Annotated in this window: 99 protein-coding genes and 3 pseudogenes (1 of these 102 cut by a window edge); 34 read left to right on the forward strand and 68 right to left on the reverse strand. The window is 61.7% G+C overall.

Annotated elements, in window-relative coordinates:
* Both BQ8482_RS26815 and BQ8482_RS26820 read right to left on the reverse strand, forming a co-directional pair.
* Positions 1-222, reverse strand: the 5' portion of a protein-coding gene (locus BQ8482_RS26815) for a heavy-metal-associated domain-containing protein (protein ID WP_123150359.1). 75 nt of this gene lie to the left of the window's left edge; the window shows 222 of its 297 coding nt (coding positions 1-222); it begins with the start codon at positions 220-222; the stop codon falls past the left edge of the window.
* A gap of 20 nt (positions 223-242) precedes the next feature.
* A complete protein-coding gene (locus BQ8482_RS26820) occupies positions 243-668 on the reverse strand; it encodes a mercuric transporter MerT family protein (protein ID WP_123150360.1) in 426 nt (141 codons plus the stop codon).
* An 85-nt stretch (positions 669-753) separates the two neighbouring features.
* Between BQ8482_RS26820 and BQ8482_RS26825 the strand changes: the two genes are divergently transcribed.
* Entirely contained in the window at positions 754-1173 is a 420-nt protein-coding gene (locus tag BQ8482_RS26825; protein WP_123150361.1) for a MerR family transcriptional regulator, read from the forward strand.
* 106 nt (positions 1174-1279) lie between these two features.
* On the opposite strand, the gene BQ8482_RS37835 is transcribed toward BQ8482_RS26825, so the two are convergent.
* From BQ8482_RS37835 to BQ8482_RS40725, 17 genes are all read right to left on the reverse strand, one after another.
* The gene (locus BQ8482_RS37835; protein WP_133254840.1) at positions 1280-1822 is read right to left on the reverse strand and encodes a hypothetical protein; all 543 of its coding nucleotides are present in this window, start codon (positions 1820-1822) and stop codon (positions 1280-1282) included.
* Positions 1823-1873: 51 nt separating this feature from the next.
* On the reverse strand, positions 1874-2455 hold the full coding sequence (locus tag BQ8482_RS26835) for a hypothetical protein (RefSeq protein WP_123150363.1): 582 nt from the start codon (positions 2453-2455) through the stop codon (positions 1874-1876).
* Positions 2456-2471: 16 nt separating this feature from the next.
* The gene (locus tag BQ8482_RS26840; protein WP_123150364.1) at positions 2472-3212 is read right to left on the reverse strand and encodes a cytochrome c biogenesis CcdA family protein; all 741 of its coding nucleotides are present in this window, start codon (positions 3210-3212) and stop codon (positions 2472-2474) included.
* A 32-nt stretch (positions 3213-3244) separates the two neighbouring features.
* Positions 3245-4000, reverse strand: a complete 756-nt coding sequence (locus BQ8482_RS26845) for a DsbA family protein (RefSeq protein ID WP_123150443.1) — start codon at positions 3998-4000, stop codon at positions 3245-3247.
* A 68-nt stretch (positions 4001-4068) separates the two neighbouring features.
* Positions 4069-4758, reverse strand: a complete 690-nt coding sequence (locus BQ8482_RS26850; RefSeq protein WP_425294137.1) for an SCO family protein — start codon at positions 4756-4758, stop codon at positions 4069-4071.
* A gap of 49 nt (positions 4759-4807) precedes the next feature.
* A complete protein-coding gene (locus tag BQ8482_RS26855) occupies positions 4808-5143 on the reverse strand; it encodes a hypothetical protein (RefSeq protein WP_123150444.1) in 336 nt (111 codons plus the stop codon).
* A gap of 11 nt (positions 5144-5154) precedes the next feature.
* A complete protein-coding gene (locus tag BQ8482_RS26860) occupies positions 5155-5682 on the reverse strand; it encodes a TlpA family protein disulfide reductase (RefSeq protein WP_123150366.1) in 528 nt (175 codons plus the stop codon).
* Complete coding sequence (locus BQ8482_RS26865) at positions 5679-6293, reverse strand: DsbE family thiol:disulfide interchange protein (RefSeq protein ID WP_123150367.1); 615 nt, start codon at positions 6291-6293, stop codon at positions 5679-5681. The genes BQ8482_RS26860 and BQ8482_RS26865 overlap by 4 nt, the downstream gene beginning before the upstream one ends.
* On the reverse strand, positions 6290-6451 hold the full coding sequence (locus BQ8482_RS38345; protein WP_165848728.1) for a hypothetical protein: 162 nt from the start codon (positions 6449-6451) through the stop codon (positions 6290-6292). Before BQ8482_RS38345 ends, BQ8482_RS26865 begins: the two co-directional genes overlap by 4 nt.
* Positions 6452-6461: 10 nt before the next feature.
* A complete protein-coding gene (locus BQ8482_RS26870) occupies positions 6462-6869 on the reverse strand; it encodes a DUF411 domain-containing protein (protein ID WP_425294142.1) in 408 nt (135 codons plus the stop codon).
* A 57-nt stretch (positions 6870-6926) separates the two neighbouring features.
* Entirely contained in the window at positions 6927-8348 is a 1422-nt protein-coding gene (locus BQ8482_RS26875; RefSeq protein WP_123150369.1) for a multicopper oxidase family protein, read from the reverse strand.
* A 151-nt stretch (positions 8349-8499) separates the two neighbouring features.
* Positions 8500-8877, reverse strand: coding sequence for a hypothetical protein (locus BQ8482_RS26880; protein WP_123150370.1), 378 nt, complete (start codon positions 8875-8877; stop codon positions 8500-8502).
* A 158-nt stretch (positions 8878-9035) separates the two neighbouring features.
* Positions 9036-12203: an efflux RND transporter permease subunit gene (locus BQ8482_RS26885; protein ID WP_123150371.1), complete on the reverse strand. Its 3168-nt coding sequence runs from the start codon at positions 12201-12203 to the stop codon at positions 9036-9038.
* The gene (locus tag BQ8482_RS26890) at positions 12200-13669 is read right to left on the reverse strand and encodes an efflux RND transporter periplasmic adaptor subunit (RefSeq protein WP_425294138.1); all 1470 of its coding nucleotides are present in this window, start codon (positions 13667-13669) and stop codon (positions 12200-12202) included. Before BQ8482_RS26890 ends, BQ8482_RS26885 begins: the two co-directional genes overlap by 4 nt.
* Positions 13666-14073: a FixH family protein gene (locus BQ8482_RS26895; protein ID WP_123150373.1), complete on the reverse strand. Its 408-nt coding sequence runs from the start codon at positions 14071-14073 to the stop codon at positions 13666-13668. The genes BQ8482_RS26890 and BQ8482_RS26895 overlap by 4 nt, the downstream gene beginning before the upstream one ends.
* Positions 14074-14200: 127 nt before the next feature.
* Positions 14201-14548, reverse strand: a complete 348-nt coding sequence (locus BQ8482_RS26900) for a hypothetical protein (protein WP_133254841.1) — start codon at positions 14546-14548, stop codon at positions 14201-14203.
* 245 nt (positions 14549-14793) lie between these two features.
* A complete protein-coding gene (locus BQ8482_RS40725; protein ID WP_208867839.1) occupies positions 14794-15126 on the reverse strand; it encodes a transglutaminase-like cysteine peptidase in 333 nt (110 codons plus the stop codon).
* Here BQ8482_RS40725 and BQ8482_RS40380 point away from each other — a divergent pair.
* Complete coding sequence (locus BQ8482_RS40380) at positions 15074-15880, forward strand: c-type cytochrome (RefSeq protein WP_342210986.1); 807 nt, start codon at positions 15074-15076, stop codon at positions 15878-15880. The two genes, BQ8482_RS40725 and BQ8482_RS40380, sit on opposite strands and share 53 nt — an antisense overlap.
* A gap of 127 nt (positions 15881-16007) precedes the next feature.
* Here BQ8482_RS40380 and BQ8482_RS26915 read toward each other — a convergent pair whose 3' ends face one another.
* From BQ8482_RS26915 to BQ8482_RS26930, 4 genes are all read right to left on the reverse strand, one after another.
* On the reverse strand, positions 16008-17105 hold the full coding sequence (locus BQ8482_RS26915; RefSeq protein WP_244602976.1) for a flavin-containing monooxygenase: 1098 nt from the start codon (positions 17103-17105) through the stop codon (positions 16008-16010).
* Positions 17102-17665: a L,D-transpeptidase gene (locus BQ8482_RS26920; protein WP_208867841.1), complete on the reverse strand. Its 564-nt coding sequence runs from the start codon at positions 17663-17665 to the stop codon at positions 17102-17104. The genes BQ8482_RS26915 and BQ8482_RS26920 overlap by 4 nt, the downstream gene beginning before the upstream one ends.
* An 11-nt stretch (positions 17666-17676) precedes the next feature.
* A complete protein-coding gene (locus BQ8482_RS26925) occupies positions 17677-18366 on the reverse strand; it encodes a peptidylprolyl isomerase (protein WP_244602977.1) in 690 nt (229 codons plus the stop codon).
* A gap of 232 nt (positions 18367-18598) precedes the next feature.
* The gene (locus tag BQ8482_RS26930) at positions 18599-19225 is read right to left on the reverse strand and encodes a DsbA family protein (protein WP_123150377.1); all 627 of its coding nucleotides are present in this window, start codon (positions 19223-19225) and stop codon (positions 18599-18601) included.
* Positions 19226-19314: 89 nt separating this feature from the next.
* On the opposite strand from BQ8482_RS26930, the gene BQ8482_RS26935 reads away from it, so the two are divergent.
* The 4 genes and pseudogenes from BQ8482_RS26935 to BQ8482_RS37840 all read left to right on the forward strand — a co-directional run bounded on the left by BQ8482_RS26935 (position 19315) and on the right by BQ8482_RS37840 (position 22205).
* Positions 19315-20229 (forward strand): heparan-alpha-glucosaminide N-acetyltransferase, encoded by a 915-nt coding sequence (locus BQ8482_RS26935; RefSeq protein WP_244602978.1) that lies wholly within the window; start codon positions 19315-19317, stop codon positions 20227-20229.
* Between the two features lie 7 nt (positions 20230-20236).
* Entirely contained in the window at positions 20237-20611 is a 375-nt protein-coding gene (locus tag BQ8482_RS26940; protein WP_123150378.1) for a DUF6894 family protein, read from the forward strand.
* 142 nt (positions 20612-20753) lie between these two features.
* Positions 20754-21670 (forward strand): annotated as a pseudogene (locus BQ8482_RS26945) (cation diffusion facilitator family transporter).
* 10 nt (positions 21671-21680) lie between these two features.
* Positions 21681-22205, forward strand: a complete 525-nt coding sequence (locus BQ8482_RS37840; RefSeq protein WP_133254842.1) for a hypothetical protein — start codon at positions 21681-21683, stop codon at positions 22203-22205.
* A gap of 54 nt (positions 22206-22259) precedes the next feature.
* On the opposite strand, the gene BQ8482_RS26955 is transcribed toward BQ8482_RS37840, so the two are convergent.
* From BQ8482_RS26955 to BQ8482_RS26965, 3 genes are read right to left on the reverse strand one after another with little or no spacing between them, the layout of a single operon-like run.
* A complete protein-coding gene (locus tag BQ8482_RS26955) occupies positions 22260-22709 on the reverse strand; it encodes a c-type cytochrome (protein ID WP_123150380.1) in 450 nt (149 codons plus the stop codon).
* A 36-nt stretch (positions 22710-22745) separates the two neighbouring features.
* A complete protein-coding gene (locus BQ8482_RS26960) occupies positions 22746-23921 on the reverse strand; it encodes a ZIP family metal transporter (protein ID WP_123150381.1) in 1176 nt (391 codons plus the stop codon).
* Between the two features lie 35 nt (positions 23922-23956).
* Positions 23957-25081 carry a multicopper oxidase domain-containing protein gene (locus BQ8482_RS26965; protein ID WP_123150382.1) on the reverse strand — a complete coding sequence of 375 codons (1125 nt, stop codon included), beginning with the start codon at positions 25079-25081 and terminating at the stop codon, positions 23957-23959.
* A gap of 195 nt (positions 25082-25276) precedes the next feature.
* Here BQ8482_RS26965 and mntR point away from each other — a divergent pair, with 195 nt between their 5' ends.
* Together mntR and BQ8482_RS26975 are read left to right on the forward strand one after the other, a co-directional pair.
* Positions 25277-25789 (forward strand): manganese-binding transcriptional regulator MntR, encoded by a 513-nt coding sequence (mntR, locus tag BQ8482_RS26970; protein ID WP_123150383.1) that lies wholly within the window; start codon positions 25277-25279, stop codon positions 25787-25789.
* A 150-nt stretch (positions 25790-25939) separates the two neighbouring features.
* Positions 25940-27274, forward strand: coding sequence for an Nramp family divalent metal transporter (locus tag BQ8482_RS26975; protein ID WP_123150384.1), 1335 nt, complete (start codon positions 25940-25942; stop codon positions 27272-27274).
* Here the strand turns inward: BQ8482_RS26975 and BQ8482_RS26980 are convergent.
* Positions 27271-27684, reverse strand: a complete 414-nt coding sequence (locus tag BQ8482_RS26980) for a MerR family transcriptional regulator (protein ID WP_123150385.1) — start codon at positions 27682-27684, stop codon at positions 27271-27273. The two genes, BQ8482_RS26975 and BQ8482_RS26980, sit on opposite strands and share 4 nt — an antisense overlap.
* Before the next feature lie 306 nt (positions 27685-27990).
* Here BQ8482_RS26980 and BQ8482_RS26985 point away from each other — a divergent pair, with 306 nt between their 5' ends.
* Positions 27991-28506: a copper chaperone PCu(A)C gene (locus BQ8482_RS26985; RefSeq protein WP_123150386.1), complete on the forward strand. Its 516-nt coding sequence runs from the start codon at positions 27991-27993 to the stop codon at positions 28504-28506.
* Positions 28503-29123 (forward strand): SCO family protein, encoded by a 621-nt coding sequence (locus BQ8482_RS26990; RefSeq protein WP_123150387.1) that lies wholly within the window; start codon positions 28503-28505, stop codon positions 29121-29123. Before BQ8482_RS26985 ends, BQ8482_RS26990 begins: the two co-directional genes overlap by 4 nt.
* A 212-nt stretch (positions 29124-29335) precedes the next feature.
* On the opposite strand, the gene BQ8482_RS37845 is transcribed toward BQ8482_RS26990, so the two are convergent.
* Positions 29336-29518: a hypothetical protein gene (locus tag BQ8482_RS37845; RefSeq protein WP_133254843.1), complete on the reverse strand. Its 183-nt coding sequence runs from the start codon at positions 29516-29518 to the stop codon at positions 29336-29338.
* A 287-nt stretch (positions 29519-29805) separates the two neighbouring features.
* On the opposite strand from BQ8482_RS37845, the gene BQ8482_RS26995 reads away from it, so the two are divergent.
* Complete coding sequence (locus BQ8482_RS26995; RefSeq protein WP_123150388.1) at positions 29806-30684, forward strand: GNAT family N-acetyltransferase; 879 nt, start codon at positions 29806-29808, stop codon at positions 30682-30684.
* Here BQ8482_RS26995 and BQ8482_RS27000 read toward each other — a convergent pair.
* Positions 30683-30868 (reverse strand): annotated as a pseudogene (locus BQ8482_RS27000) (iron chelate uptake ABC transporter family permease subunit); the annotation flags it as partial. The gene BQ8482_RS26995 and the pseudogene BQ8482_RS27000 overlap by 2 nt on opposite strands.
* Positions 30869-30925: 57 nt before the next feature.
* On the opposite strand from BQ8482_RS27000, the gene BQ8482_RS27005 reads away from it, so the two are divergent.
* Entirely contained in the window at positions 30926-31105 is a 180-nt protein-coding gene (locus BQ8482_RS27005; RefSeq protein WP_244602979.1) for a hypothetical protein, read from the forward strand.
* Between the two features lie 136 nt (positions 31106-31241).
* Here the strand turns inward: BQ8482_RS27005 and BQ8482_RS39595 are convergent.
* The 4 genes and pseudogenes from BQ8482_RS39595 to BQ8482_RS27025 all read right to left on the reverse strand — a co-directional run.
* Positions 31242-31398, reverse strand: a pseudogene (locus BQ8482_RS39595) (N-acetyltransferase); the annotation flags it as partial.
* A 140-nt stretch (positions 31399-31538) separates the two neighbouring features.
* Positions 31539-31847 carry an ArsR/SmtB family transcription factor gene (locus BQ8482_RS27015; RefSeq protein WP_342210987.1) on the reverse strand — a complete coding sequence of 103 codons (309 nt, stop codon included), beginning with the start codon at positions 31845-31847 and terminating at the stop codon, positions 31539-31541.
* Positions 31844-33076 carry a cation diffusion facilitator family transporter gene (locus BQ8482_RS27020; protein WP_123150389.1) on the reverse strand — a complete coding sequence of 411 codons (1233 nt, stop codon included), beginning with the start codon at positions 33074-33076 and terminating at the stop codon, positions 31844-31846. Before BQ8482_RS27020 ends, BQ8482_RS27015 begins: the two co-directional genes overlap by 4 nt.
* A 286-nt stretch (positions 33077-33362) precedes the next feature.
* On the reverse strand, positions 33363-34859 hold the full coding sequence (locus BQ8482_RS27025; protein ID WP_123150449.1) for a multicopper oxidase family protein: 1497 nt from the start codon (positions 34857-34859) through the stop codon (positions 33363-33365).
* A 222-nt stretch (positions 34860-35081) separates the two neighbouring features.
* Between BQ8482_RS27025 and BQ8482_RS27030 the strand changes: the two genes are divergently transcribed.
* The 6 genes from BQ8482_RS27030 to BQ8482_RS40730 all read left to right on the forward strand — a co-directional run bounded on the left by BQ8482_RS27030 (position 35082) and on the right by BQ8482_RS40730 (position 40453).
* On the forward strand, positions 35082-37610 hold the full coding sequence (locus BQ8482_RS27030) for a heavy metal translocating P-type ATPase (protein WP_123150390.1): 2529 nt from the start codon (positions 35082-35084) through the stop codon (positions 37608-37610).
* Positions 37611-37670: 60 nt separating this feature from the next.
* Positions 37671-37937, forward strand: a complete 267-nt coding sequence (locus BQ8482_RS27035) for a glutaredoxin family protein (protein WP_123150391.1) — start codon at positions 37671-37673, stop codon at positions 37935-37937.
* 14 nt (positions 37938-37951) lie between these two features.
* Positions 37952-38962, forward strand: coding sequence for a 2Fe-2S iron-sulfur cluster-binding protein (locus BQ8482_RS27040; protein ID WP_123150392.1), 1011 nt, complete (start codon positions 37952-37954; stop codon positions 38960-38962).
* Positions 38963-39008: 46 nt separating this feature from the next.
* Complete coding sequence (gene cueR, locus BQ8482_RS27045) at positions 39009-39470, forward strand: Cu(I)-responsive transcriptional regulator (RefSeq protein ID WP_123150393.1); 462 nt, start codon at positions 39009-39011, stop codon at positions 39468-39470.
* Between the two features lie 111 nt (positions 39471-39581).
* Entirely contained in the window at positions 39582-39830 is a 249-nt protein-coding gene (locus BQ8482_RS27050) for a heavy-metal-associated domain-containing protein (RefSeq protein ID WP_123150394.1), read from the forward strand.
* Between the two features lie 395 nt (positions 39831-40225).
* On the forward strand, positions 40226-40453 hold the full coding sequence (locus tag BQ8482_RS40730) for a hypothetical protein (protein ID WP_123150396.1): 228 nt from the start codon (positions 40226-40228) through the stop codon (positions 40451-40453).
* 646 nt (positions 40454-41099) lie between these two features.
* On the opposite strand, the gene BQ8482_RS27070 is transcribed toward BQ8482_RS40730, so the two are convergent.
* The 11 genes from BQ8482_RS27070 to BQ8482_RS27130 all read right to left on the reverse strand — a co-directional run bounded on the left by BQ8482_RS27070 (position 41100) and on the right by BQ8482_RS27130 (position 54855).
* Complete coding sequence (locus tag BQ8482_RS27070) at positions 41100-42413, reverse strand: MFS transporter (RefSeq protein WP_123150397.1); 1314 nt, start codon at positions 42411-42413, stop codon at positions 41100-41102.
* Positions 42414-42695: a metal-sensing transcriptional repressor gene (locus tag BQ8482_RS27075; protein ID WP_123150398.1), complete on the reverse strand. Its 282-nt coding sequence runs from the start codon at positions 42693-42695 to the stop codon at positions 42414-42416. It lies immediately after the preceding gene.
* A gap of 285 nt (positions 42696-42980) precedes the next feature.
* A complete protein-coding gene (locus BQ8482_RS27085) occupies positions 42981-44219 on the reverse strand; it encodes an MFS transporter (protein WP_123150400.1) in 1239 nt (412 codons plus the stop codon).
* A gap of 637 nt (positions 44220-44856) precedes the next feature.
* Complete coding sequence (locus tag BQ8482_RS27090; protein WP_123150401.1) at positions 44857-46353, reverse strand: ABC transporter substrate-binding protein; 1497 nt, start codon at positions 46351-46353, stop codon at positions 44857-44859.
* Between the two features lie 46 nt (positions 46354-46399).
* Positions 46400-47536, reverse strand: a complete 1137-nt coding sequence (locus BQ8482_RS27095) for an ABC transporter ATP-binding protein (RefSeq protein ID WP_123150402.1) — start codon at positions 47534-47536, stop codon at positions 46400-46402.
* A complete protein-coding gene (locus BQ8482_RS27100; RefSeq protein WP_244602980.1) occupies positions 47533-48564 on the reverse strand; it encodes an ABC transporter ATP-binding protein in 1032 nt (343 codons plus the stop codon). The genes BQ8482_RS27095 and BQ8482_RS27100 overlap by 4 nt, the downstream gene beginning before the upstream one ends.
* Complete coding sequence (locus tag BQ8482_RS27105) at positions 48551-49480, reverse strand: ABC transporter permease (protein ID WP_123150403.1); 930 nt, start codon at positions 49478-49480, stop codon at positions 48551-48553. The genes BQ8482_RS27100 and BQ8482_RS27105 overlap by 14 nt, the downstream gene beginning before the upstream one ends.
* The gene (locus tag BQ8482_RS27110; RefSeq protein ID WP_123150404.1) at positions 49470-50414 is read right to left on the reverse strand and encodes an ABC transporter permease; all 945 of its coding nucleotides are present in this window, start codon (positions 50412-50414) and stop codon (positions 49470-49472) included. Before BQ8482_RS27110 ends, BQ8482_RS27105 begins: the two co-directional genes overlap by 11 nt.
* 389 nt (positions 50415-50803) lie before the next feature.
* The gene (locus BQ8482_RS38350; RefSeq protein WP_165848730.1) at positions 50804-51223 is read right to left on the reverse strand and encodes a MerR family transcriptional regulator; all 420 of its coding nucleotides are present in this window, start codon (positions 51221-51223) and stop codon (positions 50804-50806) included.
* Positions 51224-51404: 181 nt separating this feature from the next.
* Entirely contained in the window at positions 51405-54236 is a 2832-nt protein-coding gene (locus BQ8482_RS27125; RefSeq protein WP_123150406.1) for a heavy metal translocating P-type ATPase, read from the reverse strand.
* Between the two features lie 223 nt (positions 54237-54459).
* On the reverse strand, positions 54460-54855 hold the full coding sequence (locus BQ8482_RS27130; protein ID WP_244602981.1) for an ArsR/SmtB family transcription factor: 396 nt from the start codon (positions 54853-54855) through the stop codon (positions 54460-54462).
* Between the two features lie 930 nt (positions 54856-55785).
* On the opposite strand from BQ8482_RS27130, the gene BQ8482_RS27140 reads away from it, so the two are divergent.
* Positions 55786-56061 (forward strand): hypothetical protein, encoded by a 276-nt coding sequence (locus BQ8482_RS27140; protein ID WP_123150407.1) that lies wholly within the window; start codon positions 55786-55788, stop codon positions 56059-56061.
* A gap of 276 nt (positions 56062-56337) precedes the next feature.
* On the opposite strand, the gene BQ8482_RS27150 is transcribed toward BQ8482_RS27140, so the two are convergent.
* On the reverse strand, positions 56338-56532 hold the full coding sequence (locus BQ8482_RS27150; RefSeq protein WP_244602982.1) for a hypothetical protein: 195 nt from the start codon (positions 56530-56532) through the stop codon (positions 56338-56340).
* 51 nt (positions 56533-56583) lie between these two features.
* Positions 56584-57093, reverse strand: coding sequence for a signal peptidase II (gene lspA / locus BQ8482_RS27155; RefSeq protein ID WP_244602983.1), 510 nt, complete (start codon positions 57091-57093; stop codon positions 56584-56586).
* 217 nt (positions 57094-57310) lie between these two features.
* Between lspA and BQ8482_RS27160 the strand changes: the two genes are divergently transcribed.
* Both BQ8482_RS27160 and BQ8482_RS27165 read left to right on the forward strand, forming a co-directional pair.
* A complete protein-coding gene (locus BQ8482_RS27160; RefSeq protein WP_208867843.1) occupies positions 57311-58291 on the forward strand; it encodes a L,D-transpeptidase family protein in 981 nt (326 codons plus the stop codon).
* 50 nt (positions 58292-58341) lie between these two features.
* Positions 58342-58719, forward strand: coding sequence for a hypothetical protein (locus tag BQ8482_RS27165; protein ID WP_123150411.1), 378 nt, complete (start codon positions 58342-58344; stop codon positions 58717-58719).
* Positions 58720-59120: 401 nt separating this feature from the next.
* Here the strand turns inward: BQ8482_RS27165 and BQ8482_RS27170 are convergent, their stop codons facing one another.
* A complete protein-coding gene (locus BQ8482_RS27170) occupies positions 59121-59720 on the reverse strand; it encodes a L,D-transpeptidase (protein WP_123150412.1) in 600 nt (199 codons plus the stop codon).
* 443 nt (positions 59721-60163) lie between these two features.
* Between BQ8482_RS27170 and BQ8482_RS27175 the strand changes: the two genes are divergently transcribed.
* On the forward strand, positions 60164-60781 hold the full coding sequence (locus BQ8482_RS27175; protein WP_425294139.1) for a transglutaminase-like cysteine peptidase: 618 nt from the start codon (positions 60164-60166) through the stop codon (positions 60779-60781).
* Between the two features lie 15 nt (positions 60782-60796).
* Here the strand turns inward: BQ8482_RS27175 and BQ8482_RS27180 are convergent, their stop codons facing one another.
* The 4 genes from BQ8482_RS27180 to BQ8482_RS27190 all read right to left on the reverse strand — a co-directional run bounded on the left by BQ8482_RS27180 (position 60797) and on the right by BQ8482_RS27190 (position 65287).
* Positions 60797-61498: a cytochrome c biogenesis CcdA family protein gene (locus tag BQ8482_RS27180; protein ID WP_244602984.1), complete on the reverse strand. Its 702-nt coding sequence runs from the start codon at positions 61496-61498 to the stop codon at positions 60797-60799.
* A 112-nt stretch (positions 61499-61610) separates the two neighbouring features.
* Complete coding sequence (locus BQ8482_RS27185; protein WP_123150414.1) at positions 61611-63866, reverse strand: heavy metal translocating P-type ATPase; 2256 nt, start codon at positions 63864-63866, stop codon at positions 61611-61613.
* 493 nt (positions 63867-64359) lie between these two features.
* Positions 64360-64629 carry a TraB/GumN family protein gene (locus BQ8482_RS40385; RefSeq protein ID WP_342210988.1) on the reverse strand — a complete coding sequence of 90 codons (270 nt, stop codon included), beginning with the start codon at positions 64627-64629 and terminating at the stop codon, positions 64360-64362.
* A 13-nt stretch (positions 64630-64642) separates the two neighbouring features.
* Complete coding sequence (locus BQ8482_RS27190) at positions 64643-65287, reverse strand: TraB/GumN family protein (protein WP_342210989.1); 645 nt, start codon at positions 65285-65287, stop codon at positions 64643-64645.
* A 218-nt stretch (positions 65288-65505) separates the two neighbouring features.
* Here BQ8482_RS27190 and BQ8482_RS27195 point away from each other — a divergent pair, with 218 nt between their 5' ends.
* Positions 65506-66102, forward strand: coding sequence for a Fur family transcriptional regulator (locus BQ8482_RS27195; protein ID WP_244602985.1), 597 nt, complete (start codon positions 65506-65508; stop codon positions 66100-66102).
* A gap of 5 nt (positions 66103-66107) precedes the next feature.
* Positions 66108-66494, forward strand: coding sequence for a hypothetical protein (locus tag BQ8482_RS37850; protein ID WP_133254844.1), 387 nt, complete (start codon positions 66108-66110; stop codon positions 66492-66494).
* 20 nt (positions 66495-66514) lie between these two features.
* On the opposite strand, the gene BQ8482_RS27200 is transcribed toward BQ8482_RS37850, so the two are convergent.
* Complete coding sequence (locus tag BQ8482_RS27200) at positions 66515-68560, reverse strand: NAD(+) synthase (protein ID WP_123150416.1); 2046 nt, start codon at positions 68558-68560, stop codon at positions 66515-66517.
* Positions 68561-68922: 362 nt separating this feature from the next.
* On the opposite strand from BQ8482_RS27200, the gene BQ8482_RS27205 reads away from it, so the two are divergent.
* Complete coding sequence (locus BQ8482_RS27205; RefSeq protein ID WP_123150417.1) at positions 68923-70437, forward strand: alkaline phosphatase family protein; 1515 nt, start codon at positions 68923-68925, stop codon at positions 70435-70437.
* A gap of 144 nt (positions 70438-70581) precedes the next feature.
* Here BQ8482_RS27205 and BQ8482_RS27210 read toward each other — a convergent pair whose 3' ends face one another.
* Positions 70582-71493 carry a LysR family transcriptional regulator gene (locus BQ8482_RS27210; RefSeq protein ID WP_123150418.1) on the reverse strand — a complete coding sequence of 304 codons (912 nt, stop codon included), beginning with the start codon at positions 71491-71493 and terminating at the stop codon, positions 70582-70584.
* A 98-nt stretch (positions 71494-71591) separates the two neighbouring features.
* On the opposite strand from BQ8482_RS27210, the gene BQ8482_RS27215 reads away from it, so the two are divergent.
* The 4 genes from BQ8482_RS27215 (at position 71592) to BQ8482_RS27230 (ending at position 76128) form a co-directional block, all read left to right on the forward strand.
* Complete coding sequence (locus BQ8482_RS27215) at positions 71592-72824, forward strand: trans-sulfuration enzyme family protein (protein ID WP_123150419.1); 1233 nt, start codon at positions 71592-71594, stop codon at positions 72822-72824.
* Positions 72825-72849: 25 nt separating this feature from the next.
* Entirely contained in the window at positions 72850-73848 is a 999-nt protein-coding gene (locus BQ8482_RS27220) for an amino acid ABC transporter substrate-binding protein (protein ID WP_244602986.1), read from the forward strand.
* Between the two features lie 175 nt (positions 73849-74023).
* Positions 74024-75022 carry an amino acid ABC transporter permease gene (locus tag BQ8482_RS27225; RefSeq protein ID WP_244602987.1) on the forward strand — a complete coding sequence of 333 codons (999 nt, stop codon included), beginning with the start codon at positions 74024-74026 and terminating at the stop codon, positions 75020-75022.
* Positions 75023-75024: 2 nt separating this feature from the next.
* A complete protein-coding gene (locus BQ8482_RS27230; protein ID WP_123150422.1) occupies positions 75025-76128 on the forward strand; it encodes an amino acid ABC transporter permease in 1104 nt (367 codons plus the stop codon).
* 84 nt (positions 76129-76212) lie between these two features.
* On the opposite strand, the gene BQ8482_RS27235 is transcribed toward BQ8482_RS27230, so the two are convergent.
* The 7 genes from BQ8482_RS27235 to BQ8482_RS39605 all read right to left on the reverse strand — a co-directional run bounded on the left by BQ8482_RS27235 (position 76213) and on the right by BQ8482_RS39605 (position 81930).
* Positions 76213-77109: a cation diffusion facilitator family transporter gene (locus tag BQ8482_RS27235; protein WP_123150423.1), complete on the reverse strand. Its 897-nt coding sequence runs from the start codon at positions 77107-77109 to the stop codon at positions 76213-76215.
* A gap of 308 nt (positions 77110-77417) precedes the next feature.
* Positions 77418-78500, reverse strand: a complete 1083-nt coding sequence (locus BQ8482_RS27240; protein ID WP_123150424.1) for a transposase — start codon at positions 78498-78500, stop codon at positions 77418-77420.
* A 181-nt stretch (positions 78501-78681) separates the two neighbouring features.
* On the reverse strand, positions 78682-79620 hold the full coding sequence (locus BQ8482_RS27245) for a cytochrome c oxidase assembly protein (RefSeq protein WP_123150425.1): 939 nt from the start codon (positions 79618-79620) through the stop codon (positions 78682-78684).
* A 239-nt stretch (positions 79621-79859) separates the two neighbouring features.
* Positions 79860-80198, reverse strand: a complete 339-nt coding sequence (locus BQ8482_RS27250; RefSeq protein WP_123150426.1) for a YnfA family protein — start codon at positions 80196-80198, stop codon at positions 79860-79862.
* Positions 80199-80210: 12 nt separating this feature from the next.
* On the reverse strand, positions 80211-80924 hold the full coding sequence (locus BQ8482_RS27255; protein WP_123150427.1) for a cytochrome c biogenesis CcdA family protein: 714 nt from the start codon (positions 80922-80924) through the stop codon (positions 80211-80213).
* Complete coding sequence (locus BQ8482_RS27260; protein WP_123150428.1) at positions 80921-81304, reverse strand: thioredoxin family protein; 384 nt, start codon at positions 81302-81304, stop codon at positions 80921-80923. Before BQ8482_RS27260 ends, BQ8482_RS27255 begins: the two co-directional genes overlap by 4 nt.
* Complete coding sequence (locus BQ8482_RS39605; protein WP_244602988.1) at positions 81304-81930, reverse strand: hypothetical protein; 627 nt, start codon at positions 81928-81930, stop codon at positions 81304-81306. Before BQ8482_RS39605 ends, BQ8482_RS27260 begins: the two co-directional genes overlap by 1 nt.
* Before the next feature lie 80 nt (positions 81931-82010).
* Here BQ8482_RS39605 and BQ8482_RS27270 point away from each other — a divergent pair, with 80 nt between their 5' ends.
* Positions 82011-82451: a MerR family transcriptional regulator gene (locus BQ8482_RS27270; RefSeq protein WP_123150429.1), complete on the forward strand. Its 441-nt coding sequence runs from the start codon at positions 82011-82013 to the stop codon at positions 82449-82451.
* A gap of 304 nt (positions 82452-82755) precedes the next feature.
* On the opposite strand, the gene BQ8482_RS27275 is transcribed toward BQ8482_RS27270, so the two are convergent.
* Together BQ8482_RS27275 and BQ8482_RS27280 are read right to left on the reverse strand one after the other, a co-directional pair.
* On the reverse strand, positions 82756-84441 hold the full coding sequence (locus tag BQ8482_RS27275; protein ID WP_165848731.1) for a relaxase/mobilization nuclease domain-containing protein: 1686 nt from the start codon (positions 84439-84441) through the stop codon (positions 82756-82758).
* Between the two features lie 629 nt (positions 84442-85070).
* A complete protein-coding gene (locus tag BQ8482_RS27280) occupies positions 85071-85451 on the reverse strand; it encodes a plasmid mobilization relaxosome protein MobC (RefSeq protein ID WP_123150431.1) in 381 nt (126 codons plus the stop codon).
* 431 nt (positions 85452-85882) lie between these two features.
* Between BQ8482_RS27280 and BQ8482_RS27285 the strand changes: the two genes are divergently transcribed.
* The 4 genes from BQ8482_RS27285 (at position 85883) to BQ8482_RS27300 (ending at position 88225) form a co-directional block, all read left to right on the forward strand.
* Positions 85883-86569, forward strand: coding sequence for a ParA family protein (locus tag BQ8482_RS27285; RefSeq protein WP_123150432.1), 687 nt, complete (start codon positions 85883-85885; stop codon positions 86567-86569).
* Between the two features lie 4 nt (positions 86570-86573).
* Complete coding sequence (locus tag BQ8482_RS27290) at positions 86574-86897, forward strand: hypothetical protein (protein WP_123150433.1); 324 nt, start codon at positions 86574-86576, stop codon at positions 86895-86897.
* Between the two features lie 560 nt (positions 86898-87457).
* Entirely contained in the window at positions 87458-87736 is a 279-nt protein-coding gene (locus BQ8482_RS27295) for an HU family DNA-binding protein (protein WP_123150455.1), read from the forward strand.
* A 174-nt stretch (positions 87737-87910) separates the two neighbouring features.
* A complete protein-coding gene (locus BQ8482_RS27300; protein ID WP_425294140.1) occupies positions 87911-88225 on the forward strand; it encodes a WGR domain-containing protein in 315 nt (104 codons plus the stop codon).
* 14 nt (positions 88226-88239) lie between these two features.
* Here BQ8482_RS27300 and BQ8482_RS27305 read toward each other — a convergent pair whose 3' ends face one another.
* The 6 genes from BQ8482_RS27305 to BQ8482_RS27325 form a co-directional block, all read right to left on the reverse strand.
* A complete protein-coding gene (locus BQ8482_RS27305; RefSeq protein ID WP_123150435.1) occupies positions 88240-88560 on the reverse strand; it encodes a DUF4326 domain-containing protein in 321 nt (106 codons plus the stop codon).
* Positions 88561-88571: 11 nt separating this feature from the next.
* Positions 88572-88970, reverse strand: a complete 399-nt coding sequence (locus tag BQ8482_RS27310; protein WP_123150436.1) for a single-stranded DNA-binding protein — start codon at positions 88968-88970, stop codon at positions 88572-88574.
* 543 nt (positions 88971-89513) lie between these two features.
* The gene (locus BQ8482_RS39610) at positions 89514-89726 is read right to left on the reverse strand and encodes a hypothetical protein (protein ID WP_244602989.1); all 213 of its coding nucleotides are present in this window, start codon (positions 89724-89726) and stop codon (positions 89514-89516) included.
* A gap of 8 nt (positions 89727-89734) precedes the next feature.
* On the reverse strand, positions 89735-90007 hold the full coding sequence (locus tag BQ8482_RS39615) for a hypothetical protein (protein WP_244602990.1): 273 nt from the start codon (positions 90005-90007) through the stop codon (positions 89735-89737).
* A gap of 67 nt (positions 90008-90074) precedes the next feature.
* Positions 90075-90305 (reverse strand): hypothetical protein, encoded by a 231-nt coding sequence (locus BQ8482_RS27320; RefSeq protein ID WP_208867849.1) that lies wholly within the window; start codon positions 90303-90305, stop codon positions 90075-90077.
* A gap of 125 nt (positions 90306-90430) precedes the next feature.
* A complete protein-coding gene (locus BQ8482_RS27325) occupies positions 90431-91363 on the reverse strand; it encodes an ArdC family protein (protein WP_123150437.1) in 933 nt (310 codons plus the stop codon).
* Positions 91364-91707 lie beyond the last annotated feature (344 nt).

The raw sequence follows: 91707 nt of genomic DNA on the forward strand, positions 1-91707 counted from the left end.
CGTCTTCGCGTCGTCGAAGGTCACGGTCGCGGTCTTGGCCTCGAAGGAAACGGCCACCGTCGTCACGCCCGGGACCGCCGCCATCGAGGTCTTCACGATGTAGGGGCAGGAGGCGCAGGTCATGTTGTCGACGGCGAAGGTGACGATGCGTTCGGCGGCGAAAGCAGCCTGCGCCGTCATCACGGAGCCAATCAGGGCGAGAGCGCTCAAATACGTCTTCATGGCATGGATCTCCTCTTTGCTCAGGCGCGAAGCAGCAGCGGCGCGACATAGTCGAAGGCGAAAGCAGCGGCGACGAGCACCGTTGCGGTCCAGAGCGCGATTTGCACGAGGCGGTTGGGGATCGGGCGCGCGCAGGCGGCGTCCTCGGCGCAGACCCGCCGCGGCTTCCAGTAGACGAGATAGAAGCCATAGCCGAGGACGCCCGTCGTCCCGGCGACGAAGAGCGGCTTGTACGGCGCGAGCGCCGTCAGATTGCCGATCCAGGCACCGCCGACTCCGAGGCTGAATAGAACGAGCGGCACGATGCAGCAGGAGGAGGCGGCGAGCGCACCGAAAATGCCGCCGATCGCGACCAGGCGCTGCCGTTGGACCTCGCCTCGATCCGACGCGAGCACGTCATCCGTGGTAGGCGTCATGCCCGCCGTGCCGGGTCGCGAAATATCCATGTCCGTCCTTGCTGTCCTTGTCGAAATCGTATCCGGGTCGTAACATGCGGTCTGTAGCAACTACAGGGTCAAGAGGGTATTTGCGATGGGCGATCACGCTGGCGTGAATGGCTTGCAGCGGGCCGAGTTGGCCCGGCGGACGGGCTGCAATCTGGAGACAGTGCGTTATTACGAAAAGGTGGGCCTTCTGCCGGAGCCGCCGCGCACGACCGCCGGCTACCGCAACTACGACACCACCCACGAGCGGCGCCTGCGCTTCGTTCTGCGGGCGCGCGAGCTCGGGTTCTCCCTCGATGAGATCCGTGAGTTGCTGCGTCTCGTCGACGAGCGCGACCAGCCCTGCGCCGAGGCAAGCGCGGTCGCCGCAGCTCGCCTTGACGATGTGCGGGCAAAGATCGCCGATCTGAAGCGCATGGAGCGGGTGCTCAAGGACGTGGTCGCGCAATGCGCCGGCGGCACGCAGCCGGAATGCCCGCTGATCGAGACTTTGTTCAACGAGAGATGATCAACTGATCGGGCGATCACGGCCAGGAGTGAAGGGAACGAGGCCATGAGCGCGAGACGTTCCGCCGTGGGTAGTCCAGCCTGCTTTGCGCCGGCCGTGCTCACGGTTACCGGTAGCGTGGAGGTCTGCTCCCGAGGAAATTGCCGTTGGGCTGTGTCGCCCCGAACAGCCGCATCGCGTCAAATTTTCCGGTTCGAGAACCGGAAGGTTGCGCCAGGAGCAGACCTTCAGGCTGAAATCCGAACCAGACCTTCAATTGCTGACGATTGACCCAGCGTGGGTTGCGGCCGCCATAGAGCGTACAGCATGAGTTCGGAAGCACGAAGCAAATCTCTGAAATGAATGCCTTTCCGTATTTGATCCGCCCAATAGGTCGTCGCCACGAAGTGACGAGCGATTTCACTTTGACCTTCCACTGGCTGGAAGCCGTAGCGTCGATGGATCGTGGGCCGAAGGAGGCCGTACAATGACTCCACACCGACCGCTGCTTGCTGAGACCATTGCCCTGACTTTCAAACAGGCCCTGCACGAACGAGAGTTCGAAGTTTCGGAGGTGATCCTGCAAGCCCTGGAACGCCTGAATGCCAGCTGCCCTTGCGAGGGGGTGCTCACAGAAGCCGTTCTTCTGATCGACAACGATTCGCGACATCGGTCGAAGCGCTCGGCACATTGACCGCTGCCGGACACGGAGGACGGCTCCTCAGCCGTGCTGGTGCTCCTCGCCTCCGCCGCAGCCGCTCGACAGGTTCCACACCTCGACGAGTTTCTCGCCGGTGAACTGATGCTCGCGGATCAGGAACTTGCCGAGGCCGCCATAGACGCGCCAGCGCCAGCATTGGCAGCAGCACGGCCCCTTCTCGTCCGAGTTGTCCATCGCATATTGGTAGGCCTTCTGCTCATCAGGGGAGAGGGCCAGATCGAAGTAGCTCATCGCCTTTTGCGCAGTGCCCGCCGCAATGTCGTACGGGTCCTGCGGAATCTCCGGGACGGAGGCGTATTTCTTGAGCGCCTCCACCTGCTCGCCGTAACGATGCCTGTCCATCGGCGAGCAGCAGGACCCCTGCAGTCGCCCCACAGTCGACATCTTGGTAATCGAATCAGTGAACGCCGGCGAGCAGGTGCTGTTGCCGTGATTGCTCAGGAAATCGAAGCGCTCGTCGAGGGTCTGCTGCCCGGTAGCTTCGGCGAGCCGGGGCATGAGCGAGTTCAGCGCTAAAAAACCCACCGCGATCGAAAAGTCTCTGCGGGATAGGTTGCATCTGCATCCCACGTGCCTGATCATTTTCGTGCTCCTTTCCTCAGCCGATGCGGGTGAATATCGGGAAATTCTCCAGCAGCCAGAACGAAAAGACCGACAACTGCCCCGTGATCATGGCGAGTCCCATGGCGACCATGATCCCGCCAGCAGCGAACTGAAGCATCCGGCCCGCTCGCCGCATCGCTTTCAGCCGCCTGGCAAGACCGTCGGTGAACAGGGCGGCGAGCAGGAACGGTATGCCGAGGCCGAGCGAATAGATCGCGAGCAGCGCAATGCCTTGGCCGACCGTCGCCGACACGGCACCGACGGTCAGGATCGCGCCGAGGATCGGCCCGATGCACGGAGTCCAGCCGAAGGCGAAAGCAAGCCCGAGAACATAGGCCGATGCCCCATGTCCGCCCGGCATGTCGGAATGAAACCGCATCTCGCGCATCATCCAGGACGAACGCAGGAGGCCGGTGAGGAACAGCCCGAACAGGATGACGATCGCACCGCCGACGAGGTTGAGCTCGACGCGGTAGCTGAGAAGCATTTGACCCAGTGCCGTCGCGCTAGCTCCGAGGGCAATGAATACCGTCGAGAATCCGAGCACGAAGCAGAGGCTGAGACCCACTGCCGGCAAGCTGGGTGCAAACGCGCTGTCCGCCGCCACAACCGCCGGTTTCCGGCCTGCGACATAGGAGACGTATCCCGGCACGAGCGGCAGCACGCAGGGCGACAGGAACGAGAGGATGCCTGCCACGAATGCCGTCAGCACGCCGATGTTGGAAATCTCGAGCACCGGTCAGCGCCTTTCTTTTCTCGGCGACCGCGTCATTCTCCCTTCCTTGCCTGCTCGATGGCTTGCATCAACGTCGCCAGGTCGGTCGCACCCTGTAAAACCTGCTTGCCGGCGACAAATCCCGGCGTGCCGTTGATGTTGAGCGCCTGAGCGAGCTGCAGGTTGCGATCGATCGAAGCCTTGATCTCGGGGCTCTCCATGTCGGTCTTCAGGCGCTCGACATCGAGGCCGGCTTCGGCTGCGGCCTTGAGCACGACCGCCTCTGTTACTCTGCCCTTCACTTGATACAGTGCTCTGTGGAATTTCACGTAGCCTCCCTGCCGATGAGAGGCGAGCGCCGCTTTGGCTGCGAAGATGGAGTCCGGACCGAGGATCGGAAATTCCTTGTAGACGATCCGCAACTCGGGATCCGCGGCCTCGGCCTGCGCCATGATCGGCATCATCTGCCGGCAGTACGAACAATTATAATCGAAGAACTCGACCAGGGTGACGTTTCCCCGGACGTTGCCGCCGACCGGGCTCACCGGGTCTCGCAAGATTTCATCGGCCCGCTCGGCCAGGACGGCGCGTATCTGATCTCCTTGGGCTTGTCTCTGGCGAGCGTCGTATGCCTGCAAGGCCTCTACGACGACCTCGGGGTGGGCCAGAAGATAGTCGCGGACGCGTTGTTCAAACTCCGCCTGGGGCATGCTGTCGGCGCGGACCGGCGCCTGAGACACGATGGCACTCAGCAGAAGGGCGGGTGCGAACCAAATGATGACTCGTAGATACGTGCCGATGCTTGTCATGAAAGCCTCCCCCTGTTCCGTGTTGCCGCCCAGCTGTGGGCGGATCGGCTTGCCTATGTCGGTCCTCATCACCAATCCCACATCCAGCTCCGCCAGCTCTTCTTCTCGTGACCATGCGGGACGCCGACATCGTTGGTGAGCGCGTTGACGAAGGTGACGAGGTTGACGGGATCGAAGTTGAGACCGTGGAAATTCGCCTTCCATCGGCCGCCTTTGTCGATGGCGTGCGTGACGATGCCGTGCATCTGCATACCGTCGTCGGTCTTGCTGAACTTGTGGCCGAAGGCTTCCGCCAGCTTGCGGGTTGTGTCCTCCGGCTGATCCGGGGTCGTGGTCAGGAACAGCCAGTTCGCGGTGTCGAGCCCACGCGCGGCGGCGTAGTCACGCAGCACCTCGGGCGTGTCCTTCGATGGGTCTGTGGTGATGGTGACGAACCTGACGCGGTCCTTCATCGGCGTGGAGTTCACCATCGCCTGGATCTGTGCGAGCCGCTCGGTGTGCAGTGGACAGACGTCGGGGCAGGACGTGTAGATGAAATGCAAGATCAAGACCTTGCCGCGAAGGTCCGCAAGCTGGACCGCGCGGCCATCGGATGATTGCAGCTTGAAATCCGGCGCCGGCTTGTCGATGACCTGGAAATACTTCTCCTTGTCGCCGAGCATAGCATCGACTTCGTCAAGCGAGTGGGTCTGCGCTGCGGGCGCGAACGCCAAGACCCACACCAGGACGGCGATCCACAGTGTAAAGAAGCGCGTCAAACCTCCGGAAGTGGCAGGTCTGCAGAGGACGCTCTGGACCGATTTTGTTTCAATCACGGCTTGATCGCAGCTCCGTGGGATCGGACTCAGCCCCGGCCTGCTCGACGGCCTTTTGCGACATGGCATCGGTCGAGCATTGCCGACCAGTCAGTCGGCTCATGCAGAGGCCGAGCGCGCACATCGCGACGCAGGGAAGGACGCTGAGAATGAGGGGCGCAACTCCGGCGGCTACCAGCCAACTCCAGCCGAATGCAATCCCGATGACGGCGACGACGGCAGTCAGTGCGACCGGGCCGCGCCAGCCGCGGAGGTAGTAGCGAACGGCATGAAAAATATCGCGGCCGAGCGAAGCGTCGGACGGCTGGGAGGATTCGGTCGTGGTCATGTGTGGCTCCTTCATTTGGCTGCGATGCGATCACGGATGAACCCCAGCATCTCGGGGGAATCCCATTCGGCCGGGCCGACGACTCGGCCGACTTCGCGGCCTTGGCGGTCGATCAGGAGCGTCAGCGGGAGGCCGAACGCGCCGAGGGTGAACATCGCCTTGCTCGACGTGTCGATGTTGAGCGCGAGGTGCTTGACGCCGATCTCGTCGAAGAACTTCCTCACGGCTTTGTGTCCCTTGCGATCGACCGACAGCGCGACGACCTCGAAATCCGGTCCGCCGAGCTCAGCCTGGAGGCGATCGAGAGTCGGCATCTCCTTTCGGCAAGGGGCGCACCAGGTTGCCCAGATGTTCAGCAGCACGATCTTTCCCGAAAAATCGGCGAGCGTCCTCGGCTGGCCGTCCGCATCCTGGAATGAGATTTCCGGCACTGGCTGCGGCGTGTCATGGATGGCAAAGTTGGCTGGCGGCTCGGTGGCCAATGTCGCTTGGGTCAGAGCGAGCAACATGCCGAGCAAAGCGAGAGCGAGCGTCTTCATGGCTGCCGTTCCTTCGCTTCGGTCTGCAGGCGCTCGACGAGCGGCAAGATGGTTTCGTTGAGCGCCTGCTCCGTCACCGCGCCGATGTGCTTGTAGGCGATGTGTCCGTCGGCGCTGACCACGAAGGTCTCCGGCACGCCGTAGACGCCCCAGTCGATGGCGACGCGGCCATTCAGGTCTGCGCCGGTCCGCGCGTAGGGGTCGCCCATCGTGTCGAGCCACTGCGCCGCATCGTCAGGCCGGTCCTTGTAGTTGAGTCCATGTAGCGGCACCTTCTTGCTTGCTGCCAATTGCATGAACACGGGATGTTCTTCGCGGCATGCCACACACCAGGAAGCGAAGACGTTGATCAGCGAGACCTCGTGGCGAAGGTCGCTGCTCGACAGCCCAAGGGTGCGGCCCTGAACCGGCGGCAGACTGAACTCCGGCACGGCCTTGCCGATCAGCGCCGAGGGAATGTCGGTTGCGTTGCGCGTAAGCCCCCACGCGAGCAGGCCTGCAAGCACGGCGAAAAGCGTCACCGGCAAGAGGAAGACCAGCCGGCGCGGCACCATGCGCCGCTCAACTTCGGTCGGATCCGCATCGGCTCGGATGTCATCACCGGCGGTCATGGCGCGCTCGGGTGGTTGGTCCGGCGCCCGGTCAGTACGTACCGACCAAGTGCCGCGATCGCGAGCAGCAGAACCAGCAGGCCGAGCGTGCCGCCGGCCGAAATGAATGCCATAGCAAGCAAGCCGTTGAAACTGCATTCGAGGATGTCGGTTCCCATCGCTATGGCCTCATTCGGTTGAGTAGACCGTGGGCGGCTTGCCGTCCTTGGTGACTGCGTAAATCGTGAACGGCTCGGTCTTCTCGCCGCCCATGCCGGGAGAGCCCATCGGCATCCCCGGCAGAGCGATGCCCGCGATGTCAGGTCGCTCGGAAAGCAGCTTCCTGACGGTCTTCACGGGCACGTGCCCGTCGACGACATAGCCGTCGACGAACATCGTGTGGCAGCCTTGGAGGTTCGCGGGGACGCCCGCCTTGCTGCTGATCGAGGCGAGGTCGTTCGTCGGCTTGACCTCGACTTCGAAGCCGTTCTTCCGGAGGTAGTCGGCGTAACCTTCGCAGCAGCCACATTGCGGGTTCTTGTAGAGCGTCGCCTTGAGCGTTTCGTCGGCCTGGGCGAAGGAGAGCCCTGCTACCATGAGCGCGGTCAGGGCAAGGATGCGTAGCATGTTCGTTTCCTTTCTCGGTTCGGATATCTAAGCAACGCGGAGCACCGTCATCAGGCCCGCCGTCTGGTGGTCGGTCACGTGACAATGGAGCATCCAGTCTCCGGGACTGTCCGCGACGAAGGCGATTTCGACCGTGTCCTCGGGAGCAAGCAGCACCGTGTCGGCCCACTGGTTATGCGGGACCGCGGCCCCATTGCGCGCCAGCACCCGGAAGCTGAAACCGTGCAGGTGGATCGGGTGCCACCATGCGGTTCGGTTGCGTATCGTGACGAGGTGGCTTTTGCCGCGTGCCAGGTTGAACAGCGGCGCCATGCCCGCGTGACCGTCGCCCGTCATTGACGTGCCGTTGATCGACCAGACGGCTTGCCCCATGCCGGACATCCCGCCCATGCCATGCATCATGCCGCCGCCTTGCATCATGCCGCCACTCATCATGCCGCTGCCCATCATGCGGCTCATCATGCCGCCCTCGAGGGTCAGCTCACGACGTTCGGCGGCCGCCAGGTCCGGTTCGGGCAAAGGATTCGGTGGGAGCCGGATCGGCTCCGGCGTCTTCGTCCGAAGCGGCGGCTCATCCGAATAAGCGAACCGGCTCAGCTCGTATCCGAGCCCCTGGTAGAAATCGTCAGTGATCCGATAGCGACGACCGGATTCGCCTTGCATGTCGAGGAGAAGGTCGACGCGCATAGCGGGGCCGAGCAACAGGCGGCCGTCCTCGAGCTGGTGCGGATCGCATGGCTGCCCGTCTCGGGCGATGATCAGGGGATCATGCCCCTCGAAACGCAATGACATGATGCGCGCCAGCGAGCTATTCAGAAGCCGGAGCCGGATGCGCTCGCCAGCGCGGACGGGCTGATCTGCAGGGATAGTGCCGTTCAGGGTAACCGTATTGCCGACCCTTCCCGACATTCCGGCTTCCATCATGTTGCCGAAGCCGGCCGCGATCTGGCCCTGTTCATCGATGCGCCAGTCCGCCAGAACCCAGAGAACGTCGCGGTCGACAGGAGCGGGCTCCCGTTCTTCGACGATCAGCGCGCCGGCGAGGCCGCGGCCGAGCTGCTCCAGACTGTTGGCGTGCGGGTGGTACCAGAAGGTTCCGGCGTCGGGCGGGGTGAATTCGTAGAGGAAGGATTCGCCCGGTCGGATCGGCGGTTGCGTAAGGCCCGGCACGCCGTCCATGGCGTTCGGCAGCCTGATGCCGTGCCAGTGTACGGTCGTGTCCTGGTCGAGGCGGTTCTCGACCAGGAAGCGGACCGGCTCACCCTGGCGAAGGCGAAGCGTCGGGCCGGGAATGCTGCCGTCATAGGCCCATACAATAGTTGGCGGGTGGTCTGCGCCGGCAAGCTGCGCGCGCGCCGGCTCGGCGGCGAGCCGGAGTTCCTTGGGCGCCGCGGCTCGTGCCGGCCCCGATCGCAGCGGTGCTGTAAGCACCAGTCCGGCTCCCGCCATCAGCAGGCTCCGGCGCGACACGGGATAGCTAAAATCAGTACTCACGTTCGACCCTTCCGATCATCCTGGATGGCGAACGCGCCGCCGGCCTTTGACTGCCGGGAACACCCGTCCGATCAGGAAGAGTGCAAGGACGCGTTCTTTCGCTCGGCTAAGCTGCGTCAGGCAGCAGCCGGAGCGTCACGATGTCGGTGGTTCGGGGAGGACCGGGATTGGGAAGCGGCTCTGTGCCGTGGAGCGACGGATGAAGGACCGTGAAGGAGATCGGCACGTCACCGATCGCCATGGGCTCTGCCTGCGGAAGTACAGCAAGGACCGGAGTTACGCAGCCGCTGATGCAGATCATGGCCTTGCCGTTGCTGCCGCCCGTCGGCAGACACGCTTTGCAGTCGCCATTGTCCATCGCGGCCATATCGGACGCCATTTTTGCCGCCATGTCGGAAGCCTGGACATAAGACGAAGCCATGCCCGCCGTCACAAAGACGGCGAGGAAGAAAACGAAGACCCGTCGAACCGACCAGTGCCTCATAGCGGACCAAAGATCGCCTTAAACTGTGCCGAAAACAAGTCTGCTTGAGTGATTGCTACTTCACGTCATCGTCATCGCATGATTGTGGGAATGAAGTCCATCCCGACGCATGTTTGCGGGCTCCCTTGGTTTGGTTGGGTTACTACAAATGGAGTCTGCTATTCTGCCGCGAGCTTGAGTTCGGCCGGCATCGTCTGAAGTTGGCTCTCGGCCCATTCGGGCAGGCGCCAACCCTTCACGATGCCGTACACCGCAGGAATGACAATCAGCGTCAGCAGCGTCGAGGAGATCATACCGCCGATCATCGGCACGGCGATGCGCTGCATGACCTCCGAGCCGGCGCCGGTGCTCCATAAGATCGGCAATAGTCCGGCCATGATGGCGACGACCGTCATCATCTTCGGCCGAACACGCTCAACTGCTCCAACCATGATCGCCTTGTGAAGGTCGGCTTTGGTCAGATGCCTTCGATGATGCTCGGCTTGCTCCTTCGCCTCGTTCCATGCGTTCTCGAGATAGATCAGCATGATGACTCCGGTTTCCGCCGCAACGCCCGCCAGCGCGATGAAGCCGACGGCGACCGCGACCGACGTGTTGAAGCCAAGCCACCACATCATCCAGATGCCGCCGACCAGCGCGAAGGGCAGCGACAGCATGACGATGAGTGTCTCGGTGAGAGCCCGGAAGTTCAGGTAGAGCAGCAGGAAGATCAGCGCCAGCGTCAGCGGCACGACGATCTTGAGGCGCGCCTCGGCGCGCTGCAGATACTCGAACTGACCGCTCCACTCGATGGAATAGCCCGCAGGCAATTTGACCTCGGCGGCGACGGCCTGTTGCGCCTCGCTGACATAGCCACCAAGGTCTCGTCCGGCGATGTCGACGAAGATGTAAACCGCGAGTTGCCCGTTCTCGGTGCGGATCGAGGTCGCGCCGCGTGTCAGTTCGACCTTGGCGACCTCGCCGAGCGGGACGGAGCCGCCATCCGGCAGGGCGATCTGCACCTCTCGCGCGATCGCGTCGGGATCGCTACGGGAGGCCCGTGGATAGCGGATTGCGACGCCGTACCTTTCGCGGCCCTCGACCGTCGAGGTGATCGTTTCGGCGCCGAGCGCCATCGAGATCACATCCTGGACGTCACCGATGGACAGTCCGTAGCGGCCAAGCGCCATGCGATCTGGCACGATGTCGAGGTAATAGCCGCCGATCACCCGCTCGGCATAGGCGCTGGATGTGCCGGGCACCGCCCTGAGTACCGCCTCGATCTGACGTGCGACCTTTTCCATCTCGGAAAGATCGGTGCCGTAGACCTTGACACCGACCGGCGTCCGAATGCCGGTCGAGAGCATGTCGATGCGCGCGCGGATAGGCATCGTCCAGGCGTTCGAGACGCCTGGAAACTGCAGCGCCGCGTCCATCTCAGCTTTCAGGCTGTCTGTCGTCACGCCCGGCCGCCACTCCGATTTCGGCTTGAGATTGATAATGGTCTCGAACATCTCCGTCGGCGCCGGGTCGGTCGCGGTCTGTGCGCGTCCCGCCTTGCCGAAGACCGACTCGACTTCAGGGAACGACTTGATGATGCGGTCCTGCATTTGCATGAGTTCGGCGGCCTTGGTCACCGACAGGCCCGGCAAGGTCGTTGGCATGTACATCAGCGTGCCCTCATCGAGGTTCGGCATGAACTCGCTGCCGAGCTGGCGCGCCGGCCAGACGGTCACTGCAAGGGCGGCAATCGCGAGCAGGATCGTGAACGTCTTTGCCCGCAGCACGCCGGCGATGATCGGCCGGTAGAGACCGATCAGCAGCCTGTTGAGCGGATTCCTGTGTTCCGGGATTATGCGTCCGCGCACGAAGACGACCATCAGCGCGGGCACAAGCGTCACCGACAGAAGTGCGGCCGCCGCCATGGCGAAGGTCTTGGTGAAGGCGAGCGGCCCGAACAGCCGCCCTTCCTGGCTTTCCAGCGTGAAAATCGGCAGGAACGAAACCGTGATGATCAGCAGGCTGAAGAACAGCGCTGGCCCAACCTCGGCTGCAGCCTTGATCAACACCTCGATGCGGGGCTTGCCCGGAGGCGCGCGTTCCAGGTGTTTGTGGGCATTCTCGATCATGACGATCGCGGCGTCGATCATTGCGCCGATGGCGATCGCGATGCCGCCGAGGCTCATGATGTTGGACCCCAGCCCGAGCGCCTTCATGGCTGCGAAAGCCATGAGGATGCCGACCGGCAGCATGATGATGGCGACCAGCGCGCTCCGCACATGCAGCAGGAAGACGATCGTGACCAGGGCCACGACGATGCTCTCCTCGACCAGCGTCGACTTGAGCGTTTCGATCGCAGCGTCGATCAGCTTCGAGCGATCGTAGACCGGAACGATCTCGGTATCCTCGGGCAGGCTTTTGCCGATCTCGGCGAGCTTCTCTTTGGCATTGTCGATGACGGTCAGCGCATTGGCGCCGACACGCTGCAGCACGATGCCGCTTGCGACCTCGCCCTCGCCGTTGAGCTCGGCGATGCCGCGCCTCTCGTCTGCCACGATCTCGACCGAGGCGACGTCACCCAATCGCAGCGGTACGCCGCTGACCGACTTCAACGCGATGCTTTCGATGTCGGACACACTCTTCAGGTAGCCGCGTCCGCGCACCATGAATTCGAACTCGGAAATCTCGACCGTGCGCCCGCCCGTGTCCATGTTGCTCGCGCGCACCGCCTCGCCGATCTCGGCAAGCGTCACGCCCTGGGCACGCATCCGCGCCGGATCGACGACGATCGAATATTGCTTGACGAAGCCGCCGACGCTCGCGACCTCCGAGACGCCCTCGGCCTTTGATGCGGCAAAGCGGATGACCCAATCCTGCAGGGATCTGAGTTCGGCGAGCGAGAGTTCCTTGGCGACCACTGCATACTGGTAGACCCAGCCAACGCCGGTCGCGTCCGGCCCGAGCGCCGGCGTAACGCCGTCCGGCAGGCGGCTGGCCGCTGCATTCAGATATTCGAGCACGCGGCTGCGCGCCCAGTAAGGATCGGTGCCGTCCTCGAAGATCACATACACGAAAGAGACGCCGAAGAAGGAGAAGCCACGCACCACCTTCGACTTCGGTACCGTCAGCATCGATGTCGTCAGCGGATAGGTAACCTGATCCTCGACCACTTGCGGAGCCTGACCCGGATAGTCGGTGAGCACGATCACCTGCACGTCGGAGAGGTCCGGTATTGCATCGAGCGGCAGGGTGCGTACTGCGTAGACGCCGGCCGCCGAGGCCAGCACGGTGGCGAAAAAGATCAGGACGAGGTTGCGCGCCGACCACGTGATGAGATTGCTGATCATGGCTGCGCTTCCGGCGTGAGTGCGGAAAGCGCGGCCTTCAGATTGCTTTCGGCGTCGATCAGGAAATTGGCAGAGACGACGACGCGTTCGCCTTCGGCGATGCCCTCCGTGATTTCGCGCATGCCGTCGCCGCGCATGCCGATCTTGACGTCGCGGGGCTCAAAACGGCCTTCACCCTTGTCGACGATCACGATCTGGCGCGCGCCCGTGTCGATGACGGCGCCGTCAGGCACCGTCACGACAGGCTCGGCCGCGCCGGTGGCGATCTCGACCTCGGCATACATGTTCGCCATGAGGAGCCGATCGGGATTGGGCAGTTCGATGCGCAGCCGCGCGGTGCGCGTCTGGCCCTGGATTTCGGGATAGATCAGGCTGACCTTGCCCTCGAACGTCTTGCCCGGCAGGCTGCGGATGCGCACAGCTGCCTTGTCCCCGACCCGAACCGAGCTCAACTCGTATTCCGGCACGTCCGCCACCGCCCAAACGACGGAGACATCGGCGATCCGGAACAGCGTTTCTCCTGCTTCGGCCATCATCCCGTCGACGGCCATCCGTTCGAGGACGACGCCGCTTCGCGGGGCGGTTAGCGTGACCGATATCGGCACTTTCTTCGTCTTCTCGATTTCCTCGATCGCCTCGGCCGGGACTGCGAGATTTTCGAGGCGCTGGAAGCTGCCGCTAGCGGCCTTGCGTCCGCCGCCGCTTTTCAGGTCGGCAGCGTAGAGCGCTCCAGCAGCCGCAATTTCTTTGGCATAGAAGCGTACGAGTGGCTGACCCTGCTCGATTATGTCTCCAGTTGTGATGGCCGCCACCTCCTCAAGGAAGGCCTCGGTGCGGATCGACACGACGCTGACACGGCGTTCATCTAGGACGATTGTGCCCGGCACCCGGACGGGGCGCGAGATCGCGCTTTTCGCCGCCAGCGCGGTCTTGACGCCAGAGCGCTGAAGCCTCCCGGCCGAAACCTTAACGACAGACGCATCGTCGGCCTCGCCCTCGTACACGGGGATGTAGTCCATCCCCATCGAGTCCTTCTTCGGGACCGGAGATGTATCCGGCAGCCCCATCGGGTTGCGATAGTAGAGGATGCGCCGCTCGCCCGAGGTGATGCTCGCAGCATCATTCTTCGTACCGTTGTCTTCCGTGCCTTCCGGCACGGACACGGCGTCAAAACTCACGTCCTCGCTGGCGTGGACGGCGACGAATTCACGTCCATCGCCGGTGCGCTTCGGCGTTACCGAATAGGCTGGCTCGCCGTCTGGATGCCGGTAATAGACAATCGGACCACTGACGGCAGGTGGAGTCGCTGTCGGCTCCGGCTCGCCGCCCAGTGCGCGCTCCACGAAAGTCCCCGTCATCCGGGAAATGTCCGTCGCCGAGAGGCCGTGCTGCCCAACCCAGTACCCGCCGGCGCCCGCGGCCGAAAGGGCCGCAAGGACGGTGATGCGTGCGATCGCGCCCATCATTCCACCGCCTTCAACACCAGCTTGCTTTGTACCGTCTCGGCTTCGCCCTGGACCTTGGCCGCAAGCGAGAATTGCCAGCCACCCGCCATCGTGAGGTTCGTCTTGAAGCGATAGACGCCGGGCTGGTTGGAGGGCATCGCCTCGACCGATGTCGTCATTGCCTCCATCCCGTCCGGAGCCATGTCCATGCGGGTGGCGAAGATGACCGCGTCGCTGACAGGTGTGCCGTTTCTCTTGTCGACGAGCCGCACCGCGACCGTGGCGGTTTCGCCCTGCTTGACCTCGTTCTCGAGGAGTTCGAATGCATAGTCCGCGCTTCCGGCATTCGCTGGACCGTAAGCGGTCGCGGCAACGACTGCGGCGAACGCCCCCGCCAGAGCGCGCCGATTGATCTGAATTCGCATGATTTCCAAATTCCTGTGTTTTCGCCGGATCACAGCCGGCGCATACTATCTCGTGGCGAAAAGCCACGCCCCATCGCCGCGCGAATCTTCGCACGGTGTTAGACGGCCGCTGGCCGTCTCGGATGGCTCAGGCTTTGGGAGGTCTGGGGTGAGGTTCGTGGTGAAGCGAGGCGCCGGGAGAATATCCATGCGGCGGAATCTTGCTTCCGATGACCGAGGGACCGAGAAGCGACTCGTCGGCGGACGCCATTGCCGAGGTGAACGCTGTCAGGCACAGCGCCACCAGCGGGCAGCCCTTGCCGCAATCCGGGAGTGCTGGGGGATTGTCTGGACACGGCATGCCGTCCGCCATTTCCATCGGCGCGGGCGCGGCCATTGCCGGGACAGTCACGGAAGACGCGAGCGGCCCGAGCAGAAGCCCGAGGACAGCAAGAAACGCCAGCAGTCGACCGATGGATGGCAGCGAGGTCATCATGGAAAGTCTGGCATAGCGCGCTCCGATTGAAAAGGCGCTCACCAAAATGTCACAGCTAGCTCCGGCACGACCGGTCCGATGCCGCAAAGGAATGTTCACTGGAACGTGTCGCCCGAGTGCCTGATGCGCTTTTGCGTCAACTAGAGCCCGCTTTAGCACTTCTTCAAATGACATCCTATGGCGAGCCATGACCCTGCAGTGGTTTAAACCATAGGGGATTCAGAAGAACGCCAATCCGGGAGATACTAACAGAGGGAATGAAGTCGAGGTCGGCGCATATGCGCATTGCCGCGGACAGCGCCTCTGTCGAGGCTACGTGCGTGTCGCCATCGCCGACTGCCCAAGCGCGCTCCCACAGCACGGCAAGCAGGTGCGCACCGCTTGCCATAGAGATCGGCGTCCCTGACCGGGCGAACGGCCCTATTGACCTCCGCCGTAATGGCGGCAAGCTTTCCAAGCAAGTCCCTGGAAATTGGAAGCAGTGCCTGCTCTGCCGGTTTTACCGAGCACTCAGCAGGATAGCGCTTGCAGAATTCGAAGTGGCCGATTGGTTGCCTCGTCAGCCGACCTATCACCATGCTGCTCGGATGTGCCGAAGCGGTCGACGAGATTGGAACAGCAAACAACAAAGTTGCAAGGATTCCCCCCATAATCCCAGTGGCACTCCGCCTCATATGCCCGCCCCGTATCAGAGATGTTCTATTTTTTAATCAAAGGTTAATCGGGGCTGTCTTGATGTCAATGCAGTCGTGCAACACTCCTCGGCTTCGTCAGTTCTCTGTGGTGCGCCCACTGGCGGCGCTCTCGGGTGCTACGGCCCTGGTCCTGATCTGGCTGTTCGGAGCAAGCCCCGGCGAAACCGCGGCGATTGCACAGGGGCGGCAGCTCTATGCCGCGAACTGCGCCTCCTGCCACGGAGCCAACCTCGAAGGCCAGCTCGACTGGAAGAGGCCGCTGCCGTCGGGACGCATGCCCGCCCCGCCGCACGACGCGTCCGGGCACACTTGGCACCACCCGGACGGGGTGCTGTTCCGGATCACTAAGGAAGGCCCCGCCGCTGTCGTGGGCGGCGGCTACGAGAGCGACATGCCGGGATTCCGGGGTGTGCTGAGCGACAAGGAAATCCGCGGCGTCCTCGCCTTCATCAAAAGCACCTGGCCGGAGCGGGAGCGCCGAGCAGCCGCGCGGAGGAGAAGATACAGTGAAGGCGCTTGCCGTCCTTGCAAGCGCGAACGCGGGCCCAGCAATCCGTGGGCAAGGGCTCTGTACGAGGAGCCGCAGCCCTTGCCCGAACTGGCCTTCGCGACGCTCGGAAGAGCCGCGATCCTTTGAGCGCGGCAATGTGGTGCTGCCCATGAATGAGCGACGTAGCGCGCCCTGCCGGCTGAAATGCCCACGCTCGACCGGCTGCGGGAGCGGTTCGGTGACAAGAAACGCGAGGTCGTTGCCCCTTTTCGGATCAGGCACGGCGCCACGCCTGTCCGTCGGCGGCGATTGCATGTTCGTATTGCCCCATTATCTGACTGACGATGATTTCAGCGTCGCGGCCGACCCCCATGACGAGTGCCGAGGCTCTGTTTCTCTGCCAGGAGCGGCCGACAAAATAGAGGCCTGGCACTGGCGAACGGCCTTCAACGTGAAGAAATGCGCCGCCTTGTGTCGCGCCTGGAATTTGAACCCACGAACTATTGTCTCTGTACCCTACCGACCAGATTACGGTCGAAACCTCGGCGGTCGAGCCATCCTGAAATATCGCTACCGACCCGGATGCTTCCGTCAGCCGCGGCGTCATTCGGACTCCAAGCCGTTCGAGGCTGGCAATGCCGCGGTCGCGATCAGGAAATGCGTCAGCCTTCCTCATCTTGCGCCCAATCAGAGAATCCGGTGCTGCGCGAAGCAGGCCGAGCAGGTCCAGCCACCACCAGACGCTCTTGCCGAGAATTCGCTCGGGGAAGAGTTTCCTGGGCTTTCCGGTGGCAAGCATGGTCGGGTGAAACGAAGCGAGCTCGGCCGCGATGTCTCTGCCGCTCGCCCCGTCTCCCACAACGAGAACTGGGCCGGAAGCGACTCGGGAGGGCGCGTTATAAGTGTCGGCTGTAAGCTGTTTGACTGCCATGCCGAACCCTTTGGAGATCGGGGGGATGAGCGGAACTTGGAAACCGCCGGTCGCGATGATGACCCGGGACGCCTCGATCGTCGCGCCGTTATCCAAGAGGGCCGCGAACTCGCATTGGCCGGTTCGTGTCAGGCGAACGACCCTTGTCCCAAGCCGCAGCGGGAGGGAAAATGTTGAGGCGTACGTCTCGAGATAGTCCGCGAACTCGTCGCGCGTGGGATACTGCTCACGGTTTCCCCCGAGCGCCAGCCCAGGCAGGGCGCTGTACTGCCGCGGCGTAAACAGCGTCAGCGAAGCGTAGCGCTGGCGCCAGCTATCACCGACGCGGGCGGCGGCGTCGACGATAAGGAACGTCAATCCGGCGTTCCGCAGGTGATATCCTGCAGCGAGCCCAGCCTGGCCACCACCGATCACCAGCACGTTCATGTGCTGGACCGTCACAACACAATCACTTCGGCGCCGATCGGCACGCGTTCATAGAGCTCTTTCACGTGCTCGTTAAGCATACGAATGCAACCGTTCGAAACCGCCCTGCCGATCGTCCAGGGCTCCGTCGTCCCATGGATGCGGTAAAAGGTGTCGCGGCCGGCGCGGTAGAGATAGAGGGCGCGCGAGCCGAGCGGGTTTCGAGATCCGCCCTTCATCCCGCCGGCATACCTGGCGTACTTGGAGGGATTGCGCCGGATCATATTGTCCGTCGGGCGCCAGGACGGCCATTTCACCTTCCGACCTACAACCGCCCTCCCCTTGAATGCCAGCCCTGCCTTGCCGACGCCGACGCCGTAGCGCCGGGCGGCACCCAGATCCTCCACGAGGTAGAGAAATCTCGCCGCCGGATCGACCACGATGGCACCGGGCTTGAATTGACCCGGAAACTCGACCAACTGCGGTTGAAAGACAGGATCAAGCACGAAGGGCTTCCGCCGCTTGTGCGCCCACGCCAGGCCCGGCGCTGCGATCGCGCCGAAAATGCCGAGCAGGAAGGCACGACGTGTCGCCATGGCCGTCCGCCTCACTCGGCGCCGTGATCGTGTCCATCGTCCGCGGCGGGCGGAGCGACATCCGGCACCAGCTTCTCGACGGTCGCGGCTGCTCGCAGGTCGGCCATGATGGACTGTGTGGCGGCGGCTTCCAGAGAGTCCCTGATCTGCCCGGACAACGCCTCGAACGAGGGCGCAGGCCGGGTGCGGCGGTCCTCGAGCTTTACAATGTGGAAGCCGAAGGCGCTGGCGACGGGCTCGCGCGTGTACTGGCCGGGCTCAAGTCCGACTGCCGCCGCTTCGATTTCAGCCATGGTCTGGCCGGGCGTCAAATAGCCCAGGTCACCTCCACTTGCCTTCGACGCCTCGTCCTTCGAGCGCTCGCCGGCAAGCGTCGCGAAGTCCTTGCCTGCGTCTAGCTCTGCGATTACGTCGCGTGCTTCGGCTTCTGTGGAAAGCAGCATATGTCGCAGACGGGACTCTTGGGCAGAAGGCATCCGCCCAATCTGGTCGTCGTAAGCCTTGCGGACCGCCTCCTCGTCCACGCGCTTGGCGACCTCGCGGGCCACGAACACGGAGCGCAGCGTCTGTGCCTCGAAGAACGCCATCTGCCGCTTGTAGGCTTCGTCATTGGTAACGTTCGCCGCCTTGGCGGCATCGGCGGCGAGCCGCAGCCCGATCAGTTCATCCACCACCGCCGAGAGCCGCGCATCTTCCGGCATGTCTCCAAGGCGGTTCGCATACATTCCCGTGGCGAAGGCAACATCCGCCGAGGTGATGTCGACGCCGTTTACTCGTGCGAGGACTTTATCGTTCTGGGCAGCCGCAGGGGTAGCGGCTGAAATGCAGGAAGCGATCAGCAACGCCTTGAGGATCGATCTCGGGGCAAGGCGCCTAAGGAGTTGCATTTGCGCGTGACATGCACCGTGCGTCGTGTGTCTCATAGTCATCGGGCTACTCCGCCGCCGCGATCATCGGATCGACGATCGCGCTGAATTGTTCGATGGTGAGAGCACCCTTGCGCATCTCGCCATTGATAAAGAACGTCGGCGTTGAATCGACGCCATGAACCTGGCCCGCCAGCATCACTTGGGTGATTTTGTCCAGAAGCGCCTGGTCGCTGAGGCAGGCCTCGACCGCCGAACCGCTCATGCCGGTCATTCCCATGATCGACTTCAAGGCGGAGGTCGCGTCCGAGACCCGGGCCCATTTGTCCTGGGTGCGGTAGAGAAGGTCGACTGTGGGATACCATCTGTCCTCGCCGGCGCAGCGGGCGAGCATGAAGCCGCCGGAGGCGCGAGGATCGAATGGGAATTCGCGCATGATGAAGCGCACCTTTCCGGTATCGACGTACTTCTCCTTCACGGCGGGCCAGATTTCGACGTGGAACGTCCGGCAATGCGGGCATGTCAGGGACGCATACTCGATAACCGTGACCGGAGCGTCCGCGCTGCCGAAGTCCTGTTCGGGTAATGGCCCTGGCTTCAGAAGTTGCTCGGGCGTGGACGCGGCGACGGCCGTATACGGTTTGGAAAGGATTGCCAGCGCGGACGCCCCGGCAATAAAATGGCGGCGGTTCATGATCACTCCTTTTTTGTGTGTCGAAGTTTAGGACCTCTAGCAGGTTGAGGTGCAAGGGCGGCTAAGGGCGAACGCAACAAAATGCCTGAATGGGGTTGATCCTCAAGCAGGTTGAGGTTCGAAAATCCTGCCATCGCTTGTCGACTTGTTTGGAATTGTCTTGGTCCAGTCGCACCCGTAATCGGCTCGTCGGTTTGGACGCGATACGCGGAACGGCCATTCTTGGCGTGGTGGTCTTCCACCTGATCTGGGACCTGGAGTTCGCAGGCCTTGTCGACGGAATCGCTCGGCATCCCGCGTGGCTCGCGTTCGGGCGCTTCCTTGCCGGTACGTTCATGGCGCTTGTGGGCGTCAGCCTTGTCCTCGCCCATCCCGATGGCGTTCGGTGGCGGCCGTTCGCGCGCAGGCTGGGAATGATTGTACTGTCGGCTGTCGCGATCACACTAGTTACGTGGCTGATATTTCCGTCCACATTTGTCTACTTCGGAATCCTCCACGGGATCGCAGCGGCGACCCTGATCGGCTGTGCCTTCCTAAGGCTGCCTCTGGCGGCCGCACTCGCAACTGGGACAGCGATGCTCATTCTGCCTTTCGCCGTTTCTTACTCCGCTTTCGATACGCGATGGTTGGCATGGATCGGGTTCGCCGTCGATCCTCCGGCGAGCAACGACTATGTGCCCGTTTTTCCATGGGCTGGTTTGACGCTTGTGGCAATCTCGGCGACGAAGTTTTTGCGTTTGCACGACTTGTTGAGGCTGGTGGGCAGACCCCTGCCCCGGAGGTACGCTTTCACGGCGCTGGTCTGGATGGGTCGACACAGCCTCGCCATCTATCTTTTGCATCAACCCTCTTCTGCTCGCCCTGATCCTTCCCCTGGCGCGGAGTTTTGCGTAGTCGCTTCTGTCGTTTACCGGTCTTACTTCGGATCGGGCGGATCGACCAAGGCGCAAGCGCCGCACCATAGGCCGGAAACTGGCGGCGCTCGATCACGAGCACACGGCTGATGCTGCCATGTTCGGCACTCCCGATTTCCTCCGTGCACCAAGTCCTATCGCGCGAAAGTTCCGCGTTGTCGTCGCGATCGACCGTTTCCACTTTGAACCTTTCGGCGGCGGCCTCGTTGGAATGGAATGCCTCGCTACTATTTCGAATTATCGGGCTGGCGGTGAGCTCTATACCGACGATCAAGGGTTGGAACTAGAGGAGTTGGCCTCAGCCAAAGACCAGGCCCTGAAGATATTGGCAGAAATCAGCCAAGACACACTGCCACACCCTGACCGCGCGGAACTGGCGATTTCGGTTCGAGACGAGGCTCGGCGTCTGCTTTTGATGGCGACCCTGGTCCTCGAAGCAAGAAACAGTGTCGTTCAAAGCGAAACGGGCTAGCTTGTTCGGATGAGTTGTCAGCCGGGCGAGCGGCATCGATGCTCTTCTGGTCAAACGGTGCCGTTTGCCTGGCTTGATCAGCCGAAACCAGTTTTCAGGCACTCTCCCGATCGGATTGTGGAAGGAAACGAAGTAGGAGCCCATGCAACAAGGTCATAGTCACGGCACAACCGCGGTCACGGGCAAAACGGCCAGCGGGCGCTACCAGCGCAACCTTACCTGGGCGCTCGGGCTGACACTGACTTACTTGGTCGCCGAGACAATTGGCGCTTTCGTGACCGGCAGTCTGGCTTTGCTCGCCGACGCAGCGCATATGCTGACCGATGTCGGTGGATTGGCGCTCGCGCTCCTGGCCATCCGTTTTGCGATGCGCCCCGCTACGCCAAAGAAGACTTACGGCTATCTGCGTGCGGAAATCCTTTCCGCTCTTTTGAACGCGGTCGTATTGCTGGCGCTCACCGGATACATTCTTTTCGAGGCGTATCAGCGTTTCCAAAATCCGCCCGAAGTGCTGAGCTTGCCGATGTTGATCGTGGCTGTGATTGGCCTCGTCGTGAACCTCATCAGCATGCGCCTGCTCTCTGGAGGATCGTCCGAAAGCCTTAACGTTCAGGGCGCCTATTTCGAAGTCCTCAGCGACATGCTCGGCTCTCTCGGCGTTATCGTAGCCGCACTCGTCATCATGTGGAGTGGGTGGACGCTGGCGGATCCAATCATCGGCGCCCTGATTGGCTTGTTCATTGTACCGCGCACCTGGCGGTTGATCAGCCAGGCGGTTCACATACTGCTTGAGGGAGTTCCGCCGAATGTGGATCTGGGGCTGCTGGAAAAAGCCCTGAAATTTCAGGTATCGAAGCAATTCACGACCTTCACGTGTGGACGATCACCTCAGGGCTGGATTCGATGAGCGGACATATCGTCGTGACGGATATGAGCGAAGCGCCCCACATCCTTCGAGCAGTGCGGGTCGCCATGAAGGAGAAATTTGGTCTCGAACATGTCACAGTTCAAATCGAAGATGAGGAATTGCGCGCCGAAGAGGCGCCGTCCCAAATCTAGAGGACGAGACGTGTCTAAGTGCATCGCAGCTTTGCTCATCGCCTCGACCTCGTCATTCCTGTCGCAGACCGATACGTTGCTTTCGGCGTCTTCCGAAGAGGTGCCGATCGGAATATTTCTTTGGTTTCCTGGTCCCGGAGCACCCAAATCCGATGCCGACTGTCAGGCCCTTGTGGAGAGGGTAAAGCCTTCAAAGAAACAGGTTGAACAATGGCTTTGGGGCAGGACGCCGGATGTCGATCCAGGTATGGGACCGTATTATCTTGTCCTCTCGGATAACCGAATGGAGCCGACGTTCTCCGCTGAAGGGGATCTTGACGGCGGCGACGTGAAGCTCGGACCGACGAAGGGCGGCGAAACTCCATTTACTCTCGTTCCCGACGATCATCCTGACACAACGATCACGGGAACGATTGTTGCAAAGCCAGGCAGCCAAGTGTTAGCGGTGACGCTTCACGATATCCCCGTTGACGACGCCGGCAAGGATCGGACTGTTTACTACTGTCGTTTCGAAGAGCCTGCGACAGAAACCTGACGGTCAGCAAAAGGCGGCTGCTAGCCAATTCCTCATGCCGATCCAGGGACCAAGCTATTCAGGTACTCGATATGCCCCATGGCAGCTTGAGCACGCCTGCCCGACTTTTTTGAACGGAACCCTTATTGCATCAAGATCCCCAGCCTCTGAAGCGGCCAGAAGCGCTTTGACGGCGGCGTCGAACCGCTCCATTTCAGCCTTGAATTCGTCCGGCTTTTCCCAGACTGCTGGCGCCGCACGACTGGCGTGGTCGCTTGTTCCGGACGTGAACTGTTCGCTGGCTTGATGGCATTTCTCATGCATGGCAGCGATGCTGGCACGCGCAAGGCGTGCATCGAATTCCCGGCGGCCGTTCAGCATCTCGCCTAGCGTCTTCATGGTTTGCGCCATTTCCTTCATCACCGTCATGCGTTCGGCGATGACCCCCATGGCGCCCTCATGGGCCAATGAACCGGTGGCAACCAGCGCAGAGACGGCAACCACGGTCAGACGATATTTGTACATTTCAGAACGGCGGTTTGTCGGAAAACGCGATTGCGATCAGATTTTCACGAGCATCGCCGTAGCATACATGAAGCCGACTCCGGCCGCCAGACCCGCAAGAACAGATGGAGAAAAGATGGCAGCCGGTCCTCGCCGCTCGGAATGCATCAGATAGAGGCTCACCTCAACGATCACCTGCAAGATAGCTCCGGCTCCGACAGCTAGCGCCAGCGCCGACCAATGGGGGGCGTAAGCGAGGCTGCCGATCCACATTCCGATCACGGCTGGACCACCGGCGAGCAGTGCGAGACCCGCGAACGTCCATAGCGGCGGTCTCACCTTCAACATCGGTGCAGCGATGCCGATTCCTTCGGTAACGTTGTGAAGTGTGAAGCCCATCACGAGGAATGTGCCCAGCCCCGCAGCCCCGGCGGCGAAAGCAGCGCCGATCGCCAACCCTTCGCCGAGATTGTGAAGGCCGATGCCGAAAGCGATATAGGTGGCAAGCGCAAGGCCGCTCGGTCGACCCTCACGTCGCGAAACGCCCATCAGGAGAAGGAAGCTTGCCGCTGCGGCCAAAACGACCATCGTGGGACCCTGGAAGATCGCGGCGGATTCGCCGGCGAACTCCAACGCGTCCTCGAAGGTGTCCACGAGCAGAAAACCGAGCAGGCCGATGGTCATCGCCAGCAGGAAGTTCATAGTTGCGGGGCCGGCCCCGCGCAGGGCCGGATAGAACATCAAGCCGACTGCGACCGGAAGAATGCCGACGAATGCGCCGAGCAGGGCCTGCGGGACCAAGTTCCCGGACGTAGGCACCGGCGTTGGCACCGCGACGGGAATTTCATGGTCGAATGTCGCACCTGTATTGGTGACGAATGTGACCTTATGAGCCTCGCCAAGAACCCAAGGGAATGGAACGCTCACCCAGGCGGTGTCCCCTCGCGCGATCGCACCCGCAGGATCTTGCGTGAACTCCCAATATGCCGCGTCGACCTGGACTTGGGCGATCGACATCGGTTCCGATCCACCAGCCCTGACCAGCAGGCGAAGCCCGTTTGAATCAAGGATCGTCCGCTCGACAGTCAGATTTTCGACGGGCGGCGCACCATTGTTGAAGCTGGATAGCGGATTGGCCGAATACAGCCATGCGATGGCGATGGCCAAGACGGCGAGTGGCGCCAGAAGCCAGACCAGATTGGCTCGCTCACGTTTGATCGGGACGCCGTTCATCAACTCCTCGCTTTTTCGGAGAGACACGTGTTCGTTCACGATACCGCCTCCACCACATCGAACATGCCCATCCAGCCAAGCTCAGTGAACTCGGATTGATGCGCGTGAAACATGTAAAGGCCCGGCTCGTGGTCCTTGAAAGTAAATTCCAGTATGCCGCGCTGAGCCTGGCACTGTGTGATGAGGTCGACCGTCTTCAGGGTCGGTGTCAGTGTGGTGCCCTGGTCGTAATAGTCGAAGAAGTTGGCATGCAGATGGAAGGAGTTGATCGGGTCGAACTCGGTGACGTTGACCAGATAAATCCGGACCGGCCGATCGCGCGCGAGCTTGATCGGCTTTTTCGCATAGCAATGGGCAATCGTGTTGCAGGCGTAAAATTCGTTCTCGCCGTCGAAACTCGTATCGAAGGCATTCATCACCATTGCCATCTCCTGCCACTCGGCATTCTCCGGCGAACCGAGAAGACGAGACCGCGCCACGTCTGCCTGGTCAGGATGACGTTCCGGATCAGGGTCGATGACGAACAGCCCGTACATTCCCTTGTGGATGTGGCGGGCGAGCGGAAGTGCATGGCAGTGATAGAGGTGACAGCCGAATGGCTTCGCCTCGAACTCGTAGACGAACTCGTCGCCCGGATTGATCAGCCCTGCACCTGGAACGCCATCCATGCGCGCAGCGTGGATGCCATGAAAGTGCATCGAGTGCGGATGCGAGCCGTTGTTCCTGAAAACGATCCTGAGCCGCTCGCCTTCCATCGCGCGGAGCGCCGGTCCAGGTACGCGGCCGTTGAAGGTCCAGGCCGGGAACATGACCCCCGGGGCAATCTCGATTTCCTTGTCCTCGGCGGTGACTTCGAACGTACGAAGCTTGCGACCATCCGGCATGGTTGAGACGGTTCCGGTATACCATTCCGTCAGCATCGCGGTCGGATCAAAGCCGTTGCGGGCGTTGTCGACATCTCCGACCGTGATCATCGCGCCGTGGGCAGACCTATGGTCGGGTTTTGCGTTGGCGCCCGACGCTGGCGGGGCCTGGTGCCCGGCCCCGTGGCTGGACTGGCCGGCCGCGCGGCCGGCGCTTAATGCGGCACCGCCTGCCGCCAAGAGCCCCGCTCCCAGGAAACCGCGGCGAGCCGGATTGAATGACAACCATTGTCGCATGGCAGAGGAGACTCCAATTAGCAATTTCGATTAATAAAAGCATAGCACCTCAATTATAGCAATAGCTATATTGCAGAGGCCGGGCTGAGCCCCTGCGACTCTCGTGCGTATGAAAAAGAATTGCATGTCGATAGCAAAACCAATAGCCTTGGCTATGATTGTTGGTTAAGGTGAGAATATCCAAGGAGATGAGGCATGGTCGATAATGCGGTTTCCGGCGAAAACCCTGGCGCTTTGGTTGACGCTGGCACGCAAGTCGAAAGTTTCCGCCAAACAAGAAGCAACCGGCGCAGCGAACTGGTGGAAGACTACGTCGAATTGATCGCCGACCTCATCAACCATGACGGCGAGGCGCGCCAGGTCGATATCGCCCAGCGGCTGGGAGTAGCGCAACCGACCGTTGCGAAGATGCTGAAGCGGTTGGCGGCCGATGGCCTGATCCAGCAGCGTCGCTATCGTGGCGTGTTCCTTTCGGCGGAAGGAAAATTGCTCGCCGAACGAAGCCGGGCCCGACACCAAATTGTCGAATCGTTCCTTTGCGCGCTTGGGATCAGCACGGAAACTGCTCGGATTGATGCTGAAGGGATCGAGCATCACGTGAGCGCTGAGACTTTGGAAGCTTTCCGGGCATTTCTTCAGCAGAGATCGCGAGGCCAGACAAAAACGACGAGCCCTGCTCGGCCAAAGGATGACACGGAGAGCAACTAGCAGCTTGCGTCGGCAGCCGAGGTGTCCGCACTCACCGCTTCCACCGGCAATTGGCGACCGCTGTGACCGTCTGGTGCTGGGCCTCTCTCTTGTGAGGCCGGCGAGTTGCGCATATTTGCAAATGCGTTGCAACTGCGATTGAACGGAAAAGTGGATCAACGTGTTGAGAAATTGGGCTGGAACCGCGCCGGTGGCGAGGCGTCGCTGTCCGACGTCCATCGCACCATCGCAGTCCGGCAGTCGGGTTCCGCCTGGCGACGCGCCGCTGCCTTTGTCGGCCCCGGCTATCTGGTCGCCGTCGGCTACATGGATCCCGGCAACTGGGCGACCTCGCTCGCCGGCGGCTCCAGGTTCGGCTATACGCTGCTCGTCGTCGCGCTCGTCTCCAACATCATGGCGATCGTCCTGCAATCGCTCTGCGCCCGTCTCGCCGTTGCATCGGGACGCGATCTCGCCCAGGCCTGCCGCGACGCGTTTCCAAAGCCGGTCGCCTATATGCTTTGGGCGCTGGCCGAGATTGCCATCATCGCCACCGATATCGCCGAGGTCATCGGCACGGCGATCGGCTTCAACCTGATCTTCGGCATCCCGCTCGAACTCGGCGTCATCATCACGGCGCTGGACGTCTTCCTCATCCTCTACCTGCAAAAGCTCGGTTTCCGCTGGGTGGAAGCGCTGATCATCACGCTGCTCGGCGTCATTGCAGCGTGTTTTGCCGTGCAGATTGCGCTTGCCGATCCGAACTGGGGCGAGGTGATCCGCGGCTTTGCGCCGACCACCGAGATCGTCACCAATCCCGAGATGCTTTACTTGGCGCTAGGCATCCTCGGCGCCACCGTGATGCCGCACAATCTCTATCTGCACTCGGGCATCGTTCAGACCCGCGCCTATGGCGAGAGCCTTCAGGAGAAGCGCGAGGCTCTGAAGTTCGCCACCATCGATTCCACCGTGGCGCTTATGTTCGCGCTCCTCATCAACGCGTCGATCCTGATCCTCGCCGCCGCCACCTTCAATGTCACCGGCCAGACCAGTGTGGCCGAGCTCGGCGAGGCGCATTCGCTGCTGGCGCAGCTGCTTGGCCTAGCCATCGCACCGACTTTGTTCGGCGTCGCGCTTCTGTGCTGCGGTATCAATTCGACGGTGACTGCGACGCTCGCCGGCCAGATCGTCATGGAAGGCTTCCTGCATATCAAGCTGCCGCCCTGGATGCGCCGCCTGATCACCCGCGCCATCGCCATCGTGCCAGCAGCGATCGTTACTATCTGGTATGGCGAGAGTGGCACTGCGCAGCTCCTGATCCTCACTCAGGTGGTGCTATCGCTGCAGCTCTCCTTCGCCGTGTTCCCGCTGGTGATGTTCACTGCGGACAAGTCCAAGATGGGCGCATTGGTGGCGCCGCGCTGGCTAGTCGTACTCGCTGCCTTCATCGCGGTCGTTATTGCCGCGCTCAATGTCAAGCTGCTCATCGATTTCCTGGCGGGCTAATGGTCCCCTTCGCAAAGCTCATGGTTCGCCAGCGCCCTGATGACGTAACAATCCTTGACCTGGTCGCCGGCGCAATGCGTCGCGATACGCTCCAGCTCCTTTTCCAATCGCCGAAGCTTCTCGATCTTCTCCCGGACAGCGACAAGCTGCTCGGCCGCGATACGATCGGCCTGCGAGCAAGGCCGCTCTGGATGGGCGCTGAGATCGATCAGTTCGCGGATCGCTTCGATCGTCAGGCCGAGTTCGCGGGCGTGTTTGATGAATGAAAGCCGCTCACGTTCCTGGCGCGTGTAGCGGCGCTGATTGCCCTCCGATCGCTCGGCGGGGTTCATAAGGCCCATCTGCTCGTAATAGCGGATCGTTGGAATTTTCACCCCGGTCCTTCGGGAAAGGTCGCCGATTGTGAGCATATCCGTCTCCAATTCCTATGGTGACTAGAGAAATGGCGGCTGCCTTGAATTTCGTCAATCGATCGCAGCCGCTTAGGAGGATTTGCCGCAGTGAAGCTGGCGGTTACCCGATCGAGATCCAGCGCCGCTAATCGGGGGGTGATCCACGCTGAACGCTTCGGAAAGACCGGCACGACCGCGCGATTTGCCACGTTGACGGTGCATCGCCGGGCATTGTCATAGGGCAAAGAGAGAATGATGGGCTGTCGAACCGCGACTGCCTGTCCGACGTAACGATCGGCTGCGCGCCATCAGGAGGATCTTCAAATGGTTCGACGTGCCTCTGCATTTTTCGCCTGTGTTGCGGTGGCCGCAATTTGGGCCATGGCGCATGCCTTCGGCATAGAACCCAAGACCCATGCGTCTGCGGAAAACGGACTCGTGGTCGAGCACGCTGAGATCATCCTTGCCCCTTCCGGCGCAGGCATGATGGCCGGATATGTTACGGTATGGAACGGCACGCAGCAGCAGGCTGACCTTGCCTCCGTCGAAAGCGCTGCATTTGGCAGCGTCTCCCTTCATCGAACCGAGATCGTCGACGGCGTGGCGAAAATGCGGCCTATAAACGAAGGCTTGCGGATCCCAGGACGCAGCGAACTGCTTATGAAGCCCGGTGGGATTCACATGATGGTGGAAGACCCGCAGATCGACCTCAGCCCTGGTGACGCGGTGAACCTGTCGCTGAGTTTTCGCGATGGCACCACCGTATCGGCGACCGCTCTTCTACGTCCCGTTGGGACGCGCCCTACCGACCATCATCATGGTGAGGACGATACCCAATGAGCATCGCAACATTTCGGAAGGCGATTTGGACCCTGATCGCTGCGGCGTCGTTGCTGCTGATTTATCTTTTGGTCGCGGGAACAGCTTCCAGGGATAATTCCCTGGCTCGTTCTGATACGCAAACGGGCCAGTTGGCGCTCGGCGGGCCATTCAATATGGTTTCACACGAAGGCAAAACGGTCACGGAACAGAGCTACGCGGGCAAGGGATGGCTGATGTTCATGGGTTTCACGAACTGCCCCGACATTTGCCCCACCACCCTTGCGGAAATGTCATCCTGGTTCGACGCGCTCGGCGCCGAGGCGGACGATCTTCGCGGATTCCTGGTAACAGTTGATCCCGAACGGGATACCGTTGACATCCTGAAGCAATACATCTCGTCCTTCGACGACAGGATTATCGCATTGAGGGCCGAGCCGGCGGAACTCGCCAGATTCGCGAAGGCTTACAAGATTTATTATGCAAAGGTGCCGACGCAGGACGGCGACTACACGATGGATCACACTGCGAGTGTGCTTCTTTTCGACCGAAGCGGCAGCTTTTCCGGAACGATTGATCGCGAGGAGCCGGCTGAGATTGCACTGCAGAAAATCCGGCGCCTGCTCGCAGAACGATAATCGCTGCCATGGAGTTTTCACCTAGACTCATCATCTGGAAAGTTGATCGGACATAACATCTGACCCCGGGATTCAAGGATTTAGCTTTTTGAGTTCTGAACAATACTCGCTTGGAAAGGTTGTTCCTGGATTATTCGCCGAAATTCTCATACTGATGCTTTCCGCAACCTCCTTGGCGAGGAGATTACAGTTGTTTCCACCGAGTGCCAATCTTACAGCGTCTTTGAATTCCAGGTCGCCGGACACCGACTTGACGATGTCTCGGCAATTGTGGACACGCCCTTCAAGGCGAGGTTGTGGATGTTGTCCCGCAGGCTGAACATCTGACCTGCTGGAAAGCGCTCTTCCGCCCGTGGGACGACATCATGGAGACCCATCCCTTTCTTGCCGCGCATTGCATATTCCGCCGCGTCAGGGTTGCGAGGATTTCTTCCACGTTCATGGCGGTCCGCTCTGCTTGCACATTGTCACCGGTGCGACCAGCCTATCCCTAGGCAGCAGTGTTACCTGCCGAATCGCGTCGTGCTTTGGCTGAAGATTGCGAAAAAACGCCTCGAACCAGCGAAACCTGCTGGCTTTCCCCTGTAAAGCTGCGGCAAAAGAGGCCTGTCGCAAACATGGCAATCGGCGCCAGGATCAAAACCGCGTGCCTTGGGCACTCGGTGAAGGAGCGGATCGACGAATGCGGAGATCAGTGCGCCTGAAGTCCTTCGAATTGGTCGCGCGCGACATTGATGATGTCGACGTCGATCTGCTGCATGCGCTCTCGATCTCGGTCGGCTGGCCGCATCGACCCAAGGACTGGGACGTGCTGCGTCGCGCCGGTCACGGCATCGTTGCCGTTGATGGTATCGGGCGCGTTTTCGGGAGCGCGATGTGGTTTCCCCACGGGGACGACTTTGCCACGATTGGCCTGGTGATCACGACGCCCCGCGTACAGGCGCAGGGAGGTGGCCGATGGCTTATGGACCTGGTCCTCGAGCAGTGCGGAGATCGCAATCTGGCCCTGAACGCAACCCATGCTGCCTATCCACTCTACGTTTCGCTCGACTTCACGAGCGAGGCGATCGTCTATATGCGCCAGGGACAGGTCCCTCAAACACTGCTGCCGATGCCAGCTTTGGACGGTGAATTGAGTGAACTGCCCAGCGACAGACTCAGTGAGATCACCGAGCTGGACGCGCGTGCGCTTGGGACAAATCGTGCGGGGTTACTTGCGTTGCTCTCAGAGGATGCCTCAATCTATACGTTGAGTCGCGGCGGCGAGATCGTCGGCTACTCCATGTGTCGCGAGTTCGGGCGTGGCCACGTGATCGGCCCCATGGTCGCGCGGAACGATCAAGACGCGGTCCATCTCACAGCGGTACATCTAAAAGCTCTGGCAGGACGGTTCGCCCGCGTCGATACGCGCGAGAAGGATGGCGTGTTTGCCGAGTTTCTTCAGCAGAGCGGCCTCGGCATTGCCGAGACCGTGACGACAATGTCCAAGGGCCGCCGGTTTCTGAGCCGGGAAGACAATGGGCCGTGGGTTTATGGATTGGCCGGCCACGCCTTGAGCTGAGGCTCACCAGCATCAGCGTCTCAAGCCGCAAACAGCCGACTTTGACGCCGAAGCTGGCCGCCTTGTTCTCACCGAGCCTCAACGCCGTCAGCGCGCAGGCGCGCCGCGCGAAGAGTAGGACTGCGAGGAGAATGAATGTGGTGACGGCATGCTTGGGCCAAGTGGCCTTGGTAAGGCTTCCCAAGCACGTCTGTTTTGTGATCTGCTTTCCCAGTCCGTCCAGATCGGCGAGTTCCAACATTTGCGCGACGAGATCGACGCCGGCGTGCTTGCGGTAACACCAATCGGCGACGTCATTGAAAAGCGTGCGCCCGGACGCCGCCTCGACAGCGAAATCACGGTCTTCGACAGTTCGGGCATCTCCCTGCAGGTCCTCTACATGGCCGACGCGCAGATCCGCGCAAAGGCGTCCCACCGCTGATCAGCTTCGCACCGACAAGGCCTGCCCCGACGGATTTTCCGCCGTACTGGAGTGCTCTCCGGCAACAACGTGTTCCGCGCGATACAGCAGTCGTCAGCGGCGGGCACTCGAAAGAGCGATACGGTCCTCCAGCAGTCGGGAACCACATGGCCGAGCCGACGACCCGACCGATCTCGTCGCAAGCGACGATGCCACGGCCGAAGTCGATCAGGAGGCAGCCAGTCCTCGGCCCGGTGCGGCCAAGCCACTCCGACAGAGAGCTCGTGCAGCTAGCCGATGTCGTCTCGGGGGATTGGGCGCGCCGTGAGCCCCGAGGTTTCGAGCTGCTTCGTCTCGGCCTGCGCCGCGGACTCCCTGATTGCGCTCGCAGGTTAACTGCCCAGGGAGCAATTGGCTGCCAACTGACGGGGGCGCGGCGGCTCAAGCTGTCACGTCAGGGGTCGTGGACCTCCTCGACGCTATGGGCGATCACGTTGGCGAGCATGTGGCGGACGTGCTGATCGGCCGCCTGGTAGAAGACCTGCCGCGCATCGCGCGTGCCCTTCACGAGCCACGCGCCGCGAAGCAGCCGCAAGTGGTGGCTCGCCAGCGATTGCGAGGCGCCGGCATGCGCCGCGATCTCGCCAACCGAGCGCGGCTCGTCGAGGCAGGCGAGCAGGATGCGCAGGCGCGTCGGATCGCCGAGAAGCCGGAACATCTCGGCGATCGGGTGGACGTCGATCTCTTTCAGGTCGACGCTCAATGGGCATGCCCGCTGCCGCTGTGCCCGCCACCTGCCTTGGCGGGCGCGTCTGGCGCATCCGCGTGGTTGTGGTCGTGGTGTGCTCTCGCCGCGTGGTCGCCGGTATGATCGTGATCGTGATGGGCGTGCGCCGCATGGTCGACGCGATGATCGTGGCCTTGGTGGTCGTGTCCCGGCGCTTTCAGGGCCGCGGCCATTGAGCAGGCGACTTCCGACCCCGTCCAGTCGATCTCGATCGTCGAATGTTCGACGCCGTAGTCCTCGGCCAGCTTTGCCTTGAGGCGACCGACGGTCACGGCCGGATCGGCGGCCTCGTCCAACGCGATGTGCATCGTGGCCGTGGCCCGTCCCGAGGTGATCGACCAGACGTGGATGTGGCGAACATCGGCGAGCCCCGGCACGCCCTCAACCAGACCGTCGCGCATGACCCCGGGGTCGAACCCGAGAGGCGCGCCCTCCATCAGGATGTGCATGGAGGACCTCAGCAGGCCCCAGGCGCTGCGCAGCACGATGGCGGAGAGCAGGACTGACAGGATCGGGTCGATGGGCGTCCAGCCGGTGAACCAGATGGCGATGGCGGCGACGATGGCGGCCACCGATCCGAGCAGGTCGCCGAGCACGTGCACCATGGCGCCCTTAATGTTCACGTGGTCGCGGTCGCCGCGCATCAGCATGTAGAAGACGCCGCTGTTCACCGCGAGGCCGAGCACCGCCACGATCAGCATGGGGCCGGCTAAAACGGGTGCCGGGGTGATCAGCCGCTCGACCGCCTCGTAGGCGATCCAGCCGACGAGCAAGAGCAGCGAGACCGCGTTGACGAAGCCCGCCAGCACCTCGAAGCGCATATAGCCGAAGGTGCGCTTCTTGTCCGCGATCCGGCGGCCGAAGCGGAAGCCGGCCCAGGCGAGCGCCAGTGCCGCCGCGTCGGTCAGCATGTGCCCGGCGTCGGCGATCAGCGCGAGCGACCCGGACAAGAGGCCGCCGACAATCTCGGCGAACATGAAGCCGAAGGTCAGCAGGAAGCCGATGAGCACCACCCGCTCGTTCTGCGACGTCACCTCCGGGGCGTGGCTGTGCCCGTGCCCATGGTCATGCCCGTGCCCATGATGATGCCCGTGCGCATGGGAATGCGTGTGCGAATGCCCGTGTCCCTCGTGGCCGCCGTCGTCGTGGTCGTGATCGTGGGTAAGCGGCGTAGCGGCGGATGCTCCGGCTGTCGTGTTGCTCATCGATTGACTCCTTGGCAAGTTCAGGGGTGCGTCGGCTAAGGGGATGCGTCTATCAATTCAATACATGAATATATGTTCATGTCTACAGATAACTCCGCCCCCCGAGCGGTTTTGTCGGTCTTCGGCGACCGACTCCGGCCGGTTACTGCGTCAGTTCGACTGGAACGATCGCCTGACGCCGGATAACCTCGACGGCTTCGGTCGGCGTTTGCGGTGTCGGTCTCAGGACGATCTTCCGGTCTTCCAAAATAAGGCCGTGTTCCAAGCGAATTGCTCCCGGCCCAGGTCAGGTATATCTGACGGATGTCATCATGCCGCCCGCCATGTGGTAGAGGTGATGGCAATGAAGCGCCCAGTTTCCGGGGTTGCGGGCGTCGAACGCGACAGCGACCGTCCCCGTCGCCGGCACCAAGACGGTGTCGCGCAACGAGCCAACGATGCGACTCCCGTTGACTGCGACAACCTGGAAATGATGCCCGTGCAGATGCATCGGATGGGACATGGTCGAGTGGTTCATGAAGGTCAGTTCGAACCGTTCGCCTTCGGAAACAGGCAGGGGCGAGTCATCGCCATGCACCTTGCCGTCGAGCGTCCAGACATAGCCTGTAGCCTCGCCGAGCATCATCGTGTGCTGGCGGTCCGCAGGCCTGTCCTGCAACGGGTTTGCGGCCTGCAGCCGCCGCTCCAGATCGACCCCGACGGCGGGGAAATCTGCATCGGCGGCTGCAGCGAGGGCGCTGATTTTCGCGCCTGAGGTTGCGAGCACCACGCCGGTACGGTCGCGACCGCCTTCCTTTGTCGCAAAGATCGGCCATGCGGCATTTTCCCGCGGAATGTCGATGAGAATATCCAGCCGTTGGGCGACGGCGAATTCGAAGCGCGATTCCTCGACCGGCCGGACAGGCATGCCGTCGACCGCGATCAGCCTTCCACGAAGAGAATCGAGATCGATCCACATATTGGTGCTGGCAGCGCCATTGATGAGGCGCAGCCGCACGCGGCCGCCCTGGTCCACCCGAAATACTTCCGGATCAGCGAGCGTGCGGTCGTTGGCAAGCAGCGCGTCGTATTTCACGTCCTGAAGGTGCGCCGCGACTGCCGTCGGCGCCGGCTGTGCCTGCGCTCCCTGCATCCCGTGCGCACCATGCACGGTCGCAGCTTCCGCCGGGGCGCCGTGACCTCCGTGACCACCCGAACTCAAGCCCACGGTGGGCGCCGCCCCGTGCCCCCCTTGTCTCAGTTCTGCCAGGATTTCCTCCGGATCCCGAAACGTAAAGTCGTGGAAAAGGACCACGACTTCCTGGACGTCTTCCCCTGCTTCCGCGGGGTCCCGCACAATCAGGGGAGCTGCCAGCAGCCTCTGTTCCTGCAGCCGCAGATGCGAGTGCATCCAATTGGTGCCCGGGATGCCGACAGCGAAATCATAGTCATAACTCCCTCCCGCGGGGATTGGATCCTGCGAAATGCCCGCCACGCCATCCTGCCGCGAAGGTGGAGTCAGACCGTGCCAGTGAATCAAGGTGTCCTCACCGGTGCGGTTGTCGAGCCGCACGCGGAGGCGCTCACCAGCATTCATGACGAGGCCGTGTCCGCCGTTTGGCTGGGTTAGGCCAAAAACGGTGGCGGCACGGCCGTTGACTTCGATCACGCGCGTTCCCGCGGTGATCGTGGCATACGAAGACGCAGCGGCCGGCCGCGCCGGAAGCAGCAGCGCCGGTGCGGCGGCAAGCGCCCCTGTTGCGGCGGACGTGGCTAGGAACTGACGGCGCGATAAATGTTTCATCTGTTGCATCCCGGATCGGTGCCATAAGGGCGAACGGGCAAAGGGTTGCAGCGTTCACATCTCTTGCGGGCTACTGGTTCCAACGATGGGAAGGTCAAGTGAAAAATGCGCGGGACTGAACCTCCCATGAGAAAATATGCGGCTGTGCAAAATAACGCTTGACCTTCCAGTGATGGGAAGGTGCAAACGTCCATGCATCACCGTTTGGACCGGAGTTGCATCATGACCATTTCTTCACCCGTCACGGCCGGTGGGACCGTTCGCCAGTTCTCAATCGAGGGCATGACCTGCGCGTCCTGCGTAGGCCGGGTGGAACGCGCCGTCGCCAAACTACCAGCGGTGTCCAAGGCATCCGTCAATCTCGCAACCGAACGCGCGGATGTTACCTTCGCAGGAGCGCCGGACGTCGGAGCAGTCGTGAATGCGATCGCCGAAGCCGGCTATGCCGTGCCCGAGGACACTATCGAACTCTCCGTCGAAGGCATGACCTGCGCCTCCTGCGTCGGCCGGATCGAAAAGGCGTTGCGGGCAGTGCCGGGAGTGGCCGAGGCATCGGTCAACCTCGCCACGGAACGCGCGGCCGTCCGCTATCTGCGCGGCGTTGTCGACGTCGGCGACCTGATCGGCGCCATTCGCGCCGCCAGTTATGAAGCGCGCGTTGCTTCGACCGAGACCGGGGATCGGGAGCAGGAAGCCCGCGCGGTCGAGATGACGCGGCTGCAGCGCAGCCTCGCTGTGGCGGCGGCGCTGACGCTGCCGATCGTCGTGCTCGAAATGGGCTCGCATTTCGTGCCCGCCATTCACGACTTCGTCATGAACAATATCGGGATGCGGCAGAGCTGGTTTGCCCAGTTCGCGCTCGCCTCCCTGGTTCTGTTCGGGCCCGGCCTGCGCTTCTACCGGAAAGGCATCCCGGCGCTGTTCCGCTTCGCGCCGGACATGAACTCCCTGGTCGCGCTCGGCACCATCGCCGCCTGGGGCTATTCGGTCGTCGCCACCTTTGCGCCGCAGACCCTGCCGGCCGGCACGGCGAACGTCTACTACGAGGCGGCGGCCGTGATCGTGACGCTGATCCTGCTCGGCCGTTATCTGGAGGCGCGAGCCAAGGGCCGCACCGGCGAAGCCATCAAACGGCTTGTCGGCCTTGCGCCGAAGACCGCCCGCATCGTCCGCGACGGCGAGAGCCTCGAACTTGCGATCGAGGAGGTCCGGGTCGGCGACATCGTCCTGGTCCGGCCGGGCGAGAAGGTGCCGGTCGACGGCGAGGTCGTCGAGGGCTCGTCCTTCGTCGATGAATCCATGATCACCGGCGAGCCCGTGCCCGTCTCCAAGGGCGAAGGGGCACAGGTTGTCGGCGCCACCATCAACAAGACCGGCAGCTTTTCCTATCGGGCAACCAAGGTCGGTGCGGACACCGTGCTGGCGCAGATCATCCGCATGGTGGAGCAGGCGCAGGGCGCGAAGCTGCCGATCCAGGCGCTCGTCGACAAGGTGACGATGTGGTTCGTGCCTGCCGTCATTGCGGCGGCCGCACTCACCTTCGTGGTCTGGCTGGTATTCGGGCCAGAGCCAGCGCTGACCTTCGCGCTCGTCAACGCCGTGGCGGTGCTGATCATCGCCTGCCCGTGCGCCATGGGGCTCGCCACTCCGACCTCGATCATGGTCGGGACCGGCCGCGCCGCCGAGATGGGCGTGCTGTTTCGCAAGGGGGACGCTCTCCAGACGCTCCGGGACGCCGAAGTGATCGCCGTCGACAAGACCGGCACGCTGACCCGTGGCCGGCCGGAGCTGACCGACCTGGTCACCGTCAAAGGGCTGGACCACAACGAAGTCCTGGCCCTCGTCGCATCGGTCGAGACGCGTTCCGAGCACCCGATCGGGGAAGCAATCGTCGAGGCGGCCGGGCGTCGGGGGCTGACGCTACGAAGTGTCAGTGGCTTCGAAGCCACGCCGGGCTACGGTGTGCAGGCGACGGTCGGGGGCCGCAAGGTCGACGTCGGCGCGGATCGCCTGATGGTGCGCCTCGGCCATGATCTGACGGTGTTTGCCGAAGCGGCGCGCCGGCTGGGCGAAGAGGGCAAGTCGCCGCTTTATGCGGCGATCGCCGGCAAGCTGGCGGCAATCATCGCGGTCTCCGATCCGGTTCGGGAAACGACGCCGGAAGCGGTCAAGGCGCTGCATGCGCTGGGACTGAAGGTCGCAATGATCACCGGCGACAACCGCCGCACCGCCGAGGCGATCGCCCAAAGACTCGGGATTGACGAAGTGATTGCCGAGGTGCTGCCCGACGGCAAGGTCGACGCCGTGAAGCGGCTCGCGGCCAACGGGCGCAAGATTGCCTTTGTCGGCGACGGCATTAACGATGCGCCCGCACTGGCCCAGGCCGATGTCGGCATCGCCATCGGCACCGGCACCGATGTGGCGATCGAATCGGCCGACATAGTGCTGATGTCGGGCGACCTGCGCGGCGTGGCGAACGCTATCGCGCTGTCCAAGGCGACGATTCGCAACATAAAGCAGAACCTGTTCTGGGCCTTTGCCTACAACGTGGTGCTGATCCCCGTCGCCGCCGGCCTGCTATACCCGACCTATGGCTTGTTGCTGTCGCCGATGCTCGCCGCTGGCGCGATGGCGTTCTCCAGCATCTTTGTCCTGTCGAACGCCCTGCGCCTCAAGGCTTTCCGCCAGCCGCTCGGGCGCGGCGAAAGCGTCCCCGAGGCGAGCGAGGCGCGCCTCGCCCCCGCTGAATGAATCCGGTGCCGCCTCCGGGCGGCTCCCCAATCCCCAGCACTCGATTTCGAAAGCAAAGCGATGTCCAGCCATCATCATCCCTGGATCGAGATTTTCTCGACTCCGACCTGCCCCGATTGCCGCGCGTTGAAAGCGTGGCTCGAAGGCGAGGGCATTCCCTTCGTCGAGCGTGACCTTCGCGATCCGGCGATCGCCGAGGAGGCCAAGCGCCGCACCGGCGTGCGCGTGGCGCCGATCACCATCGTCAGCGGCGAGGTGTTCTACGGGACTTTCCCGCAACAGAAACCCCGGGTCGCGGCCGCTCTCGGCCTCGTCCAGGCCGACTGAAAGGAGTTGCTTCCATGCCGAAAGTGTTCATTCCGCAGGCCGGCCGCAGCCTCGAAGTCAATGGCGGCCAGACCATTCTCCTCGCCGCGCTAGCTGCCGGCATTCCTTACCCGCACGGCTGCAAATCGGGACGTTGCGGTTCCTGCAAATCGCGCCTGGTCACCGGCGAGGTAGATCTGCTGCCGCACACGCCGTTCGCGCTCTCCCCGGAGGAACGGACGGATGGGCTGATCCTCGCTTGCCGGGCGCAGCCGCTCACCGACGCCACCGTCGCATGGCTCGGCGGCGCGGACGAGATCGCCGACATCCCGGTCTGCCGGTTCGAAGGCGCCATCGCGGAAGTTGAGGATGCGACCCACGACATCAAGCTGATTCGGGTCAGGCTCGACGATCGCGCCGCTTTCACCTTTAAAGCCGGGCAGTATGCCCGCCTATTCTATCCCGGCGCGCCTTCCCGTGATTATTCGTTGGCCAGCCGGCCTGACGAGGAGCTTGTCGAGTTCCATGTCCGACGCGTCCCCGAAGGCACGGCCAGCCAGCGGATCTGGGCGCGCGCCGCAATTGGCGACAGGGTCGCCATCGAAGGTCCGCTCGGCTCAGCTTTCCTGCGCGACAAGCATTCCGGCCCGATCCTCGGCATCGCCGGCGGCTCGGGACTGGCGCCGGTCAAGGCTGTGGCCGAGACCGCGCTTGCCAAATGCATGGGCCAACCTATCCGCATCTATTTCGGCGCGCGATCGGAACGCGACCTCTATCTGCTCGACCGCTTCGCCGCGTTGACGGAGAGACATTCCAATCTCAGCTTCGTGCCGGTCCTGTCGGAGGATTCGGGCTCAGGCTTCCGGCCGGGCTATGTCTCCGACGCAGTCGCCGCCGACCTGGGCGATCTCGATGGCTGGAAGGCCTATCTTGCAGGCCCTCCGGCAATGGTGGATGCCGCCGGGCCGATGCTGCTGGAACACGGCCTTCGCGCCGCCGACATCCATGCGGACGTCTTCTTCACCCCGGAACACGCGATTCAATGAGGCCACGATCGGCCGAGCATGGTCGCGAGAGCATCAGGAGAGAGCCATGAACATCGGAGAAGCAGCGGCCGCATCGGGCGTTTCCGCCAAGATGATCCGGCATTATGAATCCATCGGCCTGATCAATGCGGCCTTGCGCACGGGATCGGGCTATCGCGTCTATTCGGAGAGCGAAACCCACACGTTGCGTTTCATCCGGCGGGCGCGCGACCTCGGCTTTTCGATCGACGAAATGCGGGAACTCCTGGCTCTCTGGCGCGATCGCGACAGAGCGTCAGCTGATGTGAAACGCATCGCGCTGGAGCAGGTGGAGGCGCTGGAAGCCAAGATGCTGGAGTTGCAGGCAATGGCGAGCACCTTGCGCCATCTCGCCGAAAACTGCCACGGCGACGACCGTCCGGACTGCCCGATTATCCGGGATCTCGCCGCGGGCGGCGCTGGCGCGCAAAGGCCTGCCATCCTGCGGAAACGTGCGCGCGGGTTCGAGAATCGAGCCCTGAAACCGTAGCCGCTGGCAGGTCAGGCGATATGTGGCAGCAAACCAAAATTGCGCTTGACCTTACAACGTTGGAAACGTGCAGATTGGAAAAACTGCAGAGATTCAAAAAGGAGAAGCACTATGTGCAGCACTCACGAACACACGTCGCAGACGGCGAACGAAAAGGTCGAGGGAACGACTTTCAAGGTAGCCGAAATGACCTGCGGCCATTGCGCCGGAACCATCCGCAAGGCGTTCGATCAGATGATGCCCGGCGTCGGCGTCGGCATCGATCTCGACAAAAGAGAAGTTACGGTCGCGGGCGATGCGGCTGTCGCGGCCGAGACGATCCGCGCCGCAGGATATGAGCCGCAGACACTGGCTCATTGATGTTTCCATCAGGCTCGCCTGGGGGAGAAACCGCTTGCGGGCACCTGCCCGCAAGCGCCGGATTCTGGAGCGCAAATTACGCGAAGGCTGCCGACGGCACGGAGTGAGCCTTGCCCCGCGGTCAGGCGATTGCGCACTCGGGACCCATGCTAACCGGAGATCTGACGTCGCAGACAATCGGGCTACGAATTCTGCAAGAGGATCCCCTCCGAATGCGCAAGCCGTTCGGAGAACGACGAGCCGGCACGAATGACCGACAATTTCGTCTGAGGCTCGCTTCCATTACGTCATCCGTCAAAAAATCCGTTAAGCCGATGAGCGGCTTCGACGCTTTCGGGAAGGACGAGTATTGGACCTAGCCGAACAACGTAGGAGACTGCGAAGACTATGTCTTCTTGAAGCGCCGCATCCTGCCGCAAGAAGGAACTGCGTTATCGAACCTGCTAATCACGGTCGTGCGTAAACCGACGGCGAAGGTCACGCGGCACTCACCATTCTGTCTGCCCGCCGGCACTCTCTCTGCGCCCCGGCCGGGCCGCACTCCTCCCGGCCCCGCTCTCCCTCCCGCGACTGGAACGGAGAGCACGCGAAGGCCTCTTCAGGATGGCAAGATGATCTCGTGATCCGCCGCATGCCGCCACAGCTTCCGGTCAGTTTCCGCCGGGGCTGACCGTCTGACGGCGTGGCCGCTCAGGGAGTGTCGGAACCAGCGGCTGCAATGACCGCATCTGTCTCGGGAACCCCGCGGCGACCGAGCCGGTGTGATGGGAGAAAGCGGGATAGATTTCGCACTGGAGTGGTTAGAGGTTCCCGATAGATGCGTCAGGTCAAAGAACCCGCAGCGCAACTTCTGCCAGCGCGATATAGCGCCCGGCCTTCGCGATCGTCACCAGCAGCAGAAGCTCCAAAACGGCTCGCGCAACACGCCGCAGCCACTGTCAGAGCATCGCCCCCTATTGGCGCCCCGGGAGAGCAGAAGCCTCCAGCAGCTCCAGCGTCTAGACCATCCTGTCGCGCAGTCCAGAGCCTGTTCGGTGACCGGAAACCAGCGTTGGTCGTGGTAGTGCTCGATCCACCGCCCAAGCAGCCAGTTGGTGACAGAGCCCAGGACATTGCCGATTGTCGCAACGATCACCAACAGTGGTGGCGAAGCTCGCCGAAAACGAGCAGCGCGACCAGCACGGCCTCGGATTGAGCCGGAAGGATGGTAGCGCCGACGAAAGCGACCGCGACAGTCCGCCTAGTGAGAGTATGTCCTCCACTTCTGGGTCAGCGCTTTCGCGGCCACGTGAGATGCATATCGTCGATCACATAGGCATGGGCATGGTGATGCGGGCGACCGGCGCGGGCGAGATGTGGGTGATCTGGAGGAAGCTCGTCGTGACGATGTTCAACGATCTCCGGGTCGTCGGCGGGCCAGACCGCAATGCTGATGCCGACAGCGGCTCCGGCCAGAGCGGCGAGGATGATCGCCCCGAGCGGCAGACCGAGGGCCGCGCCGGCCCAGCCGGCAAGCGGATAGGCGATAAGCCAGCAGGCGTGGGAGAGCGCGAACTGTGCTGCGAACAGCGCCGGGCGGTCCTCGGGATTTGCGGAACGCCTGAGCAGCCGTCCAGATGGCGTCTGCGCCGTCGAATAGCCGAGGCCCAGTACGAACCAAAGCAGCAGCAGCCAGCCGTAATCGGGCAGCGCACCCGCTGCCAGCGTTCCCACTGAGAGGACCGACGCGCCCGCGAGCATCGCCGTTCGGTCCGGTACCACTTCCAGCAGCTTCGGTAGGCCCAATGCCGCGACCATCGAGCCGCCTCCGAATGCCGTCAGCGCCAGCGCTGTCGCACGGTTGTCGAGCCCGAAGGCGGCCTGCACGTAGACCACCGTATTGACGATCACCAGCGCGCCGGCCGAGGCGACGGCGAGGTTGATGGCGAGCAGCCCGCGCAGGCGCGGTGTCGCCAGATAGATGCGGGTACCTCGCGTCGTGCGGTCGTAGATGCCACGCGGCTGTGAAGGCTTCGGGCTCGGCAACACGACCGACACCACCAGCGCCGCCGAGATCAGGAAGCCGATCACCGTGCCGGCAAATAGGTTGTGGAAGGAGATGAAAGCGAGGAGTGCCGCCGCCAGCATCGGGCTGACCACGCTTTCCAGATCGTACGCGAGGCGCGAGAGCGACAGCGCGCGCGTGTATTCTTGCTCGTCGGGAAGTATGTCGGGGATCGTCGCCTGGAAGGTGGGCGTAAAGGCGGCCGAGGCCGATTGCAGCACGAAGATCAGGACATAGACTTGCCAGATCTCGGTAACGAAAGGCAGCAGCACCGCAACGGCGGCGCGCACCAGATCGAGCGCGACCAGCATGGCGCGCCGGGGCACGCGCTCGGCGAACGCCGAGGCGATCGGGGCAACCGTCACATAGGCGATCATCTTGATGGCGAGCGCCGTCCCCAACACCGCGCCGGCATCGGCCTCAGCCAGTTCGAAGGCGAGCAGGCCGAGGGCGACGGTTGCAAGGCCGGTGCCGACCAGTGCGACGACCTGGGCAAGAAAGAGATGGCGATAGGTGCGGTTCTTCAGGATCGCCAGCATCTAGAGGTACTTCGCGATTTCCTTGAACTCGTCGATCGACCGCCGCCGACTGCGCGCGAGCGGTCCCACAACCTCTTCGAGGCAATGATTGAGGTGATCCTGAATGAGGGTCTTCTTGGCATGGGCGATGGCTTTTTCGACGGCATGGAGCTGCTGGGCGATGTCGAGACAGGGTCGGCCGGCTTCGATCATCTCGATGACGCCGCGCAGATGGCCACCGGCCCTCTTCAGCCGCTTGACGATCCGAGGGTGGCTTTCGTGAACTTTGATGATGTCGTTCATCCAATTATCCTATCCTCCTGGAGAGGGTACAACAACACCCTGCAGATGCCCCAGCGGTTTGGCAATATGTGCCGGTTGCGGATAACTTTGATCGGCTTCTTTGCATAGCAATGGGCGATGGTATTGGAGGCGTAGAACTCATTCTCGCCCTCGAACGTGGTGTCGAAGGCTTCATCACCATCGTCATTTCTGCCACTCGGCATTCTCCGACGACCTCAACAGGGGAGTCCTCGCCACAGTGTCACCTGCCGTCGCCGGAGCGTTCCGCTGAGACTGATCGGTGCCTCAAGCGGTGCTGTTGTAATGCCGGTGACCTATGCCTTGCGAGATGATACGGCTGAGCACCATCAGGGCGACGAAGGCGACAACCGCCATACCGAACCCGAGCCAGAGCACAGCCTCTGCCGAGCGGGACATGACCCATGCGAATGCGGCGGGTACTGCGGCATTCGCCAGATCGCCGGCTCGACCGAGCCGGCCGAGCCGGAGGCCGTAGTTGAAGGATCCGAAGATGTGGTACGGCAGTACCGGGCGGAGAATGCCCAGCAACCCCGCGGGAAGTCCGTAGCAGACCGCCGCGACCGCTGCGAGCCAGCCGGGCACGGGCAGGGCGAGCACCGCACAGACGAGCAGTGGGAGCAGGCTCAATGGTAGGGCGGCATGTACGAACCGGGCCAGCCTGATCCGCGGCAGTCGGTTGCCGAGCAAAGTGTCGCCGCCTCGGCTCACCAGATAGGCAAGACCTATGAGCGAGCCGGCAAATACGGCCTCTGCCCGCGACGTTCCCAGCGCTACAAAGATATCGATGGCAAGAATGGCCATCCCTGTGGTCAAGGAGGCCGTCAGAACCTGCACTGTCATGAGCAATGCGAACGCCCGACCAGCGAGTTCGGGGGGAACATGGGCTGGACTGGCGCGGCTCTGGTCCTGGTTCGCATTCTCCCGCATCGGGTTGTGGCGCCCAGCCAGCCAAATATGTATTGGCCAGGCGATCACCATGGTTGCGGTGGCGTAGAGCAGGCACAGCTGACGCCAGTCCATCAGGCCAAGCAGCGCTTCCGACAGCGGCCAGAAGATCGTCGAACACAGGCCGGTCGCCAGCGTCAACAGACCGATGGCGCGGTAGGCGCTTTTTCCGGCGGTTTGGGCAACGCCGTTATAGGTGGCCGTGCCCAGCCCGAAATGCATCCCGAAACCGAACAGCACCCATGCCGCATAATACGCAGTCGGGCCATTGGCGGCGGACAGCACCAGCAGCGCCGCAGCCAGGACCGGCGTCCCGTAGCAGAGCACGCGCAGCCCGCCGAAGCGATCGGCCAGCCCTCCGGCTATGGGGGCCAGAAACGCTCCGGTCAGAAACATGACGGTCGTTCCACCGAAGATTGCGGCGCTGGAGAGGTCGAGATCGGCGCGGATATGCGCGGCCAACACTCCGATGAGCGACATCGAAGTACCCCAGCCGAGCGTCTGCGTCAGCATCAGCATCATCACATGAGATAATGGCAGTCCGGATTGGGATCGCATCTGTCCTCCGGTTCGGAACGATCACAGGCTGATGTTACTCCGGCGAAGTCGCGCCGAAATGTCAGATCGCTGGGATCGGACCAGCAGGATGTTTGGAAGTTCCGCCATCTTTCGCAGGATATTCTGCGCATCCGGAGCGTGACGCCCCCCGCCGACGCTTGCTGCCGGAACATGCGCCCTGCCGACATAGAATTCGGCTAGTCACAATCTAAGGCGCTCATCGCGTTCATTTAGGAGGCCTGGATCGGCGTCTGCCCACGCCGGGTGGACGAACTGGTCCAGATCCATGGCTCTCGGGCATCTCGAAGAACAACGGTCGCAGGTTTGCACGGATCCACGGATATCGACAAGCGCGTGGGGGAGTTCCTCAACTGTGCGCTTGCCGGCTCCCATCATCTGCGAGACCGCCCGATTAAATGATTTGATCGCGGTTCCTGCTAACTAAGGAATTTTCAATGCCCACGATCGGGAAACCTTCCGACGATGAAACGGTTAGCCGGCGTTCGGCCAGAAGAGCGACGCGGCCCTCTTGTCGCTACCGGGCGGACGGTCGCACAAGACCTCGACGGCGCAGCCGTCGCGGCGAGCGCCGCGGGCGCAACCTGCCCGGCGCTCGAGGCGCCGGGCAGGAGTTGGGTTACTGGGCATCGAGATCGGTATCGAAGACATAGTAGTTCAAGGGATGCGGCGTGAAACCGGTGACGCCCGACGACGCGACGTCGAAGACCGTCTCGTTGACCAGGAAAACGGTGACCGCGTTGTCGTAGACGTACTGCGCCAATTTACCGTAGGCTCGGTAGCGCGACGTCGGATCCTCCTCGCTCGCCGCTGCCGCCAGCATAGTGTCGAATTCAGGATTGCAGTGCTGCGAGATGTTGTAGCTGCCTTTGCACGAGTAGTCGGCCGTCAGGTAGCCGATGGGCTCTGGCACGTCGGTCATGTAGCCGCGCGACAAGAGCGCCAGGTCGTAGTTGCCCGACAACATGTCTGGCTCGATCGAACTGTATTCGGCCACGCGCACATTGACGGTGAACCCGACCTCGGTCAGCATCGCCTGGATGATCTGCGCGACGTCGCGCAGTTCGGTCTTGCCAGTGTAGGCGAGGATTTCGATTTTCAGCGCGGCAGGGTCAACGCCCGCCTCATTCAGAAGCGCACGCGCCTTCTCCAGGTCTCGCTCGATTACCGGCGCGTTCGGCGCTTCCCAGGGTTGACCCGAGCGGAACGGGTCGCCCGCCGGCGGGCTTTTGCCTTCGAAGATGGCGTTCGAAATGCCGGCCGTGTCGATCGCAAGCCTGACCGCTTGACGTACCTTCTGGTTGTCGAAGGGCGCGCGCGCGTTATTCAGAAGGAGTTCCAGGACCCGCGGTGCATTGACCTCGAGCACGGCGAGATCGCCGCCAGAGGAGAGCGTCGCCACCGCTGCGGGCGGCACCAGGCGGGAGATTTGTGCCTCGCCAGATCGCGCCATCGTGCCGCGGGTGTTGGCGTCCGGAATGAAGCGGATTGTCCCCCCGGCCAGCTTCGCCTTCCCGCCCCAATAATTTTCGAACCGCTTTACCTTCACGTATTGTTGCGGGTCGACCTCGACGATCTCGAACGGCCCAGTACAGGTGCCAACGGGATTGATCCCGTCCTTCAAATAGGCAGCTGGAGACAGAATCGCCGTCCCTGGATTGGCAACGCTCCCCGGCAGGGTGACCAGCGGCGCAATCGTCTTGATCGTGACCGTCATCGGCCCGGTTGCTTCGACCGATGCGATCTGCTTTGGTGAAAACCCGCGGATTGGCACCTCCGATTTGAGCGCCTGATTGAGCGCCTCAGACACCGCCTTGGCGTCGAGCGGGTTCCCGTCCTGGAAGGTGACGCCTTCGCGGATCTTGAACTCCCAGGTCAGCGGGTCGACCAGCACCCACTCCATCGCGAGCGCCGGTTCGACCTTCAGATCCTGCGACACCCGCGTGAGCCCTTCGTAACAGCCGGCATGCGCGCCAATGAACGCGTCGTCGCCAGACATAGCCCAGTTGGCCTTTAGTGCGAGGTTGTCAGCCAGAACAAGCTGGCCATCCTGCGCCAGAACTGGTGCCGCAGCTAATAAGAATGCGGTCGATACGGACAAGAAGCGTTGCATCATTTCACTCTCCCATTGAATTTGGGCCCGATAGGGGCCGGCCATGATCTTAGAAAGCCGTCGCGGCAGGTTGTGTCGATTGCGCGTGCACTCCGGATGATTCCGTTGTTTCGCGCCCGGCGATAGGCTCTTCAGCCAGCGCCTCCCAGTACCGGCAGCGCACGAACTGGCCAGGGCGAGCCAGCTTCAGCTCCGGCTCAAACGCGGCGCAGTCGGGCCGCGCGTGGGGGCAGCGAGTATGAAAACTGCACCCGGAGGGCGGATTGAGCGGGCTCGGCGGATCTCCCTCAAGCAGGGAGTCGGCTGCGGAGAGACTGTTCTGGTCGAGCAGCGATGCGGCGAGCAGCGCCTTCGTGTAGGGGTGCGTCGGCGAGTTGAAAAGGGTATCGCGATCGGCGAGCTCGATCAGCTTGCCGAGATACATGACGGCGATGCGGTCACAGAGGTATCGCATGACGCGCAGATCGTGCGAAATCACCACCATCGTGAGTCCGCGCCGCAACTTGAGGTCCATCAAAAGATTGAGGATCTGCGTCCGCATCGAGGCGTCGAGCGCCGAGGTTGGCTCGTCGCAAATGAGGAGCTTCGGCTCAAGCAGCAGCGCCCGGCCAATCACGACGCGCTGCAACTGCCCGCCCGAGCACTGCTTCGGAAGCCGGTGGTAAAAGCTCGCATCAAGCCCGACATCCTCGAGCATCTCCAGCACCCGTGCCCGCCGCTCCGTCGCTCCCCCTCCGATTCCGTGGTGCGCCATCGGCGCACTCATGCTAGTGCCGATGGTCATCCGCGGGTCGAGCGCCGCATAGGGGTCCTGGAAAACCAGTTGCACATCGCGGCGCCGGCGGCGCAACGCCTCCCCCGTTGGGGCGAGCCAGTCCTCGCCATCGATCAGCACCTTGCCGTGCGTCGCGGTGGTCAGACGCGTGACGATCCTGGCGAATGTGCTCTTGCCGCAGCCGGATTCGCCGACCAGCCCCATCACCTCGCCCGCCCGCACGTGGAGCGACATGCCGTCCACCGATTTCACCACCTTCGCGCCGGTCAGACTTGGCAGCCGGTAGTGCTTGACGACGCCCTCGACGGAAAGGAAGGCCGGTTCGCGGTGCGCAAGGTCGGCGTAGCGCGGCGCGGTGCGCCGCGGACAGTCAATCGTGGCGCTGGTCGCGGCGATCGGTCGGCGCATCATGCGACGTCTCCTTCCTGCAAGCCCTCTGCGGTGGCATGGCAGCGGCACGCCCAGTGCTGGGCAAATTGCTCTAGTTCGGGCTCGCGGCTACAGCAGGCCGTGCGCAGCCCGGGATATTCGCGCATCAGTGTGCAGCGAGGCGCGAAGCGGCAACCTTCCTTGATGGCGAGCGCCTGGGAGCCGGAGCCCGGGATGGACATCAGCTTGCCGTCGCTCTCGGGCACCAGCAGCGAGCACCGAATCAGCGCGCGGGTGTAGGGATGCGCCGGTCGGCGCATGATCTCCTGAGTCGGCCCCTCCTCGAGGATGCGGCCGGCGTACATCACTGCCATCCGGTCGGCGAACGCGGACACGATCGAGAGGTCGTGGGTAATGAGTAGAATCGACAGGTCGTGACGCTCCCGCTCTTCCTTCAGCAGCCGAAGGATCTGAGCCTGCACGGTCACGTCGAGCGCGGTCGTCGGCTCGTCGGCGATCAAGAGCTTCGGGCCGGCCGCCATCGCCGCCGCGATCATCACCCGCTGCGCCATGCCGCCAGAGAGCTGGTATGAGAAGGCACGCGCCCTGACGGCCGGGTCGGGGATGCCGACGCTCCGAAGGAGGTCGACTACCCGCGCAAAGGCCTGGCGGCGCCCCAGGCCGCGATGCTTGCGCAGCGGCTCGGCGACCTGGGCCTGGACGCGCGACGTCGGGTCGAGCATCACCTGCGGCTGCTGGAACAGCATGGAGATTTCGGCGCCGCGCAACCGGTTCAGCTCGGCGTCAGACTTCGCTACGATGTCTTGCCCATCGAAGCGGATCGAGCCGCTGGTCATCCGCAGCGCGGCTGGCAACAGCCGCGACAGCGCGAGCGCGGTGACGCTCTTGCCGGAGCCGCTCTCGCCGACGAGCGCCACCACCTCGCGGCGGCCGATCGTCAGGTCGACCCCGTCGATCACCGTCTTGCCGCTCTCGAGCGAGACGCGAAGCTTGCGGACCTCGAGGAGCGGCGCGCTGCCGTTCACCCGGGTCATGTCATGGACAGCCATTCTCAGCCTCCTCCGCATTGGTCCCTGCTCGGCTGCGCGCGCCGCGGCTTTCAATCTCCAGGCCGTGGCCGATCCAGGTCACGCCGAGCGCGGCGAGGAAGATCACGGCGCCGGGCGCGATCATCAGGATGGGAGCGCGCTCGAGGTAGGGCTGGGCTTCCGCCATCATCAGCCCCCAGTCGGGATTGGGCGGCCGCACGCCCAGCCCGAGGTACGACAGCCCGCCCACGGTGATCAGCTTGTGGCCGAAGCGCAGGAAGGAAACCGCAGCAACCGGGCGGATCGTGTTAGGAACGATGTGCCGTAAGATCACGAAGCTTCGTTTCATGCCTAGAACCTCGGCGGCGCGGATATATTCCCGAGCATTGACCTCCTTGGCCAGCCCGCGGGCGAGCCGAGCGTATGGTGTCCAGCCGATCAGGGTTAGCGAGAGGATCAATGTGACGTAGTTCGGTCCGAAAACGCCGATGAGGAAAATCGCGATCACCACGTCGGGGATTGCGATCAGCAGGTCGACGACCCGCATCGCTACCTCGTCCACCAGGCCGCCAGCCCGGCCTGCGACCACGCCGATCAGCGTACCGACGACCAGGGTGATGATGACGGTGATCGCCGAGATCGTCACTGCAAACTGGCCGCCCACCAAGAGCCGCGAGAGCACGTCGCGCCCGAGATGGTCGGTGCCCAGCCAATGCTCGGCCGAGGGCGCCTGCAGCCGGTTGATCAGGTCCTGCGCGGCGGGGTCGTAGGGCGCGACCCACTGCGCGAAGCACACCATGACCAGGACCATGGCCAGCAGCACCGAGCCGGCCTTGAACGTCCAGTGCCGCGAGGACACGAAGGCGTAGGTACTGGCAAGGGGCGAGCGGCTCCGTTCGTCGAACGTGAGCCCTGGGTCGGCCATCTTAATGTCCATGGCTGCCTCGCATTGCCGGATTGAAGAGGACGTAGAGCACGTCGGTGATCGTGTTGATCAGGATGGAGAGGCCAACGAGGGCGACGAAGCCGCCTTGCAGCACCGGCACATCGTTGTTGACCACCGCCTCGTAGAGCAGCCGGCCCATGCCCGGAACCGCGAAGATCACCTCGATGACCACCGACCCGCCCAGCAACCCCGCGAACCACAGCGCGAAGAAGGTCACGACCGGCAGCGAGCCGTTGCGGAGGCCATGGTGCACCACCGCCTCATTCATCGACAATCCGCGCGCTCGCGCCGCGGTGATGTAGGGGGCCGCGATCACCTCGCGCATCGCCGCCCGCGTCACCTGGGTGAAATAGGCCATCGGCCGCAGCATTAGCGCCATTGCCGGCAAGACCAGCGACTCCCAGCTCTGCCAGCCGGCCGACGGCAATATGCCGAGCCAGAGCGCAAAGACCAGGATCGAGACCGGGGCGAACCAGTATTCAGGCGTCGCGACCAGCGTTTGGATCAGGAGAGTCGTGAAACCGTCGACCTTGCCGCCCGGCCACATGGCAGCGACAGTGCCGAGCGGCAGCGCCACCAGGAGCGCCGCGCCGAGGGCCGACAGCGCCAGGGTTATCGAAACCCCGAGAGCGCGGGCGATCTCAGAGGCGACCGGCTGTCGCGACGCGAACGAATAACCGAAATCGCCCTGCAGTGCGGAGCCGAGCCAGGAGAGGTACTGCACTGGCAGGGGCCGGTCGAGCCCAAGCTCCCTGCGCAGCGCCTCCACCGCCTCCGGCGCGAGGTCCAGGTCCGACACTCGCGAGAGCAGGATCGTGCGCGCGGGATCACCGTCGCTCAGCAGTGGCACACAGAAGGCGGCCACCGACACGATGAAGAGCATCATGACGAGGATCGTTACACGCTGTAGAATTATCTTCCACATTTCGCCTCCCTTTCGCGATCCGCGCAGCTGGTTGAGGCTGACGGTCCCGGAGATTGCGTGGGCTCCATCAGCGGCATTATAACAAGCGCGAGGGGCCGTTTGTGTTGAATCGGCTCGACCCGCGAGAATATGCTGCGGTTTCGCCGCCCATTTGCCAAAGACTTTGCCGTGCGAGCGGCCAATGCCCCCGGGGCCGGCCAAGGCGGAAGGCGGCTCGGACCCACGCGCGGCAGATCCTGCCATCTGGGCGTCGGCTCTTTGGCAGCGTCCATGAACCCGCAGCCATGGAGTGGGCGCACAAGGGCCTCAGTGACCTCACTGCTTGCAAAATCGAAGCCGTTGAGATCTAGGCTGGGCATTGCGCTGACCTGAGCTGATGAGCTGTCCACTTAACTAACCTTCTTGCTCTCAGGAAGGACACCTTCCTGTGCAAGCTGGACGAGACGCTGCGCAGTTGTTGTCATGCAGCATACGCCGTCAACGGCGTCGGTCAGCACTTCTTTCATCTGATCGAGCTTGTCGATTTTCTGTCGGACAGCAGCTAACTGGATGTTCACAACACTATCTGTTTGCGCGGACTGAGCAGCCGGCAAGGCAGTGACGCGCAGCAGATCCTTGATCGCTTCGACTGTGAGCCCCTGCTCCCGTGCCGCGCGGATGAATAACAGGCGTTGAATAGCCCCTTGACTCCAGCGTCGGCGATTTCCCTTGTCCCTATCTCCCTTCGGCAAGAGCTCGATTTGCTCGTAGTAGCGGATCGTGGGGATTTTCACGCCGGTCGCGGCAGACAGTTCTCCAATGCTCAACATCACGCGACTTCCTTTCCGTGGATTTTGCGCGGGCCTGCATTCCTGGCGCCTGATTGAAGACCGGCTAGCGTTGCGGTTCGCCGTCTTCTTATTTCCGCGGCACTCAAGCATGCCGCTCCTATTTGGCCTCCTAAAGAGGAGGTGGACGGCGGCCATTCCTGACCGCCGGTCCGTAGCTTGATCAGTGACTTTCGACAGCCACCAATGGGTGGGACGGAAGCGCCTTGTCCCGGCCATCATCGGCCGACTTCGCTCCCTTGAAGAACAGAAGCCGCAGCGCGTTCAGCGTGACGATCGCGGTGGCGCCGGTGTCGGCGAGCACGGCGACCCACAGCCCGGTGATGCCGAGCACACTGGTGACGAGGAAGAGAGCCTTTAGCGCCAGAGCGAAGACGACGTTCTGGTGGATGTTCGCCATGGTGGCGCGCGATAGCGCAACCAGATGAGCAAGGTCCGTAACGCGGCTCTTCAACAGGGCGGCATCCGCCGTCTCGATCGCCACGTCGGTGCCGCCACCCATGGCTATGCCGACATCGGCTGTCGCAAGCGCGGGGGCATCGTTGATGCCATCGCCTACCATGGCCACCTTGCACTTCTGTTTCATCTCATTGACGAGATCGAGCTTGTCCTGAGGCAGCAGTTCGGCGTTCCATTCTATGCCGAGACCTGTGGCGATTGCCTGGGCAGTGCGCCTGTTGTCTCCGGTCAGCATGACGGAACGAACGCCCATCGCCTTGAGCTGGGCGACGCCTTCACGCGCATCGCGCCGCGGCTCGTCGCGCAGAGCCACAAGACCGAGGAGTTCCTTCGTGTCCTCATCGAAGAGAACCGCAACGGTGTTGCCGCGATCCTCGAGCCTTTCGACGGCCTCGCGCTCCGAGGTCCCGACTGTTACGGTCTGTGCAGCATGCGACGGGGAACTGACGGCCAGCCGGCGTCCGCCCACCGTGGCATGGACCGCCTTGCCAGGGGTCGCAGACGCTTCTTTCGCCGCCGGGATGGCGATGCCGGCCGCTTCGGCACGCCCGATGATCGCCTTGGCAAGAGGATGGTTCGAGCCGCTCTCGACGGAAGCTGCCAGCGCAAGCACTTCATTCTCGTCGCGCTTTCCAAACGGGAGAACTTCGGTGACGCGTGGCTTGCCCTCGGTCAAGGTACCAGTCTTGTCGAAGGCGATGGCGCGCACTTTGCCGATGGTTTCGAGCGCACTGCCACCCTTGATCAGGAGACCGCGGCGCGTACCCACGGCCAGGCCCGAGGCGATCGCAGCCGGAGTGGAGAGCACCAGCGCACAGGGGCAGGCAATCAGCAACAGGGCAAGGCCGCGATAGAGCCAGCCCGCCCAGTCGCCGTCCAACATCAGCGGAGGAACGACGATGATCAGGGCTGCGATTAGCATCACGGCAGGCGTGTAGTAGCGACTGAAGTTCTCGATGAAGCGCGCGGTCGGCGCCTTGGAACCCTGGGCCTGTTCCACAAGCTGGATGATGCGCGAAATGGTGTTGTCGGCTGCCGTCTTTTCCACGCGAACATGGAGAACGCCATCGACGTTGATCGAACCAGCGAAAACGCTGTCTCCATTCGCCTTTGAACGTGGTACCGACTCGCCCGTAACGGGAGCCTCGTCGAGGCTGGAGGTCCCCTGAACGATCTGACCATCTGCTGGCACACGATCACCCGGACGCACCAGAACGAGATCATTGACGCGCAGCGACGCCGCGGAGACGCTGCGTTGGCCGCCATTGGGATCAACTAGGACCGCCGTCTTCGGTACGAGGGAGGCTAGCGCCTTGATGCCGGCACGGGCACGCCCAGCTGCCACGCTTTCCAGAAGCTGGCCGACGGCGAAGAGAAACACAACCGCGGCGGCCTCTTCCGCCTCGCCGATCGCAAGAGCGCCGACGGCGGCCACTGACATCAGCGTTTCGATCGAGAACGGCGAGCCGGACATGGCGAGCGCAAACGCCTGACGCGCGAACGGAATGACGCCCGTTATAACCGCACCGGCGAAGATCCAAATTGCGTAAGCGGGGAAGAATTGGGCGATGGCATAAGCCGAGCCCATCAGCAGGCCAAGCACGATGACGTGCTTGCCCTTGCGCGTCTGCCACCAACGCTGATTGCGCATGACTGGGGCAGGCGCGGCATCGACGATCACATCAGAGGCTTGATCAAGCTGGCGCGTATTCGACACGCCAAAACCGAGGCTCTTGATCGTCTTTTCGATGGCGGGGACCTTGGTGGTCGAACCAGGCGCTAGCGTGAGCTCGAGGGTTTCCGCAGTGAAGTTGACCCGAACATCGGAAACGTCGGGCATGCGCGCCAACGCCACCTCGATCTTTGCGACACAGCTTGCGCAATCCATGCCGTCGACCCGCATAGAGACGTTGGGTGGGCTGCCCGGAGCAGCGCGCTGGACAAGGGCATGTGCTGCGTGATCATGACCACTGCAGCTTCCGTGATCCTGGTCATGCTTATGATCGTGGCCGCCACAGCCTCCATGATCATGGTCGTGATGACTGTGATCTTCTTCGTGTTTGTGATCCCCACCACAACCACGATGATCGTGGTCATGTCTGTGATCGTGCTTACTATCATGGCTTCCGCCACAACCAGAGTGTTCATGAGCACCGTGGTCATGCGCATGATCATGATCATGATTGTGGTCATGATCGTGATTGTGATCGCCGCAGCGACCGCTGTGATCGTGCTCCTTGTGAGCACGAGCGGTCGGGTGCTCGGCTGGTGCGGCCGGTACGGCAGATGCCGGCAGTTCCGTGACATCGAACCCGAGCGACCGAATTTTCTTGGCAATGTCCTTCGCCGTAGTCTTGCTGGCGGCGTCGCGCGACAGAGCCAAGGTTTCGGTGGTGAAATTGACGGCAACGTCGGAGATACCCCCCATACGGCCCAAGGCGGTCTCGATCTTTCCGACGCAGCTTGCGCAATCCATGCCGCCGACATGGAAGCCGAGCCGTTCGCCGGCATTCGAAGTTGAACGTCCTGTTGTCATTCCAAACTCCTTTCTCACCGGCGCAGCGGGCGTTCGTTCGCCTTCGGGATCTGCGCGGCTTCGGAAGAGACCATAAATCAATTGAACAATTATTCAAGTGTTCGCGCACAATATTTTCGTCCCCACAGGGGTCGGGACGGATTCGACTGCGGGATTGCGCTAGGCAAGGGAAACCGTCGCCTGCAAACGCAGGCGCCGGGAGAGAGACGTTCGCAGGGCCGGCCTACTCGTCCGTGTGGTCTTCCGAGATGTGCGTTGCCATGTCCTGCAACACCTGGCTGACATGCTGGTCGGCGATCTCGTAGAAAATCTGCTTCGCCTGACGCTCCCCCCTCACGAGACGGGCGCCACGCAGGAGCCGCAGATGATGGCTGACAAGGGACAGGGACAAGTCCAGCTTCTCGGCGATGTCGCCCACCGATATCGGACCCGGCAGACAGGTTAGAAGGATCTTCAGTCGGGATGGATCGCCAAGCAGGCGGAAAGTCTCCGCCAGAATGGCGACTTCGTTCTGCGACAGCGAGGAATGGTCGAGGGGCTGGGCGGATGCCGCAATGCCGCCCTGCCCTTCGGGCAGGTCCTGTTTTGTAAAGCGCGCCTTCGGCTTAGAAGAAATCATCTGTTTGAATTACCTTAGGTCGGGATGGCGGTCGTCGGAACGGACGAGACAGGGCCAATTGATATCTCAATATCGAGCAAATACAACGACAGGGTTTCCGACATCTTCCGTCTTCAGTCATTGACGCCGTTGCTTTCGCCAGACCTTGCTCGCTTCACGGCTGTTGGCAAAGGGAGGAGATGACGATTTCGACCTGCCAGCCTATCGGCGCCAGTTGGCTAAACAGGGCAGCGGTACCTAGGGGTGAGGGTCGGGTGACCGATGAACTCCCGCCGTGACGCTCGGGCGTGTTGCCCTGCCTGCCGACATCGCGGATACGATTTGGACAGTGTCTCGTCTCATACCCTCAGTTTCAGCTATGGCAATATTCTTCGCGAATATGAGATGCCATGCCTGGAGGATCGCGTTCACGTGCTGATCCGAGATTTGGAAGAACATATACTTGGCAACGCGCACTTCTCGGACCAGCCTTGCGCTGCTGCGCAAAAGCCCTGGAGTATTGCTGACAAGAGACGCGAAAGATCGAGATCGTCCGCTATCTTGGTGACGGACTTTCACACCGGTCATGCAGTTGGGCAAAATCATCAGCCTGCTGGGTCGCCCAACAAGCGAAAGGTCTCCGACAAGTCGGACAGTTCGTGATGAGGGAGGGGTTCGCCCCTTTTCATCGAGCTGGCCTTTTCGCGACCTCGGGGAACCGCCATCGGTCGAGCTTTCACTGGTAGCGCGCGCGATTGGGGCTAAAGCATCCGCAGAGGCCTTCGACGCTCCACCACATGCCCTCGATCGAGACGCGACCCTCAGTGAAATATGTTCAATCGGCAAAGCCAGTCATTTGATTTTGGCTCAAATCTAAGTGCCTGATTTCGCGAGGCTTTGGTATCCGTTTTGTATGCTCCTCCCACAAAGCTCTGGGGAGAGTGTCAAAAAATGAAAAGGCTTGTTTTAAGCGCGTTCGCGCTTGCCTTGTCGTGCGCCGCGGCCGGCGCAAACGCATTGCATCTCAATCCGGCTCCGCCGGCGGGCGCATCGAACATGCAGACCTTCGGACGGACGACGATACCGGTCGGTTACTACGAATATGGGAGATTTCGTGTTGGACAATGTCGAGCAGAAGAGCTGCTGTGGCGCGACGCAGAAATTTACTTCCTGAAGCGGCAAGCTCAGACGGACCCGAACAGTTGGGTCAGCCTTGCGAGCGGCTGACCCGTCATTTGCCAGCGGAACTCCGGTCTGGCGCCAACCATGCGAACGTCACACCGGCTGCCAACGCGAGGAGAACAGTGGCGGTTCCGCCGTAGAACATTTCGATGAGATTGTGTCCGCCGATCACGCAATTGAGCCAAAATACGAACGCCAATCCGATATAGGCCGTGGCTCCAACGGCGGCAAAAATTCCAAGTCTGTTCAGGACGGGCATCTCGATCCGGGCGGTAAGCTTCTTTTGCCGGAATTATGATCCGCTCGCCAGCGACAAGCCACTCACTGATTGGTGATCGATGATCGCGAAGCTGTCCCGGGAGCCGAAAGGCGGCTTTCCTTTTGCAAATGCAGGAAACTACCTGCGAACATGCCGGTAACAAAAAGCAGGAGTGCGATCATCAGAATCGCATTGTTTCTTTTTCGCTTGCGAACAAGCTCACGCATTTCAGGCTCCGACAAGTTGAGCACCGCCATTTCCATATCCTCATCCTTTGCCGGCGCTATAGCTTCGCGCAAACCGGTCCATCATCGCAGCGTGTGTTCACCGGATGGCGATCCCGAAACAAACGACGCCGTTGCCAACAGAGCGGCTCCGCCGACGATTGCTACATCCGCCAGGTTGAACGCCGGCCAATGCCAACCAGCGAGATGCATATCGATAAAATCTGTAACCGCACCCCGCTGGAAACGATCGACGATATTGCCAATCGCCCCGCCAGAAATAAGGCCGAGTGCTGCGACCTCGGTGCGGTTCTTTGCCACTGCTGCCCATAGGATCAGAATAAGAGCAACAATGGATGTGGCGACAATGATCACTTGCGGCCGCGTTTTGAAGAAGTCCGCGAACAGCCCAAAACTCACCCCTTCATTGTAGCTGAGCGTGAGATTGAAAAAGCTCGTTACCGGGATGCTCCGGGGCGGCTGCATCACCAGTTCGACCATGACTGTCTTTGCGAATTGATCCGCCGAAACTGCGGAGATCATGAAAAGCAGGGCGAACATCAAATTCGCTGGTTCAATTCGATATGCAGCCATCGCGATCACCTTTTCGTGTCATGGAATTTGGCGATCAGAATCAGTGAGGCCTCTAGCAGGGTGAGGTGCAAGCGCTCCGGCATCAATTTTGTGTTAATCATACTGACGAAGAATGGCGACTTTGATAGAGGGGTCAGTACACGCGAAACTCCCTTCGGCTCGTCCATCGGTCCGCGAAACAGGTTGGTGTTGTTTGCTGCAGAGATTGTTCGGACTATTGGCATTGATCGCGCTTTCGGCGGTGATCTCAGGATGCGTTTCCACCGTCTTGGAGGTCGACAACAAATCCGCCCAGCCCATTCCTGCAAAGCTGGTCGGCGAGATGAGCAAGAGGAAGATGTCGCCCGCCGATCCAATTCTCGTCCGGATATTTAAGCAAGAAAGCGAACTGGAGATCTGGAAGCGCAAGCGGACAGGCCGTTATGCGCTGCTGAAGACCTATCCAATGTGCCGTTGGTCGGGCAAACTTGGGCCGAAGAAGAAAGACGGGGACCGTCAGGCGCCGGAAGGCTTCTATCACGTCTCGGCAAGCATGCTGAACCCGAACTCGCAATACTACCTCTCCTTCAATCTCGGCTATCCCAACAGACTGGAAAGCGCGCTCGGCTATGACGGCGAAGCGCTGATGGTCCACGGCGCCTGCTCATCGTCCGGGTGTTACGCTCTGACCGACCAAGGTGTGGCCGAAATATATGCGGTCGCGCGTGAAGCTCTACGGGGCGGCCAGGCCGCGTTTCAGGTTCAAGCCTTTCCATTTCGGATGACAGCTGAGAATATGGCAAAGAACCGTAACGATCCCAATTTCAGCTTCTGGGCCGACCTCAAGCGGGGCTATGATATTTTTGAAGCCAACAAACGTCAGCCGAAGGTCTCATATTGCGACGGGCGTTATGTGTTCGACGCCGAGTTCGGTGCCGACGAGCCAAGCGATCCCCTGGCCGCCTGCCCGCCACAACCCAACGCCGAAGGATTGGCAGTCGCCACCAGCTTTGAAAACAGTACGGGCGGTGTTGGGACACCGGCCGGCAGCCGAGCGATATCCGCGCACGCCTATTCGGACGGCGGAATGCATCCGAGTTTCCGCAAGCTTCTGAGAAATCGCGGTGCGAAGGATTTGGCGAAGATGACCTCTGTCACCGCAGTGCCGGTCAGCAGGCCGGATGCCGCTCTTGCCGATCCACACAGCGCGAATGAATGAGCAGCGCGCGCCTAAACGCCAGGAGCGGATCAAGCATTTGTCTTGCTCCCATGGCCATTTTCGATCAGACCAGCAGAATATATGACGGTCCGGCGCTGAACCGGGAGCTGTCCATTTCCATGATCCGGGTGCCTGCCCGCGCTCCAATCCTCGCCGGCAGCAGGATGGGGGCGATGGCGACTATTCGCAGATCAATCGTGTTGGACGCAGGCGCTGACCGGGTCTGGATGGAGGTCAACAAACCGCGCCTGCTTATCGAGGTCGCCAGGCCTTTGATACGCTTCATCCCCTCAAAAACGCTGGCACTGGACTTGGCTTGGGAAGCGAATGACCATCAAGTCCGGATGCTGCTTTTCGGCTTCATTCCGACTGGCCGGCATTGCTATCGATCGGCCGCCCGAGGCAGATCGGATCAGATTCCTGCATGACAACGGAAGCAGCGATTTTGTCAGATGGTGGAGCCACTTGATTTCAGTGGAAAGGATCGCGGGCGGCAAAACGCGGTACACCGACCGGGTCGAGATCGAAGCAGGCCCGGCAACGCTCCTTATCTCGCTCTTTGTTCGGTTCTTCTTCTGGCATCGGCAGCACCGGTTGCTGCGCCTGGCGCGGGGTGGGTTTAGCTACAGTGCCGGTTAGGGGCCATGGCGATGATCCAAAAGCCAAATCCAGATGTTGCCCCGCGAAGACGGGCAGGACCGGGAAGGTGCGGGGGACTGGGCGAGAGTAAGAGGTTTGTTGCCGCTATTCGTGGTCACATTCGGGCCAGCCTGAAGCGTCAATTCGACACATGCGTCGTCCCGGCGAGCTGCTGAGAAGCCTTTCGCTGTCAGATGACCACTACCGTCGCCCCCACTGGAGTGCGCTCATAGAGATCGACGATGTCGTCGTTCGTCAAACGAATGCAGCCGCTCGACATAGCATTGCCTATCGACCAGGGCTCGTTGGTGCCGTGTATCCGGAACATGGTGTCAAGGTTGCCGCGGTAGAGATAAAGGGCGCGCGCGCCGAGCGGATTGTTCAGCCCTCCCCCGACACCGCCTGCATACTGCACCAGATGCGGCTTGCGTCGCAGCATGTTTGCCGTGGGCGTCCATGACGGCCATTCCGCCTTGCGGCCGATTTTCGCCTTGCCCTTTAGGGTGAGTCCCTGCTGGCCGACACCGACGCCGTAGCGCGTCGCCCACCCGCCTTCCTCGACATGATAGAGGTAGAATTCCGACGTGTTGACGATGATCGTCCCAGGCGCCTCGCCACCGTCGTAAGGCACGCGCTGCTTTCGGTAACGCGGATCCACCCGATAGTTTTCCGCCTTGAGCGCGACCGGCACTGGTTGCACCACATCCTGTATCGTCGACATGCACCCGGTGGTCGACAGCGCCAAACCGCCAAGCAACAGCGCTCGGCGCGTAATCGTCTCATTCCTCATATCTGCCCTCGAGAAGCCATCGCTACGTATCTGGTCCGATCCTCCTCCGTCAGACCGCGGGCAGAAGGCGCACTTTCGACTTGGTTGGTATGGCTCAGATACTCGATAATGTAGATCGATGGCAATCTGCGGCTCGTTGCGGTGCTGGAGCACAGTTCCGGCGCTGTGACAATCCTTGGCACGGACGACGGTCCGCGCTCGAGACGCTGCTATCGCTCTTGAGCGCCGCACTCCAGGAGTGACGCGACCTTGTACGGGGCGCTACAAGGCGCCGAAACTCGCGAAGAAGCGCAGTGTCCGGTCGGATTTCAGCTCCACGCTGGTTCCGCCAAATCGCCGTCGGCGTTTACCCGAAAGGTGTGACCTTCTTGCAATTGACCAGGCACCGCGTGAACCATTAACGTTCTCTTAACGAGAAGAAAACATGGGCAGGGGGTTTCACGATGATCGGCATCGGGGCACAAGGCCGCCTTTTTGCGAGCCTGCTGTTAGGCCTTGCCTTAGCGAACGCTGAGGCGGACTACGCGTACGCGGGCTCCGGCCCAATGCCGACGGGCGATCTGACGTCGCAACCGATCGGCCACCTGGAGTTCTGCAAGCGGTTTCCGCGGGAGTGCGCAATTCGTTCGGTCGATCCTGAGCCAGAGCGCATGACGGACGCATTTCGCATGAGGCTTGCGGCCGTATCATTGGCTGTCAACAAGGCCGTCAGGCCGATGAGCGACAGCGACATTTTCGGCAAGGATGAATATTGGACTTACCCGAAGAACACGGGAGATTGCGAAGACTACGTGCTTCTGAAGCGTCGCATCCTGATGCAAGAAGGGACACCTGCGTCCAATCTCCTGATCACGGTGGTTCGCCAACGCAATGGCGAAGGCCACGCGGTTCTTACTGTCCGAACGGATCGCGGTGACTTTATCCTCGATAATCTGAACGATGACGTCCGTCCTTGGGACGAGACAGGCTACCTATACCTGAAACGGCAGGCGAGCGAGCATACAGGACGCTGGATCGCGATACGCGAAGGTCAGGAGCAGCACGTTGCTGCTGTGAAGTAGGGCTTGGGCGGCGCATTAGCCGATCGATCCCAAGCGAGGAAACCGCTCGAGCAACCAAAAAGCAATCAGCTGTAGGCGTCCGGTCATCATCAGCACGCCCATCGTGATCATCACTGCGCCGGCCACCAAGTTCAGAATCCGCCCGGTATAGCGCAGGCGCTTCAGCCCCGCCGCGGCATTGCCAAAGAGCAATGCCGCCAACAGGAACGGTACGCCCAGGCCAAGACCATAGGCCGCGAGCAAGACGGCGCCGCTGCTTGCCGACATCGCCGACACGGTCAGTATGGAACCCAGCACAGGTCCGATGCAGGGCGTCCATCCAAACGCGAAGGCGAGACCGAGCACGTATGCGCTGCCTGGACCTGCTACCGAACGTGGTCCGAGCGATCGAAATTCGCGCATCAGGAAGGGGATTTTGAACAAGCCCGTCATCATCAGTCCAAAGACGACCACCAGCAGCCCACCGACGAGGTTTGCTTCGGCACTGTAGCGAAGCAGCAGTCCGCCTAGGGCCTGTGCCCCCAGACCAAGGAGCACGAATACCGTAGTGAAGCCGGTGACAAAGCAGAGCGCAGGCCACGTCACCCGAAAGCGATCGATCAAGCGACTCGAAGCCGGATCAACACCGTTGGAGACAAACGACAGATAGCCCGGAACGAGAGGCAGGACGCAAGGCGAAACGAAGGAAATTGCGCCGGCCAGCGCCGCCGTTACCAATCCAATTGCCGATACTTCGATTGACACGAGTTTTCCTTACACGGTTGCGTGGCTTTGGAGAGAGCACGTCATGCAAGGATCCAGCAACCTCGTTCGGGAACGAACGCTGGAATCACTTGAGCCCGCGCCAGGCAAGCAGCCTCATGGCGTTGGCCGTGACGAGCACCGTGGCGCCGGTATCCGCGAGAATTGCCGGCCAAAGCCCGGTGATTCCCACGACAGTGGTGACCAAAAAGACCGCCTTCAGGCCAAGGGAAATCACTATGTTCTGGGTGATGTTTGTCATCGTGGCTCGGGACAGCGCGATCATGGCGGCGATGTCTTTTACCCTGCCGTGAAGAACTGCGGCATCCGCAGTTTCCAGCGCTACGTCGGTGCCACCACCCATTGCGATGCCGACGTCGGCTGCAGCGAGCGCCGGCGCATCATTGATGCCGTCGCCCACCTTGCCCACGAAATGACCGGCCTTCTTTAGCTCGCCGACGATCCGCTGCTTGTCTTCGGGCAACAGTTCGGCTCGAGGCTCGAGGCCAAGACTCTTTGCTACGGCTGCAGCCGTGCGCCTGTTGTCCCCGGTCAGCATCACGGCGCCGACGCCGAGCTCTTTCAGCGCGGCGATGCCTTCCTTTGCGTCGTCGCGCGGTTCGTCGCGCATAGCGATGATGCCCGCCACCTGCTTGCCAACAAGCAGAATCGAGACCGATTTTCCATCGTCGTTGAGCGTTGCGATTCGGTCCCGAAGCTCCTGAGTGAGCGGCGTCCGCTTTTCCACCGCTTGCGGAGAGCCGAGGAAAAGCTCAACGCCGTTGACAGTTCCGACGACGCCCTCGCCGCCGATCGCCCGTGCGTCGCTAGCCGAGGTCGGATTGATGCCCTGCTCTCGCGCTTTTGCTAAGATGGCCATCGCAAGCGGGTGACTGGACCCAATTTCCAAATCGGCGGCCAGCGTCAGCGTTTCGGCTTCGGATCGCGCCGCGGCAATTACATCGGTGACTTTCGGCTTGCCCTCGGTAAGCGTACCCGTCTTGTCGAGGGCAACCTTGGTGATCTTGCCCAGGGACTCGAGCACCGCGCCGCCTTTCATCAGCAGTCCCCTGCGGGCGCCCGCCGAAAGACTTGCCGCGATAGCGGCCGGCGTGGAGATGACAAGAGCGCAGGGGCAGCCGATCAACAATATCGCGAGACCCTTATAGATCCATTCCGACCAGCCCCCGCCAAACCCCAGCGGCGGCACGACCGCAATCAGGGCGGCGACAACCATGACCCCGGGCGTATAGTATGTCGAAAAGCGATCGATGAACCTCTCGGTAGGCGCCTTTGATTCCTGCGCCTTCTCGACCAGTTGAATAATGCGCGCGATCGTATTGTCGGCCGCGGCGGCCGTAACCTTGACCCGGATCGGCGCGTCCTGGTTGATCGTTCCGGCAAAGACCTGATCCTCGGGGCCCTTCGGTTTCGGCACGGACTCGCCGGTCACCGGCGACTCGTCAATCGAGCTTGACCCAGAGATAATCGTCCCATCCGCTGGAACACGGTCTCCCGGCCGCACGAGAATGGTCGCGCCCACGGCAAGGCTTTCGGCGGGAACCTCCGACGTTTTTCCGTCAATTTCCAAGAGCGCTGTCTTGGGTACCAGATTGGCGAGAGCCTTGATGCTGGCACGAGCCCGGCCGGCTGCTACACCCTCCAGCAGTTCACCGACAAGAAACAGGAAGACGACGACTGCGGCTTCCTCGCTGGCGTTGATGATCACCGCGCCGACTGCTGCGATCGTCATCAACGTTTCAATGGTGAACGGCGAACCGTTAAGGGCCGCCATCACGGCCCGTCGAGCGATTGGTATGAGTCCAACCGCCATTGCGGCGATGAACGCCCAGGGCTCGGTATCAGGAACCAGTTTTGCGAGGACGAAGGCTGCGCCGAGCGCGAGGCCACAAAGGATTGTCAGCCTGGCCTTCGCGGCCTTCCACCACGGGCCCTCTTCGCTTCCGTGATCGTGGCCATGGAGGCCAGCGGGCCCATGGTCGTGACGACCGGCCTTTTCTTCCTCGTGACGGTCTGTGCCGTGCGCGGGCTTGGAATGATCGCGGTGATCATGGTCCGTTGTGTCGATCTCGAGCTGGGAGCCGGTTTTTGTTTGCGCCAAGCCGAGGGGCGCAACCTTGTAGCCAAGGCTCCTCACCAGCTTTGCAACCTTTGCGACATCAGCCTCGGGACGATGTTCGATCGTCATGGTGCCGGCCGTGACCGAAACCGAAACGTCCTTGACGCCGTCGACCCGTCTCGCTGCGACATCGACTTTTTTGGCGCAGCTAGCGCAGTCCATGCCCTCGACCTTGAACCGACTTTTGAGCACAGTTTCATCCATTGCGTCGCGCCTTCCGATTGCCTTCCGGATCCGTCATCAACCCCAGCCTAGTTCCTCTAGCAACTAGAGGGACAAGGGGTTTTTTTGCGCCAAGATACAAATCTCATTGTCGCCAGCTTAGCGGCTGCGTTCGCGTTGGAAGGCTTGTCGGATCAGCTCGTTTTCGACTGATTCTACTCTCCGCCTTCGCCGGAGCATGGCTTCTGTCCGGTACCTCGTGGGACGTGGGTATCAAATTTGGCTATTATCTCGCGTGCATGTTTTTCACCCCAGCGGGATCACCGAGCTGGCATACCTGGTCTTTCCATTCTTCACGGCGAATCTATATGGGTACGTTCCGGGCATGGCGAGCGTTGTTCCCCGCGCGCCAAGCGTATGGCTTGGCATGTGGCGGTCCCGCCGCTGAAATTGTCATGGGGCGTTTGGCAGCTACGGCCTAAGGTTCAAAGGCCGCCAACTTCGCTCTTGAGGCGGTCCGGCTCGAAACGGCAAGCTAATTCACGGCAGAAACCGTATATCCGCCCTTGCGAAGGAGTTCGATGAGCCCGTCGGGACCCGGCAGATGAAGGGCGCCGATGGCGATAAACGCGCTGCCTTTGAAAAGGATCGGCGCCGCCCTGTCAATCATAGTTTTGTTGCGGGTGATCACCATGGTTTCCTCGAACGCCGCATAGCCGGGCTCGCTGGCGCTGCCGCTCGGCATCACCGCGCGAAACAGCGGCCAGATTGTTCCGATCTCCTCTTCCTGATAGAGGGCGATCATCGTTTCCGTGACGTCATCGATGCGATCGCCTAGCCGGGCCGTATCCACGAGGCCTTTCATATGGAATTTCCATCGGCAGGGACGCCATCGCCTCAAATTGATCCGAGACTGTCTCCAGACCTTCGAGATTCTTGCCAGTCGCTTTGGATGCCTCGGCCAGCTTTATATCTAGGATCGCTGCTCCGCCGGCCTTCCGCACCATTTCGCATGCCGGCAGTGCAAGCATGGCTGACAACATCCAGGGCTTCATCTTGGAGACGCTCGCGGGGGAAATGCCGCGCGCTTCTAGCGCCTTGTTCAACCTTGCCGCATCTTCGGGCGAAAGCAGTGATGTGAGGGTCGTGCCGTCGGTGAACATCATCAACTCCGGCTTCTGCATCAAACTAGCCAACATTTTTGCCTGATCCAGAACCTCGGTCGTTTCGATCACAACGGTCTTTGAAGCGTCGAACGCTGATTGAGCATTCGGCTTCAGACTGACGACGCGCGGGTCGGTCACATGCATCGTGCCGTAGAGGTACGATGGCTCTTGCCGGTCTCTCTCAACTTTCCATAGCAGCCCCTTGCCATTCGGAGTGCCCGCGGCCTCCGCTTTTATCTTCTCGAGAAGCGCCGGATCGCTTTTTCTAGAGCTGCCATCAGGTTGCCACCGGTGCATTCGGCGGCCTTCGCAAAGGCTCGTTCAGTCGCCGGCGCAACGACGAAGGCAACCGAAATCAGAAAGAACACGCATCGTAAAAAGACTGGTGCTGGCATGAAACCCGATCCGTCGGACGTTATTCGTTAAGCGGTCACTCACTAGTCGAAAGAAGCCGAGAAATCGTTAATCGGCCAAGCCGCAGGACGATTTGGGATGGGAATCCGCCGCCAGGAGGAGTGCCGCTTGTCCTTCGTGGCCACCTGTTTCCAAACAAGAGCATCAGAACGCTCACCGTGGGCGGGTCATCAGTTCGCACCGTTCTGCTCAGGCGTGAAACTGAGCTCTTGAATCATAGCGGCAAGTGCGCGCCAATACCTCTCATGGAACCAAACCAGCCGGCGCCGGAACAAAGGGAAATAGTTGAAGCGATGTGCCGCTCGAAAGGGCTTCGGATCACCGGGCCACGACGGATCATCATCAGCGTCATTTCTGAAATGGCGGATTATCCCGATATAGTGGAGTTGCACCGGCGCATCCAGGCAGTAAACAGACGCATCTCTCTTTCCACGGTCTATCGCAACCTACGGCAGCTCGTCGAGGCTGGAATGGTCATCCGTCACACGTTTGAGCATGGTCGCTCGCGTTATGAACTGGCAGGTCGCCTGCATCATGATCATTTAGTCGACCACAAAACTGGAAAGCTCATCGAATTCCACTCCCCCGAACTTGAGACGCTGCTGGACAATTTGGCCGCTCAACACGGTTATAAAGTCGTAGGCCATCGCCTGCAGGTTTACGTCGAAGCCTCAACGGCGGCCGATCCGCAGGATTGACTGACGTGCGCTCAACAAAGGGCTCAAAAGATACCGGCGACCGCGCCCCCTGCGGCGATCGAGGTCGAACGAAAAAGAGGCACGAGGCTGTCTCCGAGTTGCGCGGGCATGGAAGCAAGGGCTTGGGTCGTCAAACCCTCGCCCAGTTCGTCGCCCGCGGACGTCGACCTCTGGGGAAAATAGAACGCAAAGACCGGAATGCGCTTATTGCCTCAGCGTGCATCATGGCCGTCTTCGCGACGGCGCCACTTTATCTATCTACCGTAACCATCGCCATCGGCAACTTTTCGACCGGCGCCGCAGGGGGATTTGCCATCCTGTTCGTGGCGGCCTTTTTCCTTCTATTCTGGCTGAGGGCGCGATACCAGAAAAAGCGCGACGGCGAAAAATAGCTCCGTAGCCCCCTCGCATACTACGTTGGAACGTTGCACTCCAGTTCGTCCAGCCACACCCCGGCTGAGGAATCCGAGGGCGCCCGCCAATCGCCGCGCGGCGAGAGTGCCCCACCGGAGGAGATTTTTGGGCCATTTGGCATCGCCGACCGCTTGAACTGGCTGATCGTGAAAAAGCGGAACAGGAAAAGCTTCAGCCATTTCCGGATCTCGGCAAGATCGTAAGCGCGCCGCGCCTCATCCGGGATATTGGCAGGCCACGCTCCCCGCTCCGCGTCGCTCCAAGCATTCCATGAAAGGTAAGCGATTTTGGACGGCACGAAGCCGTACCGGGTGACATAGTAGAGATTGAAATCCTGGAGTGCATACGGGCCGACCGCCGCCTCCGTCGACTGCGGGCGGGTGCCTTCAGCGACAGGGACAAGTTCCGGCGATATTTCGGTGGCGAGAATTGCGTGAAGAAGTGAGGCGGTCGCCTTCCGCACGTCGCCGGATGCCGCCACGAAGCGGATCAGATGCTGGATCAGGGTCTTCGGCACTGACGCGTTCACATTGTAATGGGACATGTGGTCGCCGACCCCGTAGGTGGACCAGCCGAGTGCGATTTCGGAAAGGTCGCCCGTCCCGACCACCAGCGCGTTGTGATAGTTGGCGAGGCGGAACAGATAGTCGGTCCGCAGGCCCGCCTGCACGTTCTCGAAGGTTACGTCGTGGACCGGGTCTCCAGCGGCGAAGGGGTGATGGAGATCGGCTAGCAACTGCCGCGCGGCGGGACGGATGTCGATCTCCTCAGCCGACGCGCCTACTGCCTTCATCAATGCCCATGCGTTGCTCTTGGTGGTCTCTCCCGTGGCGAAGCCCGGCAAGGTATAGGCGAGGATGTTGGTGCGCGGGAGCTCGAGCCGATCCATGACGCGACCGCAGACAAGCAGCGCCTGCGTCGAGTCGAGGCCGCCCGAAACGCCGATGACGACCTTCTCGATCCTGGTCGCCTCCAGCCGCTTTGCCAGTCCCTGGACTTGGATGTTGTAGGCCTCGTGGCAATTCTCGGCGAGCTTCGCAGGATCGGATGGCACGTACGGGAACCGCTCCACGCTGCGCCGGAGCAGCAATGAATCTTCGGGAGCATTCAATTCGAGGATCACTGTCCGAAAATCATCGGGCCGCACGCCCATGGCGCGGCTGCAGTCGCCAAAGCTGCCGCGCCGGATTCTCTCTTGCCGAAGCAGGCCCAAGTCGACGTCGCTCACCGCAATCGTTGACCGGGTGGAGAACCGTTCCGTTTCGGCGAGCCGAACGCCGTTCTCGAAGATCGCCGCGTGGCCATCCCAAGCCAGATCGGTCGTCGATTCTCCTGGTCCTGCGGCCGAGTACGCATAGGCGGCGATGCAACGCATGGACTGCGAGCCACAGAGGAGGCGCCGGTCCTCGGCCTTGCCGATGGTGATGTTGCTTGCCGACAGATTGAGCAGGATTTCGGCTCCCGCAAGCGCAGCGGCCGTACTTGGCGGTTGAGGCACCCACACGTCCTCGCAGATCTCGACGTGGAAGGTGAACGGACAAGTGCCGCTCGAGCGGAAGAGTAAGTCCACGCCAAACGGAACCGCGGCGCCGAGTAGTTCGATATTCCCGCCGCGAACGTGCGCGCCCGGCGTGAAATGCCGCTTCTCATAGAACTCGCGATAATTGGGCAAATAGGCTTTAGGGACTACGCCGAGAATGCGGCCTGCGTGGATGATTACCGCGGTGTTGTACAGCCTACCTTGGAGCCGCAGCGGCGCGCCGACTACAAAAGCGGAAAACAGTTCCGAACTGTCGGCGACAAGCTGCGCGATAGCGGCCTCGACCGCGTCCAGCAGCGCATCCTGCTGCAGGAGGTCGTCTATTGCATAAGCCGACAGGCCGAGCTCGGGAAAGACCATCAGTGCGATCCGTTCTTCTTGACCTTGCTGCAGCAATTCTCGTGTGCGCTCGAGATTGAACACGGGATTCGCGACGTCGATACGCGGCACGCAAGCGGCAATACGGACGAACCCATGTCGATATGGCGAGTGAAACGGGATCATGCTGCATACCTCGGGCCGGGCCGTGTCACGTCCGCAATAAGCGCGGACATCTTGCGGCATCGAGAATTCAGGAAAGGAATGCCAGGGTCAACGCCATATCTCTGCGGGTCTCGTTGTTGAGCTCTGCGGCCTTGTCGCGCGGACAAAATACCGGACCCAGTGAGGTCGTCAGGCGCGGCAGTCTCCGCGCCCCGCTGGCCGGATGCCATCGAGACACAAGTTGATCTGGTTGTAAGCCGACTTCTGCATGGAAAAATCAGAGACTACACACCACTGTTACATCGACCTTCTAAATGGATGAGACCGGCCGCAGTTCAACGCAGACAGGCCGTTCATTGATCCTCGGGAAAGGGACCATTTCGATGACCAGGCTCTTCAAGGCACTCCTATTCGGCACAGCTTCCGCGGGGTTGCCCGCAGCCGCTCTAGCGCAGCAGGCGGAGCTGCCGCAGGCAACCGATAGCTACTTCATGGCGGCCCAGCAGGAGTTGTTCTCCAAGCTTGCCGAGCAGCCAAAAACCGGTCGCGCCAAGAACGTCATACTGTTCGTCGTTGATGGACTCAGCATTCCGACGATCACTGCCGCGCGTATCTATGAAGGCCAGCGGCGCGGTGTCGACGGTGAATCCAATTCCCTAGCCTACGAACGGCTCTTGCCCTACACCGCTCTCGCGAAGACCTACACCCACGATTCTCAGGTGGCCGACTCCGCACCGACCGCGACCGCGATGACGGCAGGCGTCAAATCGCTGAACGGCACGATCGGAGTGACGCAGAACGCTAAGCTCGAAAACTGCGCCAGCCAGAAAGGCGCGGAGGCCGAGACGATTTTCGAACTCGCTGAAAAGGCCGGCATGGCGACCGGCGTCATCTCGACGGCACGCATCACGCACGCGACTCCGGCTGCGACCTATGCCCACACTGTGGCGCGCGACTGGGAAAGCGACGCCAACCTGACCGACGAGGCCAAGCAGAACGGCTGCAAGGATATCGCGACGCAGCTGATCGAATGGAACGCCGGCAACGGCTTCGAGGTCATGCTCGGCGGCGGCCGCAGCAATTTCTTGCCGGCCGAACTCGCCGACCCTGAAGCGGCGGACAAGACGGGCTCGCGCAAAGACGGCCGCAATCTCGTCGAGGAGTGGAAGGCGAAGTACAATGACGGCGCCTATGTCTGGAACAAGGCGGATTTCGACGCAATCGATCCGGAAAATACCGGCCGTATCTTCGGGTTATTCGAACGCTCCCACATGCAATACGAAGCCGATCGCGCCAATGATAAGGGTGGAGAACCTTCGATCGCCGAAATGACATCGAAGGCCATCGACGTCCTCTCGAAGAACGACCAAGGCTTCGTTTTGATGGTGGAGGCTGGTCGCGTCGATCACGCCCACCATGCCGGCAATGCTGCTCGTGCGCTGACCGACACGATTGCTGTTGCCGATGCGGTCCAAGCCGCGTTCGACAGGGTCAATCCCGAGGAAACCCTGATAATCCTGACGGCCGATCATAGCCATACAATGACGATCAATGGCTACCCGCAGCGCAACAATCCGATCCTAGGCGTTGCCGGCGAAGGCGACGACAAGAAGCCGTACACGACGCTGAGCTACGCCAACGGGCCTGGCGCCAAGGCTGAACCGCGCGCGGACCTTAGTGGCGTCGACACGACCGAGGTTGACTATCTTCAGCAGGCGCTGGTTCCACTGGAAGAGAGCGAAACACATGCGGGCGATGACGTCGCAATTTTCGCGGCTGGCCCGTGGGCACACCTGTTCCGCGGCGTGGTCGAGCAGAACCTGATTTATCACGTTATCGCCTACGCTTCGCAAATCCCTTCCAAGACCAAACACATGCCGACCGGATCGGTAAAATAGGTAAGATCCAGTACCCGTTCTGGCCGCGAGAGCGTCTCGCGGCCAGCGTTCTAACGAAACAGCATCCGATCGGCGTGGCCGTTTCGAGGAACTCGGGAAAGTGACGATGGCGGCCGCAGTTTTCGCGAACCTAGTGCCCCCCAGTCACGTGGCTTCACCTGATGTAAGTGGGCGAAATGCGTTCCGCGCGTCGTACAGCATTCCCACAAAGGCACTCACGAGGCGCGAGGCGGCATCGCCGGGTGGACGCAGAATAAGGGCCCGGAAGTTGAGCTGCGGCTCGAACGGAACGATCGCGAGTTGGCTCCGCCTTGCCGGGTCGATGGAAAACGGATTGGCAATTCCGATCCCCGCACCTTCGGCGACGAGTGTTATGACCGTCGCCGAAAACGGCGTGTCGACCACAATATGAGGCTCGATGTTGTTCGCCGCGAGCATCCGGTCCAGTGTCTGGCGGACCGTATCCTCCGGCGACAGCGCGACAAATCTCTCGTGGTGCAGGTCGGATAATCGAACCACCGCGCGAGAAGCAAGCCGATGATGTTTCGGCACCACGCACATCGCGCGCGGCGTTGCGAAGACGCTGGAATGAAGGCCGCTCGTATCGATCTCATCGGCCGCCAGGCCGATATCCACCTGTCCGGATAATACGAGATCCCGGACGATTGACGACGTTCGCACCTGAAGCGAGACATGCACGTTGGGATGCTGTTGCAGAAATTGAGCGACAGCACGGGGAACCAGGCCGGTTCCGAGCGCAGCGAGCGAGGCGACGCGAACGGTTCCTTCGCCGACCTCGCGGATCCTCAGTGCTGCTTGCCGCAAAGCGTCCAAGCCGACGAAGTTCCGCACGACCTCCTCGTGAAAGAGCCGCCCCTCTCTCGTAACGGCGAGCCTTCCTTTGACGCGCTGAAACAAGGAAAAACCGACCGAGCGCTCGAGCTTCGCCAGCGACCGGCTCACTGACGGCTGCGACATCCCCATCAGCTCGGCGGCGCTGCTAGCACCGCCGCTGATCATAATGGCATGGAATACTTCAACATCCCTCAGGTTCATTCGGTCTTCCATGTCAAATTTGAATGGAGTCGTACTACTGCGGTCATGGCTTGAATAGGTCAATTATGGTTTCGTAGTTGCCGGAAAGCAGGAACCGCATGCAAAACGAAACGCTACATGTCCATCCCCCCTCCGCTGACGACAGCGAGTTCGGGGGGTTATCCCTTCCGATACATCGGGCTTCCACGGTCGTATTCGAAACAGCGGAGGCATTCGAATCGCGTCACGAGCGGATCTATGACGGCTATTCCTACGGGCTCTACGGCACGCCCACCTCGAGAGCGCTCGAACGGCAGATCGCAGCGCTTGAGGGCGCGACACGCGCGCTGCTGACGCCCTCAGGCCTCTCGGCAATCGCCCTGGTATGCCTGGCGGTGGCCAAAACCGGCGACCGAATCCTGATGCCGTTCTCGATGTACGGGCCAGCGCGTTTGCTGGCCAGCAGATTGCTTCAGGCGCTGGGCATAGAGACCGTCGGCTACGACCCGATGATCGGGACCGGCATCGCCGAGTTGCTTGACGTGCGGACCAGCCTGGTTTGGCTCGAATCACCGGGCTCGGTGACCTTTGAAGTCCAAGACCTGCCTGCCGTTGTAGCGGCCGCGCGCGGGGTCGGTGCTGTGGTAGCTGCGGATAACACCTGGGCGACGCCGATCCTCTTCAATCCGCTTGTCCATGGCGCGGATATCTCAATGCAGTCGCTGTCGAAATATGCGAGCGGCCATTCCGACCTTCTGATGGGCTCGCTCGCTGTGCGGGACGAAACGCTGTTCAGAAAGCTCAAGGATACAGCCCGCCTGCTCGGACTGGGTGTGAATCCAGACGATTGCTTTCTATGCGCCCGTGGCTTGAAGACACTGCCGCTCCGCCTGCGCCAGTCGGAGCGCTCGGCAATTCAGATCCTCGAGGCAATCCGTTCCCATGATGCTATCGCCAAGGTGCTTCATCCCTCTCTTCAAAGTCATCCCGGGCATGAGATTTGGAAACGAGACTTCGACGGCTCCAACGGCGTGTTTTCGCTCGTATTTGCGCCAGCGTCCAAAGGAGCTCTGCAGCAAGCGTTCGGGTCGCTGAGGTATTTCAAGATTGGCGCGAGTTGGGGCGGGGCAACCAGTCTGATGGCTCCGAGCGATCCCCGCGACAGCCGGCCAGACCTTGACTGGCTACCGGATGGGCAGGTGGTGCGCCTCTCGATCGGACTCGAGAATGTCATTGACCTGATCGAGGATCTGACCGGTTTTCTCTCCGTAATCGCCGGCGCAAAGCAGGCGCGGCCCGGTCGCATTGCCGGCACCGAGCTGGAAACAACATGGCAATCCAGAGGTGACTGAAATGAAATGGAGTATATCTGCCTACGTGGCATTGCTCGCCGCTACCGTGTTGGCTCCCGAACAATCGTTTGCCCAGCAGACCGTCGAGCAGATCAAAAAGCGAGACTACGTCATCTGCGGCGCAAGCCAGGGAAACCAGGGCTTCTCCGCACCGGATGAAAAGGGGGTCTGGCGAGGGCTCGACGTAGACACCTGCCGTGCGATTGCGGTTGCTATTCTCGGGGACAAGGAGAAGGCCCGCTTCGTCCCGCTCAACGGTGCACAACGCCTCATCGCTCTGCAAACGGGCGAGATCGACGTGCTCCCACGGACGACAACCTGGACGCTGCGGCGAGACGCCAACGGCGTGAACTTCACGTTCACCAACTATTACGAGTATGACGCGTTCATACTCCCCAAGAGTTTGGGCATTAGCGAAGCCAAGGACATGAAGGGGGCGTCCGTCTGTCTCCAGTCGGGCTCGACGACGGAGGTGACACTCGCTGACCTCGACCGAAAATACACCCTCGGTTTAAAACCCATTCTGTTCGACAATGTGCCGGCGACACGCCAGGCCTTCTTCGGGGGACGCTGCGACGCCCTCATCTCCGATGCTTCTGCGCTTGCATCCTCCCGCGCCACCCAGGCGAAAAATCCGGATGACTACGCCATCATTCCCGCAAGCGGCCATTATGAAGCGCTGGCGCCGGCGGTCAGACATGGCGACGAACAGTTCTTCGACATCGTCAAGTGGTCGTTCCAGGCACTGATCGCCGCCGAGGATCTGGGCATAACCCAGGCGAATGTGGATCAGTTGGTGGAATCCGACGATCCGAAGGTTCAGCGATTCCTTGGGGTCGAGCCGGGCAATGGCGAGGCGCTCGGGCTCGATGAAAAATGGGCCTATAACATCATCAAGCAGATCGGCAACTATAGCGAGATTTTCGACCGCAACGTGGGCAAAGATAGCCCCATCAAGTTGGAGCGCGGCTACAATCGCTTGGCGCGTGATGGCGGTCTGATGTTCCCGCTGGTCTTCAACTGACGGGCAAGGGACAGGGATGACAAACGTGATGGGCCGGATTTGGTACGATGTCCGCGTTCGCGCCTGGTTCATCCAGATCGTCATCCTCGCCGGGTTCGTAGGCACGATCTCCTGGCTAGCGGTGAACACCGCCGAAAACCTCGCGCGGCGAGGCATCCGGACTGGTTTCGAGTTCTTGTCCGGCGCCGCGCGCTTCCCAATTGCCGAGAGCCTGATCGCCTATGATCCGACGTCTTCCTACCTGCGGGCCTTTACGGTAGGGCTGATTAATACGCTCCACGTCTCGATCCTGACGATCGTAATCGCCACGATCCTCGGCGCCGTTATCGGCATGGGCCGCCGCTCGGCGAACCCAGTCGTGGCAAATATGGCCGGGGTCTACGTCGAGGTCTTCCGCAACACACCCCTCGTCGTGCAGCTTCTCTTCTGGTACGGGCTTCTCACGCTGGCCATGCCAGCCTCCCGCGCGGCCCTGGAACCGGTTCCGGGTGTCTTTCTGTCATTGCGCGGCCTCTTCTTTCCCTGGCCGGTGTGGAACGAAACAATCGCACTTCTCTTGATGATTGGAGTCGCCGGAATTGCTGCGAGCATCTCAATTGCGGCGATTTCCCGACGGGACGGCCGCCTTTTGAAGCGAAGATCTCTCATCCACAAAACCATCTTGGCGATGTCGGCAGTCGGTATCGCCGCTGCCATTGCCACGGGCACCGTCCGTTTCGACTGGCCAGCGCTGTCCGGGTTCAACTTCGAAGGCGGTGCTACCCTGACGCCGGAATTCACGGCGCTGATGGTCGGCCTGGTATTGTACACGGCCGCCTTTGTTGCCGAAATCGTTCGCGGCGCCATTGCCGCGGTCCCGAAGGGCCAATGGGAGGCCGGATGGGCAGTCGGCCTTCGGGAGCGACAAATCCTGCGGCTGGTTGTTTTGCCCCAGGCGCTACGGCTGATGGTTCCCCCCATGACCAGCCAATATCTCAATGTCGTGAAGAACACGACCCTCGCTCTGGCGGTCGGCTATCCGGATTTCGCCGCAGTGGTCGCCACGACCATCAATCAGACAAACCAGGCAATAGAGGGCGTGGCAATCCTGATGGCGGTCTACCTCTCTATCAGCTTGTCGATCTCTCTGTTCATGAACTGGTATAATGCCAGCGTGGCACTGGTGCAGCGATGACTATGGTCGCCGAGCAATTCAACACGGTTTCGGTCAGTGCGACCGTTGTCGAGCGCCCGGTGGAAGCCAAGAAGCCCCTCTGGCACGTCCTCTTCGGCGACATCGTAAGCGCCGCGCTGACGCTGGCGGCCCTTGCCTTTCTTCTCCTCACGCTTCCGAACCTCATCCGGTGGGGCATTCTGGATGCAATCTGGTCACCCTCGGAAGGAACGGCATGCCGCGAGGCGGACGGCGCCTGCTGGGCGTTTTTGCGCGCCAAATACCGTCAGATCCTGTTTGGCATCTATCCGCCAGAACAGCAATGGCGTCCGCTGTTGGGATCGATTGTGGTCATGATCCTTGTCGTGGTGAGCCTTCAGCCCGCCGCTTGGCGGCGCTCGCTCCTGGTCGGCTGGATTGTCGGCACCGCCGCATTCTTGACGCTCATGTCTGGAGGTGTTTTTGGACTCGCCCCAGTCCCGACGGCCTATTGGGGCGGGCTGCCGGTAACCCTGCTCCTGGCTATATCCGCTCTGGGTATTGGATTTCCGTTCGGTGTCGTTCTGGCCCTCGGGCGCCGGTCGGTCTTGCCCGTGCCAAGACTTCTCTCGATAGGCCTGATCGAGATCATCCGCGGTCTCCCTCTCGTCAGCCTTCTTTTCATGGCCTCGATCATGCTGCCGGTCATGCTGCCCGATGGAATGACCCTGGACAAACTGGCACGTGCCTGCGTGGCGCTAACCGTTTTTTCCGCAGCCTACATCGCGGAAGTGGTGCGCGGGGGCCTCCAATCGATCCCGGCTGGCCAGCCGGAAGCAGCTCGCGCGCTGGGGCTCTCCTGGGTGCAGACGACGCGTCTCATTGTGCTTCCGCAGGCGCTGCGCAATGTGATCCCACCACTTACCAACACCGTCATCGTCATGGTCAAGAACACCGCGCTCGTGTTGGTCGTCGGACTCTTCGATCTTTTAAGCGCTGGAAAGGCTGCCCTCACCGACCCGGATTGGCCGAGTCCTTTCGCTGAGACCTATTTGTTTATCGCGGCGATCTATTTCGTGATCTGCTTCGGCATCTCGAAATACAGCATCTTTTTGGAAGCTCGCTTCGCCAACGCGACGCGTTCATGAAGTGTAATTGAATTGAACCGGCGTTGTAAGGCGGCAAAGGCTTACTTAAGCGCTCAAAGGCGGACGATTGGCTGCAACTGATCGTTACTCTCGACGGATTACAGCCCGATCGTGATCGACGGTTGGCGCGTATTCGGCTTCCAGCATGACGTGGTCCAGTCCGAATCGATCGCGGAGCCGGGCCTTTATTTCTCGCTTCAGGATATCGGCTTTCATCAGGTCTCGCTCTGAGACCATCAGATGCGCTTCCATTGCCAGCCTTTCTTCATCCGGTCGCCAAACATGGACGTGATGTATGTCTTCCACGCCTTCGAAACCTCGCACCTCGGCTACCATGCCCTGAAGATCGAAATCGGCAGGCGCGCTCTCCATTAGAATGTCGATGGCTTTCCGAATCTCGTAATAGCCATGGACAAAGATATACAAGGCAATGACGGCCGTTATCACCGAATCGACCCATATGACGTCGAACAGCAGAATGAGAACGCCCCCGATCACCACACCAACCGTGGCCAGCGTGTCGGCAATCATGTGCAGGTACGCACTTCTTATATTGAGGCCGCGATCCTTCGAAAGGATCCAGACAGATAGCGCGTCTTCAACCGCCGCGACCGCTCCGACGATGATCATGACCCACCCTCCGACCTCCTGGGGATTGAAGAATCGGTCTACTGCCTCATAGAGCAAATAGAGAGCAATTAAGAACAAGGTCGTGAGGTTGATAAGCGCGCCGATCGTTTCGGCGCGACGATAACCAAATGTCCGGTGCTCGTCGGCCTTGCGTCGCGATAGCCGCCATGCCGCCCACGAGATGCCAAGCGAGGCCGCATCGCTGGCGTTGTGGGCGGCGTCCGCGAGTACAGCCAAGCTGCCCGAGAGCAGGCCACCGACGATTTGCGCCACTGTAATTCCGACATTCAGCGCAAGCGCTATGATAAGCCGAGTGCCTTTTTCGATCTCAATGTGCGAATGGCGGCCCATGCATTCCACTTCCTGAATTGCTTGGGAACGGATGGGGGCAGTGACGGTTGCAAGCCACACCACACAAATCCTTGCGCGTAGTGTCTTCCGACCGGACGTTAGGCCGTCTCCTCGGTTATAGGTTCATATGCGCTAAGATAGTTTTGGCATGGACTGAAATTTGCGCTTTCGTGGTGGCTCACGCCATCGATGTCGCAAGGCAGGGAGATTTTGGCGCAGGATTGCCAAGGGAGGTTGAGCAAAGATCGCTGCGATCAGAGAGGCGACGATCTGGCGGGTGGCGCGCCACAGTAGCGGGCGCCCGTCGCTCAAGGGGGAGAGACACCAAACTCCTGCGAGAGGGGTTCGGTCACAAGCGCGATGAGGAAGTGGGCAAGAATCCAAGGCTTTGCGATCCTTGGGTCTTTGGCGGGGGGAGCGCGCAGTCCGATCAGGCTCTTCAGACGTTTGAAGGCGAGCTCGATGCGCCAGCGCATGCGATAGAGCTTGAGAACTGTGTCGGCGTCAAACTCATCCTGGTCGAGCGAGGTCACAAGGATCACGAAGCCGGCAGCAATCAGCGTCTCCTGTCGAACCTGCGTGCCCTTGGCCTTGGCTTCCTTGTTGATCTTGCGTCGTGCTTCTTGTGCCGCGGCCTCGGATTTGCGCAAGGCGATCAGGCGCATCTTCAGGGGATCGCCCTTCTTGAGGCCCAGCCAGACAGGCGTTTCGATGACCTCCTCGCGGCAGCTCTTCAGGTGGCCGATGAGATCGAACGCCGTGCCGCTGGCGTCGAGCCATCGCACATTCTTCCACGCCGCGCGCACGAGAACGTCGCCGCCTTGCGCCAGGACCTTTGCGATCCGCTCGGCCTGCAGATAGGCGCGGTCGCCGATGCGGATCTCGCCCGGTATCACCGGCACGCGGTCGATCAGCTCGGCCTCGCTCTGGTCGGTGATCTCGATGAAATCGAACTGCTCGCGCTCAAGCTCGAAGGCGCAGTGCATCCGCCAAAGGCCATTGTTCTTCTTCTCATGCACACCGGCCTTGGCAACCGCCGTCGCATCGAGGATGCGGATCAGCCGGCCTTTGGCCAGGCCTTTCTCCTCGCGCTTCAAAAGATACCCAATCAACTGCTGCAGCCACGGCCCTGCATTGCGCAGCCGGCCGAGCAACGCCACATCCGAGATGTCGGCGATCCCGCTTGCCGCCGCCCAGGCCACGACGCCCCGCATGCCCACCTTGCCAAGGCAATAAGCCAGCGTCAGGCGCAACAGATCAGTAGCCGACCTGACACCCCGCGGCCGCAGGAACGCCCTCGTCTCGCGAGCACTCCCTGTGATCAACTCTTCACCGCCGAGGAGTTCAATCGTCTCGGCCCAGCCGTCATCTACAAGCGATTCGTGAGTCATCGCAGCGTAGAATCACAACCGATTCCCCGCTGCAACACCTATCTTAGCGCATAGGTTATAGGTGGGGCTACAAGCCGCTGGAGATGACGCGGTCCTGACGTATCACTGCGTTCGCCATCGCCTGTTGCGGAGAAAACCAGCTCCATCCGCCCGTTGCAGCCGTCCACTGGGAGTCAAGCTTTCAACCTCGAACTCGGTTTGGCCGGTCCAATGCGCTTAGCCAGGATCCAACAACAGCCAGCCCCGCAGCAAGATAGATCATTCCCATCGGCACCCACATGATGAGGCCAGCGAGCTGCTGGTCCTGAAGTGGGGAAATTCCCCAAGACATCACCCTCAGTGCGATCAATGGATACCAGATCGCTTGCGAGAACGTCAGAAGCGCGCCGAGCAGACCTGTGTGCAGAATCGTTCCGAAGAGGCTGAAAGCCACGACGCCGGAGCGCTCGCTAGGTGCCCGTACTGCGTCGATCACTGCCTTCCAAAAGGTGAAGCTGACCGTCAGCAGAGTACCGTACATGAGAAGATGAACACTCTCATTGAGCAGCGCAGCCTCGTAAAAAAGTGGAACATGCCAGAACCATATCGCCGCACCATAGGCGCCACTGACGAAAAGGAAATGATCACTCCGGATAGGTCGTCGGGCACGTGATCGACCCCAGCCTAACGACAGCCCCGTGCTTAGTACCCTTCCCGGATTGCTTAATAAAAGCAGTGGCGGAGCGACCGCAACGAGCGCAACGTGCTGCAACATGTGAGCCCATGCCAGCGTTGATGCCATTCGGCAAAGCGGCGAGAGTACGGCAACCCCGAGCACCAACATCCCCCCGGTGAAGAAAACCCTCTCAGCAATCGTGGGCCGCTCACTTGGAAACTCAAGCCGCCTGAAACCAAGCACGTATAGGAGGGTGGCAAAGGCCATAGGGAACGCGACTGCGGGGGCGAAACTCCACTCGCGCCAGAGGTTCGCCGGATCCGCCGCGGGAAGACGCGCGAGGCACAGTGTGAAGAACCCGGACGATGCACCTTGAATTACCAAGGACATGATCGCTACGGCGAGCAGTGCCGTGCCGAAGCCGATGAAGGTAAATGTTCGGCGCTGAATGGATTTAGAGATCATATCATTCAAATTCCAGCGGATCGACTTTCGCCCTCGCGCTCAGGGATATCGCCACTGCGCACTCGTGTTCACACGAGGTCTGTTCAAAATGAGTCGCAATACCGGCCAGGCAAGGTCCTTCTGCTGGGCTGAAACCAGAGGTTATTCCATGATCGAGCCCGCGCCGGGAGCGGCACGGGCAAGGTCTTTCAGATGGCAACGAAGCCGTGGCGACCGTAGCGCAAAAGGGCAGATCGCGGTTACGATGGCCGCCAGCCAAACAGGATGATTGCGGCTCCGGTCACCGCGATCGCCCCGCCGCCGAGATCCCAGAGATCCGGACGCCTTCCTTCGGCCAGCCAGAGCCAGAGCAGGGAAGCAACGATGTAGACGCCGCCATACGCCGCGTACGCTCGTCCGGCGTAGCTGCTAGGAGCCAGCGCGAGCAGATACGCGAAGAGCACCAGCGAAGCCATGCCGGGTGCAAGCCAGAGGATCGATTGACCCTGCCTCAGCCACGCCCAGAACGCGAAACAGCCGGCGATCTCGGCGAGTGCGGCGGCGGCAAAGATCAGGGGCGTGCTCAAAGCTGCTGGCATTTGACGAGCTTGTCAGATTCTCGTGGTGATCGCCAACAGCCAATCCGGTAAGGCTTGTTCGAGCGCGACCTGGATCGTCCGGTCGAATCCCGTCAGGGTCAGCGTGCCCGCCAGCATCAGCAGCAGGCCGAGCGCCATCTTCATGCCTCCGGCCGCCCCCAGCATCCGGCCCCGCCATCTCATGAGGGCTTCCCTCGACATCATTGCGAGGGCCAGGAGAGGCAGGGACGTGCCTATCCCGAACACCAGCATCGTCAGGGCGACCGTCCCGAGGTTCTCGCCACGCGCGGCCATCACAGAGGCTGCACCGAGCGTGGGGCCGACGCAGGGCGTCCACACCGCCCCGAGCAGCAGACCGACTCCGAACTGGCCTGACACTCCTGCCGTCGAGAGTCCGCCGAAGCGGCTCTGGGTCCAGCCGCTGACTGGGCCGGCAGCACCGGCAAGCTGCGCCTGCAGGCGCGGTGCCATCAGTACTGCTCCGACCATTATCAGGAGGACAGCCGCCGCCATGCGAAACGCGCCCATGTCGAGGCCGACCGAAAAGCCGATCGTCGCAACGAAAAGCCCTATTGCCGTGAACGACACCGCCACTCCGGCCGCCAGGCCGAGGGGCGCAAGGCGATGTTCGGCGACAGCCCCGGCCAGGACGACCGGGACCAGGGGCAGCACGCACGGCGACAGTATGGAGAGCGCGCCTGCGAGCAGGGCGAGCAGCGCGGTCATAGAGCCTTGCGCAGGAGCGCCTCGATTGCCGCCGGATCAGTCTGCCCGACAGCCCGGTCGACCTCCTGGCCGCCCCTGAAGACGATCATGGTGCTCTGTGTAGTGACCCTGTGGCGCGCGAGGACTTCCTTCTGCGTGTCGTAGTCAACGTCGAACTTTTTCATTCCCTCGAAGCCATGCCGCGAGAGCAGGTCGGCGACGATGGGCTTCTGGATCTGGCAGACCTCGCACCAAGGCGCGGTGACATGGACCAGGACGGGAGCGCCTGCCGCTGCCGCATCGTCGAAGCCGGGAATGACGTCGTCGCCATCCTGCGCGTAGACGCTCTTGGCCGAAGCCGTCAGTGCGAGGCACAGGGCAATGAAACGGCGGCGGTTCATCAGGCAATCTCCTTCGTGCCGGATGCGGCGAGTTCGGGAGCAAAGTGACCGAACAGCATGTCGGCGGCTTCCGCGGCAGCCTCCGGCGCCGTGATTGTCAGGAGCACCGCGTCTTCATCGTGTTTCAGGTCGAAATCGAGGAAGGCGCAGCAGCTCTGCTCCTGCGCGACGAGGCCGCGAACTTCTTCGAGCGCTTCCGGTCCATAGCTGAGGGTCAAGGCGAGCGGCGTGCGCGCCGCGTGCCTCAGGGAACGGCGTGCAAGATCGCGGATGGCTGCGGTACGCTCCTTGAAATCGCCAGCGTCCAAGGTGCAGGCAATCGGCGCTTCCTCCTTGGCCGCCGCCGAGTTGCAGGAGTCGCCGCAGCCGCACCCGTCGGCCTGGGCAGAAGACATGAGTGTCTGGAACGATGTCTTCGGCATCGAGGCGGGTTTTCGGCGCACGAGAAAGTACGCCCCGACGGCAGCCGGGACCGCGAGCGCGACGATCCATATTTCCGGGGCAAAGGCAGCGGCACCGATGGTGCCGAGGCTTGTTCCGGCGAGTAGCGCCGGGCCGACCGATACCGCGCAGCATGCGGCGGAGGCCGCCGCAACGCCGCCGCCAAGTTTCAAAGTTGTGTTCATGGATTCCAGCCTTTCTAAATATCGGACTGGTGCATAGATACTCCTTCAAGTAACTTGAAGTTCAAGAGGGAAAATGAGCCATGAACGTTCACGCCCACGTGTTCACCATAGGAGCGCTCGCCAAGGCTGCGGGCGTCACGACTCCGACGATCCGGTACTATGAGGAGATCGGACTACTCCCGCGGCCAAGCCGGACCAACGGCGGGCAGCGCAATTACGATGAAAACGATCTGAGCCGACTCACCTTCGTCAAGCAGTGCCGCGATTTCGGGTTCGGCATCAACCAGGTGAGGGTACTGCTGGAGCTCTCCATCAGCAGGGAAAGGGACTGTGCTGAAACACGGGATATTGCCCAGAGGCATCTCGATGAGGTCCGCGAGAAGCTTGACGAACTCCGGACTCTGGAAAAGCGGCTCGCAGGTTTCGTCGAACGCTGCAGTGTGGCGTGCGCGGGCGGGCCCGGGCAGGATTGCGTGATCTTCAAGGATCTGGCGACTGCGGCGCCATGTGGCTGCTGCTAGAGCAAGCCGCCCGATTTTGGAATCGGGCATCTCGCTCTAGCTTTTTGTTTTCGCATCGTTTTTGCCGAAAACCAGCATCCACTTTTCGGCACGATGCTCTGGAGATCCGGAATTCAACCGAACCAGCTGAGACGCGGCATCCTGGACCAGTGGTCAAGAGCTGCTGCTCGGCTACTGTAGCCGATATCCGATGCGCCGATAATCACGCCAATGGCTGTATCGGGTCAAGACGTTCCCTTGATCTCCCATCAGCGATGGTCCGCAAGCGGTTGACTCCCGTTGTCTGGAAAGCCGCCCGCGCTGCTCAACGCTCCCGGTCGTCGTCCAAAGAGCGCTGGGTGTCGCGGTTTTGCCGTTCGACACGGTCCGCCTGCTGCGCGGCCTTTCCCGCCGCGGAGCCCGCTGCCGCCTGTTTGTCGGGCTGCCGTGGGTTCTGCTCGTTTGCGCGATCCTGTGTCTTGGCCTGCTGATCTTTTTCGCGAAGAGAACGGCCTTCGTCGCGCACCGTGTCAGTGGCCCCGGTTCCGCCAATAGCCGCCTGCACCCGCACGTCATTCAGCCGTTCGTTCAAAAGGCCGTTCATTTCCTCGCGTATGCCGGCGAGCTCCTGCCTGTCCTCCTTCTTTGACAAGGAACCGTCGATCCGGTCGAAAGCCTTGTTCACATCCGCGATCTTCCGGCGAAGTTCCAGCGGCGACAATTCCATGCTCACGATCTCCCGTATGTGGTTGGTTAGATCAGTTAGAGTATCAACTTTGTTGGCGGACGGCGATAGTGGTGTCCCCTCCCCGCTTGACGGCAGCGGTGAGCCAAGTGCGGACCGCTTCGCGGCCGCCAGCTCGGCGACCGCCGCCGAAAACGCGGCGGCGCCTGCCTCGGCTTGCGACCCGGGCATAGCCTCGCGCGTTATAGTGGCGGTCACCTGCCAGCCACGCGAGATCCCTGCCCCATAGGCGGCAACCGTCTCTACCTCGAAAACGGCCTGCCGCTTAGCTTCGACGCGCTGCGCGATCGTCGGCGATACAGAGTAACGCGTATCCTGTTTCGCTCGTTCGTACGCACCGGCCTGGCGCATGTTGAACGGCCGCGAGGCGGCAAAGTCCATGCGGCTGGTCGCCACCATGGCAATCCCCTTCTCGCGGGCTTTTTCGGCGAAGGCCGCCCGCCAGTCGTAAAGGTCCGCCTTGCTGAAATGCAGCTGCCGGCCGCTTTCCGAGCGCGCAAGGATCATCGCATGCACGTGGACGTGCCCGGTCTCCGGATGATGCGCGATCGCCCACTTGTGGTCAGGAATCTTTTCGGCAAGCACGTTCTCGGCCGCGCGCAGCAACGTACGCGCATCTGTGCCGGCCCTGGCCGAAAACACGACGTGATAAACGTTGCGTGGCTCCACCGTCTTGAAATCCGCCTTCCACGACGCGTAGAGGGCTTGCGCGGCCTTGTCCGCACGCTGGCCGGCCGTCAGCTCGTCGCCGTCGGACTTGATTATGCCGGCATTGGCGCGAATGAACTTTTGCAGAAAGTATTGCCCGCCTCTTGTCGTCGAAACGGCCGCTTTGATCTCGGCCTTGCCTTCAACACCGGCGTCCGTCAACCGGGCCGTGATCCCGTCATCCGCCCGTTGCAGGACCCCTCGCCTGCCGCTTTCGTGATCGACCTTCTGCAACGCTTTGGCCAGCGCCGCCGCTTTCATGTCCGTGTAGGTATAGACCTTCACGGTGCTGCCGGCGCGCGCATAGACGAAGGGCTTGCTGCCGAACACGGCATTCAACGCGTCGTGCAGTTCATTGCGCCCGGGATCGCCGGAGAGCTCAACGTCGACCTCGATGAAATTCGTGTTCTGAAAGGACTCGCGAAAGTCTTCCTGCCACTCCTCCAGAAGCGACCGTCGCTGTTCGCGGGTCTCGACACTGAGCCCCGAACTGGTGAAAACCTCGATATCGTGTTTCTTGCCGTCCTCATCGGCCCTGGTGCCGAGATATTCGAGCAAGGCGCCGGCAGCACCCTTCGTCCCGGCGGTCGAAATGACCTTGAACACCGCCGGCTGCGCGCCGGCCGCAATTCCCGCGCGCGCCGCTATTCGCTGCCCTTGGCTTGGTCCGCGCGTGGTTTTTGCGATGGCGGTCGGAACCGGGCGGCCACCACCGCCACCCCCACCCCGTCGCCGTCTTTCATCCTCGTCATTGGCGACCACCAGTGCTGCGACTTTGGTGAAAACGGCGATCGGATCATTTTGCCCGGTAAACGGCCGCAAGGCGGCGGTGATGGTTGCCGAGCCCATCGGGCCGGCTGCCGCCGCTGCGATGTGCGGCGCGGCGGGCGTCGAAATTCCGGTGGCAGCGAATTTCACGGCCGCCGCTGCGGCTGGCTGCTGTCTCGACGAAAACTTTGCGCTGCCCTTCCCTATCCCCGCAGCACGTCCGGCCGACCGCGTCGCCGGAGCATTGTCGGCGCCAAATCCCGCTGGAGGCGAGCCCCACGCCACCACGGTAGCGGCAAAGGCCCGCCGTCGGATCTCCGCTGCCTCCGACAGGTCGTCCGTTATCCCTGCCTCGACCGCCGCCGCGGTACCGCCAAGGATCGCGTCAATGCTGAGCGCCAGCTCGGTGAAATACCCGCTCATTGATCCGGGCTCCGTCGCGCCCGGGCCGCCCGCGACATGGCCACAAGCCGCCTATTCATCGGCTGCATCATTCCGAGAAGTGCTGCGAGGCTCTTGGCCAGTGCTGGTTCGTAGCCGACGCGGCCGGCGTTCATGGCGCGAACGGCCTGATTGAGGTTGCCGCCGATCTTGCGCAGCTGCTCCTGAAGTCCCTCGATCGCCGGTCGATCGACATCGGCCACCGGCAGAAACAGCCCTGTGTCGGCGCGCAAAAGACGGCGAATGACCTCCGATTCCGGTACGCCTTCGCGCTCACTGACGGCGGATAATGCCGCCTTTTCGTCGGCGCTGATGCGGAAGCGAACAACTTCTCGGTAGCTGGCGGTCTTACGCGGCACGGTCTTGTTTTACCCCATGTTTTCCGACCTAAGCCCGCGAAGCGGGCGCGCAAAAGGGATTTGTTCCACAAATCTCGCTATCCTGCCAAAGAAGAAATACATTAAACATGGGTGAAAAACAAGAGAGCCACATGCGCCGCTTCGGGTGCATTCATTTTTATCCTACACGCTGCTGCGCCTGTAGCATTTATAATTGAAGGGTGCTTTACCTTCATAGTGGTATTACTCTGTGCCGTCACAACGGTGTAGCGACACGCCATCACAATGGCATGGCGTCACGACGGCACAACGCTGCAATTCATGGCGGCATAACATCATGATGGCATGGCCCTGCAGCGGCATAAATTAAAGTATCAAATTGCTTGAAAGTTGCAGCGCCGCAACGTTATAAATCAGAACGCTATAGCGCTTTCAGCAAAGGACGGAGCCTGATGATCATCACCGTTGCCGTGGCAAAAGGCGGCGTTGGAAAATCCACGCTCGTACGTGCCTTGGCGAGTGTCGCCGCGCACCAAGGCCACCAAGTTTTTGTCATCGACGCCGACGAGCGCAGGAATATCGACCGCTGGTCGATGCTGCTCAATCGCTTCGGCAACAAGCCCGAAAATCTGGAGATCGTGGCGGTCACGACGCCCACCGACATCCTCGCGCTCGCGCAGGAACAGGATAGAAAGGGCAAGCTGGTCATCATCGACACCGAAGGCAAGACCAACGATGAGCTGACCGCTGCGCTTTTTGCTGCCGACATCGCCGTGGTGCCGGTGCATCTTGCGATGGACGATATTACCGCCGCTCATCAGCTTGTGAACGGCCACATTCCCCTGGTCGCCGAGAACCGCGGCTTTGCCCTGCCGGTGATGTATGTGTTCACGAACAACACCTTCATCGACAAGCGGGCAAGGGCGCTTGCCGACTTGCGGGAGATCATCCAGCAAAACGGCACACGAATTGCCGGAGATGAAATGCCCTACCGCATTGCTTACAAGGACATGCAGACCGGCGCGACGCTCTACGCGGGCGGCCGAGTGGACCCGAAGGCGATAGTCGAATCCGAGGCGATATTTGCCGAGATTGTCCAGTATGTGATTGAGGCAAACCGGTCGGCCGCAGCGGAGTGACGTGATGGACAACAACGCCAAAAAGGACGCCCTGCTGAGCGTGATGCAGCCGGCTTCGCCTGCGCTTCCCAAGCTGAGCCGCCCGAAACTGGAACTGAGCGGCACCGATATCCGCAAGGTTAAGGAAGCGGGCGAAAAACGTGATCCTGTCGCAGGAAAATCGCTCCGGGAGGACAAAAAAGAGCCGACAACCATCTATGTCGCTGCCAAAGACAAGCGGCGCCTTCGCTTGCTCGCTGCTTCGGAAGGCAGGCGGGTCAACGATTACTATGTTGAAGCGGTCAACGATTTTCTGGAGAAGCACGCCGATCGCCTTCCGAAAATGTGACCGCGTTTCGCGCTGTCAAGGCAACCGCTTCGCGGCGCGCTGATCTGCGGCGCAAATCCTCGCGACCTTGACAGCGCTCAAGCCACGGTCACGGGGGCTTGGGAACATCCACGGGGCATTCTGCCCGCCGATGCGGACGGAACCTACTACGCGGTTGATAAACCCGCTTCGCGCTTGACGCGCCGTTTGCGACGATTTCGCCAACTCCAGGAGTTCGTCGGCTACATCGACGAGACCTTAACTGGTCGACCAACGGCGTGTGCTTCGATCATCGTGACGCGGGCTAGCGACCCCGGGCCGCGGGGGGATATGACGAACTGGAGGGCAGAAGCTACAGGCGCTGACGTGGCGCAAGCGCGCGGTGAGAAGAGATGCCGCCTGGAGACTTCGGAAGCTGCTGGTGTGCATCCGCCTCTTGTCAGAGCATGGAAGATCCTGAAATTGGTATCCGCGGCTATTTCCAGTGGATTGCCGACGAAACCCCCCGCTCCGTGAGTTCCAGTGGCATGTTGTGATTGCCATAGGTAGGCGAGGATGATGCAGCAGAGGATATGCAGATCATGACGACAACAACCGAAATCGCCGACAAGATTGCCGCCGAGCAGAGCCTGAGCAAGGCGCAGGCCAAGGCAATCGTGGAGAGCGTGTTCAACGAGATCTCAGGCGCCGCCCGATCGGGGTCGGAAACCAGCATACCGGGCTTCGGCAAGTTCAAGGTCAAGGACACGCCGGCGCGTGAGGGGCGCAACCCGTCGACCGGCGCCACGATAAAAATCGCCGCCTCGAGAAAGCTCACCTTCGCGCCGGCGAAGGCGGTGAAGGATGCGTTAAACGGCTGACCGCTCTGGCGGCTCGTTTCCGGTGGGCCGAGATCGCCGAGAAATTGAAGGCTCGGTTCGCGAACTGCATCGATTGGCAGGAATGTTGTCAACCTCGGCGCCTCGGGGCGTGTGCCGGTCCAACGACCCATCACGAGAATGAATCGATCCGGGTCCAGCGATTCAAAGCTATCATTGGACGGCGGACTCCGCCTGCGCGATCCTGTTGGCATGGTTGCGCAACGCTATCGCCTCTACATCGAACGCATGGACGCGAGTCGGAACATGGCCCGGTTCTATGCGCTGTCGATCGAAGGGACAATGTTCGGGCAGACCTGCCTCGTGCGCCGATGGGGTCGGATCGGAACGACCGGCCGCATGGTCCAGCACTCCTTCGATGACGAGGGCGAGGCCGTGGGCCTTTTCCTGGAACTGTTGCGCGCCAAGCGGCGCCGCGGCTATCGACCCAAGTTTGGCGCTCGGCATGCAGAAACGGCCCCGTCGGCGTGACGGGGCCGTTGAGGTCAGACCTGGTTCGCGAGCTCTATCAGCACGTCGCCGTGGCACCCCTGCGGCGCGCACCAGCAGACCAGATCGCGGCCGCGGAGTTCGTCGAGCGCGTCGAGCAACTCGGGTTGCGACGCGAGCCACGCGCGATATTTCTCGATGACCTCCTCGCGTGAACCATCCCGGCCGATGACGAAGGGATTTCCCCATTTGCTCGGCCGCCCGATATAGACGCGCCCGGGAGCGGCGCTTTCCCGACGATGCGGGCATTGAGAACTTTGCACATCCTCGGTGCTTCTTTCTGCATGAGGGGTGGCCCCGCCTCGCGGCGGGGCCATCCGATCCGGGCTCAGAACGGGATGTCGTCCGTGTCCTCGGTCTGGTTGCCGGCGCCGTCGCGCTTGGGCCAGGCGAGGAAGTCGATGGCGTCGGCGATGATCTCGGAGCTGAAGCGCTCGATGTCGTCGTCGTCCGTCCACCTTGTGTAGTGGATGCGCCCGCGTACCGCGACCTTCATGCCCTTGGCGCAGTGCTTCTGCACCGTCTCCGCGAGGCCGTTGAAGCACTTGATGCGGTGCCATTCGGTGTCCTGCTCGGTGTAGCCGTTTTCGCCCTTGACCACCTTGCCGTCGGCCCGCTTCGGGCGGGAGGTCGCCAGCCGGAAGTCGGTGATCTTGGTGCCGCCGCGGGTGTTCACCATTTCGGGGTCGTTGCCGATGTTGCCGGCGAGAAAAACGATGTTGGTCATTTCCTGTCTCCATCTTGCTCATCCGGGGGACCGTCCCTCCGAACGAGACCCGGCCAAGGACAGCGGGAGACGCCCGCAACCGGAGCGGAACGCGACGGCTCGCCCCCAAGGCAAGGAGTGGTGCGGGCAGGCGCGAAGCGCCAACTCGGTCCGCCGCCGCGCGGGGTTGCGTGCGGAAACCGAATGGACTTAGGGGCTCAATTCGTTTCGGAGGGATAGATCCACCGGCAGCTCAGATGGGCAGGATTGGCACAGCCGTTTCACCTGCCGGTATCCGCGCACACTCCGAAATTCTAACTCACGAGATCCGGCCCGTCGCCGATGCCAGGCGCCCCCTGTGCTGCGGGGTCGACATGAAGACCGCGACAAGGGCGTTCAGCGCCGCCGAACAGCGTCCCACACATTGGCACTTGAGGCCGGCAACGCCATGGTGAGATGGTTTGACAGGCTGAAGGATCCACGGTCTGCGAACGCACGGACACCATGGCCGTGGGCGGCACCGAGGATAGAGCCGGCCATCAGCCCGATCTCGCCGAACCGCCCTCACTCGCCAGCCTCGTCGCACCAGCCCCAGATGATCTTGCGGCGGCCTTTCCTGCCGGAGCGCGGATCGGTCCCGCTGCGCGAGGTGGCAAGCCGCACCCAGCCATCGAAACGATAGAGATTGCCCGAGTGGATCGCGGCGTCCTGATAGCTGAGGCCCCAGACGAAGCCGCATTCGTGGCACAGCGCCGGGAAGACGAAGGCGCGCCACATGCGCAACATCACGCGGGACAGATCGGTCCGGGCTGCGCATAGCCGCACAGCTCGATGGCTTCGTGGCGGCTGAGACCGGCGACACGCGGACGGATGAGCGTATCCGTGGCGGCGACGGCGACGGGTTCGCCATCGACAAGCACAGCGCGCGACCAGCCGCCCGTCGGTCGTCGGACCGGGCCCATCTTATGACCCCAGGCGACGAGACATTGGTTGAGCATATCGCGCTCGATCGACCGGAAGGCGACATCCAGAAAGAGAAGGTGAGACCCCATCGTCATGCTCTGCGCCCGCGTCGTCCGGTCGGCCGCAGAACGCGATGGAGGTGGCCGGCATAGATGCTGGCGGTCAATAGGCGGCCATGGGCGCCTTGTTCCGCGCCCAGCTCCGGTTGGCACGCTGTCGCGCGTCGCCGGCCAATTCGACAAGCAGGTCGGCCAGCACCTGCCGGGACTCGGGCGGCAGGGCCGCAAGGCGCTGCGGCGCCGGCAGGCGCCGCAGCGGATTGCGGACCTCGACCGCGATCGAGCGATCAAGCCTTCGGGTCTGCTTGGCCGGGAGAAGGATGGAATCAGACACCACACATCCCATCGCACTCGTTGACCCACAGATCGAGTTGGCCGTGATCGGCCAGCGTCGACAGGCGCAGGCGGATCGGGGAAGGTGCGTCACCTTCCCCCCGCCTATGATGGGTGCGTGGAACATCAGGCGGCCTCGCGTTCTTCCGAGGCCGCCGGCTGAAGGCCGTGCAGGAAGGCGACGGCGCGCTGTGCGTGAGCAGCGGCCGAGAAGATCGCGCGCTTGTCGTCGGCGAGCACCTTGAGCCAGGAATCGAGATAGCTCGCATGATCCGGACGCGGGTCGAGCTCCGGCACGATACCGAGATCGGCGCAGAGGAAGCAGCTCCCGAGCTCGGCGATCAGTTCTTCGCGTGCCCGCTCGCTGCGATCCTTGGCGTAGCGGCTGAGGTCGCGGTTCACCCGATGCGGCGCCGAAGTCCAATGCGTGGCTTCATGACTTAGGGTCGCCACATATGCCGCGGCGTCGCGGAACGTCTGGAAGGGCGGCATCTGGATGTGGTCGGTTGCAGGCGAGAAGTAGGCGCGATCGCCGCCATGCCGGATCATCGCGCCGGTATTGGCGAAGAAGCGATCGGCATGTTCGATGCGCACAATCGAATCGCGAACAGGTTCCGCCTCGTGCCCGTAATAATGGCTCGGCAGACCGTCGATCTGCGCGACGTTGAAGACCGAGTAGGCTTTGAGGAACGGGATCTCCCGATCGAATTCCTCACCAGCGGAATCCGTTTCGGTCTTGGTGAAGCGGCTGGCGAAAACGACCATCGAGCCGGTCTCGCCCTTGCGGACGGCGCCGCCGCGCTCGAGCGCCTGCTTGAACGTCATCCACATCGGGCTGGCAAAGCCGCGCGCGATGGCCTCGGACCAGAGAAGCAGCACGTTCATGCCGCTGTAGGGCAGACCGTTATGCCGTAACGGCCGCGTAACGCGGCCGATGGCATTGGCAGAATGCCATGGCTGCATCCAGGGCCGGACACCCGTCGCGAGCTCCGCGACGATGCGGTCGGTGATGCGCGCGTAGATGTCGATGCGCGGTCCTTTTCCTTCTTTCCTGCTCATTTTATGAACCTCCGGTTCTGGAGGCCGCGCCGATCGCGGCCCCGTCACGGGGTCCGCCGCGGCGGAGCAGGAAGGCTGGCTGCGCACCCGAAGGGCCGCAGCGGGAGCGGAGGACGGCAACGCCGTTGCGCCGACCGCCTGGCTCCGCCAGGACCACGGGCAGGACGGGGCGGCGAGCGGGCGCCAGAAAGGACAAAGACGGCGCGGGGGGCGCCGCCTGAGGGCAGTCGGGAGAAGGTCGGTTACTGAACCGACCGGCCGCCGCTATAGGGATCGTACTCGAAGAGGATCTCGACGTCGGCGTCGTCGAGCTCGTCGGCCGGCAGGACGCCGTTATCCTGACT

Origin of the sequence: Mesorhizobium delmotii, from assembly GCF_900149755.1 — a bacterium.
Lineage (GTDB): Bacteria > Pseudomonadota > Alphaproteobacteria > Rhizobiales > Rhizobiaceae > Mesorhizobium > Mesorhizobium delmotii.

Excerpts from the sequence above, each read along its gene's own strand:
- BQ8482_RS26820 (WP_123150360.1), bottom strand. The coding sequence starts at position 668 with ATGGATATTTCGCGACCCGGCACGGCGGGCATGACGCCTACCACGGAT.
- BQ8482_RS26825 (WP_123150361.1), top strand. The coding sequence starts at position 754 with ATGGGCGATCACGCTGGCGTGAATGGCTTGCAGCGGGCCGAGTTGGCC.
- BQ8482_RS37835 (WP_133254840.1), bottom strand. The coding sequence starts at position 1,822 with ATGTCGCGAATCGTTGTCGATCAGAAGAACGGCTTCTGTGAGCACCCC.
- BQ8482_RS26835 (WP_123150363.1), bottom strand. The coding sequence starts at position 2,455 with ATGATCAGGCACGTGGGATGCAGATGCAACCTATCCCGCAGAGACTTT.
- BQ8482_RS26845 (WP_123150443.1), bottom strand. The coding sequence starts at position 4,000 with ATGACAAGCATCGGCACGTATCTACGAGTCATCATTTGGTTCGCACCC.
- BQ8482_RS26855 (WP_123150444.1), bottom strand. The coding sequence starts at position 5,143 with ATGACCACGACCGAATCCTCCCAGCCGTCCGACGCTTCGCTCGGCCGC.
- BQ8482_RS26860 (WP_123150366.1), bottom strand. The coding sequence starts at position 5,682 with ATGAAGACGCTCGCTCTCGCTTTGCTCGGCATGTTGCTCGCTCTGACC.
- BQ8482_RS26865 (WP_123150367.1), bottom strand. The coding sequence starts at position 6,293 with ATGACCGCCGGTGATGACATCCGAGCCGATGCGGATCCGACCGAAGTT.
- BQ8482_RS38345 (WP_165848728.1), bottom strand. The coding sequence starts at position 6,451 with ATGGGAACCGACATCCTCGAATGCAGTTTCAACGGCTTGCTTGCTATG.
- BQ8482_RS26870 (WP_425294142.1), bottom strand. The coding sequence starts at position 6,869 with ATGGTAGCAGGGCTCTCCTTCGCCCAGGCCGACGAAACGCTCAAGGCG.
- BQ8482_RS26875 (WP_123150369.1), bottom strand. The coding sequence starts at position 8,348 with ATGGCGGGAGCCGGACTGGTGCTTACAGCACCGCTGCGATCGGGGCCG.
- BQ8482_RS26880 (WP_123150370.1), bottom strand. The coding sequence starts at position 8,877 with ATGAGGCACTGGTCGGTTCGACGGGTCTTCGTTTTCTTCCTCGCCGTC.
- BQ8482_RS26885 (WP_123150371.1), bottom strand. The coding sequence starts at position 12,203 with ATGATCAGCAATCTCATCACGTGGTCGGCGCGCAACCTCGTCCTGATC.
- BQ8482_RS26890 (WP_425294138.1), bottom strand. The coding sequence starts at position 13,669 with ATGATGGGCGCGATCGCACGCATCACCGTCCTTGCGGCCCTTTCGGCC.
- BQ8482_RS26895 (WP_123150373.1), bottom strand. The coding sequence starts at position 14,073 with ATGCGAATTCAGATCAATCGGCGCGCTCTGGCGGGGGCGTTCGCCGCA.
- BQ8482_RS26900 (WP_133254841.1), bottom strand. The coding sequence starts at position 14,548 with ATGATGACCTCGCTGCCATCCATCGGTCGACTGCTGGCGTTTCTTGCT.
- BQ8482_RS40725 (WP_208867839.1), bottom strand. The coding sequence starts at position 15,126 with ATGGTGATAGGTCGGCTGACGAGGCAACCAATCGGCCACTTCGAATTC.
- BQ8482_RS26920 (WP_208867841.1), bottom strand. The coding sequence starts at position 17,665 with ATGGCGACACGTCGTGCCTTCCTGCTCGGCATTTTCGGCGCGATCGCA.
- BQ8482_RS26925 (WP_244602977.1), bottom strand. The coding sequence starts at position 18,366 with ATGCCGGAAGATGCGCGGCTCTCGGCGGTGGTGGATGAACTGATCGGG.
- BQ8482_RS26930 (WP_123150377.1), bottom strand. The coding sequence starts at position 19,225 with ATGAACCGCCGCCATTTTATTGCCGGGGCGTCCGCGCTGGCAATCCTT.
- BQ8482_RS26935 (WP_244602978.1), top strand. The coding sequence starts at position 19,315 with ATGGGGTTGATCCTCAAGCAGGTTGAGGTTCGAAAATCCTGCCATCGC.
- BQ8482_RS26940 (WP_123150378.1), top strand. The coding sequence starts at position 20,237 with ATGTTCGGCACTCCCGATTTCCTCCGTGCACCAAGTCCTATCGCGCGA.
- BQ8482_RS26955 (WP_123150380.1), bottom strand. The coding sequence starts at position 22,709 with ATGTACAAATATCGTCTGACCGTGGTTGCCGTCTCTGCGCTGGTTGCC.
- BQ8482_RS26960 (WP_123150381.1), bottom strand. The coding sequence starts at position 23,921 with ATGAACGGCGTCCCGATCAAACGTGAGCGAGCCAATCTGGTCTGGCTT.
- BQ8482_RS26965 (WP_123150382.1), bottom strand. The coding sequence starts at position 25,081 with ATGCGACAATGGTTGTCATTCAATCCGGCTCGCCGCGGTTTCCTGGGA.
- mntR (WP_123150383.1), top strand. The coding sequence starts at position 25,277 with ATGGTCGATAATGCGGTTTCCGGCGAAAACCCTGGCGCTTTGGTTGAC.
- BQ8482_RS26980 (WP_123150385.1), bottom strand. The coding sequence starts at position 27,684 with ATGCTCACAATCGGCGACCTTTCCCGAAGGACCGGGGTGAAAATTCCA.
- BQ8482_RS26985 (WP_123150386.1), top strand. The coding sequence starts at position 27,991 with ATGGTTCGACGTGCCTCTGCATTTTTCGCCTGTGTTGCGGTGGCCGCA.
- BQ8482_RS26990 (WP_123150387.1), top strand. The coding sequence starts at position 28,503 with ATGAGCATCGCAACATTTCGGAAGGCGATTTGGACCCTGATCGCTGCG.
- BQ8482_RS37845 (WP_133254843.1), bottom strand. The coding sequence starts at position 29,518 with ATGCGCGGCAAGAAAGGGATGGGTCTCCATGATGTCGTCCCACGGGCG.
- BQ8482_RS26995 (WP_123150388.1), top strand. The coding sequence starts at position 29,806 with ATGCGGAGATCAGTGCGCCTGAAGTCCTTCGAATTGGTCGCGCGCGAC.
- BQ8482_RS27020 (WP_123150389.1), bottom strand. The coding sequence starts at position 33,076 with ATGAGCAACACGACAGCCGGAGCATCCGCCGCTACGCCGCTTACCCAC.
- BQ8482_RS27025 (WP_123150449.1), bottom strand. The coding sequence starts at position 34,859 with ATGAAACATTTATCGCGCCGTCAGTTCCTAGCCACGTCCGCCGCAACA.
- BQ8482_RS27030 (WP_123150390.1), top strand. The coding sequence starts at position 35,082 with ATGACCATTTCTTCACCCGTCACGGCCGGTGGGACCGTTCGCCAGTTC.
- BQ8482_RS27035 (WP_123150391.1), top strand. The coding sequence starts at position 37,671 with ATGTCCAGCCATCATCATCCCTGGATCGAGATTTTCTCGACTCCGACC.
- BQ8482_RS27040 (WP_123150392.1), top strand. The coding sequence starts at position 37,952 with ATGCCGAAAGTGTTCATTCCGCAGGCCGGCCGCAGCCTCGAAGTCAAT.
- cueR (WP_123150393.1), top strand. The coding sequence starts at position 39,009 with ATGAACATCGGAGAAGCAGCGGCCGCATCGGGCGTTTCCGCCAAGATG.
- BQ8482_RS27050 (WP_123150394.1), top strand. The coding sequence starts at position 39,582 with ATGTGCAGCACTCACGAACACACGTCGCAGACGGCGAACGAAAAGGTC.
- BQ8482_RS27070 (WP_123150397.1), bottom strand. The coding sequence starts at position 42,413 with ATGCTGGCGATCCTGAAGAACCGCACCTATCGCCATCTCTTTCTTGCC.
- BQ8482_RS27075 (WP_123150398.1), bottom strand. The coding sequence starts at position 42,695 with ATGAACGACATCATCAAAGTTCACGAAAGCCACCCTCGGATCGTCAAG.
- BQ8482_RS27085 (WP_123150400.1), bottom strand. The coding sequence starts at position 44,219 with ATGCGATCCCAATCCGGACTGCCATTATCTCATGTGATGATGCTGATG.
- BQ8482_RS27090 (WP_123150401.1), bottom strand. The coding sequence starts at position 46,353 with ATGATGCAACGCTTCTTGTCCGTATCGACCGCATTCTTATTAGCTGCG.
- BQ8482_RS27095 (WP_123150402.1), bottom strand. The coding sequence starts at position 47,536 with ATGATGCGCCGACCGATCGCCGCGACCAGCGCCACGATTGACTGTCCG.
- BQ8482_RS27100 (WP_244602980.1), bottom strand. The coding sequence starts at position 48,564 with ATGGCTGTCCATGACATGACCCGGGTGAACGGCAGCGCGCCGCTCCTC.
- BQ8482_RS27105 (WP_123150403.1), bottom strand. The coding sequence starts at position 49,480 with ATGGACATTAAGATGGCCGACCCAGGGCTCACGTTCGACGAACGGAGC.
- BQ8482_RS27110 (WP_123150404.1), bottom strand. The coding sequence starts at position 50,414 with ATGTGGAAGATAATTCTACAGCGTGTAACGATCCTCGTCATGATGCTC.
- BQ8482_RS38350 (WP_165848730.1), bottom strand. The coding sequence starts at position 51,223 with ATGTTGAGCATTGGAGAACTGTCTGCCGCGACCGGCGTGAAAATCCCC.
- BQ8482_RS27125 (WP_123150406.1), bottom strand. The coding sequence starts at position 54,236 with ATGACAACAGGACGTTCAACTTCGAATGCCGGCGAACGGCTCGGCTTC.
- BQ8482_RS27130 (WP_244602981.1), bottom strand. The coding sequence starts at position 54,855 with ATGATTTCTTCTAAGCCGAAGGCGCGCTTTACAAAACAGGACCTGCCC.
- BQ8482_RS27140 (WP_123150407.1), top strand. The coding sequence starts at position 55,786 with ATGAAAAGGCTTGTTTTAAGCGCGTTCGCGCTTGCCTTGTCGTGCGCC.
- BQ8482_RS27150 (WP_244602982.1), bottom strand. The coding sequence starts at position 56,532 with ATGGCGGTGCTCAACTTGTCGGAGCCTGAAATGCGTGAGCTTGTTCGC.
- lspA (WP_244602983.1), bottom strand. The coding sequence starts at position 57,093 with ATGGCTGCATATCGAATTGAACCAGCGAATTTGATGTTCGCCCTGCTT.
- BQ8482_RS27165 (WP_123150411.1), top strand. The coding sequence starts at position 58,342 with ATGGCCATTTTCGATCAGACCAGCAGAATATATGACGGTCCGGCGCTG.
- BQ8482_RS27170 (WP_123150412.1), bottom strand. The coding sequence starts at position 59,720 with ATGAGGAATGAGACGATTACGCGCCGAGCGCTGTTGCTTGGCGGTTTG.
- BQ8482_RS27175 (WP_425294139.1), top strand. The coding sequence starts at position 60,164 with ATGATCGGCATCGGGGCACAAGGCCGCCTTTTTGCGAGCCTGCTGTTA.
- BQ8482_RS27185 (WP_123150414.1), bottom strand. The coding sequence starts at position 63,866 with ATGGATGAAACTGTGCTCAAAAGTCGGTTCAAGGTCGAGGGCATGGAC.
- BQ8482_RS40385 (WP_342210988.1), bottom strand. The coding sequence starts at position 64,629 with ATGATCGCCCTCTATCAGGAAGAGGAGATCGGAACAATCTGGCCGCTG.
- BQ8482_RS27190 (WP_342210989.1), bottom strand. The coding sequence starts at position 65,287 with ATGCACCGGTGGCAACCTGATGGCAGCTCTAGAAAAAGCGATCCGGCG.
- BQ8482_RS27200 (WP_123150416.1), bottom strand. The coding sequence starts at position 68,560 with ATGATCCCGTTTCACTCGCCATATCGACATGGGTTCGTCCGTATTGCC.
- BQ8482_RS27205 (WP_123150417.1), top strand. The coding sequence starts at position 68,923 with ATGACCAGGCTCTTCAAGGCACTCCTATTCGGCACAGCTTCCGCGGGG.
- BQ8482_RS27210 (WP_123150418.1), bottom strand. The coding sequence starts at position 71,493 with ATGAACCTGAGGGATGTTGAAGTATTCCATGCCATTATGATCAGCGGC.
- BQ8482_RS27215 (WP_123150419.1), top strand. The coding sequence starts at position 71,592 with ATGCAAAACGAAACGCTACATGTCCATCCCCCCTCCGCTGACGACAGC.
- BQ8482_RS27230 (WP_123150422.1), top strand. The coding sequence starts at position 75,025 with ATGGTCGCCGAGCAATTCAACACGGTTTCGGTCAGTGCGACCGTTGTC.
- BQ8482_RS27235 (WP_123150423.1), bottom strand. The coding sequence starts at position 77,109 with ATGGGCCGCCATTCGCACATTGAGATCGAAAAAGGCACTCGGCTTATC.
- BQ8482_RS27240 (WP_123150424.1), bottom strand. The coding sequence starts at position 78,500 with ATGACTCACGAATCGCTTGTAGATGACGGCTGGGCCGAGACGATTGAA.
- BQ8482_RS27245 (WP_123150425.1), bottom strand. The coding sequence starts at position 79,620 with ATGATCTCTAAATCCATTCAGCGCCGAACATTTACCTTCATCGGCTTC.
- BQ8482_RS27250 (WP_123150426.1), bottom strand. The coding sequence starts at position 80,198 with ATGCCAGCAGCTTTGAGCACGCCCCTGATCTTTGCCGCCGCCGCACTC.
- BQ8482_RS27255 (WP_123150427.1), bottom strand. The coding sequence starts at position 80,924 with ATGACCGCGCTGCTCGCCCTGCTCGCAGGCGCGCTCTCCATACTGTCG.
- BQ8482_RS27260 (WP_123150428.1), bottom strand. The coding sequence starts at position 81,304 with ATGAACCGCCGCCGTTTCATTGCCCTGTGCCTCGCACTGACGGCTTCG.
- BQ8482_RS39605 (WP_244602988.1), bottom strand. The coding sequence starts at position 81,930 with ATGAACACAACTTTGAAACTTGGCGGCGGCGTTGCGGCGGCCTCCGCC.
- BQ8482_RS27270 (WP_123150429.1), top strand. The coding sequence starts at position 82,011 with ATGAACGTTCACGCCCACGTGTTCACCATAGGAGCGCTCGCCAAGGCT.
- BQ8482_RS27285 (WP_123150432.1), top strand. The coding sequence starts at position 85,883 with ATGATCATCACCGTTGCCGTGGCAAAAGGCGGCGTTGGAAAATCCACG.
- BQ8482_RS27290 (WP_123150433.1), top strand. The coding sequence starts at position 86,574 with ATGGACAACAACGCCAAAAAGGACGCCCTGCTGAGCGTGATGCAGCCG.
- BQ8482_RS27295 (WP_123150455.1), top strand. The coding sequence starts at position 87,458 with ATGACGACAACAACCGAAATCGCCGACAAGATTGCCGCCGAGCAGAGC.
- BQ8482_RS27305 (WP_123150435.1), bottom strand. The coding sequence starts at position 88,560 with ATGGCCCCGCCGCGAGGCGGGGCCACCCCTCATGCAGAAAGAAGCACC.
- BQ8482_RS27310 (WP_123150436.1), bottom strand. The coding sequence starts at position 88,970 with ATGACCAACATCGTTTTTCTCGCCGGCAACATCGGCAACGACCCCGAA.
- BQ8482_RS39610 (WP_244602989.1), bottom strand. The coding sequence starts at position 89,726 with ATGTGGCGCGCCTTCGTCTTCCCGGCGCTGTGCCACGAATGCGGCTTC.
- BQ8482_RS39615 (WP_244602990.1), bottom strand. The coding sequence starts at position 90,007 with ATGACGATGGGGTCTCACCTTCTCTTTCTGGATGTCGCCTTCCGGTCG.
- BQ8482_RS27325 (WP_123150437.1), bottom strand. The coding sequence starts at position 91,363 with ATGAGCAGGAAAGAAGGAAAAGGACCGCGCATCGACATCTACGCGCGC.